The sequence below is a fragment of the Virgibacillus sp. 6R genome, from assembly GCF_001895305.1.
In the GTDB taxonomy this organism is placed as follows: domain Bacteria; phylum Bacillota; class Bacilli; order Bacillales; family Amphibacillaceae; genus Virgibacillus; species Virgibacillus pantothenticus.
The window spans coordinates 4612988-4728330 of sequence record NZ_CP017762.1 but is presented as its reverse complement, the minus strand read 5'-3'; the positions used below and the strand labels follow the sequence as shown (position 1 = coordinate 4728330).

At 36.0% G+C, this 115343-nt stretch carries 117 protein-coding genes and 11 pseudogenes (2 of these 128 running past the window's edge); 18 read left to right on the top strand and 110 right to left on the bottom strand.

The window, feature by feature from the left end:
- The 4 genes from BKP57_RS21445 to BKP57_RS21430 all read left to right on the top strand — a co-directional run.
- Window positions 1-512, top strand: partial view of an SDR family oxidoreductase gene (locus BKP57_RS21445; RefSeq protein WP_072742340.1) — the 3' portion only. Its footprint begins 343 nt before the window's first position; 512 of the gene's 855 nt are visible here — the last part of the coding sequence; its start codon lies beyond the left edge, outside the window; its stop codon occupies window positions 510-512.
- Window positions 513-1107: 595 nt separating this feature from the next.
- Window positions 1108-1656, top strand: coding sequence for a VrrA/YqfQ family protein (gene vrrA, locus BKP57_RS21440; protein WP_050352891.1), 549 nt, complete (start codon window positions 1108-1110; stop codon window positions 1654-1656).
- Between the two features lie 76 nt (window positions 1657-1732).
- Window positions 1733-2698 (top strand): peptide-methionine (R)-S-oxide reductase MsrB, encoded by a 966-nt coding sequence (gene msrB / locus BKP57_RS21435; protein ID WP_050352890.1) that lies wholly within the window; start codon window positions 1733-1735, stop codon window positions 2696-2698.
- Window positions 2699-2744: 46 nt separating this feature from the next.
- On the top strand, window positions 2745-2951 hold the full coding sequence (locus BKP57_RS21430; RefSeq protein WP_050352889.1) for a DUF6501 family protein: 207 nt from the start codon (window positions 2745-2747) through the stop codon (window positions 2949-2951).
- A gap of 416 nt (window positions 2952-3367) precedes the next feature.
- Here BKP57_RS21430 and BKP57_RS21425 read toward each other — a convergent pair.
- The 4 genes and pseudogenes from BKP57_RS21425 to BKP57_RS21410 form a co-directional block, all read right to left on the bottom strand.
- A pseudogene (locus tag BKP57_RS21425) lies at window positions 3368-3508 on the bottom strand (MazG nucleotide pyrophosphohydrolase domain-containing protein); the annotation flags it as partial.
- A 19-nt stretch (window positions 3509-3527) separates the two neighbouring features.
- A complete protein-coding gene (locus BKP57_RS21420; protein WP_072742339.1) occupies window positions 3528-3821 on the bottom strand; it encodes a MazG-like family protein in 294 nt (97 codons plus the stop codon).
- A 124-nt stretch (window positions 3822-3945) separates the two neighbouring features.
- On the bottom strand, window positions 3946-4290 hold the full coding sequence (locus BKP57_RS21415) for an LOG family protein (RefSeq protein ID WP_232231279.1): 345 nt from the start codon (window positions 4288-4290) through the stop codon (window positions 3946-3948).
- A gap of 117 nt (window positions 4291-4407) precedes the next feature.
- A pseudogene (locus BKP57_RS21410) lies at window positions 4408-4813 on the bottom strand (recombinase family protein); the annotation flags it as partial.
- 127 nt (window positions 4814-4940) lie between these two features.
- Here BKP57_RS21410 and BKP57_RS21405 point away from each other — a divergent pair.
- Together BKP57_RS21405 and BKP57_RS21400 are read left to right on the top strand one after the other, a co-directional pair.
- Window positions 4941-5174: a transposase gene (locus BKP57_RS21405; protein ID WP_050352887.1), complete on the top strand. Its 234-nt coding sequence runs from the start codon at window positions 4941-4943 to the stop codon at window positions 5172-5174.
- A 125-nt stretch (window positions 5175-5299) separates the two neighbouring features.
- Window positions 5300-5539: a ferredoxin family protein gene (locus BKP57_RS21400; RefSeq protein WP_050352886.1), complete on the top strand. Its 240-nt coding sequence runs from the start codon at window positions 5300-5302 to the stop codon at window positions 5537-5539.
- Between the two features lie 76 nt (window positions 5540-5615).
- On the opposite strand, the gene BKP57_RS21395 is transcribed toward BKP57_RS21400, so the two are convergent.
- Complete coding sequence (locus BKP57_RS21395) at window positions 5616-5885, bottom strand: acylphosphatase (protein ID WP_050352885.1); 270 nt, start codon at window positions 5883-5885, stop codon at window positions 5616-5618.
- A gap of 124 nt (window positions 5886-6009) precedes the next feature.
- Between BKP57_RS21395 and BKP57_RS21390 the strand changes: the two genes are divergently transcribed.
- Window positions 6010-7554, top strand: coding sequence for an FAD-dependent oxidoreductase (locus BKP57_RS21390; RefSeq protein WP_072742338.1), 1545 nt, complete (start codon window positions 6010-6012; stop codon window positions 7552-7554).
- Window positions 7555-7873: 319 nt separating this feature from the next.
- Window positions 7874-8779 carry a tyrosine-type recombinase/integrase gene (locus BKP57_RS21385; RefSeq protein WP_232231277.1) on the top strand — a complete coding sequence of 302 codons (906 nt, stop codon included), beginning with the start codon at window positions 7874-7876 and terminating at the stop codon, window positions 8777-8779.
- 9 nt (window positions 8780-8788) lie between these two features.
- Here the strand turns inward: BKP57_RS21385 and BKP57_RS23050 are convergent.
- From BKP57_RS23050 to BKP57_RS21155, 47 genes and pseudogenes are all read right to left on the bottom strand, one after another.
- A pseudogene (locus BKP57_RS23050) lies at window positions 8789-9840 on the bottom strand (tyrosine-type recombinase/integrase).
- Window positions 9841-10296: 456 nt separating this feature from the next.
- Window positions 10297-10551: a helix-turn-helix domain-containing protein gene (locus BKP57_RS21370; RefSeq protein WP_072742335.1), complete on the bottom strand. Its 255-nt coding sequence runs from the start codon at window positions 10549-10551 to the stop codon at window positions 10297-10299.
- Window positions 10535-10963, bottom strand: a complete 429-nt coding sequence (locus BKP57_RS21365; protein ID WP_072742334.1) for an RNA polymerase sigma factor — start codon at window positions 10961-10963, stop codon at window positions 10535-10537. Before BKP57_RS21365 ends, BKP57_RS21370 begins: the two co-directional genes overlap by 17 nt.
- A 272-nt stretch (window positions 10964-11235) precedes the next feature.
- Window positions 11236-11532, bottom strand: a pseudogene (locus BKP57_RS21360) (YdcP family protein); the annotation flags it as partial.
- A 12-nt stretch (window positions 11533-11544) separates the two neighbouring features.
- Window positions 11545-11859, bottom strand: coding sequence for a YdcP family protein (locus BKP57_RS21355; RefSeq protein WP_072742333.1), 315 nt, complete (start codon window positions 11857-11859; stop codon window positions 11545-11547).
- Window positions 11860-12181: 322 nt separating this feature from the next.
- Complete coding sequence (locus BKP57_RS21350; RefSeq protein ID WP_072742332.1) at window positions 12182-13972, bottom strand: UvrD-helicase domain-containing protein; 1791 nt, start codon at window positions 13970-13972, stop codon at window positions 12182-12184.
- Window positions 13966-16179 carry an ATP-dependent nuclease gene (locus BKP57_RS21345; protein WP_072742331.1) on the bottom strand — a complete coding sequence of 738 codons (2214 nt, stop codon included), beginning with the start codon at window positions 16177-16179 and terminating at the stop codon, window positions 13966-13968. Before BKP57_RS21345 ends, BKP57_RS21350 begins: the two co-directional genes overlap by 7 nt.
- Before the next feature lie 188 nt (window positions 16180-16367).
- Entirely contained in the window at window positions 16368-16553 is a 186-nt protein-coding gene (locus BKP57_RS21340; protein WP_072742330.1) for a hypothetical protein, read from the bottom strand.
- 78 nt (window positions 16554-16631) lie between these two features.
- Window positions 16632-17694, bottom strand: a pseudogene (locus BKP57_RS21335) (DNA cytosine methyltransferase).
- Between the two features lie 760 nt (window positions 17695-18454).
- Window positions 18455-19204, bottom strand: a complete 750-nt coding sequence (locus tag BKP57_RS21330; protein ID WP_072742329.1) for a hypothetical protein — start codon at window positions 19202-19204, stop codon at window positions 18455-18457.
- An 11-nt stretch (window positions 19205-19215) separates the two neighbouring features.
- Window positions 19216-20808 (bottom strand): hypothetical protein, encoded by a 1593-nt coding sequence (locus BKP57_RS21325; RefSeq protein WP_072742328.1) that lies wholly within the window; start codon window positions 20806-20808, stop codon window positions 19216-19218.
- A gap of 559 nt (window positions 20809-21367) precedes the next feature.
- On the bottom strand, window positions 21368-21526 hold the full coding sequence (locus BKP57_RS23040) for a DNA cytosine methyltransferase (RefSeq protein WP_083547342.1): 159 nt from the start codon (window positions 21524-21526) through the stop codon (window positions 21368-21370).
- A gap of 689 nt (window positions 21527-22215) precedes the next feature.
- A pseudogene (locus BKP57_RS21315) lies at window positions 22216-22590 on the bottom strand (GNAT family N-acetyltransferase); the annotation flags it as partial.
- 283 nt (window positions 22591-22873) lie between these two features.
- Window positions 22874-23005: a hypothetical protein gene (locus tag BKP57_RS23200; protein ID WP_257786695.1), complete on the bottom strand. Its 132-nt coding sequence runs from the start codon at window positions 23003-23005 to the stop codon at window positions 22874-22876.
- Between the two features lie 12 nt (window positions 23006-23017).
- A complete protein-coding gene (locus BKP57_RS21310; protein WP_232231272.1) occupies window positions 23018-24313 on the bottom strand; it encodes a helix-turn-helix domain-containing protein in 1296 nt (431 codons plus the stop codon).
- 156 nt (window positions 24314-24469) lie between these two features.
- A complete protein-coding gene (locus tag BKP57_RS21305; RefSeq protein ID WP_072742327.1) occupies window positions 24470-25327 on the bottom strand; it encodes an MBL fold metallo-hydrolase in 858 nt (285 codons plus the stop codon).
- Window positions 25328-25331: 4 nt separating this feature from the next.
- Window positions 25332-25763: a MarR family winged helix-turn-helix transcriptional regulator gene (locus BKP57_RS21300; RefSeq protein ID WP_232231270.1), complete on the bottom strand. Its 432-nt coding sequence runs from the start codon at window positions 25761-25763 to the stop codon at window positions 25332-25334.
- A 304-nt stretch (window positions 25764-26067) separates the two neighbouring features.
- Entirely contained in the window at window positions 26068-26259 is a 192-nt protein-coding gene (locus BKP57_RS22380; protein WP_156875396.1) for a DJ-1/PfpI family protein, read from the bottom strand.
- A gap of 450 nt (window positions 26260-26709) precedes the next feature.
- Window positions 26710-27057, bottom strand: coding sequence for a VOC family protein (locus BKP57_RS21290; RefSeq protein ID WP_072742325.1), 348 nt, complete (start codon window positions 27055-27057; stop codon window positions 26710-26712).
- 154 nt (window positions 27058-27211) lie between these two features.
- Window positions 27212-27985, bottom strand: a complete 774-nt coding sequence (locus tag BKP57_RS21285; protein ID WP_072742324.1) for an ABC transporter permease — start codon at window positions 27983-27985, stop codon at window positions 27212-27214.
- Window positions 27982-28911: an ABC transporter ATP-binding protein gene (locus BKP57_RS21280; protein WP_072742323.1), complete on the bottom strand. Its 930-nt coding sequence runs from the start codon at window positions 28909-28911 to the stop codon at window positions 27982-27984. Before BKP57_RS21280 ends, BKP57_RS21285 begins: the two co-directional genes overlap by 4 nt.
- Complete coding sequence (locus BKP57_RS21275) at window positions 28911-29642, bottom strand: MerR family transcriptional regulator (protein WP_072742322.1); 732 nt, start codon at window positions 29640-29642, stop codon at window positions 28911-28913. Before BKP57_RS21275 ends, BKP57_RS21280 begins: the two co-directional genes overlap by 1 nt.
- A gap of 645 nt (window positions 29643-30287) precedes the next feature.
- Entirely contained in the window at window positions 30288-30809 is a 522-nt protein-coding gene (speG, locus tag BKP57_RS21270; RefSeq protein WP_050352877.1) for a spermidine N1-acetyltransferase, read from the bottom strand.
- Between the two features lie 143 nt (window positions 30810-30952).
- A complete protein-coding gene (locus BKP57_RS21265; RefSeq protein WP_072742321.1) occupies window positions 30953-32104 on the bottom strand; it encodes an MFS transporter in 1152 nt (383 codons plus the stop codon).
- A gap of 179 nt (window positions 32105-32283) precedes the next feature.
- Complete coding sequence (locus BKP57_RS21260; RefSeq protein WP_050352875.1) at window positions 32284-32838, bottom strand: TetR/AcrR family transcriptional regulator; 555 nt, start codon at window positions 32836-32838, stop codon at window positions 32284-32286.
- Between the two features lie 240 nt (window positions 32839-33078).
- On the bottom strand, window positions 33079-33327 hold the full coding sequence (locus BKP57_RS23330; RefSeq protein ID WP_306423651.1) for a DUF6688 family protein: 249 nt from the start codon (window positions 33325-33327) through the stop codon (window positions 33079-33081).
- 228 nt (window positions 33328-33555) lie between these two features.
- Window positions 33556-34443 carry a hypothetical protein gene (locus BKP57_RS21255; RefSeq protein WP_050352874.1) on the bottom strand — a complete coding sequence of 296 codons (888 nt, stop codon included), beginning with the start codon at window positions 34441-34443 and terminating at the stop codon, window positions 33556-33558.
- Entirely contained in the window at window positions 34430-35362 is a 933-nt protein-coding gene (locus BKP57_RS21250; protein WP_072742320.1) for a WD40/YVTN/BNR-like repeat-containing protein, read from the bottom strand. Before BKP57_RS21250 ends, BKP57_RS21255 begins: the two co-directional genes overlap by 14 nt.
- 127 nt (window positions 35363-35489) lie before the next feature.
- Window positions 35490-36152 (bottom strand): CPBP family intramembrane glutamic endopeptidase, encoded by a 663-nt coding sequence (locus BKP57_RS21245; protein WP_050352872.1) that lies wholly within the window; start codon window positions 36150-36152, stop codon window positions 35490-35492.
- A gap of 522 nt (window positions 36153-36674) precedes the next feature.
- On the bottom strand, window positions 36675-37598 hold the full coding sequence (gene cysK, locus BKP57_RS21240; protein ID WP_072742319.1) for a cysteine synthase A: 924 nt from the start codon (window positions 37596-37598) through the stop codon (window positions 36675-36677).
- Window positions 37599-37664: 66 nt separating this feature from the next.
- Complete coding sequence (locus tag BKP57_RS21235; protein WP_050352870.1) at window positions 37665-38090, bottom strand: PH domain-containing protein; 426 nt, start codon at window positions 38088-38090, stop codon at window positions 37665-37667.
- 126 nt (window positions 38091-38216) lie between these two features.
- Window positions 38217-39011: an ABC transporter permease gene (locus tag BKP57_RS21230; protein WP_082240973.1), complete on the bottom strand. Its 795-nt coding sequence runs from the start codon at window positions 39009-39011 to the stop codon at window positions 38217-38219.
- A 103-nt stretch (window positions 39012-39114) separates the two neighbouring features.
- Complete coding sequence (locus BKP57_RS21225; protein ID WP_072742318.1) at window positions 39115-39750, bottom strand: ABC transporter ATP-binding protein; 636 nt, start codon at window positions 39748-39750, stop codon at window positions 39115-39117.
- Between the two features lie 655 nt (window positions 39751-40405).
- On the bottom strand, window positions 40406-41269 hold the full coding sequence (locus BKP57_RS21220; RefSeq protein WP_050352869.1) for a 5'-3' exonuclease: 864 nt from the start codon (window positions 41267-41269) through the stop codon (window positions 40406-40408).
- Between the two features lie 3 nt (window positions 41270-41272).
- Window positions 41273-44917: a dynamin family protein gene (locus BKP57_RS21215; protein ID WP_072742317.1), complete on the bottom strand. Its 3645-nt coding sequence runs from the start codon at window positions 44915-44917 to the stop codon at window positions 41273-41275.
- Between the two features lie 687 nt (window positions 44918-45604).
- Window positions 45605-47134 carry an acyl-CoA carboxylase subunit beta gene (locus tag BKP57_RS21210; protein WP_050352867.1) on the bottom strand — a complete coding sequence of 510 codons (1530 nt, stop codon included), beginning with the start codon at window positions 47132-47134 and terminating at the stop codon, window positions 45605-45607.
- A 20-nt stretch (window positions 47135-47154) separates the two neighbouring features.
- Window positions 47155-47934: an enoyl-CoA hydratase gene (locus tag BKP57_RS21205; protein WP_050352866.1), complete on the bottom strand. Its 780-nt coding sequence runs from the start codon at window positions 47932-47934 to the stop codon at window positions 47155-47157.
- A gap of 45 nt (window positions 47935-47979) precedes the next feature.
- The gene (locus BKP57_RS21200; protein ID WP_050352865.1) at window positions 47980-48189 is read right to left on the bottom strand and encodes an acetyl-CoA carboxylase biotin carboxyl carrier protein subunit; all 210 of its coding nucleotides are present in this window, start codon (window positions 48187-48189) and stop codon (window positions 47980-47982) included.
- Between the two features lie 117 nt (window positions 48190-48306).
- Window positions 48307-49644 (bottom strand): acetyl-CoA carboxylase biotin carboxylase subunit, encoded by a 1338-nt coding sequence (locus BKP57_RS21195; protein ID WP_072742316.1) that lies wholly within the window; start codon window positions 49642-49644, stop codon window positions 48307-48309.
- 10 nt (window positions 49645-49654) lie between these two features.
- A complete protein-coding gene (locus BKP57_RS21190) occupies window positions 49655-51289 on the bottom strand; it encodes an AMP-binding protein (RefSeq protein ID WP_072742315.1) in 1635 nt (544 codons plus the stop codon).
- An 18-nt stretch (window positions 51290-51307) separates the two neighbouring features.
- Window positions 51308-52450, bottom strand: a complete 1143-nt coding sequence (locus BKP57_RS21185; RefSeq protein WP_050352862.1) for an acyl-CoA dehydrogenase family protein — start codon at window positions 52448-52450, stop codon at window positions 51308-51310.
- 55 nt (window positions 52451-52505) lie between these two features.
- Window positions 52506-53117, bottom strand: coding sequence for a TetR/AcrR family transcriptional regulator (locus tag BKP57_RS21180; protein ID WP_050352861.1), 612 nt, complete (start codon window positions 53115-53117; stop codon window positions 52506-52508).
- A 225-nt stretch (window positions 53118-53342) separates the two neighbouring features.
- Window positions 53343-55796 carry a DNA topoisomerase IV subunit A gene (gene parC / locus BKP57_RS21175; RefSeq protein ID WP_050352860.1) on the bottom strand — a complete coding sequence of 818 codons (2454 nt, stop codon included), beginning with the start codon at window positions 55794-55796 and terminating at the stop codon, window positions 53343-53345.
- A gap of 20 nt (window positions 55797-55816) precedes the next feature.
- Window positions 55817-57775: a DNA topoisomerase IV subunit B gene (gene parE / locus BKP57_RS21170; RefSeq protein ID WP_050352859.1), complete on the bottom strand. Its 1959-nt coding sequence runs from the start codon at window positions 57773-57775 to the stop codon at window positions 55817-55819.
- Window positions 57776-59461: 1686 nt separating this feature from the next.
- Window positions 59462-59881, bottom strand: a complete 420-nt coding sequence (locus BKP57_RS21165) for a CoA-binding protein (RefSeq protein ID WP_050352858.1) — start codon at window positions 59879-59881, stop codon at window positions 59462-59464.
- Between the two features lie 18 nt (window positions 59882-59899).
- Window positions 59900-61423 carry an ABC transporter permease/substrate-binding protein gene (locus BKP57_RS21160; protein ID WP_050352857.1) on the bottom strand — a complete coding sequence of 508 codons (1524 nt, stop codon included), beginning with the start codon at window positions 61421-61423 and terminating at the stop codon, window positions 59900-59902.
- Window positions 61416-62483, bottom strand: coding sequence for an ABC transporter ATP-binding protein (locus BKP57_RS21155; RefSeq protein WP_050352856.1), 1068 nt, complete (start codon window positions 62481-62483; stop codon window positions 61416-61418). The genes BKP57_RS21160 and BKP57_RS21155 overlap by 8 nt, the downstream gene beginning before the upstream one ends.
- Window positions 62484-62817: 334 nt before the next feature.
- Here BKP57_RS21155 and plsY point away from each other — a divergent pair, with 334 nt between their 5' ends.
- The 4 genes from plsY (at window position 62818) to BKP57_RS21135 (ending at window position 65431) form a co-directional block, all read left to right on the top strand.
- A complete protein-coding gene (plsY, locus tag BKP57_RS21150; RefSeq protein ID WP_050352855.1) occupies window positions 62818-63399 on the top strand; it encodes a glycerol-3-phosphate 1-O-acyltransferase PlsY in 582 nt (193 codons plus the stop codon).
- 542 nt (window positions 63400-63941) lie between these two features.
- Window positions 63942-64874, top strand: a complete 933-nt coding sequence (folE2, locus tag BKP57_RS21145) for a GTP cyclohydrolase FolE2 (protein WP_050352854.1) — start codon at window positions 63942-63944, stop codon at window positions 64872-64874.
- A gap of 17 nt (window positions 64875-64891) precedes the next feature.
- Window positions 64892-65116 carry a membrane protein insertion efficiency factor YidD gene (gene yidD / locus BKP57_RS21140; protein ID WP_050352853.1) on the top strand — a complete coding sequence of 75 codons (225 nt, stop codon included), beginning with the start codon at window positions 64892-64894 and terminating at the stop codon, window positions 65114-65116.
- Window positions 65117-65131: 15 nt separating this feature from the next.
- A complete protein-coding gene (locus tag BKP57_RS21135; protein ID WP_050352852.1) occupies window positions 65132-65431 on the top strand; it encodes a HesB/YadR/YfhF family protein in 300 nt (99 codons plus the stop codon).
- Window positions 65432-65850: 419 nt separating this feature from the next.
- Here BKP57_RS21135 and BKP57_RS21130 read toward each other — a convergent pair whose 3' ends face one another.
- From BKP57_RS21130 to BKP57_RS21100, 7 genes are all read right to left on the bottom strand, one after another.
- Window positions 65851-66150 carry a hypothetical protein gene (locus BKP57_RS21130; RefSeq protein ID WP_050352851.1) on the bottom strand — a complete coding sequence of 100 codons (300 nt, stop codon included), beginning with the start codon at window positions 66148-66150 and terminating at the stop codon, window positions 65851-65853.
- Window positions 66134-66577, bottom strand: coding sequence for an acyl-CoA thioesterase (locus BKP57_RS21125; protein ID WP_072742314.1), 444 nt, complete (start codon window positions 66575-66577; stop codon window positions 66134-66136). The genes BKP57_RS21130 and BKP57_RS21125 overlap by 17 nt, the downstream gene beginning before the upstream one ends.
- 146 nt (window positions 66578-66723) lie before the next feature.
- A complete protein-coding gene (gene tlp, locus BKP57_RS21120) occupies window positions 66724-66948 on the bottom strand; it encodes a small acid-soluble spore protein Tlp (RefSeq protein WP_050352850.1) in 225 nt (74 codons plus the stop codon).
- 152 nt (window positions 66949-67100) lie between these two features.
- On the bottom strand, window positions 67101-67247 hold the full coding sequence (locus tag BKP57_RS21115) for an FbpB family small basic protein (protein ID WP_072742313.1): 147 nt from the start codon (window positions 67245-67247) through the stop codon (window positions 67101-67103).
- 439 nt (window positions 67248-67686) lie between these two features.
- Window positions 67687-68274, bottom strand: a complete 588-nt coding sequence (locus BKP57_RS21110; RefSeq protein WP_050352849.1) for a redoxin domain-containing protein — start codon at window positions 68272-68274, stop codon at window positions 67687-67689.
- Between the two features lie 330 nt (window positions 68275-68604).
- A complete protein-coding gene (acnA, locus tag BKP57_RS21105) occupies window positions 68605-71319 on the bottom strand; it encodes an aconitate hydratase AcnA (protein WP_072742312.1) in 2715 nt (904 codons plus the stop codon).
- A 263-nt stretch (window positions 71320-71582) separates the two neighbouring features.
- Window positions 71583-72698: an ATP-binding protein gene (locus BKP57_RS21100; RefSeq protein WP_050352847.1), complete on the bottom strand. Its 1116-nt coding sequence runs from the start codon at window positions 72696-72698 to the stop codon at window positions 71583-71585.
- A gap of 243 nt (window positions 72699-72941) precedes the next feature.
- Here BKP57_RS21100 and BKP57_RS21095 point away from each other — a divergent pair, with 243 nt between their 5' ends.
- A complete protein-coding gene (locus tag BKP57_RS21095; protein WP_050352846.1) occupies window positions 72942-73415 on the top strand; it encodes a DUF2621 domain-containing protein in 474 nt (157 codons plus the stop codon).
- 402 nt (window positions 73416-73817) lie between these two features.
- A complete protein-coding gene (locus tag BKP57_RS21090) occupies window positions 73818-74165 on the top strand; it encodes a hypothetical protein (RefSeq protein ID WP_050352845.1) in 348 nt (115 codons plus the stop codon).
- Between the two features lie 104 nt (window positions 74166-74269).
- Here the strand turns inward: BKP57_RS21090 and BKP57_RS21085 are convergent, their stop codons facing one another.
- The 9 genes from BKP57_RS21085 to BKP57_RS21045 all read right to left on the bottom strand — a co-directional run bounded on the left by BKP57_RS21085 (window position 74270) and on the right by BKP57_RS21045 (window position 81108).
- Complete coding sequence (locus tag BKP57_RS21085; protein ID WP_050353538.1) at window positions 74270-74761, bottom strand: CcdC family protein; 492 nt, start codon at window positions 74759-74761, stop codon at window positions 74270-74272.
- Window positions 74762-74921: 160 nt separating this feature from the next.
- Window positions 74922-75290 (bottom strand): response regulator, encoded by a 369-nt coding sequence (locus BKP57_RS21080; protein WP_050352844.1) that lies wholly within the window; start codon window positions 75288-75290, stop codon window positions 74922-74924.
- 15 nt (window positions 75291-75305) lie between these two features.
- Window positions 75306-75734 carry a Na(+)/H(+) antiporter subunit B gene (locus BKP57_RS21075; RefSeq protein WP_050352843.1) on the bottom strand — a complete coding sequence of 143 codons (429 nt, stop codon included), beginning with the start codon at window positions 75732-75734 and terminating at the stop codon, window positions 75306-75308.
- Window positions 75735-75797: 63 nt separating this feature from the next.
- Window positions 75798-76502, bottom strand: coding sequence for a cytochrome c biogenesis CcdA family protein (locus BKP57_RS21070; RefSeq protein WP_050352842.1), 705 nt, complete (start codon window positions 76500-76502; stop codon window positions 75798-75800).
- A gap of 342 nt (window positions 76503-76844) precedes the next feature.
- The gene (locus tag BKP57_RS21065) at window positions 76845-77066 is read right to left on the bottom strand and encodes a YneF family protein (protein WP_050352841.1); all 222 of its coding nucleotides are present in this window, start codon (window positions 77064-77066) and stop codon (window positions 76845-76847) included.
- Window positions 77067-77117: 51 nt separating this feature from the next.
- Window positions 77118-77570 carry a sporulation inhibitor of replication protein SirA gene (sirA, locus tag BKP57_RS21060; RefSeq protein WP_050352840.1) on the bottom strand — a complete coding sequence of 151 codons (453 nt, stop codon included), beginning with the start codon at window positions 77568-77570 and terminating at the stop codon, window positions 77118-77120.
- A 185-nt stretch (window positions 77571-77755) separates the two neighbouring features.
- Window positions 77756-79759, bottom strand: a complete 2004-nt coding sequence (tkt, locus tag BKP57_RS21055) for a transketolase (RefSeq protein ID WP_072742311.1) — start codon at window positions 79757-79759, stop codon at window positions 77756-77758.
- A 104-nt stretch (window positions 79760-79863) separates the two neighbouring features.
- The gene (locus BKP57_RS21050) at window positions 79864-80094 is read right to left on the bottom strand and encodes a DUF896 domain-containing protein (protein WP_050352838.1); all 231 of its coding nucleotides are present in this window, start codon (window positions 80092-80094) and stop codon (window positions 79864-79866) included.
- Between the two features lie 369 nt (window positions 80095-80463).
- Entirely contained in the window at window positions 80464-81108 is a 645-nt protein-coding gene (locus BKP57_RS21045) for a YneB family resolvase-like protein (RefSeq protein WP_072742310.1), read from the bottom strand.
- A gap of 277 nt (window positions 81109-81385) precedes the next feature.
- Here BKP57_RS21045 and lexA point away from each other — a divergent pair, with 277 nt between their 5' ends.
- Entirely contained in the window at window positions 81386-82009 is a 624-nt protein-coding gene (gene lexA, locus BKP57_RS21040; RefSeq protein ID WP_050352836.1) for a transcriptional repressor LexA, read from the top strand.
- A 110-nt stretch (window positions 82010-82119) separates the two neighbouring features.
- Here lexA and BKP57_RS21035 read toward each other — a convergent pair whose 3' ends face one another.
- From BKP57_RS21035 to BKP57_RS23025, 9 genes and pseudogenes are all read right to left on the bottom strand, one after another.
- The gene (locus BKP57_RS21035) at window positions 82120-82980 is read right to left on the bottom strand and encodes a manganese catalase (RefSeq protein ID WP_050352835.1); all 861 of its coding nucleotides are present in this window, start codon (window positions 82978-82980) and stop codon (window positions 82120-82122) included.
- A 217-nt stretch (window positions 82981-83197) separates the two neighbouring features.
- A pseudogene (locus BKP57_RS21030) lies at window positions 83198-83416 on the bottom strand (manganese catalase family protein); the annotation flags it as partial.
- A gap of 192 nt (window positions 83417-83608) precedes the next feature.
- Complete coding sequence (locus BKP57_RS21025) at window positions 83609-83953, bottom strand: hypothetical protein (protein WP_072742309.1); 345 nt, start codon at window positions 83951-83953, stop codon at window positions 83609-83611.
- Window positions 83954-84300: 347 nt separating this feature from the next.
- On the bottom strand, window positions 84301-84819 hold the full coding sequence (locus BKP57_RS21020; protein ID WP_072742308.1) for a CbrC family protein: 519 nt from the start codon (window positions 84817-84819) through the stop codon (window positions 84301-84303).
- Window positions 84820-84843: 24 nt separating this feature from the next.
- Window positions 84844-86496 carry a T7SS effector LXG polymorphic toxin gene (locus BKP57_RS21015; RefSeq protein ID WP_257786718.1) on the bottom strand — a complete coding sequence of 551 codons (1653 nt, stop codon included), beginning with the start codon at window positions 86494-86496 and terminating at the stop codon, window positions 84844-84846.
- Between the two features lie 241 nt (window positions 86497-86737).
- Complete coding sequence (locus tag BKP57_RS22375) at window positions 86738-86899, bottom strand: hypothetical protein (protein WP_156875395.1); 162 nt, start codon at window positions 86897-86899, stop codon at window positions 86738-86740.
- Between the two features lie 445 nt (window positions 86900-87344).
- Entirely contained in the window at window positions 87345-87704 is a 360-nt protein-coding gene (locus BKP57_RS23035; RefSeq protein ID WP_232231267.1) for a transposase, read from the bottom strand.
- 45 nt (window positions 87705-87749) lie between these two features.
- Window positions 87750-88055 (bottom strand): hypothetical protein, encoded by a 306-nt coding sequence (locus BKP57_RS23030; RefSeq protein ID WP_232231264.1) that lies wholly within the window; start codon window positions 88053-88055, stop codon window positions 87750-87752.
- A 30-nt stretch (window positions 88056-88085) separates the two neighbouring features.
- On the bottom strand, window positions 88086-88283 hold the full coding sequence (locus BKP57_RS23025) for an IS110 family transposase (RefSeq protein WP_232231263.1): 198 nt from the start codon (window positions 88281-88283) through the stop codon (window positions 88086-88088).
- A gap of 495 nt (window positions 88284-88778) precedes the next feature.
- Between BKP57_RS23025 and BKP57_RS21005 the strand changes: the two genes are divergently transcribed.
- Both BKP57_RS21005 and tnpA read left to right on the top strand, forming a co-directional pair.
- The gene (locus tag BKP57_RS21005; RefSeq protein WP_072742306.1) at window positions 88779-89498 is read left to right on the top strand and encodes an Rv1352/Rv1906c domain-containing protein; all 720 of its coding nucleotides are present in this window, start codon (window positions 88779-88781) and stop codon (window positions 89496-89498) included.
- Window positions 89499-89688: 190 nt separating this feature from the next.
- A pseudogene (gene tnpA, locus BKP57_RS21000) lies at window positions 89689-89943 on the top strand (IS200/IS605 family transposase); the annotation flags it as partial.
- 9 nt (window positions 89944-89952) lie between these two features.
- On the opposite strand, the pseudogene BKP57_RS22605 reads toward tnpA, so the two are convergent.
- The 3 genes and pseudogenes from BKP57_RS22605 to BKP57_RS20990 all read right to left on the bottom strand — a co-directional run.
- Window positions 89953-90123: pseudogene (locus BKP57_RS22605) on the bottom strand (manganese catalase family protein); the annotation flags it as partial.
- A pseudogene (locus tag BKP57_RS22600) lies at window positions 90112-90210 on the bottom strand (spore coat protein CotJC); the annotation flags it as partial. The pseudogenes BKP57_RS22600 and BKP57_RS22605, both read right to left, overlap by 12 nt.
- Window positions 90211-90496: 286 nt before the next feature.
- Window positions 90497-91201: a DUF421 domain-containing protein gene (locus BKP57_RS20990; RefSeq protein WP_072742305.1), complete on the bottom strand. Its 705-nt coding sequence runs from the start codon at window positions 91199-91201 to the stop codon at window positions 90497-90499.
- A 286-nt stretch (window positions 91202-91487) separates the two neighbouring features.
- Between BKP57_RS20990 and BKP57_RS20985 the strand changes: the two genes are divergently transcribed.
- Window positions 91488-91925, top strand: coding sequence for a CHRD domain-containing protein (locus BKP57_RS20985; protein WP_072742304.1), 438 nt, complete (start codon window positions 91488-91490; stop codon window positions 91923-91925).
- Window positions 91926-92148: 223 nt separating this feature from the next.
- Here BKP57_RS20985 and BKP57_RS22370 read toward each other — a convergent pair whose 3' ends face one another.
- The 30 genes and pseudogenes from BKP57_RS22370 to BKP57_RS20850 form a co-directional block, all read right to left on the bottom strand.
- Window positions 92149-92322, bottom strand: a complete 174-nt coding sequence (locus BKP57_RS22370) for a hypothetical protein (RefSeq protein WP_156875394.1) — start codon at window positions 92320-92322, stop codon at window positions 92149-92151.
- Between the two features lie 130 nt (window positions 92323-92452).
- On the bottom strand, window positions 92453-92719 hold the full coding sequence (locus tag BKP57_RS20980) for a hypothetical protein (protein ID WP_072742303.1): 267 nt from the start codon (window positions 92717-92719) through the stop codon (window positions 92453-92455).
- A 248-nt stretch (window positions 92720-92967) separates the two neighbouring features.
- Window positions 92968-93186: pseudogene (locus BKP57_RS20975) on the bottom strand (manganese catalase family protein); the annotation flags it as partial.
- Window positions 93187-93251: 65 nt separating this feature from the next.
- Window positions 93252-93533 carry a hypothetical protein gene (locus BKP57_RS20970; RefSeq protein WP_072742302.1) on the bottom strand — a complete coding sequence of 94 codons (282 nt, stop codon included), beginning with the start codon at window positions 93531-93533 and terminating at the stop codon, window positions 93252-93254.
- Between the two features lie 6 nt (window positions 93534-93539).
- Window positions 93540-95384 carry a ribonuclease YeeF family protein gene (locus BKP57_RS21810; RefSeq protein WP_083547337.1) on the bottom strand — a complete coding sequence of 615 codons (1845 nt, stop codon included), beginning with the start codon at window positions 95382-95384 and terminating at the stop codon, window positions 93540-93542.
- 193 nt (window positions 95385-95577) lie between these two features.
- Window positions 95578-96945 (bottom strand): peptidoglycan DD-metalloendopeptidase family protein, encoded by a 1368-nt coding sequence (locus BKP57_RS23020; protein WP_072742301.1) that lies wholly within the window; start codon window positions 96943-96945, stop codon window positions 95578-95580.
- A gap of 151 nt (window positions 96946-97096) precedes the next feature.
- Window positions 97097-98110, bottom strand: a complete 1014-nt coding sequence (locus BKP57_RS23015; RefSeq protein WP_072742300.1) for an N-acetylmuramoyl-L-alanine amidase — start codon at window positions 98108-98110, stop codon at window positions 97097-97099.
- A 51-nt stretch (window positions 98111-98161) separates the two neighbouring features.
- Complete coding sequence (locus tag BKP57_RS20945; protein WP_232231261.1) at window positions 98162-98617, bottom strand: phage holin family protein; 456 nt, start codon at window positions 98615-98617, stop codon at window positions 98162-98164.
- Between the two features lie 54 nt (window positions 98618-98671).
- A complete protein-coding gene (locus BKP57_RS20940; protein ID WP_156875393.1) occupies window positions 98672-99136 on the bottom strand; it encodes a hypothetical protein in 465 nt (154 codons plus the stop codon).
- 250 nt (window positions 99137-99386) lie between these two features.
- Window positions 99387-100511 carry an IS4 family transposase gene (locus tag BKP57_RS20935; RefSeq protein WP_072742298.1) on the bottom strand — a complete coding sequence of 375 codons (1125 nt, stop codon included), beginning with the start codon at window positions 100509-100511 and terminating at the stop codon, window positions 99387-99389.
- Window positions 100512-100654: 143 nt separating this feature from the next.
- The gene (locus BKP57_RS20930; protein WP_072742297.1) at window positions 100655-100990 is read right to left on the bottom strand and encodes a hypothetical protein; all 336 of its coding nucleotides are present in this window, start codon (window positions 100988-100990) and stop codon (window positions 100655-100657) included.
- 111 nt (window positions 100991-101101) lie between these two features.
- Entirely contained in the window at window positions 101102-102343 is a 1242-nt protein-coding gene (locus BKP57_RS20925) for a phage baseplate protein (protein WP_072742296.1), read from the bottom strand.
- 78 nt (window positions 102344-102421) lie between these two features.
- The gene (locus BKP57_RS20920) at window positions 102422-102712 is read right to left on the bottom strand and encodes a hypothetical protein (protein ID WP_072742295.1); all 291 of its coding nucleotides are present in this window, start codon (window positions 102710-102712) and stop codon (window positions 102422-102424) included.
- 102 nt (window positions 102713-102814) lie between these two features.
- Window positions 102815-103495 (bottom strand): hypothetical protein, encoded by a 681-nt coding sequence (locus BKP57_RS20915; RefSeq protein WP_072742294.1) that lies wholly within the window; start codon window positions 103493-103495, stop codon window positions 102815-102817.
- Window positions 103496-103599: 104 nt separating this feature from the next.
- Entirely contained in the window at window positions 103600-105108 is a 1509-nt protein-coding gene (locus BKP57_RS20910; RefSeq protein ID WP_072742293.1) for a tail fiber domain-containing protein, read from the bottom strand.
- Between the two features lie 148 nt (window positions 105109-105256).
- Window positions 105257-105664, bottom strand: a complete 408-nt coding sequence (locus BKP57_RS20905; protein WP_072742292.1) for a sigma factor-like helix-turn-helix DNA-binding protein — start codon at window positions 105662-105664, stop codon at window positions 105257-105259.
- Window positions 105665-105678: 14 nt separating this feature from the next.
- Window positions 105679-105855 carry a hypothetical protein gene (locus BKP57_RS22595; RefSeq protein ID WP_198035015.1) on the bottom strand — a complete coding sequence of 59 codons (177 nt, stop codon included), beginning with the start codon at window positions 105853-105855 and terminating at the stop codon, window positions 105679-105681.
- A gap of 330 nt (window positions 105856-106185) precedes the next feature.
- Window positions 106186-108045, bottom strand: coding sequence for a phage/plasmid primase, P4 family (locus BKP57_RS20900; RefSeq protein ID WP_072742291.1), 1860 nt, complete (start codon window positions 108043-108045; stop codon window positions 106186-106188).
- 39 nt (window positions 108046-108084) lie between these two features.
- Entirely contained in the window at window positions 108085-108387 is a 303-nt protein-coding gene (locus BKP57_RS20895) for a MazG nucleotide pyrophosphohydrolase domain-containing protein (RefSeq protein ID WP_072742290.1), read from the bottom strand.
- A 36-nt stretch (window positions 108388-108423) separates the two neighbouring features.
- Window positions 108424-108594 (bottom strand): hypothetical protein, encoded by a 171-nt coding sequence (locus BKP57_RS22365; protein ID WP_156875392.1) that lies wholly within the window; start codon window positions 108592-108594, stop codon window positions 108424-108426.
- A 23-nt stretch (window positions 108595-108617) separates the two neighbouring features.
- Entirely contained in the window at window positions 108618-110351 is a 1734-nt protein-coding gene (locus BKP57_RS20890) for a DNA polymerase B (RefSeq protein ID WP_232231258.1), read from the bottom strand.
- An 8-nt stretch (window positions 110352-110359) separates the two neighbouring features.
- Complete coding sequence (locus BKP57_RS20885; protein ID WP_072742288.1) at window positions 110360-110803, bottom strand: hypothetical protein; 444 nt, start codon at window positions 110801-110803, stop codon at window positions 110360-110362.
- Window positions 110803-110943 carry a hypothetical protein gene (locus tag BKP57_RS22360; RefSeq protein ID WP_156875391.1) on the bottom strand — a complete coding sequence of 47 codons (141 nt, stop codon included), beginning with the start codon at window positions 110941-110943 and terminating at the stop codon, window positions 110803-110805. Before BKP57_RS22360 ends, BKP57_RS20885 begins: the two co-directional genes overlap by 1 nt.
- A 3-nt stretch (window positions 110944-110946) precedes the next feature.
- On the bottom strand, window positions 110947-111864 hold the full coding sequence (locus BKP57_RS20880) for an AAA family ATPase (RefSeq protein WP_072742287.1): 918 nt from the start codon (window positions 111862-111864) through the stop codon (window positions 110947-110949).
- Between the two features lie 21 nt (window positions 111865-111885).
- Entirely contained in the window at window positions 111886-112077 is a 192-nt protein-coding gene (locus BKP57_RS20875) for a hypothetical protein (RefSeq protein ID WP_072742286.1), read from the bottom strand.
- A 117-nt stretch (window positions 112078-112194) separates the two neighbouring features.
- Window positions 112195-112602 carry a hypothetical protein gene (locus tag BKP57_RS20870; protein WP_232231257.1) on the bottom strand — a complete coding sequence of 136 codons (408 nt, stop codon included), beginning with the start codon at window positions 112600-112602 and terminating at the stop codon, window positions 112195-112197.
- Window positions 112603-113502: a YqaJ viral recombinase family protein gene (locus BKP57_RS20865; protein WP_072742285.1), complete on the bottom strand. Its 900-nt coding sequence runs from the start codon at window positions 113500-113502 to the stop codon at window positions 112603-112605.
- Window positions 113499-114695, bottom strand: coding sequence for a helicase-related protein (locus tag BKP57_RS20860; RefSeq protein WP_232231256.1), 1197 nt, complete (start codon window positions 114693-114695; stop codon window positions 113499-113501). The genes BKP57_RS20865 and BKP57_RS20860 overlap by 4 nt, the downstream gene beginning before the upstream one ends.
- On the bottom strand, window positions 114688-114984 hold the full coding sequence (locus BKP57_RS20855) for a VRR-NUC domain-containing protein (RefSeq protein WP_072742284.1): 297 nt from the start codon (window positions 114982-114984) through the stop codon (window positions 114688-114690). Before BKP57_RS20855 ends, BKP57_RS20860 begins: the two co-directional genes overlap by 8 nt.
- A protein-coding gene (locus BKP57_RS20850; RefSeq protein ID WP_072742283.1) for a hypothetical protein crosses the window boundary here: on the bottom strand, window positions 114981-115343 show its 3' portion. It continues 54 nt past the right edge of the window; 363 of the gene's 417 nt are visible here — the last part of the coding sequence; its start codon lies beyond the right edge, outside the window; its stop codon occupies window positions 114981-114983. The genes BKP57_RS20855 and BKP57_RS20850 overlap by 4 nt, the downstream gene beginning before the upstream one ends.

The following is a 115343-nucleotide window of genomic DNA, read 5'->3' as shown; positions in this document are numbered from 1 at the left end:
AGATTGAGAAATATATAGAATCAGCGGGTGTACCGTATGGACATATTCGTCCTGGATTCTTTATGCAGAATATATCAGGTGTCCACGCAGCCGAAATTAAAGAGAGGAACCAAATTTTTATACCAGCAGGGAGGAGCAAGACGAGTTTTATTGATGCAGAGGATATTGGTCTTGCTGTAGCCACTATTTTGCACGAGCCTGATAAATATCAGAATACAGCCTATACCATTACAGGACCAGAGGCACTTGATTATTACCAAATAGCCGATATCCTTACAAAAGTTACCGGAAGAAGGATCATCTATACAAAGCCAGGTTTTTTAAGGTACAGAAATTATTACGTAAAAAAAAGAGGTTTGCATAAAGCCTATGTAAATGTAACGGTTGCTTTATATTTCATGACTCGACTAGGAACAGCAAAAGAAGTAACGATAGATTTTATCAAACTAACTGGGAAACAGCCACGTTCGTTTGAAGCTTTTGCGAGGAAGCATATTAATTGCTTTATATAAATATATTTGAGCCAAGGGGGAGGATGGGTTTCATACTAGATTTAAACATTTTTAAGGAAAACATGTTAAAGCTAAGGAAAAGGTAAAAGAGATAAAGAAAAATATACGTTTATCTTTGACAAGGACGATTTTTAAATTGGAAAGCTAGTCAACATGAAGCTTTTACAATTGCTCTTTGTCATTAAATACTGAAATTTACTTAACCTTGTTGAAGGCTCGTTGCAATATAACCAAAATATAATTCCAAACAAATAGATAAATACCTAAACATAAATTTCAAACAAACGTTTGATTGATTCTCTATTGCAATGTTCTAGGACTAATTTTCTGCAACATTCGGCAAATGAAGTTAAATAATTTAAAAAAGCTGTAACTATGTGCGGTTGCCCGGGAAATATTATGCTTGATTTAGAGTTAGTTATTTCCTACTGTTGGGAAAGGAAATCCTAGTTTTATGCAACCATTTATAGAGAAGTGTTAGAATCCAAGTACATAGCAGCAGCTTTAATGATTTATTGCAGCTGAGCCTACACTATTTTTGCAGGCTAACGTACACTACTTATAGGTGATTTGCTTAAGAAAGGAGTATGATCATATGGTATTTCCACCAAACCAATCGACCAATTTCCCATTTCATATGCCACAAGGCAATTTTGGTAATAATATGAGACCTTTTAATCCTCAGCATCGTTTTCCTCGAACCCCATTTCCCTCTGGTCCTTTTTCCGGAGCTCCGATGCCAGGGGGACAATCACTTTCTAAAGGAGGGAAATTACGAAATTTGCTGAGCCTTTTACGACCACAAACTGGAGTGGATACTATTGGTGGAGGATTTTTAAAAGGAGCTGGGGGGTTAAATGGTGCACTGGATAATGTACAGCAGGTGTTAAATGTTGTTCAGCAGGCCACGCCTCTCGTCAAAGAATATGGACCAATGGTAAAGAATCTTCCTGCGATGTATCGGATGATGAAAGCATTTAATTCGTTTAATGATGAAGAAGAAAGTGAAGATACCAAAAAACAAACAACCGATTCACCTTCCGATAATGACTTGGACAACACAGATCAAACTGAACAGTCTGCAGGACAGCCCGTGGGCGATAATCAGCAGATTGGAAAGTCTATCCCAAAGCTATTTATTTGATTTATAATGCTCCCAACTTGATTTTTTCTTCTATAAAGGGAAAAATAGAGGAAAATACGTAGAAGGGATGATAATTATGAATGCTACAGCAAAAGCGTATGCAACATTTGCTGGAGGCTGTTTTTGGTGTATGGTTGAGCCGTTTGATGAACGCCCTGGGATTATCCGCATCACATCTGGATATACAGGAGGGTCTGTCGAAAATCCTACGTATGAGCAAGTTTGTTCTAATGTAACTGGACATGTGGAAGCAGTTCAAATTGAATTTGACCCAAATATTATGAGCTATAAAAAGTTATTGGATACCTTCTGGCAGCAGATAGACCCTACTGACCCTCGTGGTCAATTTAATGATCGCGGCGAATCGTATCAAACTGCGATTTTCTATCATAATGAACAGCAAAAGAAAGAAGCCGAGGCTTCTAAAAAAGAACTTGAAGCTAGTGGAAGGTTCACGAAACCAATCGTGACCAAGATCCTCCCTGCAAAGCCTTTTTATCCTGCTGAAGAAAATCATCAGGACTATTATAAGAAGCATGGGTTTCATTATCGTCTCTATAAAAAAGGATCAGGCAGGGAGGATTTTATCAATAAGCACTGGAAAAACAAGTATGATCAAAAAGAATTGAAGCGAAAGCTCACGCCTATGCAATATCATGTGACCCAGGAAAACGGGACAGAACGGCCATTTCAAAATGAATATTGGGATAAAGAAGAAGAAGGGATTTATGTAGATATCGTGTCTGGTGAGCCGCTATTTTCTTCCAAGGATAAGTACGATGCTGGTTGTGGTTGGCCAAGTTTCACCAAGCCTATAGATCGTTATCAACTTGTAGAAAACACCGACACAACGCACGGAATGATACGTACAGAAGTCCGAAGTAAGGAAGCAGACTCGCATTTGGGACATGTGTTTGAAGATGGTCCAAAAGATAAAGGAGGGCTTCGTTATTGTATGAACTCTGCTGCTATGCGTTTTATTCCAAAAAACAAGCTAGAAGAAGAAGGCTACGGAGAGTATGTCACTTTATTTAAAGATTAAGTAGACGGTAATAATATTATGTAAACTAAAAAAGGGGATAACAATTATGATTCATTTAAACTGGGAAAACCGAAAAACTATAAAGCAATTAAAATGCGTTCATGCCGATGCGAAAAAGTTTGTAGTGAATAACAAATTAACGCCTGGAAAGATTTATGATGTTAAAAATGAAACAGATGAGTTTTACTTTATCATTGATAACAGTAATCGCATTGGCGGATTTCGCAAAGAATATTTTGAAGAAGTGAAATAGTTGCGAATAGCCTTGTTCACTCTCTGTAGAAAATACTTATTTATGAGGCTATTGTTTGTTTAAAACAATATAGTGGCAAAATGCAATAAGGAAAATAACCACCACATTTATACTCCCCCGAAAAGTTAGAGTAAGATATCTAACTTTTCGGGGGGTTATTTTTAATGAATACATGACAGCGTTAATCGTGTGGAAAAACAACAAATAAACTGTTATAAAGCATAATCTATTTTAAAAATTTGACAGCATTTTGTTAATACATAGCAGGATAAATTGGATAAGGATTACTGTTGACTTTCACCATTAAGGGTAGCGTCAGGAGGAAATTTCAATATAAAAAAGCTTAATTTCTCATTTTAATGCTGAGAAATTAGGCCTTTTCATTGCTCCATTAAAGCACCCGATTGTTGTTTAGCCTAATCATTAGAATAACGTTCTGACAGCTTCTTTTTATGTGACTGAAACACTTCTTCTAGAGGGATATTGTACTTGTTTGCAATCACTATTAAATTACCTAATACATCTCCTAATTCTTCAGTTAACTCTTGTTTATTTTCTTAAAAGAACGAAAATTCGTTAACTGAACTTGCTTTCCCACTTATCCAACTTTTTACTAATTAACTGGTGTAATTCTTTATCGTTCTCGGATAATTTATAAAACATAGCTAAGGCTACTAAAATAACATTAATACATTCTTCTTTTACATCTCCGATTCCTAATTGTTTGTACTCACTTCCGCTTGCTTTTATGTAAGATAGTACAGCTTGGGAGGTTTCGCCAACTTCCTCTGATAGCTTTAATGCCATTTGCTCTAACGTTTTTGGTTCTTTTTGACTGAGTAACTTAATTTCTTTTAGCAGCTGTTCCAAGATTTCTTCCTCTTTCTTTAATTATTTCTGAAGTTATTTTAATTTTATTATTGCCATTTATGTATATAGGTACTTTTGTAATCTTTAAGTTTTTTTACTAACTCTTTTGAATTATTGTCCATGACTATAAATCTTTATACGCCGATTTTATAAATCCTTGTTCAATCATATGGTCAAAAAGAGATAAAATTGGTGTGTAGTAATTGTTGATATTGAGTAATGCACAAGGTTTATTATGGTATCCTAGTTGAGCCCAAGTAAATACTTCAAACCATTCCTCTAAAGTCCCAGAACCACCAGGAAATGCAATAAACCCATCCGCATACTCTACCATTAATGCCTTTCTTTCATGCATAGTATTAACAACATGAAGTTCAGATAGTTGTTGATGTGCTATTTCAACATTTTTTAACTTCTCAGGTATAACGCCAATTACCTTACCCCCTGCTTCCATCACAGCATCAGCCATTATTTATTCTAACATCATTTTCCACAAACGAAAGAAAAAAGCTATATATGAAGACACACATCAATATCTACCGAGTGTTTATTCCACAATCTGACCCTTTAATGGAGTAAGGAATGATTATTTGTTCTCTTCCGATAGCTTTCTATATAATGACGCTCTAGACACATTGGTAATTTCGCAAATTTGATTTAACGTCATATTTCCTTCTTTATAAAGCTCTACTGCATAATTCATTCCTGTATGATTTTTATGATACTTCTTTAACCGCCTTTAAACTTTCCCTCTTTCTTAGCTAGCTCAATCCATTCACGTTGTCGTATTCGAATAAGGTCCCGTTCTAGTTGGTTCACACCTGCCATAACCGTAATTAAGAATTGGCTGTATGGATTATCTTCTGATAAATCGAGCCATATGTATCTTTTAGTGATTTTAACCTTACCTTTTTACTTTGTATGTTATCGATTAATTCAAATAGATCTTGTGTACTGCGAGTGATTCGAGTTAAACCTGTAACATAAATAATATGAAGAATTTGAGGTGTTGTAATTGAAACCATATGACAGAATTATGAATGCTCTGAAGAGACTTTCCATAGAGCATCCCTATGACAAAATAACATATGCTGTTGTTGCGAAAGAAGCTGAAGTTCATTGGACAAATGGACTCAAAACTTTCCAGAGCTTGGACAGGCTTATGAACTAAAAGTTCAATTCTTTGACATATATGACATAAATGAAACCGAATTAACCAACGATGCTAATAAATTCTATCAAAGTTGGCTTTCAAATATACGCAAAGAATTAATGACTTATTTTGAAGATCTAATTAAGACTACACTTTATCCGATTACACAATTTTATTACGAATTGGTAAGCTATTATTAGCAGCTATTCGTTATAGTTTACGATATCACTTTCATTTTTTGCTATAAATGCGTTATAATAACTAGTACAATCATTAAATATCTACTTACTATTGTTGGATGGATCGAAGAAGGAGGAGAGCCGTCTTGGCTTTTGTAATTACATCACCGTGTAAAGATGAAAAAGCAGGAGAATGTGTAGAAGTTTGCCCTGTTGATTGCATAGAAGAAGGGAAAGATATGTTTTATATCGACCCTGATATATGTATTGATTGTGGCGCTTGTGAAGCTGTATGTCCAGTGGAAGCAATTTATATGGAAGATGAAGTTCCTGAAGAGGAAACAGAATATATAGCGTTAAACCGGAAATTTTTTGAAGAACAATAAAGTGCTGAAAAAAAGCAAGCTGCTTTATTCAACAGCTTGCTTTTTTTCAGTTAAGTAGCGTTAATCAAACGTTCATTTATCTGACAGAAAACTTCGAATAACCAGCTTCATTTTCGTAAGTCTTTTGGTCAATATGAGTCACCTTTATGAAAGGGTTCATACCGTTTTCTAAAGCATTTATAAATCGTTGCAAATTAGTTTCACTGCCTTCTGCTTCTAATTCAACTGTTCCATCCTCGTTATTCTTAACCCAGCCTCGAATGTCTAATTCTACTGCTTTCTGTTTGGCAGAATAGCGAAAGCCAACTCCTTGTACGCGACCATGAAAAATGGCGTGTATTCGCATATTTATCACCTCATTTAAAAATATCCATTAATGATAAATGTTAAACATACTTAACGACTAAAACAAACAATTACTGCCCATACTATGTATAATTATAAATATTGATAGAAAGGAGTGAAGGCTCTTGGTTCATTTTCATTTGCCTGAACACTCACAATCTTATTGGCGTGACACATCAAAGCTAAAAGAGTTTCCATCATTAGATACTTCCATTCATACAGAAGTGGGGGTCGTTGGTGGGGGAATTACAGGAATTACAACAGCTTATTTGTTAACAAAACAAAATGTAAAGGTCACATTGATCGATGCAAATCCTATTTTAAAAGGAACCACCGGTCATACAACAGCTAAAATCACTGCCCAACATGGTCTTATTTATGATGAGCTTATCCAGCATTTTGGACTAGAACAAGCTACTCTTTATTATAAAGCAATGGATGGGGCTAAGCAATTTATCGAAAACACTATAAAAGAATTACAAATTAAGTGTGATTACTATCATGATGATGCGTTTATCTATACCAATTCTGATCAGTGGAAAAATGATTTAGAAAAAGAAAAAGCTGCTTATGATCAATTAGGGATTAAAAGTGAGTTGCTGGAGGCAATGCCATTGCAACTCCCAATGAAATTAGCTTTACAAATGCAAAACCAGGCCCATTTTCATCCCTTAAAATACTTAACTGCACTACTTGAAAAAAGTTTAAAGAACGGCTTAACCGTTTATGAAAATACCGTTGCAGTGGATATAGACCATAATCATACAAGCCCTGTGATTGTAACCAAAGAAGGTCATCGCATCACATGTAATCATATTATTTCTGCCTCGCATTTTCCGTTTTATGATCGAGATAGTTTTTATTTTACAAGGATGTATGCAGAGCGTGCATACGTATTAGGCATGCAAGCAACTCAGAAGTATCCAGGTGGAATGTATATTAATGCAGAATCTCCAACTAGATCTGTGCGCTCCACGAAATGGGATGGAAAGGAACTATGGTTAATTAGTGGTGAAAATCATAAAACAGGTCAAGGCAAACCAACACATGAACATTTTAAATCTTTGCAAGCGTTCGCTGAGGAAAACTTTACAGTAGCCTCGTATGATTATCGCTGGTCTGCGCAAGATTTAACAACATTGGATAAAGTTCCATATATCGGCTATTTAAAAAAGTCGACACCTAATATTCTTGTTGCAACAGGGTTCCGTAAATGGGGAATGACAAATGGAACTGCTGCAGCTAACATATTAACCGACTTAATAATGCAGGTAACAAATGAATATGCTGAACTGTTTGAACCATCACGATTTAAAGCCGATCCATCAATAAAAAAATTCGTACAAACGAATACAGATGTAGCAAAACAGATGATACAAGGTAAATTAGATAATACGAATAATCAATTTGATTTAGAACAGTTAAAAACCGATCAAGCAACAGTTACACGAATAAATGGCAAACGATCCGGAGTTTATAAAGATATAGAAAATCAAATTCATATTGTCGATACAACATGTACGCATTTAAAATGTGAAGTGGAATGGAATTCTGGAGAACGCACTTGGGACTGTCCGTGTCACGGTTCGCGGTTTTCATATACGGGTGAAGTTATTAACGGGCCAGCAAACAAACCTTTGAAGAAAATGGACCCAGATAAACTAAACTAAAACAAAAAAATTACTATGAACCATAATCCATAGTAATTTTTTTGTTTTTGTCTCATTATCACAAGAATACTTAGTTTTTGAGATGATAAACCACTAACTTCCGATAATATATATTATGTAAACTAGAATGTTTCCAAGTGAAACCATAACTTCACCCTCTAAGTTCTCATAATAACTTTTATTAGGAATTCATTAATACAGTGTCCTTTTAACTTTAGGTACTGTACCAATAATTCCTAATGTCGGTTCGATAATTGCTTATGTCGCTATATATCTTACTGGTACGGCTCCATAATAAAATTTATTGGAGGTCGTTACCATGGAAACTATCTTATTCCCACAAGCTATCGATGAATTTTTGTTCTATTTGCAAGTTGAGAAAAATTATTCTGATAACACACTTCGATCCTATGCATATGACTTAGAACTTTTTCATCAATTTTTAGTTAATCACAACCGTTCTCTTAAAATGCATGAACAATCCTCATCGACATCAAGACGTTTTATTCAGGAGCAAATCTTAAAACATAAAATACAGCCACGGACATTGCAGCGGCGAATTTCATGTTTAAAATCTTTTAGTAAATATGCGATTCAAGAAAATTGGTTAAAAAATGATTTTATGGCAAATGTGCAAGTGCCAAAATCTGATCAAAAATTGCCAGTGTATATGTCCTTATCGCAATTACAACAATTATTTTCATTTTTAGAACAAGATGTTGGTGATTTTGCCTTACGTAATGAAACGATGTTTAAATTATTAGCGACAACTGGCATGCGTAGACAAGAATTAGTTGATCTAACCTGGGAACAAATTGATTTTGACACAAACACTATTCGTGTTATCGGAAAAAGGAGAAAAGAACGTCTCCTCCCTCTTCACGATATTGTCGTTCCTTTATTGATCGCCTATAAGAAATCAATGCCAGCGCATCGCACTTATCCAACAGAACCAATCTTTTTAAGTTATCGAGGTACTCAAATAGATCCCCGTGGTTTGCATAGCGTATTTAAAAAACTGTTGAAGCAAGCTGGTTTACCACCAGAACGATTTTCATTACATCATTTGCGACACACGTTTGCGACAATACTTTTAAATGAAGAAGATGTTGATTTAAAAGTATTACAGGAACTTCTTGGTCATGAAAGTCTTAGTACGACTGGCATGTATACGCATATTAACATGAAACAAAAGCGAAAAGTTATGTCCGCATGGAAACTGTAATTTCTTTATTTATAAATTCACTAACTTCTTTTCAATCAGTATAGATGCTAATTTTGGATCATTTTCTATCAATTGAAAAAAGGCCTCTTTGGAAATAATTGGTTCATTGTTTTCTGTTATCTCCACGGAAGATAATTGATTCTCATCTTCCGTGGTAAATTTATTTTTATCTTCTTCTACAAAATTTTTCTCTATCATTAATTCATCTTCCATACGATTAATTTCTCTTCTTAAGATATTTAATAATCGATAATTTTTTCGAACATAATATTTAAGGTTATCTTGTTGGCTATGCCCTAACAAAAATTTAATTGCAGTCATCTCCACCCCTTTTTCTGCTAGAATAGTAGAAATTGTTGCCCGAAAACCATGTGGAGTGACCCTTTCCATCCCATTTTTTCACAGATATGATTCGTGAGCCGATTCAATGCTTTTGACTTTAAGGGATGTCCATTTAAACCATATAATAGTGAATCATTGGGTTGAAGTTGGTACATGTCGATGTGTTCCTTAAGCTCCGAAAGCAGTTTAGAAGGTAACGGAATGATTTGGACTTTATGTTTGCTATTAATATATTCATGCTCATATTTTAACCATTGTTTGTCAAGATGTATGTGTTTTACAGATAAGTTTGTTAAAGCTTCATTTCTTAAACCTGTAAAAATAAGTGTCTTTATAGTCATTGCTGCTGGATGATGCTCTTTTTGAAGTAATTCTGCATAATGATAAACTTGTCGTAACTGTTCTAACGTTAAAATAGGCGAATGATGACCTGCTTCTCCAACTGGTAATGTAATTACTTTAAAAGGATTTCTACTAACAATTCCTAAATCACGATAAAATGAATAAAGGGATGATAAAGCTGCTATTCTTCGTTTAATAGTAGAAACACTGACCCTCTCTTCCTCCTTTTGTTTCTTAATCCATTTTTGGACATAATCGAGCCTACCGTTTTCTAAAAAGGGATTTAAACCAATATCACAAAGGAAATTTTCAAACTCTTGTACATCATGTTGATAGCTAGCTAGTGTGGAAGCCGACCAAAATTTGTATTCTTTCATTGTTTCCAAAGCTTCAATTAAAGTGGACTTGGTTGTTATCAATTGCTCAATAGGCACTTGTTTACTTATTGTCATTACCTCCTTACTCAATTAGTTTACTTAACTATTATAAAAATCAGACGGCTGTTGGTGCAGCTCCTCGGGAATTTCACCCCTGCAAGTATTTCTTCCAGCCCTACTCATAGCTTGCGACGCTTTGAACGCTCGAACCATGACGGTAGGGGAGTATCATTATCCATACTGATCGGTTATCGCCAGCAATCCACCACGATTGCGTTAGATTCATAGATGATCGCTCGTTCCTAACGAAAGTCATGGCGTATGAATCAGGTGGCTCATCATCAGTAAAACGTATCTGATTTTTTGTTTATCCTGCACGGTGTTTTATCTTCCATGCTTTCTTTGTCAAAGAACAAACATATGATTAACGAAAGGGAAAACCTAACCGTTATTTCATCAAATCTTGAAAGCTAGAATACCTTGCATAAGCTTTGAACGTAAACGATCACGTGTATCTTCATCAATGCCCCAATAAGTGCTTCCTTGTTCATCACGAAGCTTACGCATGGATAAGCTTGTTATATAGCTTCCATAATGTAGAACAACTACTTTCATTGCTTCTGGCTCACCCTTACTTGCAGCTATAATAATTGGATACGGTAATAAACCACGTTCGTTGTCTTTCGTGTTAGCATCAATCATCCCAGTCATCTGCATGTTCCTCCAAAAATCGCTTTAACCTTTTAAAAGAGCTTGTCCGCCTATACTGAGCGGTACTACGTGGAATCTCTAGTAGCTCAGCTATTTTTACATCTGATTTGTCAAAAAAGTAGTATAGTAGGACTGTCTTACGCTTTTCTTTCGGCAAAGTACGTAGCGCTTCAGCAAGTAATTTTAGAGTGACTCTCTTACCAGCCACTTGTAGACTTTCTCCTTCTTCTCCTTCATATTGCTTATCTAAGGTATAAAGTTGATTTTCTTCTAGATCAGAAAATGTCAGCTCCTTTGCTTGTTGTTGACGCCTTTCATTATAAATATTAATTGTTTCATTCTTTAATACACGTTTACAAAAGGCGTTAAATGCACAGCGAACTTGCCATTCGGTACGATCTGGTTCTATCATGCATTTCCTCTCCCTTCGCAACTGCAAAGGTGGGTGATGATTTCCCCTTTCATAACCTTCAACAAGATTTTTTATGAAATGCCAAAAATAAGAGTAATTTTCTTAAAAAAATTGTGAAGTGCACAAAAAACCCAACTGAACATAAGCCAGCTGGGCATGAAATTCGATATATTTCATTAAATATTGCGTGTCGGCACTTTACAGCCATAATAATCCCATAACACTTCAAGACATTTCTAGATATGTCGAATGGTATCCAATCAAGATTAAAATATATACCAATCCACATCCGCACCACGAAAGGTTGCATTTGCGACTGTATCGGCAACAGGATTAATGAGTTCCACTTCCGCATTATAATCAAAGTCTTTTAATGGAACGGATGCAGGAATACTGACTTGAATCATACGTCCTTGTTCACGAGACTTTAAATCATAGGTGCGCTCTTTTACTTCCGTTGATACTGTACCATCTTCGTTTTGTAGAAACACTTCCCGACGTAATGACGAAAATTTTAATAATCCGAATGTCTTTTCTTTATCAATGACAATTCCTTCTGCTAATCTCATGTTTTTTCCTCCTTATGCTTTGACCATATCGTCAGCATGTAAAATGTATTTCGTGAAACCGCGTTCACCAATTTTATAACCTTCTACGGTAATCCTAGCATTAACTAACTTTACTTTTTCCTCATGTTCAAAGAATTTCTCTCCAGCTTCTTGTGGCAAGATCACCTCAATATCATCTGCCCGTTGAATATCGGAGTACAAATTATAACTACGTGACAATGTTGTCATGCGTCCATTAATACGGCGTTGTTCCACCTTACCTTCACCAGCATATTCTAAATTACCAAACGTTTTTTCCATATTTGGAATAACATATTTAAGTTCCATATTATTTTACCTCATTTCATTTTTAGAATCTGATAGTATTTTAAATGCGTATAATACCTAACTCGGAGTGGGGGAGATCGTCCTTTTTTTATTTGCTGTGTCATAATATCACTTCCTTTCCGTATAAAAAACTAAATTTAAGCAAGAAAAAAGACGTCCATTTCTGAACGTCCTGAAAAAATATCATATTTTTTCAGTAATACCACCAATTAATTTAATATTTCAGAGTAAAAACTTTTAAATTTATCATTTAATATCATTCAAAATTGGATAACACTGATCCTTTTTGTTTTAAAAGAGCTGGAATTTATAGCTATTAAAATTATTTATTATAGTTAAAAGTTACACTTTTTAATAAAGGAGTTGGAATCAAAGGTGTGCCGGATTTAGTAGTTGAATATCCTTCTTCCGAAAATAGATATAAATTCTTTTTAGCCCTAGAACAAATTACATATAATAATTTCTTTGCGGAATTTTCCCCTTGATCATAACCATTAATCACTTCCTCCCAATGAGGAATCTTACCTTTTAAAAGATTAATAGCTATAACGGTATCGTATTCCTCTCCTTTAACTTTATGTGCTGTCATTATAGTAATTCCTTTATTTTGCTTAAACATTCTATAAAAACTATTTAAATCTCTTGATAAAGAATTATTATTTATCCGTTGGATCATTTCCTTGAGGAATACATCATATTGCTTAAAAATGTTTGGATATATTTCTTTACTAATGTTAAGACTAGTAAATAATAGATTCGTAACAAATCTATATAGCTCTACTCCATCATTTTCACTAAATTTCTTTTTTGCTGAGTTAATTATTTTTAACAGATCAAGATTAATAAATTGTTCTCCAATCTCTATACCAAATTCATTTGTAAAAATATTTAGGATTTCATTCGCAATAAGTTTCCTTTTTCGAACCTTTATTCCGGGCTCTGTAAAATACAAGACAGCCAGTTTAAAAAAAGCACTATGATCATTTACTTTAATTGGCGATACAGTAATGGCATCGAAATTGCAAGTAGGCAATTCCTTTTTCAAATATTCACTCAAGGCAAACAGAGGATAGTGTTGGGGGGATATTACACAAATATCTTCCTCCAAAACATTATTTTCTAATCTTTCTAGTATAACCTTCTTAATTTCCTGTGGTAAGTCTTGCTTATTAATTTTGAAATTATACTTAATAATCCCAATCTCATCTCTATTAGATCCTCGACTCTCAATTTGATAGGGCATGCTTTGAAAATTTGAATAAAAGTCTACTAACCTTTGGGTAGAACGATAACATCCATGTAAAGTTTTTGGCATAAAAGTTTGGTTGGTAACCTTTTCAAGTTCTCCTATTGATTTTGCTATTCCGTTTAGAGAACTATATATTGCTTGATCAATATCACCAACAAATAGAGTTTGAATTGATTTATTTCTCCTTGTAAGACTTCCAATTATTCCATATTGTAAATTTCGGGTGTCTTGAAATTCATCAACATAAATTGCTCGGATATTGTTAGCGATATTAATAGTAACAACATTATTTTCAAATAAAATCCTGTAGGCTAAGAGTAAAATCATATCAAAGTCTATTTCTTTATTTCCCCTTAGAATTTCATGGTACATTTCGGAAATCTTTGGATATTCTTCTTCAACAATTTCAAGGTCCAATGAAAGAGATAAATCTATTTTCTCAAGCTCAAATGATTTTAGTTTTAAGTTCAAGATTTCATTTATTTCATTGAGATATTCTCTTTTAGTATAATCATCAATAATTGTAAATCCTTTTGAGATTCTATCCAAATTCATTTTAAATGGGTATACTATAAACTCCAAACAGAATTGATGAATCGTTCCAACCCATACATTATTTTCTTCTATTCCCAAGGTCTCTAACCGTTCCTTAATTTCATTAGCGGCTCTATTAGTGTAAGTAATTGCAATAATTTTTTTTAATGAATCTTTATATTTTGTTGCTTGGTACGCAATTTTCCTAGTTAGTACCCTAGTTTTTCCACTACCAGGACAAGCAGTAACATAAAGATTATCATTACTTTGAACTACGCTTTTCTGCTCGGCATTTAAATCTTTTAAATATCGAGTAATTTCTTCTACCATGTTACAACCTCTGTACCTAAAATGTTAAGATAATTATCCATTTGATTGATAAAACGAACACTATCCTCATCTTCTTCAAAAAAACAATCTAAAAATTCATTAATACCTTCTTTAATTTCATATTCATTATTTGAATCTATTTTATTTGTTATCTGGACTATCTTTGAGTCTTTCTCTTTATCGTAGTAATTGAGCGTGTATAGTACTATTTTTTTATAAATTGAAATATCTACATATTCTTGGCAAGCAAAAGCAATTGCATCTATAATGTAATGAGGAATTTTAGCTGCAATATCTAAATTTTGGCCAAGCTCTATTGCAAACCATCCTTTTCCAACTTCTCTAGCTAACTTCAACATCGCTAAGTTTCGCTTCAAATCATCTTGTCCCTCTAATTCACTGATATATTTCTGGACTGTGGTTGGTCGGTCAAATGTGTCATCTAATATAGATTTAACATACTTCGTAATGTTCTTATTACTTTCAAGAAATTCCAATTCAAAAGTTGTATCAGCGTAAAATGTTTTAATCCACTTATTATCGTCAAATAATCGAGTTAGTTTCTCTTTTCTCTTCAAACCGTTATCTTCAGCAGTTTTTTTATATAGAGAATCTGTCTCCGGGATAACTTGTTTATCTAGATCGGTAACGATGGCACAGTTTCTTTTTATACGATCATCATGAAATAAACTGGCAACGTATTCAAATGCCGTACTTCCCACGTTAATCAAACCAATTCCTAACTCATCAAGATTTACGCCAAAAACTTTTTTAATAATTTCGGGTATTAATATTTCTTCCGCATCACCTTCAACTAAAACAACACCTTTTGAAAAAAGTAGGCCATTTCTCTTTACATCTAAATATCGTTCTACTGCTTTTATCAAATTTAAATTCTTTTTTTCAAGTCGTTGTTCAGCAAAAATATTGAGGTTTTTTGATGGTTGCATAACAATCGTACTGTTATTAAAAGATTTCAAGATACTCATTTTGGATATTTCAGATGCCTCAGCTAAATGAACGGAGTGAGTAGTCATCAATATTTGGGTATAAGTTTTTTCAAGGCTCAACCCCTCAAATAAAGTCTTTTGAATATGGTGATGAATATGGGCTTCTGGTTCTTCTATCAACATTATATTTAGTAATTCTCTTGATCGACAAGCTTCAAATTCAACAATTTTCAATGCTAAATAAATCATGTTTAAATGACCTAATCCTAACAAGTCTAAATCAATATCTTCCTCTGGTCTCATTGAAAGAAACTTAGCAAGAGAACTCATATCATCTGATAAGGTAGATGATAAAAGTAGATTTGGAGAATATACTGACCCTAATATACCATTTAATTGGCGATTTAAATTTTCTCCAATATTCTTGATTTCTGGTACATTCGTGATTGTTGTATTCAGATTTTGAATAATTAATTTTAGGGTATCAATGTTCTCTACAGATATTTTAGATTCAATTGTTTCAACAATTCTTTTCACTGGATTTCTATGTTTTTTCATTTCGCGAAGAACATCTCTAAGCGCATCAATATATACAACGGATATATGTTTAAAAACATCAGCCATATCAATTTTCGCCCCTAATAAAGCCTCATCATCTTCATCTGGATCCGTTGCCTCATACGAGTTCAAATCTCCCATTAATTGACAATAATTATCATCATGTGAAAAATCTAAATTTGATTTTGAAGTATAGAAAAATTCATAATCAGTTAAACGTATAGAACTTCTTATTTCATCAAAAAGAATAGTATCATCTTTAGCATTAAATAATTGCTTTCGTATATTTTTATTGGGTCTGATATACAAATTAATGCTTCCCTTTTCTACTGAAGTATTTGAAATTAACCCTCGTAAAGCATTTGTATTTTCTACATCATCTATTTTATTCGCTGAATTAACAGATAGACTTGCAAAAACCTCATTGTTCAATTCTTCCTCAGTGATTCCTTCAAAGGTAGCTGCAATAATTATCCATTCTCCTCGCCAACCACCATCAATTTCACTGAAGAAGTCTGATTCCTTTAATGTTTTATTGCTGTAATAATAACTATCATCTAATAAAATTCGTAAAGCTGTAAGAGCATTGGTTTTTCCAGCATCGTTCTCTCCAATAATAGTATTAGTTTCCCTAGTAAATTCAAAATATTCAGACTCATAATTTCTAAAATTTCTTATTTGTAGGTTAGATAAATACATTTGTCAGTCTCCTTATCAATATAATAGTTAATCTAAGTCTATCATAAAGTAACTGACTTCTATATTCATACCAAGAAAATAATACCAATTTAACCTTCTCTAATAAGTTTAACTAAAAAAATGTGTAGTTTAACTTACCCACCTCATGTAAATACTGACCTATCATAATTATCCTCGTTAATCACACCTTATGCTTCTTGTAAACGATAATCTACACGTCCATAAATCACACACCAAAAAACAACCATACTTTCTCCATTTTTATCACGTATCAATTTCCCATGAGGAAAAAACGGAAAGTCCTCAATCTCTATCTCATTTAAAATGAAATGATCGTCAATCCAATCCATCACTTTTGCTTCATTTTCTTCCATATAAATCAGACACCACCTTATTTTGGGCATTAAAAAAGCATGACAGAATGAATTTGTCACACGTTAGTTTCGTTCTATTTATAAAACTTCTGCAATACCTGCCATAATATATTCCGCACATGGTACAGCAATCGCATTGCCAATTGCTTTATATCTAGCATAATCACTTATCGCTTCACCTTTATTTCCAAGGGCTGTCCATCCCTCTGGTAGTCCCATCAAACGTTCACATTCTAATGGAGTAAGCTGACGTATAAATCCTTCTTTTTCTTCCCCTTCGTACCAAAATGAAAAATAATTTACGGATCCTGCGAGTAAAGTGGGGAAAGGATCTCCTGTTCTTCCGAAACTGCCGTGAAATCCTTTTTCATTTCTTTCCTTTGTCGTACTTCGCATACGTCTTTCTTGAAAGGGACGGATGATGGGTATTTCCCCCCCTTGCTTTTTGAGTAGATATTCTACTGGTAATGGTGGAGGACAGCCTGATTTCTCTGCAAGACGTAAAAACCGATTGCAAATCGCGGGCCTTAAATAGTATTTCTGTGGCACGTGTTCCTCCAAAATCTGCCACAAGAAAGATACGTCTTCTTCTTTGAGCGAGTGTGGGCTTTCCCCAATATTGGGCATCCAACAATCGCCACGAGATATCAACATCATTCCCTCGGACCATTCCAGCGTTTGCCCAGACTCCAAAAGTAGGCATTGGAATTTCGGTATTTGTGAACGATTCAAGCACGGTCTTAAAATCCAACCTGTTATTTGATGAAAAAGCTCCCATGACGTTTTCCCAAATAGCGATAACTGGATATGTTCCATTCGTTGCACACCTCATTTCTTCTATAATTCGTATTGCATGATAAAATAAACTGGATTGACTTCCAGTAAGACTTTCTCGTTTACCAATATTGGATAGGTTCTGACAAGGTGAACCAAATGTAATGATATGAACAGGTGGAATTTCCCCACCATTTACTTTAGTAATATCTCCAAAATGAATCATGTTAGGAAAGTGTCGTTTTGTAATAGATATAGGTGCTTTTTCAATCTCACTTGCCCATATTGGTTGAATCTCATAACGAGAAGCAGTTAATGGAAATACACCAATCCCATCAAATAAACTTCCTAAAGTTAGTTTTGTCATATTCCACCTTCTATTCTCCGTTTTTAGGCGTAAAAAAAAGACGTTCATTTTATTTGAACGCCTTACAATGTTTTTATTCTATTGTGTTCCCACACCCCAGATCAATTACCACCGAAACGGTAATGTGGTTTTTCAGCACTTTATTTCTCGTTTTTTCACCTTCTCCTACAAACACGAAATGCTTGTGAAAGTGTTTAAAACTAAGGATTTCTATATAGTTTCTCTTTGTAGCAACGATACACACTCCACATGAAACGTTTGATGGAACATATCGACTAAGGTGTAAGTGTTTAGGAACATATCAATCTTTTAACCTGAATTCATACAATCATACCCTTAAAATTTTCAGATTTACATTCCCAACTTACTTGTTTCTCTATCGCTTTAGTCATTATTATTATTTCAATTCCTTAATCTAACAGTAAGAAATCTAAATTAATAAGCAATCTGTGTATATCTAACTGCTTACAGAATCAATAATCAACCAATTCATTTTTTATTTCGTTGTAATTAATACTATATCTAGGTTCACCATATATCTCTCCAGAATCATTGTAAATATTAACAAAGATTTTTTGGCTTAAAATGTTGAATTCCTCTTTAGTAAGAATATGGAGCTGAAACCAGCTAGTGCGGTATGATAGAATAGGCTTTTGTCACTGGATCCGATTCGCTTGCCTTTGTATTTGAAAATGTTATCACTCCTTTCTAGGCATAAAAAAGCAGTCAATCTTTAGAGACCGACTGCTAATAGAATTATTTATGTTATTACTTTGATTTGCCGTTTGCCAGTTACACCTGTTTGAAACACATTGAATTTACCAGCGGATTCCCAAATCCCAGCTACGATTATAAACTTACCACGATTATTATATAAACTATCTCTAAGATAGGAAAATAGTTTATCATCTGATACTTTTAATACAAATTCATATTTTTGTGAGCTTGGAGCTACTAGATAAATTTCCCGTTCTTTTGGATTGTAAAAACTTCCAGCCTTTACTTTTGCTTCAATAATTTTGCCTCCAAATACGCCTTTAGGATACATATACTCACTTCTATCATCTAAAAGCATTTGTCCAATTACTTGATTATTATAACTATGAGTACAAGTGTAAGATTTACACATATCATAAATTTGGCGAATGGTTCGTAATGGTTTCAAATTGGATTCTCCAGTTTTATAAGTATTAGGAGATTTCTTTTTCTTTGTAGGAGAACTGGAATTCAACATATTTTCAAGAGCTGTCTGAAAGTTAAATGCACTTTCATCAGTATTGTTAGGCTTAAAATCATTTGATGAACCAAATCCACAACCATCTATATGGGGAAAATCATTTCTATTAGCACTAAAATAAGCAGTTGATAAACCGTCAACACCACATAAATACATATGAGCGTTACAATTAGGATTTGGACAGTAGTAACGTGTATCCATATCTTGCTTTAGAGCGTCTTGGGCATAAAATTCTATTGTTCTCATATTGTCTTTATATACATACATTGCCATATTAGCACCTCCTAAAAATTTGGATTCCAATTATACTCTATTGTTTTTTCACGCCTTAGCTTGAGATGAGGGCCTACAAAACCATTGCGGATTGGAAATTTCATCTCCACATCATATTGAACTTGTGCAATAAAATTATCATTTTTCGGGAACAAAGCTCTGTCTTTTCCACGGCGTAATTCTTTTTTGTAAAAGACCATATAAATTATATCGGCTTCCATATTACCATGTTTTACTTTGTTTGAACTAAATCCATAGTTCTCTAAAACTTTAAGCTGATTTATGATTTCCTCTACTGCTTTTTTTACATGATTAGGTCTTTTGGCTCTCATAAGATAAATAACTGCTTTAAAACGCTTTTTATCATCTATACTAATATCTTCAATTTCAGTTATGCGGTAATCCTCGGTTTCTATGTCTGGATAATAGCGAAATGAATCTTCAAATTCATTTCTAGTTTCATCATTAATTGGAAACATCAGCACATTTTTATCTTTAATTACACGTTTCCAAGCTTCTCCTAGATCTATCACTCCGTTTGCTAAATCATTAATTACTGAACCATTGACTGTAAAGAATGAATTAGCCACCCTCGGAGAATGGAACAAAACCATAATAGTATCTTCTAGCGATAAATTCCTTAGTTGGAATACTCTTTCAGCCGTATATAAGCCTAGAAAAACTCTTGAATCAATATCTAAATCAACACCAGTGAATTCGACATTTACATGCTGTCTTTTCTCAGTATTATTATTAATATCTAACTGATATACTTTATCGCAAGCAGTAAGCAATGTAGACATCGATAGCTTCTCAAAAAAGAGTGAAGTATCTTCGTGGACAGAGGGATTTTGATATACCTCATTATAGGTTATGTTTTCTTCACATAAATAGCTGAACCAAGACAGTATTATGGCTGAAACTCCGTCATAAAGTTGCAGTAGCAAATCTTTAAATTCGTATACGGTAGATTCTTGTTCAAGGTGTTGCGCACCTCTTCGATAAGAAAACACCATTTTTGTACCACTAGCTTTTACACCGCCGTGAGATATTGCATTGCGAATGTTTGAATCAGCTAAATCTGTAATTGTCAAAAATCCTCTTTTGGCAAGACATTCTATTTGAGGTGTCAGATTTTTTTGGATGAGATTTTTACCCTCAATTACACTTTGAAATTCAATAAATAATTTCAATATATTACTAAATGCAGTGTTCAATAAATCATTATATATATTAATGCTGAATATTTTAGCTTTAAGTTCTTCACTGCCCTTGAACCTGTTCATCAGCATTATTCTTTCTTCTATATCTAATATGCTTTCATAAGCATAAGCTAAGAGGTGGAAATTAGACAATAGCGTCGATGACATGACATCTTTTCCTATTCTACTTTCTATCTCTTCAATTTTATCTTTAGAAAAAGAAAATATATCATTGTCCCAATGCTTTATTTGGGGATTTTTAAGATACTTATATAGAATTGGGTGATAAATTGACGGTAAAAAATCTGCATTAGGAAATAAGCCTAAGAAAGTTTCTTTTACATCTTCTAAACCCGTTTCTTTATTTGCTTCCCACCAATTTATATAATCACTTACTTGCACACTTTTCCACCTCCATCTTTTTATTAAATTCTACTTATAGTAGAAACAATAAGAATCAGAAATATTAATTCTTAATTGATGATTTACACTAAGTGGTCCGATTGTTGAATATCATACTCTTATATAGTTTAACATAAAAGAATAATATCACTCTAAAGAAGTAAGAAAGTACTACGAAATGCAGTGCTAATTAGTATTAAATTTTCCAAAATCGGTTTTCATCTTATACGTTTTTGTATTTCAAAAAATTCAAAAAAAAAAAAAAACGGGGAACGGGAGTGATTTTTTGTATTTCACATTCCTTACGCTTCTTATATACGATAGTCCACAAGTCCATAAATCACACACCCAAATATAACAACTATTTCTCCGGCTTTACCACGTATTAATTTTCAATAAGGAAAATGCGAGAAATCTTTAATTTCATCGATAACAAAATGATCGGCAATCCAATCCATCACTTGTGCTTCATTTTCTTTCAATGAAATCACACTCCCCCTTGATTTAGACAATTAAAAGCATGACAGATAGAATCTGTCACACGTTAGTTTGGTTATATTTATAAAACTTCTGCAATACCAGCCATAATATATTCAGCACACGGTACGGCAATCGCATTTCCAAGTGCTTTATATCTTGCATAATCACTAATAAGCTCATCTTTATTTCCAAGGGTTGTCCACCCCTCCGGCAATCCCATTAAACGTTCCCATTCCAATGGGGTAAGTTGACGAATAAATCCTTCTTTTTCTTCTCCTTAGTACCAATATGAAAAGTAATTCACAGATCCTGCGAGCAAAGTGGGAAATGGATCTCTTGTTCTTCCGAAACTTCCATGGAACCCTTTTCGTTTTTTTCTTTGTCTGTACTTCGCATACATCTTTCTTGAAAGGGTCGGACGATGGGTATTTTCCCCCTGCCCATATTGGTGTAATTCCGTAACGAGAGGCTGCTAATGGAAATAAACCAATTCCGTCGAATAGCCTTTATTATGTTATTCGAGTCAAATTTCAACTCAATTCTTCATATTTAGGCAATAAATATAGAAGCTCATTTTAATTGAACGTCTTAAAAGTTATGATTCCATCTCTCAGATCAATTATAACTAACATACATTTTTCGCCTTAAATGTTGTGCACTTTACGCTAACATTTAAAAATAGTATAATTAACTTAACTTTAGCTTCTGACTGAGCTAAAAATCAAAAGTTATGTGCTTAGTATTTTTTGTACATAACTAACGGTGCTGTACTAGATAATATATGTGGTCGTACTATAAAAGCATCTTGCGAACCGTAATTGTACCATTCTGCGGAAACAATATATATTATGTAAACTAGAATTATTTCAAGCGTAGCTATAAAGTCTGAACTCTCCTCTTGATCAAACTTGATGTGAGTTAAGTGGATTAAATTTTAAACGTTTGAATTAGACATAGTTCATCATCGATTATGTCCTGTCTTTCATGGGTCTCAATATTTAATCTATTATAAACCTTTTTCCAAAATGCAATCGCACGTCTATTTTCTGCAACCTGAATTACAAAATATTGCCCTTGCTTCTCTTTAAATAATTTTTCAACAGCCTGGAAAGCCAAACCTTTTCCTTTGTACTTATTGAGTATAAAGAAGTCGTTTATTCCATAATCATTGCTTTTATTCAAAAATGGGCGTTCTAATAGTAATATAAACCCGATAATATCACCGCCCAACTGTATAAAATAAGGCGATAATCCATCTACGGTCCAGAAGTTATCTAATTCCACATAATGAAAGATACCATTATGTTCCTATAATAAGGAGAATATGTATAAATGCAAAAGTAAACGGTGCGGTCATCGTAATTACATACATTGCTTTTTCAATCTTACGGAGTCTTCTTTGTTTTGAGTTGGCGATAATAAAGAATATGGATATGAGTATTAAAAAAAGCTAATGCTTTTAAATTTTCTAGAAAGATAAGCAAGTAAGCCACTCTTCTTACTTTACTTATTGATAAAACAAAAATACAGAAGTCTTATATCTAGTTTACTAAATACAAGACTTCTGTGACCAATTTGTGCTTAATTAAACATTTTCAACTTCAACTGAGGAAACTCCTGGCAAAAGTATTGCTGTATCCTCGTATTGAACATTTGTAAATACCAATCCGCCAAGAAGTAGCGCCCCACACGCAAATGATAAAATTACTTTTTTCATGATTCTCCTCCTCTACAATTTAATTATTTGCTGATAACTACTATCAGCTAATTTATAATATTGCAAAGATGCTTTATATTTACCCATTTTCTCTAGGTGGGTAGCTAGCATTTTTGCATAAAACAATAAATGATAGTAATCTTTTCTTTGTTTTAAGTAAGGTATTAATTCATCTGTTAATACTGATTGAAACCTCTTTGTTTCTCCATTTAACAAATGTGTATATATTTCGATAATTTTGTCATATAATTTATTATAATTATAATACTCAAAACTCTCTTTAACCGATTCTAATATTTCAGAAGTTTGGCGTAAGTATTTACCTGCTTTTTCATATTCTCCAATTGTATAGAGTTCTTGTATTAGACGAGTAAGCGATTCTAATTTTATTTTTTCAGTTAAGTTATTATTTTGTATGGCTACCAAATAATGTTTAATTGCTTCTTCAGAGTTTCCCATCAATGAATGCAGGTAGCCGAGATTATAATGTGCTAGATGGATCACATCCTCATTATTGTGTAATTCACCTAAATGTAAAGCTAAATTGTAGTTTTTAATCGCTATATCTGACTTATCAATTTTTTGATACGCGATTCCTAATAGAATATGACATTGTGCGCAACGAGCAAAATTGTAATCTCGTTGAAATATTTCCATGGCCTGTCTTGCATACTCTATTGCCTCTAGATCCTCCCACAAATGACTGTGAGTCACGGAGATCGCGTAACGTAAATCAGCAATTTCATCGTCGGTAATATTTGCTAGATTAGTAGTTTCCTCCGCCAATTTATAATACTGCATGGCTTGTTGATGGTCTTCTTTATGTGAATTGTAGGTTCCCTTAAATTTATACCAGTAATATTTATGTGTAGGGTTAAATGAATCTGCCATCTCATGAAGCTCATTAATTTTTTGTAGGGCTTTTCCTAGGTCACGTAAAACACAGTAGTAACGAATTTTATGGATCTCGAACATGAGGGTTTGATCATTAATACTTCGATCCATCAGTTCTTGCAACTCTTCATACTTTGTTACCATTGCTTGTTTGTCCAAATGATCAAATAGCATTGCGTACCATTGTTTACATTTTTCTTCGATTTGTACATCTGGCGTATCCGTGAGTTCGATTTCTAATCGGTTACAGAGTAATTGAATAATCTCTGGGCTTGCTTTTGTCTTCTTGTTTTCTATTTTTGATAAGTAGGATAATGAAACAATGCCTTCTGACAATTCCCCTTGTGTCATATTACGCTTTGTTCGCTGTAATTTGATAATAGAACCTATATCTACCAATTTATCACCTACCAATCTCCCGTTAATCTATTATGTATCTAGTATTATTGTAACATAAATCCAAAAAATGGCTATTGGGAAAATAATTGTATTTTTCTATTATTTTTTAGGTAAAATCCTTCCTATAAGTAATGAGTTTTCCTAAATCAGGAAAATTACCAGTTTGCTAACCTAACTAACAGATAATCCATTCATAAAACAATAAACAACTTCTTCTTCTAACTGACTTAATTTACGGTTTAATTGAGCAGATAGCTCATTAACCAAATTCAAGTGGTTTCTTTGGTGTTTTTCAGTTAAATCACAAATTAAATTCAATAGATTTATATACCCCATAAAATCATCTTTAGATAATGGCGGTTCATGTGAAAGTACATAAATTTTTGCATCAAACATTTCAATATTTTCTAGGAGATGCCTAACATTATCAATCCTATATTGCGGTTGTTGTGTGTATATACTCGGATACAAGCAGTCCCCTAAGAAAAGTGCTTTTTCTTCCTCTACAAAAATAAGTGATGAGTCATCAGAATGATCCCCGCCTACATGTTTGACTACACACCGAATACCACCTAAATCAATCTCCAATTTGTCTTTAAACGTAATATTAGGTAGCGTGATAGTAATATTTCTGTCTGTTCCAAATTCTTTTTTTATCATTTCTGAACAAAACGGATTCTCTAAGCCTTTTTGTACACGATTGTTTAAAGCTTCATCTGACCAATCATATTCCATCATTTTTTCAAGATGCATTTTTGTATTTTCATGTGCTATAGTTAACTTATTCATTTCATTTGTCCCAAAGCTATGATCCCAATGCCAATGGGTTAATACGACAGCATGATGATTCTTAACTTGACATCGATTTAGTTCATCAAGAAATAACTTAGCATGTTTATCCGAATTTCCCGCATCGACAATTAATGTTTGGTAAGTGCCACATATGGCAGACAGTATTGGCCGATCTGTTTCCGGATCAGGTGGTAAATAATGTATACGATCGGTTAGTTGGTTTAATTTTTTCTCCATTATACTAACTCCCTTTGTTTTTTGTAGTGCCAACAATTTTATTTAATGTGTCAAGAACATTTTTTAACTCCGTTAACGTTACTTTTGAGTAATATTTTTTCACAAGAATATCGTCAATTTTTTTAAGAAGCTTTTGAAATTCTTGCCCCCTATCTCCAAGATAAATCAATGTTTCTCTGCGATTTATTGAATTCTCTCTACGATATATCAATCTCATTTCTTCAAGCTTAGAAATCACTTGGCTTACCGCACTTTTCGAAATATCCAAATGGTTTGCAATATCTTTTGCAATTACTGGCTCATTACGAATGATGTAAAACATGACAATTTCTTGTTGCGGAGTTAAATGAAAACTCGCTAATTTCTCAACCTCTTTTGTTTCTTGTAACACTAACAACTTAAATTGCTCAAATTTTTGGTTGATTTTGTCTATCATTATTATGTAATCATCCATTAGTTTATTATCCCTACTTTCATTTTAAAGTTTAGTTTAGTTTACTTAACTATTATATATTTGTCAACGATTAGGGGGAATTCGATATATGTGAAAAAATAAACTAACTTTAATCATGCTCCTAAGTTCCCAATGATTTGATTTCTTCTAATATACTACTATCTCCCCACTCTACATTTATTTTCTATTTATGATATTCAATAGTTTTAGCGGTTCTCTCAGCAACCGTCTTTCTCATTATTTGTTCAACTAGATATAATGCCATATTAATTCCTGAGGATACTCCTTATGAGGAATTAATGTTACCGTCATGTACAACTTTGCAATCAGAAGCTACTTTTATAGCGGGATATGTTTTTTGTAATTTATGTAATGCTAAATAGTGTGTTGTCGCACTTTTCCCATTCGATAAACCCATTTCACCTAAAATAAGTGCTCCAGTACAAACGGAACAGATATATTCAATATGTTTATGCATGAATATCCATTGTTGTAATGGATCATTTTTCGCTAAGATTCTACTGCTCTTAAAGGCACACCAGGTATTATTAAAATATTTAAATTTGGATGCTTATAAATGCTATAGTCAGGTTATACCGATATACCAGCATGTGTTTTAATTTTTTCTCCAGTTTTTGTAATGGTCATTACAAAGGGTCTTGTTGGAAATAAATGTTTTTTATAAAGTTTTAGCATTTATTCAGCTTTATTATTTGCGGTTAATGAAACAACTTCTGCTGGACCAGCAAAATCTAGGATATCTACGTAGTCAAAAAGTAAAATGCCAATTTTTTCTTTTTCAATAAATTCATCCTTCCTTATAGTGGTAAAGAGAGCATGCTCCCTCTACTATTAGCAGAGGGAGTGAACTATATGCACATTATAGCAATCTAATGTAATGTTATACTTTTACTTAGACACATCCCTATCATACATAGGATCGATTCATAAATACGACTCTCCATCCATCTGGATCTTCAATGGTAACTCCTTTTTCCTTCCAATATTCATTTTCAGGTTCTACCTCTTTATAGCCCATATCGTCCATTCGCTTCACTAACTGATTTATTTCATCCTTGTCTTGCATATAAAAGACAATCAGATTATCCTTCGTTGGTGCTGGACAAGGGCTGCCGTTCTCATGTGAGGTGAATTCCAAATGGTAGTCCAAGTGTGGAAGACCAAATATAACTCCCCTATATCCTCTCGTTCCATGGAACTCTTCTATTTTAGTTAAACCAATACCCTCTTCGTAAAATTGAATGACTTCTTTCAAGTCTGGTTTTTTCCTTTATTAAATATTAAGGCGTTAAAAACATTATGTTTTACATAATTTTTAAAATTTCCTAGAAGTATACGAATACATATACCATAATAGATTAATTAATACGAAACAAGTAAGTAGTTCTATTTTTTGAAACTTATTCATTCTATAACGTTTTTTGATATTTTCGAAACGCCAGCAGAACAAGTGCGCAAGAGACAATAAACATCAAAACTAAATAACTGCTATTAGGTATTACAACCGACCAATCTGGTTTTGTCGTAATAACTTCTCTTCCTGCTTCTACTGCCCAATTAAGCGGATTAAAAGCAGCAAAGTTTTCAACCCAATTTGGTACCAGTTCAAGTGGAATAAACATTCCGGAAAGAAATATAAGCGGCATGGTAATTAAACTGGCTGCAGCAGTTAGGCTTTCTTCTTTTAAAACGAATAATGCCACAGTGGTTGATAATATCCCCATTCCCAACCCCAATAATACAGCAATGATTGTAAGTTGGATGATTCCAATTAGTCCTCCTGAAAATGTTGCTCCTAATAAAGCTGCTACACCGATCATAATCAGTGCTTGAATAACCATCGTTACGGTTTCCTGCAATAACCCCCCCATTGCGATTGCCGAACGATAAATGGGTGAAATTAATAAACGGTCAAGAATCCCCTCCCTGTGATCATTAATAATTCCTATACCAGCATGAGCACCAGCTATCATCGTACTCATCATAACAATTCCAGGTCCTAAATATTCAATGTATGATTCACCGCCAAATCCAGGGATATCTGCCATACTTGAAAATACTTCACCGAATAAAAACATCCATAATACTGGTTGAATAACCGTCATTAAAACAATAAACGGAACGCGAAAATAGATTTTTAAAGAGCGAACAAAGATCCATAGTGTATCTGTCAATAGTTTCATTCTGCTTCCTCCTCTGCGCTTAATTTTTTACCTGTATATAGAAGGTACACATCTCCAAGATCAGGCTTGGAAACGGTAACAGATGAAACATTGATCTGATTTCCTCTTAATTTTTCTAAAATTCCCGCTAGTTTTTGCTCTCCTTCTTCTACCATGACCAACAATTGATCCTTATCCTCTAATGTTTTGTACGATGCTTGTAAAATAGAATATGCTTGTGCTTGTTTATCACACGTAATAGTAACGGTATCTTTTCCAACTTTGCTTTTTAATTCCTCTGCTGTTCCTTCTGCGACAATCGTTCCATCATTAATAAAAGCGATCCAATCAGATAATTCATCTGCTTCTTCCATATAGTGTGTAGTAAGAATGACAGTCATCCCTTCTGTATGTTGCAGCCGCTTAATAGTATTCCACAATTCTTTACGTGCTTCTGGATCTAATCCAGTCGTAGGTTCATCCAGAAACAGCAATTTCGGTCGATGAATAATTCCCATAGCAAGATCGAGCTTCCTTCTCATGCCTCCAGAATAATTTTTGCTTAGTCGATCCGCATCTTCTTGTAAATGAAATACACGTAGTAATTCATCCACTCTTTCTTTTAACTTCTTCCCTTTAAGCCCATAGATCCTTCCTTGCAGCGTTAAATTTTCTCTTCCTGTTCCCATTGAATCGATGCCAGACGATTGAGAAACGCAGCCAATTAAACGTTTATCTATTTTTTTATTCCCAAAAATCAGGATTTCCCCTTCATCTGGATAGGCTAAGGAAGTTAGCATACGAATCGTGGTTGATTTCCCTGATCCATTTGGACCAAGCAAGGAGGATATCTCCCCCTCTTTCATTATTAATGATAGGTTATTTAATGCAATTACATTTTTGCCATATGTTTTCATTACATTTTTCATCTCGACTGCATTTTTCATTAAATGTCTCCCCTTTTCTCTCTTACCGCCATCGCTTCATTAATAAAATGAATAACCTCCTTCGTCATGGGATAAAACATTACGCCATCACTTTCTTCATTTATTGCATTCCATGCGTGATCAAGAAATTCTTTATCTTCGCCAAACATATCAACGACGCCTTCTATCCAACGATCTACAAGCTTTTGAGCGATCTCGGATTCCGGAGCGGCATGTAAATTTTCTTTTATTTCATTAATAAGCTCCACCCATATCTCCAATTTATCTTCATCCATATTAACCGACAGTATTTTTTCTTTTTCTTCTTCACTCATATACTGATTCAATATCGTATCGATTTTGTTGTTTTTCTTTTGGAATAACTGCATGATTCCAAAAACCAATTCCCAATTTATTTCCTTCTCTATTTGGATCGTATATAGGATGGTACGTAACGATTGTTCTAATTCTTCAATATGCTTTTTCTGTTCTTGCACCATTATTAATTGTTCACCAAATGCATCTTCCCATGAATTTGACGGTTCCTGCAAAATACACTGTATCTTATCCAATGAAAATCCTAAAAATTTTAATGATAAAATTTGTTCCAATCGAAATACTTCCTCTTCGCCATATAATCTATGTCCCCCTTCTGTTGTGCTTTGCGGTTGAAGCAAGCCAATTTCATCATAGTAATCCAACGTTCTTACTGTGACACCTGTCTTTTTAGACAGTTTTCCAATGGTGTACATATGTTCATCGCCTCCTCGTCTTGCTACTTTAAGTATAAAACAGCACGTAACGTTTGATTCAAGCTTTTTTATTAGAAATTCAAGAAAAAAAGATCTACTCCATCAATGAGGAATAGATCTTTTGGGGGTATAGTAGGGAAAATGTGATATACAACGATAAAGAAATTCCAATATAGAAAGCGATAATTCTTTATAAAGCGTAACCTTTGTAAAGGACATTAAAAAAGCCTGGATTAGTTGTAAGAAGGTAAAGAGGATCTCTATAAGGAACAGAGATCATCGTTTGATATCTGTAGTGATTTTTTCCAATGGGAATCCTAATTTATCGCAAATGGGTTCTATAAGCCATAAGTTAGCGCTTTGTTTTACAGTCGCTTCCTTGGGGGGTGACCCCTCTTAGTCATACGAGAACCTTAAAACCGATTATTTTCCCTCCATAATTAAATAATTTTGCAATAGCCTAGACGCTATCTTTCTGCGTTCATTACAAGCTTCGACAGTACTTTGACACTTGCTTCCACTTATATGGAGAGTTGAGCTTATAACACGCAATTTCTTACAAAATCATGCGCTAATTGACATAGAGGGCACTTTTATAACTCGAATTTCTGCTACATACTGCTTTATTATAATTCAATCAGTAACTTATGGTTTGTTAAGATATTCACGCTGGAAGATACACATACGTAACACATCGTGATAGCTTCCATTTACAAAAAATTCTTCTTTTAGTTCCGCTTCTACAGCAAACCCTAGCTTTTTATAAATATGAATAGCTTTTTCATTTTGTTTATCAACAATGAGGTATAATTTATGCAAGTTTAACGTTGCAAATGCATAGTCCATTGCTAATTGCGCTGCATGAATAGCATATCCTTTGCCTTGATGATCGGGGGAAATGATAATTTCAAACTCTGCGTTTCGGTGAACAAGATAATCAATGTATGCAATATCTACTAACCCAATTTTTTCTTTTCCTTTTCCTTCTACGATAAAACGTCGTATATGTTGATCCTGAGCTTGTTTCTCATACATTTCCTTTAACCTTGCAAACGAATAATACGGTTCTTCAAACCAATACGACATGATTTTTGGGTCGTTAGCTAACTCATGAATAAACGGTAAATCTTCTTCCTCTAAAGCGCGTAATCGTAAATGTTGTTTCATTTTTATAAACCTCCATAATAGCTTGTTACGAATAATTGTTAAATCAGTATAAACTTGAAAAAGGAAACATATTAAAATCTACTGCTTCAGATAATTATATATGTTTTACCACTATAAAGAAAACGATACTGCTTTACCATCTACTATATAGATGGGGATGTTTGCTTTTTCTTAGGATTAATAAAGCTAGCTATTAAACTCGCACACCCAAATAAAATAAACGTAAATGCATATCCAAAAAAACCAATGCACAAACCAGCAGATAAGGAACCTATAACTTGCCCAACTGCTAATAGTAGAAAAGGAACACCGATACCAAGTGAGGCGTTATGAATAAATACTCTTATTCCCCAAACAAGTAATACACCTGTTAGAAATATATAAGAGCCCCCAAAGAGTCCTGCGGCGGAATATGCAATAAACCACTTTTCAGGTGAAACAGCTAAAAGAATAAAAGCGAAAGATAAAAGTACGGTAGCGATTCTATAAGAAAAAGCTAAGCCTTTCTTTTCAATCAATGATCCTGAAAATCCGCCAAGAATTCCTAAACTACCGATGACCACCCAAAATATGGATAGCTGCCAATCCTCATAACTACCAGCACTTTCAAAAAAAGAACGAGAGAAAGTCCAAAAAGCAGCCGAGCAAATTCCTAACACAACGGAAGCGGTACTTAGCTTTACCGATCCTTCAACCCCTTTAATCGAATAATCTCCTCTTTTGAGTACCATTCGGGTTGAATACATCGACTGCTTTGGGATAATTTTGAGATTCCAAAGCAATGTTATAAATGTTAAAAGTGCATAAATGAAGTATGTGATTCGCCAATGTGGTGTTAATAATAAGGCTCCTAATCCAGAGAGAATAATACCGATACTTGTACCAGAATTAATCCAAGTATTTGCTGTTCCCTGCTTTTTCTCTTCTATCCAAAGTGATATCGCAGCTCCATAAGGAGGAGATACCAGCCCTGTACTCGCACCGGCTAGTAGAACACCTAATCCAAGTATATAGATATTTGGTGCCAACCCCATCAATAGCAATCCAAATAGTGCAGCAAGACCAGCAGCAAAAATCATTTTTCGAGGGCCTTTCTTAATAGTAATAATGGTTGAAATGGTTATCGTAAAACAAAAGGCCACATAGAATAATGCAGAAATTGTACCAGAGGTAAGATTAGAAAATTGTAATGAATCTTGTATATCAGGAAGAAGTAATCCGAAACTAAACCTAGCTAGTCCGTATGTGGAAGCGATCATTGCTATACCAGGTAAGATAAGCCGCAATAATTTCATGGTACCCCTCCTTGACTAAAATAGATAGAACGGTCTTTCTATTTTCATCCGTGATTTTACCTACTTTGTTATTCATTTACTACCTTCATAATCTGCTCTAATGATTTAAACTACCTACTTTTTTGTTACGTACTTTTTCCGTCTTTATTTTGAGACTCCACTTTTTAAGGATAAAAAAATTACGAAGCCTGTTGGACAAGTGTCCGAGCTATCGCAATCGAGTGTGAAGTTGCTTCCTCCGCGCCGATTAATGCCGCCATCGAAGTCGTGCCTTCTAGCAATAATGTAAATTGATTGGCTAAATCTTGTTGGTTTTCCTTTCCTTTTTTAAAAGCTAATTGTTGAAAATAACATATTAGCTTGGATTTATGATTTCTAGCTATGCTCTCTATTTCATTGTTCTTACCTGCATAATCTTCAATTGCGCGTAAAAACATATCTCCTTTAAGTGAATGCTCTTTTAACCATCGACCATGCGCTTCTACAGCAAGGATAAATGGAGAATCTGAATCCAATTCAACATATCGATCTAAATAAGACCAGTAGCGCTTTTCACGTTTTTTGAGAACTTCTTCAACTAGTTTCTCTTTGGAGGAAAAATGATTGTATAATGTCATCGTTGCTACATTAGCTTCTGTAATAATTTGCTTTAAACCAACGCCACGAAAGCCTTTTTCGTAAAATAAACGTTCAGCAACTTCTAATAAAGCTTCTCGTTTCATTGATGAGCTCATATTTTTCACTCCTTATTTCAGTAGAATGAACATTCTATCTATTATGGTAGCAACTTCTAAAATGAACGTCAATTTTTTAGAATATGGCATCTGAGGCATTTACAAACGGTATTTTTGCATCCGAAAAGAGAGGACATTGTTGCAATAACTTACTCCTTAAATAAAGGGAAATCCCTAAAACTTACTCCTTCTTTCTTAAGTCCGTGTACTGCATATGAATTCTGTTCTCTGGAGCTTAATCTACCGTGCACAATAAAAACAACCATTCCAATGGGTTTCACGAGTAAATAAACGATATCCGCCGACCATTTGGAATGGATAAGTTCGACTTAGTGGATAGCTATATACGACATAATATTTCCGCACAATCTGATGGAGGAAAGGCGTATAGGTTTTGAAAATATTTTCAAAAGCATTGGCTAGTAAAAGTTGACGATTAACTGGAAGTGCTATACCGTGTCGAAGCCCAGTTCTTATTGGCCTTGCCAATATTTATGCCCTTGGTGTAGTGACCGTACACAGATAATGTCCATCTCCTCCTACCATGATAGGCTTAGAAACAGGGATTTGCGAATAATTAAACGAATCGGGTAGGTGCTGTTATCTCCCATTTTGACTTGTTCCGTACATACTCTTCAACAATTGAAGCAGGAGTCACACAGCACCTTATATCGTGAATAAATGGCGTTAACTTGAAGCATGTTATCTTGAGTGATTTCATTTTTCAGCAGGTTTAAACAGACTACCTTCCCTGCCTTGAAATTCAAGATTTATTGGTTCATTATCATCCATTGTTGCTTTGTATAACGTAATATTTCCTGTTTGTTGTTTTCCATCGTTGATTGCCTCAGCATCAAAGTCTTCATCTAATGCGATCGTCCATACAGCTTGATTATCTTTCATTAATACAAGGGCAAGTGTTCCGTACTGAATGACCTGATCCCAACTAAACGTTTCAGAAGTGGCTTTTGTTATAATAGTGATCCCTTCTGTGTTATTTCGCATCTCTACACTTTCGCCACCCCATCTCCCACGGGTAACTGCTCCTACTTCATAGTAAGAACCCCCTATTCCGCGATCACCATATGTAGCAATAAATTGCTGGAGTTTGTCATCGGAGGATTTATAGGTAACTGCAGCTATATCATTTGCTAACCAGTCTATTTTAGGTGTGCTACTCACATCTTCTGGCAGCTTTTGATGTGACATTGCTAAAATACCGAGTTTGGACCGATAATATGTAGCCTCTTTTGTATCCACCTGCTTTTTTATGGATAATACTTGTTTAAAGTCAGGTGAAATGCTAATGATATTTTTTATCTGCTGGTTAGTGGAAATGAACAGCCAACTATTTACAATCGCAAATATTCCAAAGCTAGTAATGACAAGCAGTCTCCATATTTTTGATAGACGTAGCAAAAACAAAAGCGCTAATGCTAAAAAAATAGCGAAACTTATATTAAACAAGTAAAACAGACGATTATCAATGTACTCTACTTGAGGGTAATTGGATTGAATAAGCAAAAAGCCAATCTGCCCACTGAATAGTAAAACCGCTAATAGAAACAGCAACCAACCTGTTATACGTAACCTACTCTGTTTCATCTGGTTCCACCTCCGATACGAATTCCCATGTTTCTCCGCCGTCTGTTGATTTAAATTTCCCTTTTACTTTTCCACCTTTATAATCTCCATTTGGCCCTTGTTGTACAAGCATGATTAGGTGATCACCTACTTTTTCAGGAGTTTCAGCAGTCACAAAATGTAGCTTATATTTATCTGGCACGTGAACTTTTGCTTGTTTCCATGTCTGCCCTGTATCTTTCGTTACATAAAGTTCTGGTGATTCAGGGTTAATGGTACCATAGGACAGAAAGCCCGTGCTTTCATCAATAAATTCACCATTAGCAATCATCCTTGTAGTATTTGGTCTTGATGCTTCTCTCCAGCTTTTACCACCGTCATAAGTAAGATGAACACTGGAAATTTCTTGAGACATCGTTCGACCGCCGGAAAGTATGGCATAGCCAAAATCATCATTCAAAAAAGCTACTTTCCGAAATCGAATAACTGGATAATTTTCAACGATAACCGATGTCTGCCATGATTTACCTTTATTTAAGGAGTAAGTTATTGCAACAGTGTTCTCTCCTTTCGGATGCAAAAATACCGTTCGTTCTTCAGAAAGTATGTAACTTTGCGGAATCAGTTCATCCTCCCTTCCGTTGTAGTCTCCAGCAAATAAAAGACTTTTCTCGATCGGAACATGGATCCAGTCTGTGCCTTTGTCGTAAGTAACGAATAATTGTTCGTTTTCTATAGCATAATCGACGGTCTGATTTGTGACCAATGAATCAGTTGGATTTACGTCTTCGGGCAAATCCGATTCTTCTTTCGTATTACCTTTTTCGGCTTCGTCAAGATCTGCTATTGAAGCGTTTGAAAATGTTTGCTGGTAAATAACGGTAGCAATGATTAATCCGATCAGCATAAGAGCGGAAATACCGGACAATAATGTTTTCATGTGAAGGCTCTCCTTTTTTTTAGAAAAATTTTCATGCACCAAAGGGGATATGTAATTTCGGTTTACACAAATGCGTGCCGTGATAGAAAACTAGCTTACTATGTCTATTAGTTTTTTAATCGAAAGCTTAAAAATAAAATAACGTCATTCCAATGATAATAATCATGATGTCTGCACAAATATGAATTATCCATGAAGACCAAATCGTTCGATTTTTTTCATTTACCTTATGAAAGACCATAGCGATTCCCCAAAGACCGATAAAGCAAGCGCCGATTAAAACAGGGCTAAACCATAGAGCAATCATCGGAATATGATAGATTGCGAATAGGAATGGACTAAAAAAGTATCCGATTTTTCTCGGTAGGTGGAAAAAGATAAACCCGCGAAAAAAATATTCCTCCAAAAAGGAGTTCACAAATGTGATATAAATACCTACAAAAATAAACCCTGTTGCAGTTATTCCTAATCTGCTAGTTAAATCATGTTTAATTTGATGAACGGAAAAATAAGGTGAAAGTAATAAATAAGCAACTAAAACAACACCAGCAGATAGTACACCGAGAAAAAGCAGCCGTAACCAATCTTGTTTATTTAATTTATCTAAACTTAAAACATCCCGGAAACGAAAATCATCAAACAGCCTTGCATATAGCCAAATAACGAGGAAAAATAAACTGATTTTACTTACCGTCTTTATGGCATAATTAATCTCTAGGCCATGCTCTATAAACGCAAGCAAGGCGCAAATAAGGGTAGAGCTGCTAATAATATAAGTGATTTTTTTCATGCTATAACCCCCCTTTTTTCCAACTCCATTGATTGGTAATGACGACAATTCCAAAGAACAAAGGCGCACGCGCCCGTTTAGCAACGTAGCGAATGGAACGAATCAACTAAAGATAAAGGAATTATGCCACTAAAACTGGGGTATGCCGACGCCTGAGCGGCAAGCCCGTTTTTAGTCGGCCTTCCCCTTAGCAACGAACCGATGAGGCCTTATCGTAGAGTGCATTTCTAAAGTCGCATCGTTGCTAGGCGATGGATCCGGACGTGACGATTCGGTTATTTCGTTATCCACAAGCACCTAAATTTATCGTTTCCTATACAATAAAAAAACTATACTTTATCCTACCATAGGAAAAGCCAACGATCACGAGAATTTCGTTGGCTTTTTACAAGAATCATAATTTTTATAAATAACAAAATGCCATCATGTAACTATGACCAATAATGACTAGCGAACACTTTTCAATTCCTGTCATACACAAAGCATTACTAGTTAATCTGTTCTTTAAATCAGTATGATAAATTATTCTTCAGCAAATAAATTCATGCTTAAATAACGTTCACCTGAATCTGGTGCGATACAAACAACTTTCTTTCCTTTTCCTAGTCGCTTTGCTACTTGAATGGCAGCAAAGACTGCCGCTGCACCAGATAATCCGATGAATATGCCTTCTTTTTGACCAAGTTGTTTTAAAAAATCAACTGCATCGTCATCTGCAATTTGCATAATTTCATCATAAATGGACGTATTTAATATCTCAGGTATAAATCCTGGACTCGTACCGACAAGCTTATGTTTACCTGGTTTTCCTCCTGATAACACGGGGGACCCTTTTGGTTCAACCACAGCGATATGAATATCGGGTAGCTTTTCCTTTAATACTTCACCTGTACCAGTTACCGTTCCTCCAGTACCTGCCGTACACACAAACGCGTCCAGTTCCCCATTCATTTGCTTCAAAATTTCCAGAGCTGTTGTTGTTTTATGAATATCAGGATTTGCTTCATTCTCAAATTGCTGCGGAATAAAGCTGCCGGGATGTTCTTTTTGCAATTCCAGCGCTTTTTTGATCGCTCCAGGCATTTTTTCTTCGCTAGGTGTCAGTACAACCTCTGCCCCGTATGCCTTTAAAATATTTCTTCGTTCTGTTGTACTATTATCAGGCATTACAATAATCGCCTTATATCCTTTTGCCGCAGCATTCATTGCTAAGCCAATTCCAGTATTTCCGCTGGTTGGCTCAATAATCGTATCTCCAGGTTTTAACAGTTCTTGTTCTTCAGCAACTTTTATCATATTATAAGCTGCTCTATCTTTGACGCTTCTGCTCGGGTTATACATTTCTAATTTTACATACAGATCTGCTGCATCATCCGGAACAAGTTTATTTAACTTTACCATTGGAGTATTTCCAATTAGTTCACTAATATTCTCAACTACACGCATTATTTTCCATCCTCCTTTTTCATACAAGTATGATAATTTATTTAGATTCATACGTTATAAGTCCGATTAAGAAAGCGATTGTTTCAAAGACTTTTCCATTTTAATATGTGGGTTAATAGCAACGAGTGCTTGTAAAAATTGTTGTTTATCTTGCGGCGAAATGCTCGTTACGTTAAATTTTCCGCAGTGTAGCACAATTCGATCGAGCGATAAAGCCGGTGCTGCAGCTAAAGGGTTTTTTTTCGCTTTAAAAATCACTTGAATCTCTTTAATATTAATGGTTTGGCGAACCGGTCCATAGCGAATTTTTAGTTTTTCACCGATAATCCGATAATCCGTACGAAACCAAAACCATAATAAAAGCCCGATTAATGGGAGAATCAGTAATACGGATAACAAGTTTCCTGTGCGTATCGGTATAAGCAACCCTATTATCGCAATTCCCCATAAGAGAACAGTAATCCACCGATCCTTCTTGGAAGGAAACACCATAGATTTTTCCTCCTGCATGTTTTTTCTTTATTATAAAAGGAATACAATTATTTTTCCAACCGTACCTATCGGATTAAACTAATTTCTTTAGGGAGAGGTATTTTCAGCAGTATCGACCTATGCCACTTATTGATCGGAAAACTTCAATTGTGCGCGATGATTAAAGAACGCTTTATATGCTAAATGGAGGAAAATCACTACCGTTATAGCTACCGTACCAGCTACACCAAGCATAATTGCTATTTGATATTTAACCGCACTAACAGGTGAAGCTCCTGCGATGATTTGTCCTGTCATCATACCAGGTAAAAATACTATTCCCATCCCAACCATGGAATTAATCGTTGGCAGCATCGCAGAATCAAAAGCTTCGTTTATAATGGAATGAGACGCACTTTTGGGCGTTGCTCCGAGCATTAGTGCTGCTTCTATCTTGTCTTTTTGTTCTCTAACTCCAATTAGTAATTGGTTCACTCCTAGGGTAATCCCTGTCATAGCGTTGCCAATAATCATGCCACTAATTGGAATGAACAGCTGTGGATTATACCACGGGTCTAACTGTAATACGACAAATAAAAAATAAACCATACTTACAGATATACCTAATACCATGGCAACAGCAATTGCCTTTTTGACCGATACATGAATTGCTACACTTGCACGTTTATATACATTGTAAATGGCAAACCCAAGCATAAACAAGACAATGACTAATGTGATCATTGGATGCGGATTCTCAAACACGATCATTAATAAATAACCAACAAGGATTAATTGTACGGTCATCCGCAATGTGGAAATGATGATTAACTTTTGTCTTGGAATCCCTTTAATACGAACAATAACCCATAGAATAACTATGAAAACGTAAGCGAATAGTAACTGCCAAAAAGTCAAATCAATCGAAGTTGTTTCACTCACTTTTTGTGCTCCTTTCTAATAATCAGCCGTTCTAAACAAGCATTTTAATATCAATAGCTGCTTGAATATGAAATCTGTAATCAATGCCCTTATATTACAGCAATTACGAGACGATTTCACTATATGAATTCATTTCAATAGTGACGTCTGCCACTCGTCCTGCTAGTTCAAGATCATGGGTGATCATAATTAACGATTTATTTTCAGACTTAATAAAATCAATAAACGCATCGATGACATCATCTGCCGTATCGCTATCTAACGCGGAAGACGGTTCATCCAATAAAAAAACGTCGGCGTCTAGTAACGTGGCTCTTGCTAAAGCAAGTCGTTGCTTTTCCCCTCCTGATAAGTCGTTGGCTGGAGTATCCAATGATTTATGCAAGGATACACGTTTAAGAGCCTGTTGAAGTGTTACCTCATCCGCCGTACTTAGACCAGATAATCTTTGACCAATTTGCAAATTATCTTTAATCGTTCCCGGAAACATAACTGGTGTTTGCGGAACCATGGTGATAGAACGTCTTAGTTCAATCGGATCCATTTGTTGAATATCGTTACCACGGTAAAAAATGGTGCCTTCATCAGGAGAATCCAAATGGTTTAATAATCGAAGAAAAGTTGATTTTCCACTCCCGCTTTTTCCGATAATACAAACAACTTGATTCGCAGGGATTTCTAACTGATTCATTTCTATAATTTCATTTACTTTTACATTTTCAACACGAAACAATGACATATTTATCAACCTCACGACAGAATTTTTCACTATAAACGTCAATAATATATAATTACGTTATTCATTGAGCAATTGAATTTTCAAACAAAACGATAACAAAGCATGACATACACGGAATTGTCTCTCATCTTTTACTATAAATTATTTTCCTAGCTTAACCAAATAGAATGAATTCATGATAAAGCAACTTGAAAGAAACATTCAATCAGAATTAACAGATCTGCGCAAACGATTGTCTATTTTAGCAATATCTTATTTTATTAAGCAATTCCTATAAAAAGAAACCACCTTCATTCTTAATAAAGAACATCAAAGATAAACGCGTTTAGGGTATGCGATATACCCCCTCCCTGTATAGCGCATACCCTGCAATTTTGTTATATCCCTGCATAATAAGATGGTATTGCCCATGTTTTACTAGACTAAGAAGCAATACAAAAACAAAAGGGCAACCAATAAGCTAAGAACAGTTCATTGGTTTGCCCTTTCTACTAATTGGATAGTTTATTTTACCCACATATAAGGGGCTGTAAGGCTGTAACTTCAGGAGTTGAATTCTGTAGTACTGCAACAGGGAGATAACAGCGCCTAAATGCCCCATTTACTTAACAATCAGTGAGGATGAATGAAAACCCCCACTGATTGAAGATCTACTTTACACGAGCTTGTCTAAATATTTCCATTCAAGCGATTGAAATGTACCAATAATACGCTCCCGATCATAATCCCATAAAGCTTGTTCTAACTCACACGTAATTGGAACATCACATTTAATTTCAGCGAGACGCCTTGATAAATGTAGCATTTCCATGTTTGCTTTAATCTTTGTTTGTACACCTTTTGGCAACGTATCTATATTTGCGATCATATCCTCGATAGTCCCATGCTCTTGGATTAATTTTAATGCTGTTTTTTCGCCAATTCCTTTGACACCTGGATAATTATCGGAAGGATCCCCCATCAACCCTTTCAAATCAATAATTTGTTTAGGATGAATGCCTTTCTTCTCATAGAAATTAGCTTGATTAAACAGATCATAATTCCCTTGGCCTTTTTTCATAATGGCTACTTGGATACCATCGTCTACCAATTGCAAAATATCTTGGTCGCCGGTCAGAATCGTTACTTCATGATCAGCACCGTACATTTTTGCTAAAGTTCCAATACAATCATCGGCTTCATAATTCTCCAAGCCGATGTTTGGCATATTAAAGCTATCTACTACTTTTTTGGCTAAGTCAAATTGCGGTATCAGCTCTACCGGAGGTTCGTCACGATTGGCTTTATAAGCAGCATACATTTCTGTTCGAAACGTTTTACTTCCCATATCCCAACAGCAGACGACGTGTGTTGGTTGAAATGTGTTCACTGCATCTAGAAAATAGCGCAAAAATTGATAAACGCCGTTTGTCGGCATCCCTTCCCTCGTTTTCATAAAATTACCTCGGAATGCAGTAGCAAAAAAACCGCGAAATAATAACGCCATGCCGTCGACTAGCATAATTTGATGTTTGTTCAATGTTTATCCTTCTTTCTGTTTATAATCCGCTAAAATGGCAGACACTTCATGCTGTTTGTTGATTAATTCTGGCAGCGAAACGTTGGAAGTGATCATTTCATGATAGCTATCCATATGTTTTTGTAACTGTATAGCAATGTTCTCCTTTAAATCTGATATAATCGTTGCCCATTGCTCTCCATAGAATGCATCCATATGTTGTTCATTTACATCCATATATTCCTTCACTATTGGCTGCAAAAACCCATATATCGCTTCTTTCGTTCGTTCCTTTTCGTTTTTGGCAAAAAAGGCTTTTGTGTTTTTGTATGACTGAATCATTCGATTTAATGGTTGATGGTCCATTGCTTGAAAGGCCTCGGAAAAAACAGGAGAAGCTATATCTTTCCTATCTATTTCTGCAAACATAAATGATTTATCAACGCTTTGACTTTGCTTTTCTATGAAACGGTATACATCCAGCATGGAATCATTCATAAATGCTTCTATTCGCAATGAAACAGCTTGTAGCTCTCGAATCAACTCTGTTTGACAGTAAGCAATCAAATTCCACATGCAATCCCAAAGTTGCTTTCTTCCTTCTTTACCAGATTCCGTAATGGTAGCAGGATTAACTGTTTCTTTAAACATATCGTGGAAGCGAATTGAAAATCGCTCCAGCACATAGTATAGTTGTTTTTGAATTTTTTGTTTGACTTGGTTGAGATATGCAGCAGCTTTTATGTCATCTATAATTTGCTGTAATTGCTGATGCTTTGTTTCAATGGATTGTTTAAACGCTTTTTTCTCTTGCTGGTCTAACTTCTGAGAGGCAATAAATTGCTGAAGCTGTTGCTCCAGTCGTTCCATATCCCGAAAAGCAGCTGCTACAGCCAATTTCGTTAAGTCACGGTGAATAAATGGATAAAAATCGGCTTCAAAGGCTGCCATTAGCTGATCCGACCGTTTATGAAGTTGCTTTTCGCTTAAGGCGTTCCTACTGGAGACAGGATACAGACGAGGAAAACGAATCCCTAATTGAGCTAATTGTTCCGTAACATAGGTTGTCACTAGCGCTAATTCTTCCTCATCCTTTGCTAAATCAGCTGCATTAACGATAAAAAACATTTTATCTAATTGAAAGGAATCTTTTACTCTTCCTAATTGCATAAGAAAATCTTTGTCAGCTCGATTAAGCGCATGATTATAATACGTTACGTAAAGAATGGCATCAGCATGTTTAATATAATCAAACGCCACATTTGTATGTCGCGCATTGATGGAATCTGCTCCTGGTGTATCAACAAGACTAATCCCCTGACGTGTTAGCGCACAATCATAATAAAGGTCGATCGTTTCAACAAAGCACGCTTTCGTTTCATCTGTGACATAGCTCGGAAACGCTTCGATAGATAAGTACATCGACTGACCTAAGAATTGCTGCATAGAAGCATAGCCATTTAAAATGGCTTGCAAATATGCTTGATATGTGTTTTCTAGCTCTTCGTGACGGTATAGTTGTTCTTTATCTATCCATGCTATTAAGTCTTCCAGACGATCAGATTCAGGAGAGAACTTTTTCGTCATCGTCACCACTTCTTTGACCAATTCCTCCTGTTTCTTCAATTGTACAATAACTGTCCCATGTTTATGCGTATTCGTTACAGGGTGAATTCGGTTGACAGTCGCTGTGGTTGGATTTGGCGATACTGGTAAAATGGCTTCTCCCATTAGAGCGTTTGCAAACGATGATTTACCGGCACTAAACGCACCAAATAATGCAATCGTATACGTGCGATGTTCTAATCGATACTGCTTACTTTTTAAATCGTCCATGATCGATTGAAAACCTGGTAGATCTTTAACGATACTCATTGTCTGTTCAATCGCGTTAACAGTTGTCTCTACAGGATGACTTGCTCCTGTTTCTTTGCTAGGTATTTGTTTTTCATCCGTTAATAAACAATCTTCGGAACCTGCCATTTGCCGTGCTTTAAATGCCATTGGTTGAGCTACAAATGTAACGCGTTGTTCTTGTTGTAATAAAATTTCTTCTATCATTGCGATCGTCTTTTCCCGTGAAGGAGCTTCATGATAGATCGCTTGCCTAACCAGGTTTTGTTTGTGGGCTAATGATTTTTCTATAGCAATATAATGATTTAGCTTTTGCTCTATGCTGTTTAGCTCTATTAATTGATCCGTCAGTTTTGAGCATATAGGCTGCAGCTCGGCTTGGATAGCCGCTTCTACCTGATTCCATAACGCATTCGCTTGTTGTTTCGCCTGCTTTTTGATTTCGTGTGCCAAATCATTCGTATATTGGATAATGGCTTCCCCATTAAGTGTAGCCCCTTGCTTGATTGTTTCTAGTAAATTTGCTTCTTTGACCGAGATCGTAAACTGCTGCAGTTCATTTTGCACTTGAATGTCATCCACTTTGTAATCCTTCAGCAATGGTAACCACTTATCCCGCAGCTTCCATTGTAATCCTGCTTCCACAGTTTGCTGTAAATCAATTCGAAATTGGTTTAAACGTTTTTTTCTTTCTTCACTCGTTTTTTTCTTTGCTCCCAATAAGCCAACTTTAAAATCACTTTGCTGCGATTCTAAAAAGGATGCCGCTTTATCTCTTAATACAGCAGGCATTAAATACGCATTTTTTAACGTCTGCTGTAAAACGTCATAGAAGTCTGTTTTCAAATTGGTCTTCTTTTGCTCGTATGCATCCAATTTATTTTGAATGGTAGATTTTTGGCTAAGCTCTTCTTGTTGCTTCGGTGGCACGTAATATGTCTCCAATTCTTCTTCAAATTGTTCCTGAAGAAAGACAACATGTTGTTCTATCACGTCATTCAAGCTATGTTGACGGTCCAATAACTCCTGCTTACGGGTTGTGAATAGATCCTGTAATGTTTGTTGGATTTCCTGAAATTGATTATGTTCTAAGTCAGGTTCATATAAAGAAGAATAAAATATTCTCTCCGGTTTGATTTCCCATACATCGAATGTCTGTCTTATACTTTCTTTAAAGCTAGTAAAGGTGAGTTCCGATTCTTTATGTTTATCAATTTGATTAATAATGACATAGAATGGTATATTTTTTGCTTGCAGATCGAGCAAAAATTGCAAATTCACTTCCGATTGCACATGGTTATAATCCATTACATAAAACAGTGCATCCATCAGATGTAGTGAACCTTCTGTCATTAATCGATCCGCATCATCTGCTGCATCAATGCCTGGTGTATCAATAAACGCTGTCTTTGCTGGTAACAGTGGTGCCAATGTGCTGATTTCAATTTTTTGGATATTATCTTTATCCATGGAGTATTGTTTCAGCATATCTAAATCAAACGGTTCTTGATATTCTTCTGGAGCGCTATGTTTAAAATACACCCGAACCTTGCCCTTGCCAGATGTAATTTTAACGATATTCGCACTTGTTGGAATGGGACTGTTTGGCAAAATGTCCTCTCCTAGCAATGCATTGATCATGGATGATTTGCCAGCAGAAAAATGACCAGCAAAACAGATCATAAGCTCCTGTTGCTTATATTTATCGTAGAGCTCAATTAACTTCTCTGCGCGAATATCATCTCCGTTTTCACGTACCTGTTCATATACTGCAGCCAGTTGATGTAGCAAATGTGGTGCAGCTTCTTTCGTCATGATGTTTTCCCCCATAATTCTTTCACGCATCCCTTATCCTTTTTACTAGCGTCTATTATACGAGATATGGCACTCTATTTCTACTAATAGTTTTTAATTAGTTTACATAATAATATTATGGTATACTTTTTTATGAAATGACTATCGGAAGAAACAGTCCACCTTCGAATATTTGTGTTTATTCATAGTGCTTTGGCATTAAGATAAATCAGGTAAATTAAGTAGCTATGTTTTTTAGATAAGACAGTTTGAAGAAGAAAGAATCAAGAGCTAGTGCATAGTATTATGTCAAAGTAAAACCGAATGCGCCAATTTGCTTACCCTTATTTATTAAACCATTTCATCTGTATTAGCAACTATTAACATGAGCCTTTCGATTGATATCTCATTGAATGTAATAATCTGAACAAAGGCGATAAGCGTCCGTTTAGCAACGTAGCAAATGGAACGAATCAACGGAAATGAAGGATCGAGTGAAGAAAACCCATTTCTGAATCAAATGCTACTTGTAAAAAATGATAATTACAGTAGGTGTGTTAGAGTTACTCAAAAACTTGAAAAAAGCTCTTGACATTGTACGCTATACAATAAAAAAACTCAGCCATTATAGATAAAAGCTGAGCTATAATACATATGGTACGAAACAGATGTTGGTTTAACTTATAATTTCAACCTTTTAGATAACCGTTATACTGGATAGACACCATGCTTTCTTTCCGTAAATGTCACGTTCTTAGAATCATAGATAGCAAAGCGTGTCTTTAATTCTTCTCGCAAGTTCTCCGGATCAATGATCGCATCTACGACCATTTCTGAAGCCAAACGATAAATATCAATATTCTCCTTATATTCTTCTTGCTTTTCTTTAATAAAGGCCGGTCGCTCTTCTTCAGACATATCCTGAATCTTATTAGCGTACACAGCATTCACTGCTGCTTCTGGTCCCATAACAGCAATTTGAGCAGTAGGTAATGCCAGACAGCAATCTGGTTCAAATGCAGGACCCGCCATAGCATAAAGCCCAGCGCCATAAGCTTTACGAACAATGACAGAAATTTTTGGAACCGTCGCTTCACTCATCGTAGCAAGCATTTTGGCACCATGGCGAATAATGCCAGCGCGTTCGACCTTTGTACCAATCATAAAACCTGGTACGTCTACCAAGAACAACAACGGGATATTAAAGGCGTCACATAGCTGCATAAATTTGGCGGCTTTATCAGCTGAGTCTGGAAATAAGACGCCTCCCTTCATTCTTGGTTGATTTGCAATAATACCGATCGATCGTCCATCTATTCTGGCGAGTCCAGTTATTAGTTCGGGAGCGAATTTTTTCTTTATTTCACAGAAGCTATCTGCATCAATAAGCCGATCGATAAGGTCATACATATTAAAGGCAGCATTTTGATTTTCTGGGATTAAATCAGCGATACTTTTTTCCAGTTGCTTACTTGCTTTTGCTTCTTCTACAGATGGCTTATGTCTAAAATTAGCTGGGAAATAACTTAAGTATGATTGGGTATAGTCGATAGCCTCTTGCTCTGTTTTGACTAATACGTCGCCAACTCCAGAAACAGAGCAATGCATTGTGGCACCGCCCATTTCTTCTAAACTAACTTTCTCTCCGATTACCTTTTCTGCCATCCGTGGCGAGCCTAAATACATGGAAGCATTGCCTTCCACCATTATAACAATGTCACAAAAAGCAGGTATATAGGCTCCTCCTGCTGCGGATGGTCCGAATAAGAGACATACTTGCGGTACACGACCAGATAGCTTTATCTGATTATGGAAAATTCGCCCTGCGCCCCTTCTGTTTGGAAACATTTCGACTTGATCGGTAATTCTTGCACCAGCGGAATCTACTAAATAAATCATCGGAATTTCCAACGTCATGGCTGTTTCTTGAATACGAATGATTTTTTCCACTGTACGTCTGCCCCATGATCCAGCTTTTACTGTTGAGTCATTTGCCATCACGCATACGGACTGACCATTAATTTTTCCAATTCCTGTTACAACTCCATCCGATGGTAGTGTTTCATCCATACAATTTGCAAAAAATGCATCTTCAAGACTTAAATCGTCGTCCAAAAGCCGTTTTAATCGTTCACGTACAAACAGCTTCCCTTTTTCTTCATTTTTGCGATGATATTTTTCTTTTCCTCCACTTTTAATCGTGGCTACTTTTTCATCATAAATGTTGTTGTAAGTCATCCTAACAAAGCCTCCCTGTTTTAGTTTCCATGATAGTGTGGTGTCCGTTTTTCACGAAAGGCTTGAAGCCCTTCGATTCGATCATTCGTTGGAATCGTATGCTGATAGGCGAGTTGTTCGATAAGTAAGCCAGTTGTTAAATCTGTTTCTGTTCCTTTATTAAGTGCGATTTTCGCTTGCCTCAGCGCAATGGGACCATTTTTGGCAATAGTTGCTGCAAACTGTTTTACTGTTTCTTGTAATTCGTTACCTGCAACGGTCTCCTCCACTAACCCTATATGGAAAGCTTCTTCTGCCGTGATCCGCTTGGCGCTATAAATTAATTGCTTTGCCCTACCGATTCCAATTAATCGAGGTAGACGTTGTGTTCCCCCTGCTCCAGGAATAATGGCTAATGACGTTTCCGTAAGCCCCATCTGTGCATGGTGCGCAGCTATACGAATATCACAGGCTAATGCTAATTCCAACCCACCGCCAAAAGCAACTCCATTCATTGCTGCGATGACCGGCATAGGTAAATTCTCCACCATGGTTACTGTATCTCCAATATGAGCAACCGCTGCTATTACCTCTTGATCATTCATTCCAGCGCGCTCTTTTAAATCAGCCCCTGAGCAAAATGCTTTTTCTCCCTCTCCTGTAAGAATGGTACAGGCAATGGATCGATCCTGTTCCACTGTTTGAATAGTTGCTTGCAATTCTGTAAGTAAAGGTTGGGACAGCGCATTTGCTGCTTCTGGGCGATTTATTTTAACAATAGCAATCGATTGCTCCTTTTGTAATTCAATAAACTTTCCCACATGTATCCCCCTTGTTTTTCTAATGAGTGTAATTCGCGTTTCCGATTATTCAATAACAGCAATGACGTCTCCTTCGTTTACAAAATCCCCTTCTTGGACTTTAAATTCTTTCACTGTACCTGACTGTTCTGCAGCAATTGGAATTTCCATTTTCATCGACTCCAAGATGACGACATCTTGACCTTCCTCCACGCTGTCACCTTGTGCTACTGTCATCTTCCATACACTTCCTGCCATCGTTGCTTTTACTTCCATTTTGATTTCCTCCTTAAGTGTAAACGTTTTCTCTTATAAATGTCGTTTTTAAGATGAGAATTTAATAAGTATCTAAAATAACTCCACTGTTGTTACTTTTGTAACAGTGACAAATCTTCATCCATGATACAATTCTAAAAAGCTAGTTGTGGTGTTACCCGCTTGAAATTGGTCGTGTTCAACAACACGCAATAACATGGGAATATTTGTCTTGATCCCCGTAACTTTATATTGTTCTAATGCTTGCTTTAATAGAGAAATTGCCACTTCTCGAGATTTCCCATGAACAACTAATTTGGCAATCATCGGATCGTAAAACGGGGTCACATCATAATTACTGCGTACCGCTACTTCATTACGAATATACTCTCCCTCTGGTGGTTGAAATACATCTATATGGCCTGGAGAAGGAAAGAACGTCTTCGGGTCTTCAGCATAGATCCTAGCTTCGATGGCATGCCCATTGATAAAAAGCTCATCTTGAGATAGCTGTAACGGCTTACCACTTGCAATTTCAAGCTGCTTTTCAACAATATCTACTCCTGTGATCTCTTCTGTAATTGGATGTTCTACTTGAATCCGTGTATTCATTTCTAAAAAGTAGAAATTCTCCTGTTCGTCTACTAAAAATTCAATGGTACCAGCGTTTGTATACGCCAAAGCTTTTGCTGCCTGAACTGCTTTTTCGCCCATTTCCTGCCTAGTTTCCTCAGAAATAAATGGGGATGGTGCTTCTTCGATTACCTTTTGATTTCTCCGCTGGATCGAGCATTCACGCTCAAATAAATGAACGACATTTCCATGGTGGTCAGCTAATACTTGCACTTCAATATGACGGGCATTTTCTATTTTCTTCTCCATAAACATTGCTCCATCACCAAATAAGCTTTGTGCTCGTTTGGTGTTGTTAACAAATGCTTCTTTCAGCTCAGCTTCCGTTTGCACCACCTGCATTCCAATACCACCACCTCCAGCAGATGCTTTTACCATCACTGGATAGCCAATTTGACTGGCGTAGGAAGCAGCATCTTCCGCTGTTGCAACAGCTTCGTCCGTTCCAGGAACAACTGGCACTCCTGCTGTTTGCATTGCTCGTCTAGCTTCTATCTTGCTCCCCATCTTTTGAATCACACTACTTTTGGGTCCAATAAATACTAATCCTGCTTGTTCACATTGCTCAGCAAACCCAGCATTTTCACTTAAAAATCCATAGCCGGGATGGATAGCGTCGGCCTTTGTTTCTTTTGCTATTTCAATTATTTTTTCCGCATTTAAATAGCTTTCCTGCACCCTAGGCGGTCCAATTAAATAGCTTTCATCCGCCATTTCCACATGGGGTGCGTATTTATCAGCCTCGGAATAAACGCTAACCGTTCGAATATTTAATTTTTTACATGTGCAAATAATTCGTACAGCAATTTCCCCACGATTTGCAATCACTAGTTTGTTTATCATGTTTTGCCCCCTATTCATTCAGCTTTTGGATCGCCATTTCTTTCAAGCGGTATTTTTGAATTTTTCCACTTGCTGTCATGGGATATTTGTCTACAAATGCAATATACTTCGGTATTTTATGCCACGATATATTCCCCTCACAAAAGGATCGAATATCCGCCTCGGAAACTTGGCTATTTTCCTTCGGTATAATCCATGCCATTATTTCTTCGCCGTACTTTTTATCTGGAATGCCAACTATTTGGACATCGAGGACATCTGGATGCTGATATAAAAACTCTTCAATTTCCCGTGGGTAAATATTTTCTCCACCACGAATAATCATATCCTTCATTCTACCAGTAATTTCCAAATAACCGTCTGATCGCATCAACGCCAAATCTCCTGTGTGCAACCAGCCATCTTCATCGATCGCAAGCTCGGTCGCCTCTGGATTATTATAATATCCCTTCATCACATGGTAACCTCGTGTTAACAATTCGCCAGGAACACCTCGTTCTTGCTCCTCACTAGTTCCTGGAATGACGATTTTCACCTCTACATTCGGGTGGGGTGTTCCAACAGTGCTCACTCGTAACTCAATTGGGTCGTCTGTTTTGGTTTGTGTAATAACAGGAGAAGCTTCCGTCTGTCCATATGCTATGGTTATTTCTTCTGCCCCCATTTTTTCCATCACTTTCGTCATTACTTCCATCGGACAAGGGGAACCCGACATAATACCCGTCCTTAAACTGGACAAATCATACTGCTCAAAATTGGGATGATTTAGCTCGGCAATAAACATCGTCGGTACACCATGCAGGGCTGTACATCGTTCTTGAGCAACGGCTGCCAAAACTTTCTCTGGGTGGAACTGCTCTACTAAAACCATTGTTGTTCCTTTAGAAACAGCAGCTAATACGCCTAACACGCACCCAAAGCAGTGAAAAAACGGAACTGGAATACACAATCTGTCTGCTTCTGTTAGCTTCATACAATCCGCAATTTGTTTGCCATTATTAACAATATTATGATGTGTTAGCATAACACCCTTAGGAAAACCCGTTGTGCCAGAAGTATACTGCATATTAATAACTTCATGTTCTTCTGAAATCATTTTCCGTTCCCACAAATCCTGATCTGATATTTCTTTACCAGCATCCATGATATCGCGCCAACTATAAGCAAAAGAATAATTGGTATTACCTAGGATGATAATATTTTTTAGCTTCGGCAAAGCTTTCGATTGCAGATTGCCTGGTGCTGCTTCTTCCAGTTCTGGACAAATACTTTTTAAAACTTCTATATAGGAGGTTCCTTTATAATTTTCTGCCATAATTAAAGTGGTTGCTTCCGACTGCTCTAATAGATACTGTAGTTCACTAGCTTGATAGTTTGTATTTACCGTTACTAACACAGCACCCATTTTTCCGGTTGCAAATTGTGTAGTCAGCCATTCGGGTTTATTATCTGACCAAATAGCAACATGTTCTCCCTTGCCAACTCCCAATGCCATTAGGCCTTTTGCTGCTTGGTTAACTTCTTTATTAAATTCCTGATATGTTTTTCTAAGCTTTAATTCTGGGTAGACAACCGCCTCATGCTCCGGGTATAATTTTACTTGTTCCTCTAAGAGCTCTCCAACGGTAACATGTAAAAGTGACATGAATATCCCCCCGATCCTTTAACACCCTAAGTGTCTCGCAATAACTAAGCGCTGAATTTCTGAAGTGCCTTCTCCAATCTCCAACAGCTTAGCATCACGTAAATAGCGCTCGACTTCATACTCGCGCATATAGCCATAACCACCATGAATTTGAATCGCTTGATTAGCTGCACGAAAAGCAGTCTCTGTAGCATATAACTTTGCAAAAGAAGCTTCTTTCCCGAAGGTTTTATCTGCATCTTTTAACCAAGCGGCTTTATGTACCATGTTTCTAGCTAGCTCCACTTCCATCGCCATGTCTGCTAATTTAAATTGTATCGCCTGAAAATCAGAAATTGCTTTACCAAACTGCTTTCGTTCTTTTGCATAGTTTAACGCCTTTTCCAGCGAAGCTTGAGCAATCCCTACACCGAGAGCAGCTATAGATATGCGACCACCGTCTAATGTGTACAAGAACTGTTTAAACCCTTTTTCTGGATCTCCTAACAGGTTTTCCTTAGGTACGCGTACATTGTCTAACACAATTTCGGCTGTATCTGACCCACGAACTCCCATTTTGTCATAATTACTTGTGATGGAAAGCCCTTTTGCATCGGTCGGAACAATGATGGCGGAAATGATATTTTTACCGCGACTATCCTTTCCAGTGACCGCGGTTACAATAAGTGTTTTCGCATAACTCGCATTTGTTATATAACATTTCTCTCCGTTAATAACGTATTCGTCACCTTCTACCATTGCAGTTGTCTTCGTTCCGCCAGCGTCTGAACCAGCATTTGGCTCCGTTAGTCCAAATGCCCCAAGCGCTTTCCCTTCAGCTAATGGAACTAAATATTGCTGTTTTTGTGCTTCTGTGCCGAAGTAATATATCGGGCTGGCACCTAATGAAACAGCTGCAGCATAGCTTAACCCCGTACTCCCGCAAACACGACCAATCTCTTCTACTGCTAGTGCATAAGATAATGTATCGCCACCAGAACCCCCATATGCTTCTGGAAAAGGGATTCCTAATAAACCAAGCTCCCCCAATTGCTTAAAAATATCAACTGGAAAAGTGGCTGTTTTATCGATTTCAATTGCACGCGGCTTAATCACCGACTCGGCAAAATCCCTTACCATTTTTTGTACCATTGTTTGTTCTTCCGTTAATGAAAAATTCATGAGCATCCCCCTTTATTGGACTAGACCGACTGGTTGGTCTGTGGTTGACAAAAGATCATTTCCATACGTCCATATGATTGCGTATTGTCCCATTATATGACTTGAAACTAGTAGCTTCATTTGGCAAAATAGCTTGTAAAATAAGCTCAATAAATATATCACTGATTTCATCAATCGTGTTCTTACCTTTTGGCTGATACCATTTATACGTCCAATTAACCATTCCTAATATTGCCATACCTGTTATTTCAGCAGGCAAGTCTTTTCGAAATTCCCCATTTGCTTGCCCTTCAGCAATTGTTTGCAGGATTAATTGCTTAAATTGATCTCTTTTTTGTTTAATTAGGTGTTCATACTCTGGCTTCAAATAAATACTTTCCTGATAAAACACAGAAATATGCGGTTTGTAAATGTCAAACACTTTTACAAAATCCTTAATAATTGCCTTTAATTTGTCTGTAGGAGAAGTATAGCTGTTATTTGCATATGCTGCTTTTTCGAGTACATAGCTAATAAACGTATCGTGAATGACGTAAAGTAATTCTTCTTTAGAAGTGAAATGGTGATAAAATCCACCTTTGGACGCTTTCGCTTTCCGTACAATTTCATTTACCGTTACACCATGAAAGCCTTTCTTCTCAAACAACAATAATGAGGATTGAATAATTCTTTCTCGTAAATCCGTTCCCGATCCCCCCTTTCTTGTATACGTTTACATTATCATAGTTAGCAGAAAATTTAAAGTGTTTATACGAATTCAGTTAATAGCTATGTATGAACATAGTCAGCCAATGGTGGAAACGACTTCCACCATTAGCTGACCAGCTTATGTTACTTTTTTTGAGTTGCCAAATTATTATTTATCCCATAAACACGAGACGAAGAATGAAGATTACTTTTCTTCTTGGTTTTCGAATGGTTGTTCGTAACGGATTTGTTTCCAAGCCTCGAGGACTTCTCCGTGGTTATCTGTATCTATGATAAATGAACCATTGCTGTACCTGTCACTGTTGGATAATTCAAGTGGGAATACGTGATGGACCTCGCCATCTTCTGTTTTAAATTGAATCGTATCTTGCTCATTGACTAGGAAAAATCCGCGTATCCGATGTGGCTTGCTTTTAAGCTCACGCAGCATTTGTAATCCCCGCTTGGCTCGACTCGTTTTTTCAAATAAACTTAGTTTCATTCGTTTGCATGCTCCCCGTTGCGTGAGAACAACTAACGAAGGTTCTGATAAATCATCAAACACTTGACCACTTACAACCTGTTCTCCTTCTTTTAACTGAATAGCCTTTACTCCAGCTGCACGTTGACCAACAACCGAAATTTCAGATTCATGATACCACAATCCATACCCTTTATCTGAAGTAATAAATACATCTTTGTTTCCATCTGTTTGATGTACGCTCACTACCTCATCCCCGGCCTTCAGGTTAAGAGCAATGAGCGCTTTTCCATGTCTTTGAGCTTCATAAAGCTTGAATTGACTTCGTTTTGCCATGCCGTTTTTCGTCAAAAATAACAGGTAGTTATCTTCACTAAACTGACGAACAGGAATACATGTGATTATTTTTTCTTCTTTCTCTAACGCAACAATATTAGAAAGATGCTGTCCAATGTCTTTCCAGCGTATATCAGGTAATTCATGAACAGGTATATAAATATACTTACCTTTATTTGTGAAGAGAAGTATTTTATCCGTAGTATTCAATTCAGCTAAACGAATTACATGATCTCCTTCCTTCATGGCAAAATCCTCACCGTTAGAAGCACTATAGGATCGCAAACTGGTGCGCTTTACGTACCCATCTTTCGTTACAGACAGTAATACGTCCTCGCTTGCAACCATCACTTCAATATCAATCTTCAGTTCTTCAATTTCGGCTTCAATCACCGTTAATCGTGGAGAAGCATACGTTTTTTTCAATTTTCTTAAGTCTTTTTTAATGGTTTGTAATAGCTGCTTTTCACTACCTAAAATAAGCTCCAATACCTTAATCCGCTCTTTTAAAGCTTTTGCTTCTTGCTCTAGCGATGTAATATCCGTATTGGTTAATCGATATAACTGTAACATGACAATGGCTTCGGCTTGTGCTTCTGTGAAAGAATAACTTGCGATTAGTTGTCGCTTCGCATCCTGCTTATCCTTGGAAGAACGAATCGTTTGAATTACTTCATCCAAAATGGAAATGGCTTTGATCAATCCTTCAACAATATGAGCACGATCCTTTGCTTTTTTTAAGTCAAAGGTAGTTTGTCTCGTTACCACTTCTTTTTGATGGGCAATATATGATTCCAATAGCTGATTTAACGATAATTGCTTTGGCGTTTTATCTTGAATGGCAACCATATTAAAATGATAGGTTACTTGTAAATCGGTATTTTTAAATAAGTAATTCAATACCCCTTCTGCATTGACGTCCTTTTTTAACTCAATTACAATTCGTAAACCTGTACGATCCGTTTCATCACGAACCTCTGCAATTCCTTCTACTTTACGGTCAATTCGTAATTCATCTATTTTCTTAACCATATTGGCTTTGTTTACTTCATAAGGAATCTCATCAACAATAATCTGTTCTCGATTGCCACGAACAGCTTCAATTCTCGTTTTTCCACGAACCACTATTTTGCCGCGCCCTGTTTCATACGCTTTTTTTATCCCATCTATCCCTTGAATAATACCGCCAGTAGGAAAGTCTGGTCCTTTCATGACCTTCATCAATTCCTCTGTCGATACGGAAGGCTTATCAATTTTAAGGATAACTGCATCCAACACCTCTGCCAAGTTATGTGGCGGAATATCTGTTGCATATCCAGCAGAAATTCCAGTCGATCCATTTACAAGCAAATTAGGAAATTTAGCCGGTAAGACAACTGGTTCCGTGTCGGTATCATCAAAATTAGGAATAAAATCAACGGTATCTTTATCAATATCCCGCAGTAACTCAGAAGCGATACTCGATAGTCTAGCTTCTGTATAACGCATTGCAGCTGGCGGATCACCGTCAATGCTTCCGTTATTTCCGTGCATTTCAACTAAGACATTTCTCACTTTCCAATCTTGGCTTAGTCGAACCATTGCTTCATAAACAGAGGAGTCCCCGTGAGGATGATAGTTCCCAATTACTGTTCCTACCGTTTTAGCTGATTTACGAAAATTTTTATCATGTGTATTCTTTTCTACATGCATGGCATAAAGAATTCTTCGTTGTACCGGTTTTAAACCGTCTCTGGCATCAGGTAATGCTCGATCCTGAATAATATATTTACTGTACCTTCCAAATCGGTCACCTATCACTTCTTCTAAGGGAAGGTCTAAATATGTTCCTGGTTGCGTCAAACCAAAGCCCTCCTTAAAAATTATTTATCTGTTTGGATTTTATCATTTTCTAAAATGTTGGATGCATCGTCCAAGCCAAATTCCACGTTTCCTTCAATCCATTTTCTGCGTGGTTCCACTTTATCGCCCATTAATGTTGTTACTCGACGTTCAGCACGAGCTAAATCATCAATGGTTACTCGAATTAACGTTCGTGACTCCGGGTTCATGGTTGTTTCCCAAAGCTGATCGGCGTTCATTTCTCCTAACCCTTTATAGCGCTGCAATGTATATCCATTTTTAAATTGCTGAATGACTCGCTTCATCTCCTGTTCATCCCATGCGTATGCTATTTGCTTCTTCTTCCCTTTTCCTTTTGCAATTTGATATAAAGGAGGAAGAGCAATATATACTTTACCAGCTTCTACAAGTGGGCGCATATACCTGTAAAAGAACGTGAGCAACAAGACTTGGATATGTGCTCCATCTGTATCCGCGTCAGTCATTATAATAATTTTATCGTATTGCACATCTTCCAAATCAAAGTCACCACCGACACCGGCGCCAATCGTATGAATAATCGTTGAGATTTCCTCATTTTTAAAAACATCTTCCAGTTTTGCTTTTTCAGTATTGATTACTTTTCCACGTAATGGGAGTACAGCTTGAAACTTGCGATCCCTTCCTTGCTTCGCAGAACCGCCTGCTGAATCCCCCTCAACGAGATATAATTCATTTCGCTTGGCATTTTTAGATTGAGCCGGAGTTAACTTTCCACTTAGTAACGTTTCTTTTCGTTTACGCTTCTTTCCTGTTCTTGCTTCTTCACGTGCCTTTCGTGCAGCTTCTCTTGCTTCTTTTGCTTTTATCGCTTTTCTAATAAGCAGATTAGCTATATCTGGATTTTCTTCAAGAAAGAAGGTTAACTTTTCAGATACAACCGCATCAACAACCGAACGAGCTTCAGGAGTACCTAATTTTCCCTTTGTCTGCCCTTCAAATTGCAATTTCTGCTCAGGGACACGGACTGAAACAATAGCTGTAAATCCTTCTCGGATATCCGTACCTTCTAGATTTTTATCTTTTTCTTTCAGCAATCCTGTACGTTTTGCGTAGTCATTGAAGGTTCTTGTAATTGCTGTTCGTGCACCAGATTCATGCGTTCCTCCATCTTTTGTGCGTACATGGTTAACAAAAGAAAGCATGCTCTCTGCAAAGCCATCGTTGAATTGAAAAGCAAAATCCACTTCGATCCCTTGCTGTTCTCCTTCAAAAGCTACGACAGAATGAAGTGTATCTTTTTCCTCGTTTAAATAGTCGACAAAGGCCTTCAAGCCATCTGGAAATTGATATTTTTCCGTTTGGTCATGTCTTAAATCGTGTAATTCGATCGTCAAACCTTTTAATAAAAAAGCTGCCTCTCGTAAACGTTCCGATAACGTTTCAAAGTCATACACCACTGAAGTAAAAATAGTGGGGTCGGGTTTAAAATGAATGGTTGAACCGGATTTTTTCGTTGATCCTTTCTTTTCTAGTGTGCCTACTGGCTTCCCTCCGTTTTCGAAGCGCTGAAAATACGTAGCTCCATCACGATGGATAGTAACTTCAAGCCATTCGGACAATGCGTTTACTACAGATGCACCAACGCCATGTAGTCCTCCACTTGTCTTATAACCGCCCTGTCCGAATTTACCGCCCGCATGTAAAATGGTAAAAATAACCTCCGGGGTTGGCTTCCCAGAGCGATGCATACCAGTAGGGATACCTCGCCCATAGTCGGTTACGGAAATGCTATTATCCTTATGTATTGTTACTTTAATGACATCGCCAAATCCAGCCAAGGCCTCGTCTACCGCATTATCTACAATCTCAAACACGAGATGATGCAGTCCTCGAAGATCTGTACTTCCAATATACATTCCTGGTCGTTTGCGTACAGCCTCAAGGCCTTCTAGAACTTGGATCGAGTCATCACTATATGAAATAGGTTGTTTTGTCACGCCGTACCTGCTCCTTTCATTTCTGTAAGTACTATATTAGAACGAACGTTTGTTTATGTAAAGAAGAAAGGGAATCCTGCATTTGTGAACGATTCTTTTTTTCTTTTAAAACATATTTTAATTATCGTCTATGGAGGTAGTTCGGGAGATAAGTGAGACTTCAATCATAGGGACATGCTCCCCCCCTCTGAGATGGTGATACCATAAGGATTTGGCCCAAAGGTCTATGAACAGAATTGTGAATTTGACTTGAATCTTGATTCTCCACTCATCCTACTGGGGTTCCCTTTGTAGGATTGAAGAGCTACATACGGAATTAAATAAAAAGCTTTCTGCTGTGGGAAAATTTCTTTACAAGATAAGAAACCACCATGGCTCGCCTAGAGCGCGAGCCACCATCTATCATGAAAAAACTTTTGCTTTATAATGTTTAGATTCTTAAAATACTGTCTAAAATAAATGAGTTAGATAAGTTAAATAGAGTTGTTTTTTCATACAAAAGTATAAAATGAGGTGCTTGTGGATAACGAATTAACCGAATAGCCACGTCCGGCGCATGAGCCCAGCAACGATGCGACTTTAGAAATGCGCCCTCCGATAAGGCCTCATCGGTTCGTCCCTAAGAGGAAGGCCGACTAAAAACGGGCTTGCCGCCCAGACGTCGGCATACCCCTGTTTTAGTGGCATGATTCCTAAATCTTTAGTTGATTCGTTCCAATTCGCTACGTTGCTAAACGGGCGCTTGGCCTTTGTTCTAACTCACCCAAAAACAAACGACCCTTATTTCAAGCATCATATTCTTCCTGTTTTAACCATCATCACTAAATATACTATAGAGACAAGTCGCTTGTTTTGCAAGAATGATTTCCGTGCAGAGGCTGTCAAATATATACGGGAGTTACTTTCAACGTTTCATTTTCTATGATATAGCAATCATTTTAAAAAAGATTTTATCCTGTATATCAGGTGCTGTAAGACTCCCCGCTTCATGAGTTGGATAATCTTGTACACAACAAGTCGAAGTGGGAGATAACAGCATCTAAATGCTCTATTTCGTAAGAGGCCTTTAGGTTAACCATTACGGTACTAACAAGCCGTGGGGATGAATGAAAACCCCCCACTTATTGAGGGTTCACTTTATTAAGAGTTATCGCTTCTGAATCGGTAGGTGATATACATTTCACTTTCGGCGTCAACCGCCTCAACTCTTTCGAAAGCAACAGCGGTTTCCTGCGGGATTTTCGGAACTTGCTTTTCTCGCAGAAGTCTTTGTGTATATCACGTGCTTTTTGTCAATGCTAGCTCCTTCCCGCCCCAACCAGAATCCACGTTAGTGAATGTGTTAAAATTCTACAAGTCTTGATAAAATCTTCATATACGTCTTTCCTTGATCTACGTTTGCTAATTCCTATCATATGCCCCTATAACTCCCAATCGATTGATTTGTTCTTTTTGTCAGTGAGAATAGGAATGCAGTAAATAGGATCTAAACAATAAAAGTAATGGGTGTTACTTGGTAATAAGGAGGTTTTTTTAATCAAAATGTATACAGCTATTATGCCATCACAAAGGATACGACGATGGTTATCATCAATGAAGATGTTGTTGCGACATAAAAAAGTACGTTAGCAGTTAATCATCCAGCATGAGAAAAGGTGACGTATTACTGTCACCCTTATACTTGTCCTATTTTTTCACCAATACAGCATGGACCACTTTGATACACAAATCCATTATAACGGTAAAATCACGCTGTTTTAAATAGTGATATGCTTCTTCATTAATAATACCTTGTTGAGCCCAAAAAATTTTACAGTTTGTTTGGGCAGCTTCCTCGGCAATTTCTGGTAAGAATTCCGCCCTTCGAAAGACATTAATAATATCAATCGGGTCTGGCACTTCTGTTAACGAAGCATATGCCTTTTCTCCCAGGACTTCCTCTACTGTTGGGTTGACAGGAATGATTCGGTAACCCTCTTGTTGCATAATTTTTGCAATTTGATAAGACGTTCGTTCTGGATTATTTGATAATCCTACGACTGCAATCGTTTTGGAAGAAGTTAAAATTTGTTTCAGCTCTTCGTTCGTTGGATTTTCCCAAGCCATGTATGACCCTCCTTATTGTTATTCAAGCAACCCTTGTTCCATTAGAAACTCTCTTGCTACCTTTTCTGGAGATTGATCCTCATAATCTACAAGATAATTCATTTTCCTCATTTGCTCATCCGTTATTTTTCCACCAAGCTGGTTCAATATCCCTTCTAGCTCAGGATATGCTTCCAGTGTTTCATTGCGCAATAGTGGCGCACCTTGATATGGTGGAAATAAATTCTTTGTATCTTCTAAAGCGACTAAATCAAGCTCTTCCATATAACTATCTGTTGCGTATGCGTCAATCACATCCACTTCCCCTGATGCAAGGGCTTTTTGTCTAAGTCCAGGATCCATCGTATTTACATTCGAAATATTCAAGTCATATACGTCCTGCATTCCAACATAACCATCGTATCTATCCTTGAATTCTAATGTAAACCCTGCTGTCAGCTGTTCTTCCACTTGGTTTAAATCCCCAACCGTTTTCAAGTTATACCGTTCAGCCATTTCTTTGGTCGTTGCTACAGTGTACGTATTATTATAGTCCATTGGCGTTAAATATGCCATATCAAACTGTTTTTTCATTCCCTCTTTTGCTTGTTGATACACCTCACGTTCCTTTTGGCTAATTGCATTTTCTTCTAGATGGGTAACAATAGCGGTTCCACTAAATTCCGGATAAATATCAATGTTTCCTTGTTCTAATGCATTGAATACAAATGCTGTTTTTCCTAAGTTCGGCTTTAATTGAACATTTAAATCCGTTTCTGCTTCAATTAATTGCTTATACATATTCATTAAAATAGCCGGCTCGGAGCCTAATTTTCCTCCAATAACGATATCTTCTTGCTTATCTGATTGAATGATAAACGGTGTTACAACAATGAGTACAGCAATAAGCAACATTGCTAACAAGGATTTAACGCCAGCTTTTTTGGAAATACGTTCGAACCCTCGTAAAATAACATCTAAAACGATGGCGAGCAAAGCGGCAGGTATAGCTCCTAATAAAATAAGATTAACATCAGCACCACGGTCTAACCCTAATAAAATGATTTCACCTAAACCACCTGCACCAATTAAAGCTGCTAATGTCGTTGTACCAACTATCAATACCATAGACGTTCGAACACCCGCCATCATCACGGGCATCGCAATTGGTAATTCGACCTTTATTAACCGTTTCAATGAATTCATGCCCATTCCCGTTGCTGCTTCAATATAAGCTTGGTCAACCTCCTTAATTCCTGTATAGCTATTTCGCAAAATCGGTAATAATCCATAAGCAGTTAAAGCAATAACAGCTGGTAAAGTTCCAATACCAAAAAAAGGGATCAGAAAGGCCAATACCGCCAGACTTGGAATCGTTTGTAATACAGCAGTAAGACCGATGATTGGTTCAGCTACCCTTGGGTATCTCGTTAAGGTCAGTCCTAAAGGAACAGCAATTACAATTGCAATAATTAATGAAATAAGCGATATTTGTAAATGCTCCCAAATGGTTTCAGCGAGCATTCCTTGTCGATTTTGAAATACCGTTATAAAATCATTCATTGTCTAAGCCTCCTGTTAAATGAGACTTAGTCTTTAAATATATAATTATGTCGCGATAGTGGATGACACCGACAAGTCTGTCATCTTTTAATACAGGAAAGAATTCCTGTCCTTTTCCTTCTGTAACTTCAACCACCTCAGCTAAAGGAAGGTCATGTCGTAGATAGATTCCTTCCGTTATCGTACCGTTCGTTGCTATTCCAACATAGTTGTTATACTCATCCTGTATGATATACACTTGGTCAGAATAATAGTCCCCTTGTTCAAAGGCATCTTGTTGTAAAACGTAGCTCTGTGCCGAAACAGTAATAGCTTCAACAGGTGTTTCCCAAGGAGACTTATCTTTCCCAATGAATTCTTTTACGAATGAGGTTTCTGGATAACGCGCAAGGTTTTCCGGAGTGTCCAATTGAACAATTTCTCCGTCATTCATTAAGCATACACGATCACCTAATGCCAACGCTTCTTTTATATCATGGGTGACAAATAGAATGGTCTTTTTCACTTCTTGTTGCAATGCTTGAATATCTGCTTGTAATTGCTGTCTGCTTATCGGATCTAATGCGCTAAATGGTTCGTCCATTAAAATAATATCTGGGTCCCCTGCCAAAGCCCGAATCACTCCAATACGCTGTTGCTGTCCCCCTGAAAGCTCTCTTGGCAGCTTTTTCTTATATGTAGCTGGATCGAGTCCAACCATTTCTAATAAATCAGCTGTCCGCTTACGAATTTTTTGTCGCTTCCATTTTTTCAATTCAGGGACAACAGCAATATTTTCTTCTATGGTCATGTGTGGAAATAACGCAATTTCCTGAAGCACATAACCAATATTCCATCGCAATTGATCAACAGGGAAAGCAGTAATATTTTCCCCTTTTATGTATATGTCACCCGATGTCGGTTCCATGAGACGATTGACCATTTTTATCGTAGTTGTTTTACCGCAACCGCTTGGTCCGATTAAAGTAACAAATTCCCCTTTTTGAACGCAAAAAGAAATATCTTTTACAGCTTCTGTTCCATCTTGATATGTTTTATGAACTCGGTTAAATTCAATCATAACAGGCCTCCTTGTTTGATCCCTAAAACGGTTTGTATTTTTCTCCTAAGATATTTTTTAGCTATTTATGAACGTTTATGATATACCCTTTATAAGTCTCTAACAAACATAACACTGATTTATAGGTTCTTAAATTACAAACTTCATGCTAAAATAAAGAACAGCCCTTTTTATTTTGTAGTGCAAGTGCAATGAATATCGATGATGGCAATTCTTTTAGGCAATAGAAAAACAGCAGCCTTAAAATCAATTATTGCTTCGCTCGGTTCACTAAAGTTTTGATATTATTTTTGTAGAAATACATATCTCATTATGTGGAAAGTAGGGAAAAAGTATGGAATATATTGTATTTGCCCTTATAGCCTATTTACTCGGATCAATTCCATCAGCCCTTATTGTTGGTAAGGTTGGCTATAATAAAGATGTACGCCAGCATGGCAGCGGTAATCTTGGAGCAACGAATACCTTTCGTGTGTTAGGTATAAAAGCTGGAATCATGGTTACTTTAGCAGATATTTTAAAAGGTACTCTTGCAACGCTTATTCCATTATTATTTGATGCAGATGTTCATCGTCTTGTTATCGGGTTATTCGCTGTTGTAGGCCACACTTATCCAATCTTTGCCAGGATGAAAGGTGGAAAGGCAGTGGCGACTTCGGGAGGAATCATTCTTGGCATTAATCCATTATTGTTTATTTTGATGATATCGACATTCATTATTAGTTTGTATATTTCTAAATATGTCTCGCTCTCATCCATGATAACTGGTATCGTCACTGTCATTCTTTCGTTTATATTTCAAGATACAGGGCTCATTATTATTACCTCTTTACTAACGGTTTTTGTGATCTATAGACACCGGGAAAATTTGAAACGAATAAAAAACAAAACAGAGCCCAAAATAACTTGGATGTAATTGTGGTATTTGTAGTTTAAGTCAAAAGTTGGGACATAATCAAACGATAATGCCACTAATTTAGCTTCGGAACTACACGTAGAAAATAAAAGTGTGAAAAAGTATCGGTAAGTCTAGACACTGTGTTAGCGAGGACGCTCACCAGTCGCCCTCCCTAAGGGAAAGCGAAATAGATTACCGTATGGAGTTATTTATTTTAACTTAATGGGTCGCTGATATAGCTCTCCTTTTCCCGCTACAATGCCGGTTTACATTTAAAAAACCGAATGAATCGAGGATGTAGATGCCGTTGCCTTTCACTTAGACATTTTCATTTTCTATCCGCAGGCTCAAAAAGCGGTGGCTTACGGCATTTACATTCTGGATAAAAACGCGTTTGTTCCATCCTCGTTGTAGATCTTTTGCTGACATGGAATATAGGAGCTATGATAACCCCGCCTAGACTTTTCTCGATAACCATTAAAATTAGGGTAAAACCTATAAATTGATTATCATTTCTTCGTAACGTATACTTTAAAAGTATAGAGAAAGGGGGCAATATGATGGGTCATCAAACAAAAGCTTTTCCGATTAAACAATTACCTTCGAAAGAAAAGCGCCATCAATTATTTGGTTCTGTAAAGCCAGCCCCGCGAACAAAACCTGTTGATAAAATGCATATGGCGGATTTACAGAATACCAAAAAAGATTTTTTATTTGATCTAGATGCGGTTGGGGTAACAAAGGTAAAAAACCCTATTATGATATATAGTTCAATAGCACCGTATACACAAACAAGTATCGGTGAATTCACGTTTACTTCCAGCTTAAAACAAACGAATAAAGGAACAAACATGAGTCGGTTCATGGAGCAATTGGCAAATTACCAAAAAAACGGTTTTTCTACTGAACTAGATGTTTTAAAAAAGTTTACCAAAGAAATTGCCAAGCGTGTGGAACAACAAGACGCAGCGTTAGAAGTGAACTTTCCTTGGTTTTTTGAAAGACAAGCCCCGGATACTGGTCTTACCGGTCTAAATCATGCTGATGCCGGTATTCGTATAGAATATCACGAATTAAAAGGCTTTTGTATTTATTTATCGTTATCGGCAGCTATTACAACGCTATGCCCTTGTTCTAAAGAAATAAGCGAATATAGTGCTCATAACCAGCGTGGAAATGTTATAATGGAAATAAGTGTTAGTGAAGATTATCAGGAGGCAGACCTTGATTGGAAAAAAGTATTGCTGGAAGCAGCAGAAAGCAATGCCAGTGCAAGATTACATCCTATTTTGAAACGAACGGATGAAAAAATGGTAACGGAGCAAGCGTATGAAAATCCACGTTTTGTTGAAGATATGGTTCGATTAATAGCTGCTGATTTATATGAGACTTCCTTTATTACAAAATTTAAAGTAACCTGCCAAAACGAGGAGTCCATCCATATGCATGATGCTATTGCTGCAGTAACTTATGATAAAACGAAAGAAGTGTAAAATAAAGAAGGGGTTCTATGAAGAATATCTTCATTGGTTTAATTAAATTTTATCGTGCTGCTATTAGCCCATTTAAACCACCCAGTTGCCGCTTTTATCCAACTTGCTCGGAATATGGGCTCGAAGCTTATAAGCGATTTGGCGCTTTGAAAGGCACGTATTTAACAATAAAACGGATTAGTAAATGCCATCCCTTTCATCCTGGCGGTATTGATCTGGTACCTGACAAGAATAAGAAATGAAAAGGAGCTGTCACCATGGACATACAAGTAAGTAAAGAAGCAGCGAAATGGTATAAAAATGAGTTGGATCTAGAAAAAAATGAGACATATATCCGTTTTTTCGTCAGATATGGAGGGTTTGGAGGAAATATTCCAGGGTTTTCTCTAGGTGTCAGTAAAGATGAACCAGTAGAAGTTCATGCTTCCAAAGAAGTAGAAAATATCACTTTCTATGTAGAAGAAAAAGATGCATGGTATTTTGAAGACAACGATTTAAAAATTAAGTTTAGCAGAAAAAAACAAGAACCAGAAATAGCTTATGAACAAAGGCGCTAGCGCCCGTTTAGCAACGTAGCGAATGGAACGAATCAACTAAAGATTTAGGAATCATCCACTAAAAACAGGGGTATGCCGACGTCTGGCGGCAAGCCCGTTTTTAGTCGGCCTTCCTCTTTGCAACGAACCGATGATGCCTTATCGGAGGGCGCATTTCTAAAGTCGCATCGTTGCTGGGCTCATGCGCCGGACATGGCTATTCGGTTATTTGTTATCCACAAGTACCTCATTTTATAGCTTCCTATACAAGTAAAAAGAGCTTAGTTTTAAGCTCTTTTTACATTATCTTTCAGGCATATAAGACGGTGATTTAGTGAAGTAAGTAACATTCCAAGACTTATACCCGCATATAATTGGTAGTCTGCCGCGTTCTGTTCTTTACTCATCTGATGGATAAAAACCACTGTTGAAGATACACTTTATAATTGAAATCGTTCTATTTGCTGCCACTCGCCTTCTTGTTCCAATATGTATTTTTGTTTTTCTCCAAACAAATCAAAATGAGGAAGCCCATCCTTTTGATCAATCCATTCAGGTGGTAAGTCATAGTTTTTCCCCCAAAGAACTAATTTCTGAATGTCTATACAGCCTGCTTTCGTAACGGTATTACAATCCGGGAATCGATCATCCAACCAGAAATGCGTTAAAAAAGCGACTTCTCCTGCTTTAACCTTTTGTTTCCAGGCCGTCAATTCTTTACGGCTAATGCCGAATGCCACGTTCTTTCTCCCCTTCTAATTGATTCATATAGGCTTGGTGCCAATCTGGAAAAGTCTTTTTTAATGATAAAGGACGAAAGGTCTCCTTATTGACGATAACATGCTCGGTTGTTCCACTAACAGCAATCTCTTCTTTCCCGTTTAGAATATGATAGCCATATACCGTGCGAATCCCATTATAAGCTTCCAACCATGTTACTACAGTTACTTGTTCACCATAACGAATTGGCTTTTTAAATTGGATTTGTGCGTTAGTAACAGGGGATACAATTTGGTGTGATTCCATTTCTGTATATTCCAAGCCAAGAGATTCAATAAATTTAGTTCTGCCAATTTCAAACCAGACTAAATAGTTTGCATGATATACTACTCCCATCTGATCGGTTTCTTGATAACGTACTTCAATTGGTGTTTTGATTTTTGGCAATGAAGGATTCCTCCTATATAAAACTATTTTCCTCTTTTTAGCTTAACATATTTTTGGAATTCCTTCCTCTTACAGCTTTTACAGACAATTAAAAGCGTATTAACCCTCTGCAATACAGTTCGTATCTAAGAGGGTTAACGAAAGCATTAGTGTTGATTTTCGTACTCATCTTTGATTTCTTGTCGCATACCTTCAATAGCTTGTTCTCTTCGCTTATTCTTTTCCTTGATAGCTTCTTTTTCTTCGCCTGAAGAAAATTGCATGGTTTCATGTGCTTTTTCAATGTTTTGGATCGTATCCTGCACCATTTCTTGTAATTTTTCGACATTATCACTGCGATCATCAGGCTTTGGTTGATATCGATCTGACATGGCAATAACTCCTTTCATTCATTTTGTATTGCGTTTCTAGTTTTCCAAGATGATAAAAATCTATACCATTTACTACAGCTGTTTCATGCATTTTTCCAATTGCAAAAAACAAGCGTAACCGTTCCATTTTCTACTTGCGGTTACGCTTCTCATTATGCATTTTTCCTTTGTATATGTTTCCTTTTTGCTTCTAGCTTTTCCTCTATCTTTTCCATCAGCCGTTTATCTGCTAAAATAGATTGCCGATTTTCTTGTACCAATTCATCAAATGTTCTGCCTTTTTTTAGAGAAATGGTCATCTCCTCCTTTTAAGAAGCAGGATACCCATTCCTTCATTATTCTATACGTTACTTTTGTATAGGATTTCGTAATTAATTGAAATAATAATTCAAAGCTAATTTATCAGCTTATTTTACCTACGAGGGACTAGGGAAAAAGAATTTTCATTCCGATGCAAGAGCCCGTAAAACTCACTTCAGGAGCCCGAGTAGATACAAAGAAGCCTAAATAAACGATAATGGCTAGGTTAAGTTCCAGCTCCTGGTTCACTAAGAATATCGAGTACTTGGATGTTTTGTCCAACTGACCTCATTTCTGAACGTTGAAGCAGCATATATTATAAAAAGCTATCTGTCTGAACTAAAAAGTCAGCAGATAGCGCTAAGATGGATAAAACATTTCCTGCAAATTGTACAGTTGCTTCCTCTTGCTTTAAATTAGCTTAAATCATCCTATTTTTCACATGGATTTAACTGTTTCTTTCATAAAATCGTAATCCATTGGGCCAGGATGTATTTTAGTGATCTTTCCTTCTTGATTAATAAAATAAGTGGTAGGTACAGCAATAATCGTATATGCACTTCGGACTTTGGCTTTTTTATCCAAGGGAATTGGATACGTATATTGATACTTATCAATGTATTCAGCTACATTTGCTTCTTTATTTTCCGATTCTGTTAAGTTGACAGCTACAATCTCTACTTCTTCCTTAAAGTCGTCATTAAATTTTTGCATCTCAGGCATTTCCTCGCGACATGGCGGACACCACGTTGCCCAAAAATTTAAGATTACCTTTTTTCCTCTTAATTTGGAGAGTTGTAGTTTTTCTCCACGCAACGTATTTAACTCAAAATCTGGTGCGGTATCACCAATTTCATGAGTTTCTTGGACAGAAGAAATCATTCCTCCTTTGGCATCTGTATCACCTGTTACATTATACTCATTTGCTGTAGTTGATTCTGACTCTTTTCTTTGCTGAACGTAATTAAACAGTACTCCACCAGCTAATACGATAATAAGCAAAACACCTACTATTCTCTTAACCATAAAATATCCCCTTGCTCTTTCATGTTTGATCTGCTCCCTCTAGATCATTGTATTTCCTCTTATTGCTTGCTAACAGCTTTTTTCTTAGCGATCTTCTTTCATCGTAGATTAATTGTATAGCAAATGTAAAGTAAACAGTTATCCATGTTAGAAAATTGTCATGGATACAGCTTGGAAAAGATTAAATTATATAGGATTAACAGAAGTAAGAAAAGCTTAGCTTGGCCTATTCGGTTATTTCGTTATCCTCAAGCACCTCATTTTATACATTCTTTATCTTATAAAAAAGACCTCTGTCACAAATAAGACAGAGATCTTTTTTTGGCGTTTTTATATAACGCCTAGTTTATTACGTAACACCATTTGTAAGATACCGCCATGACGGTAATAATCAATTTCCACATCGCTGTCGAAACGGGCAACAGCTTCAAATTCTGTTTGTTTACCTGCTTCGTCAACTGCTGTTACTTTAACTAAATCATGCGGTTTTACTTCTTCGTTTACTTCGACATGATAGGTTTCTTTCCCAGTTAAACCAAGCTTATCGGCACTTTCGCCCTGCTTAAATTGTAACGGAAGAACTCCCATCATCACTAAGTTAGAACGGTGAATTCTCTCAAAGCTCTCAGCAATAACCGTCTTAATACCTAATAAATTGGTACCTTTTGCAGCCCAGTCACGTGAAGATCCCATCCCATAGTCTTTGCCTGCAATAACCATAAGACCGGTATCATCTTGCTGATACTTCATTGCAGCATCATAAATAGGCATTACTTCTTCCGTCGGCCAGTATGTTGTATATCCACCTTCTGTTCCTGGTGCAATTAAATTACGAATACGAATATTCGCAAACGTTCCACGCATCATAACTTCGTGATTTCCGCGACGAGAACCATAGGAGTTAAAGTTACGTGGCGACACACCTTTATCTTGTAAATACCTTCCCGCAGGCATATCTTTAGCAATCGCACCTGCTGGAGAAATATGGTCAGTTGTTACAGAGTCACCGAATTTTCCAATAACACGCAGATTCTGTAATGGTACGACCGAACCAGCTTCTTTTGATAAACCTTCAAAGAACGGAGGGTTTTGAATATACGTAGATTCGCTATCCCACTCAAATAGTGGCTCATCCGTTGTATCGATTTGATTCCAACGTTCATTAGAAGTAAATACGTCTTCATATTCTTTGCGGAAGATTTCTGGTTGAACCACTGTTTCTACTTGCTGTTTAATTTCTTCCATAGAAGGCCAGATATCATTCATATACACAGGATTACCATTTTTATCTGTACCTAAAGCATCTTTTGTCAAATCAATATCGACGGTCCCTGCAAGCGCATAAGCGACAACTAAAGGCGGTGAAGCTAAATAGTTGGCTTTAACTAATGGATGTATACGTCCTTCAAAGTTACGGTTTCCAGAAAGCACAGAAGCTACTGTCAAATCATGATCGATAATGGCCTGCTCAATTTCTTCACGTAAAGGTCCTGAGTTACCAATACAAGTGGTACATCCGTAACCAACTAGATTAAAGCCTAGTTTGTCAAGATATGGCGTCAGGCCAGCGTCTTCCAAATAACGAGTAACAACTTTTGAACCAGGTGCAAGGGATGTTTTTACGTAATCTGGCACTTCTAAACCTTTTTCGACTGCTTTTTTCGCAAGTAGCCCTGCTCCTAGCATAACGTAAGGGTTTGACGTATTGGTACAAGATGTAATTGCAGCAATCGCAAGCGCTCCCGTTTTCATGACAGAAGTATTCCCATTCGGATGCTCAATAACAGCTTCTTTGTTGAATTCTGACTTATCCAGCCCAAACCCTTGATTTCCAGCTGGTGCTGTAATTGCTTTATTAAATTCCTTCTTCATATTAGATAGTGCAATTAAATCTTGTGGGCGCTTTGGTCCTGACAAGTTTGGTTCAAGTTCGGACAAATTAATTTCTACGACCTCTGTATACTTTGGATCTTCTTGATCCGGTGAATACCATAGATTATTTAATTTGCAATATTTTTCAACAAGATCGATTTGCTCTTGCGATCTGCCTGTAAGCTTTAAATAACTTAGTGATTCTTTGTCAACAGGGAAGAACCCACAAGTAGCACCATATTCCGGTGCCATATTAGAAATGGTTGCTCGGTCTGCAAGCGGCATATCTTTTAATCCTGGACCAAAATATTCGACAAATTTACCTACTACATTTTTTTCACGCAGTACTTGCGTTACTTTTAGTGCTAAGTCAGTTGCTGTTGTTCCATTCGGAAAACTGCCAGTAAATTTCACGCCAATTACATCAGGTGCAGGGAAGTAAGATGGTTGTCCAAGCATACCTGCTTCCGCTTCGATTCCTCCAACACCCCAGCCTAATACACCAAGTCCGTTAATCATGGTTGTGTGTGAATCCGTTCCCACTAATGTGTCTGGAAATGCATCATATTCTCCATCTTCGTTTTCTAAACCGTGAACAACATTTGCTATATATTCCAAGTTTACCTGGTGAACAATTCCGGTTGCTGGTGGAACTGCGCGATAATTATTAAATGCCTTTTGTGCCCAGTTTAAAAATTCATAACGTTCCGCATTTCGTTCAAACTCTAATTCCATATTTGCCTTTAAGGCATTTGGTGTCCCATATTGATCCACCTGCACAGAGTGGTCAATTACCAAGTCCACTGGTACTTCAGGATTAATTTCGTCTGGTTTTCCTCCCATATCTACCATTGCTTTTCGTAAAGAAGCAAGGTCAACAACTGCTGGAACCCCTGTGAAGTCTTGTAAAATAACACGGGAAGGTTTGAATGGAACATCCACTCCCTTGCCTTCTTTCGTTCCCCATTTTGCTAATCTCTCTACATGCTCATCCTTAATTTGATGACCGTCATGCTGACGAACCAGCGATTCCAAAAGTACACGGATTGAAAATGGTAGCCGGGATATATTGCCTAATCCGGCTTCTTCTAAAGCTTTTAATTCATAGTAATTGTACGTTTTCCCATTAAGTTCAAATTGTTTTTTCGTATTCACAAAATTGCTCTTCCCCATGTGTGTACCCCTCTCTTCATGCTCACCGTATTAAAAAACACGGCATTTGTTATTACTTTAACAGTATAAAACCTCTCACTGTCTCTATCTTATAAGAAAATTCATGATAAAACAAACCATTCACCCCTACAACGGTTATAGTAAAAAGTTATGCGAAGTGATAAGAAATACTTATACAAAAAAATATTATTGCAATGAGCCATTTATACGCATAACGAATTCACCAAACAATAGGCTCTGGCACTTTTTTATTTTCATGAAAACTAAGCTGGAACTGGAAAGATAATCCGAAACGTGCTACCGATCTGTTCATTTGCCTTCATCTCTAAAAAGGCTTGATGTCTTTCTAAGATTTGTTTTGTTATCATAAGGCCTAGGCCTGTACCGCTCTGCTTAGTAGTGAAAAATGGTTCTCCTAATTTATGTATTATATCTTGAGGTATTCCAGGTCCTTCATCGATGATGCTAACATCTATATGAGAATCGGAAGAGCTGGTAAAAATACGAATGGTTCCTCCTTGGTCCATCGCTTCAATTGCATTTTTAATTAAGTTAATTAATACTTGTTTAATTTGAGAACGATCACAATAAATTTTTTCTTTTCCTGATCCATTATATTCAATATGAATACTTTTCATTTTTGCTTGCGGTCTTAGTAGTACAATGACATCATGTATCATGGATTCAATCGATTCCAGTTGTTTGGTTTCTGTTAACGGCTTGGAAATAAATAGTAACTCTGATGTAATAGTCTCCATCTTTTCTATTTCTTCAATCATAATATTGTAATATTCTTCTTTTCTCACACCAGCCTGAAGTAACTGCAAGAAACCTTTTAAAGATGTTAAGGGGTTCCGAATCTCATGAGCAATACCTGCAGCCAGTTGACCAGCTACGGACATTTTTTCTGACTGAATCATGATTTCTTCTACTTCTTTTTTATCTCGTATATCTGCAACAATGGAAATATAAAAAGTTCTACCTGTTTTACTATCTTTGAGCTTCGTTAAAGTACAAGAAGACCAAATAGACTTTCCATCACTATTGATTACATTCAATTGGTAAAAGAGTTTCATTAATGGATCAGGATTACAACTTTCCTTTATATAATCGATATCTTCTGAAGAAATAACTTTATACCATGGCTTTCCAATTAACTGTGATGGTTGATAACCAAGGATACGCTCGACAGATTTAGAAATATAAATAAACAAACCGTCTTCATCTATAACAGAAATAATATCATGGCAGTTCTCTTCTATCCATGTAAGCATAGATGCTGGCAGTGAAGATAATTGTAAATTTTTCCTTTGTTCTTGTTGCATTTCAGCTAAATGGATAGATTTATCTGTATTTCCTGTCTCTTTTTCGTACCTCATCATATTTCCCCCTCGTTTTGCAAATATCAACAAATCCTTTCTTTATACAGATATATGTGCTCGCCTCTGATAGTATGACGCTTGTTTGAAAATATTTTTCATCTTATAATGAAGTTAACTGCGCCTTAAACATCCAATTATTAGTAATCTTACTATAAGTACATGAAAAAATAAATTAAATAGTTAAATATTTTGTCAAATTATTACGAAATTTTGGTAAAAAGGGGAGAAAAAGGTGATATTATGTCGGTTCTTGTTAATTACTTAATTATTTTCTGGGGTTTTTTTATGATTGCTATTATGGCTATTGGTGGATACTTCATGTTTCGAAAATTTCTTAAGCGATTACCTAAGGAAGACGGGAAGTCTACTATGGACTGGGAAACCTATTATGTGAACGAAACGAAGCATATGTGGGGAGACGAAGAAAAAGAACTATTGGATGAGTTAGTATCCCCTGTTCCGGAGCTATTCCGTGATGTAGCAAAGCATAAGATAGTAGGTAAAATTGGCGAAGTCGCTTTAGCAAAAAACAAACAGAGGATTACTCGTGATATATTAATTGAAGGATATATTATTGCCACACCTAAACGTGACCACAAATTTTTACGGAAAAAATTAGCGCAAAAAAAGATTGATACGACTCCTTATGAGCACTTCTTTCAACAATCAAAAAATGATTATGATGCTGATTGGAAGCAAAAACATCAATCATAACAGAAACTCTTTATCTCTATAAAGTGAATCTTCCATCAGTGGTGGATTTCATTCATTCCCGACGGCTTGTTAGTACCATAAGGGTATGATGACCTAAAGGCCTCTCACGAAATAGGGTATTTAGGTGCTGCTATCTCCCGCTTAGACTTGTTGCAGTACAGATTATCCAACCCCTGAAGCGAAATTCTTACAGCACCTTATATACGGGATGAATTTTTTAACTCCGCAACTATCTGCTCTGTAAATAAATAGGATTTTAAGTCAAATGATGGGGTGAGACAGAAATAGCTCACTCCATTTTATCCCGTATTAAGCTAAGGTAGTAAAACAATTACAATCCACTTCAATTATAATAAGAAGACTAAGAAATTTGATGATTTCAAATTAAAGGTGGTTAACATCGTGGAACAAAAACTACTAAATATCTTTGAAAATTGGGAAGCGGAACTTGATCAAAATGAGTGGTATTTCAGAGAGTCTTTTGAAGAACTTACTGAGGGCCTTTCAGCGGAAGAAGCATTTAATGCTATACCAAAAATATGTTCAGTTATATTAAAACTTAATAATAGCTTTCTTATTGGAGAAACTATAGATTTTCTTCATGAAATATATAATGTAGCAGATACTACTGAAATACATTCTTTTCTCCATGAACATCTTGATGAAATTCAAAAACATATAAATCAATATAGTGATGATTTCGGTAAAAATGCATTTAATGGATTTAAAGAATTAATAAGACTATACTAATCACTTTTTTTATACTTTAGGCCTTCTAAGGAAGAGGGCCTGTTCTCATGTGCGCAATGCCTGGCGCACATACAGAAAGCGTTAGGCAAATAGTCTAACGCTTTTCACAAACTCGTATTTTTATTATAAGTGCTGTTTAATTGTTTCGCTAGCTGTAAATATTTATAAAGCATGGCTAATCGCCAAGTAAGTATCATCCCAAACGCCAACAGAAAGAACATGCCACTTGTTTCTCCTAGAGATATATGACTTCCTATGACAAGCTTAATGACGATACGGAATAGTAATAATCCAAACAATATAAAAGCAAATGCTTTTGACGGTATTAAATAGATCGCCTGATCCCTTATTTGAAACTTAGATGTCTTAATCAAAAAGATGGAGCATATTACGCCGACACTAAACGCTTCTATCACTTGATACCAGCTAATTTGGAACACAGGAAATAAAAACATAAAAGCTCCTGTACTCATAAAAAGTGGTGGTAAAATGATTTTTTTAACTGAAGCAGGTTTTTTTGCTGCTTTTAATCGAAGAAATATCATCGAAGTAGCCATAATAGCTGCCCCGACTGTACTTGCAATGAACCAAAACATTTGTAACCCACTTTCTCCCATCACCAAATTATCTGCTTATATGCGTTTAACAAGGAGGATTGAACAGCATAATAGGTCAAGCATTTCTAAATAGTTTGTTGGGTAACTCAATTATCATGAAACACTTGAATGTAACAAAATTACTCTTCATCGATCTTAACTAAAATTTTAAATGTAATACCCGATCAATGGCGTCATAAATACGATTTTCGTCAAACGGCTTTACAATGAAATCCTTAGCTCCTAGTTCAATCGCTTCAACAACCACCTTTTGCTGTCCCATTGCTGAACACATAATAACAGAAGCATTTGGATCAATATCGATAATTTTTTTCGTAGCATCAATACCGTTCATTACAGGCATCGTTATATCCATTGTTACAATATCTGGCTCTAATTCTTGATATAGTCGTACTGCTTCTTTACCGTTCTCAGCTTCTCCGACAATTTCATGATTTTTCTTTCTTAAGATTGTCGCGAGCGCGGTACGCAAAAATTTAGCATCATCGACCACAAGTATTTTGGCCATTCTTTTTCCCCCTTGTTACTCCGTATCATTAGCAATTGATAAAATAATCGTCATCATTACCCCGACTACAGTTAAGTATACTCCTAAATCAAATAGCATTGCGGTAGCTAATTCAATTTCGCCCAATATAGGGAATTTAAAATAACCATAGGTTTGTGATAGGAAAGGCTGTTGAAACAAAAATGAGCCCACACTTGTACCAATCGCAACCGCCAAACCAATTGGAATTAAATTCACAAAATTGATTGGTAGCACTTTCCTTACTACTTCTAACCCGTAAGCCATATTCATTAATAGGATAGCACCAGAAGTCATGAGTCCACCCACAAATCCACCACCTGGTGAATTATGTCCCGCCAATAATAAATACACTGCAAAACCTAACAAAATGAAGGCAATCAAAGATGCAGTGGTTCGTAATATAAGATCATTCGTTTTATACATGTGTATTGCCCCTTTAATAGCAGTTATAATATTTATTTTAATATAATATAGGGTAAAAATCCATTAGAAGCCATAAAAACCAAATAAACCTGCTAAATAAGACGTTAGAGCCGTCATCCAGTCGAAAAATAGTGCGATTCCCATAAAAATCATAATATAGCCACCAATTTTGACCAATTTTAAGCTATGTTTTTTAATCCACTTTAACTTACCTATAAAGAATGATAATACGAAGAAAGGTACTGAGAAGCCGAGAATATACCCTATCATCATAATCATTCCTGTATTTGGTTCCGTTGCAGCCAAGGATAATACGATGCCTAAAATCGGACCTGTACAAGGTGTCCAGCCTAATGAGAATGCTAACCCGATTATAAATGTACCAAAAAAGCCGACGGGGCGATTTTTAAAATTGATTTTCCGATCTTTCATTAAAAAATCAAAATTCAATACGCCAACAATAACCAAGCCAAAAAACACAATAACGACAGCACCGATTTGTCTAATGACATCTTGGTATATAAGCAAAAATTTAGATATACCAGAACTCAAAAACCCCAACATAATAAACACAGCAGAAAACCCGAGTAAGAAGAAAATCGTATGTAAAATGCTTTTGGCATTTAGCATTTTATTGTCTTCGGTTAATTCGCTTACACTCATCCCAGTAATGTACGATAAAAATGCAGGATATAGTGGTAGTACACAGGGAGATATAAAGGAAAGAAAGCCAGCTCCGAAAGCAATAAATACATTTATCTCAGACAATGGTATACCCCCTTTGTATTCAATGCTATTGTACCAAACAAGTCTAGTAAGTCTATGACCAATTTTGACAATAAAACGAAAACGCTTTACATGAGTCCAGATTATAAGAGCGTGATCAAAATGGTTCTAAGCTTAGCTGATAGGTAGAAACAGCATAATGTATCTATTTCCGTAAGTAGAAGTCTGAAAAACCGATAGACCGGAAATTTTGTACACTTATTTCATAGAACGTACTTTGCTACCAAATTTAATTACTTGCACCTATAGAATCACCCCTTACTATTTTGTAGTAAGGGGTGTTCACTTGCAAGCTATTAACCTTATTAATATATGCATAAGTGCCTATTTTCCAGACTGGTTGTTCATTGCACGCATCATTTGATTAATTTTCTTTTGGGATGGTTTTTGACCCATTTGCATCATTAAGGTACGTAGCATTTGCTCATTAATTGGTGGGTTCTTTTTCATATAGTTCATCATATATTTTCTCGCAAGAAAAAATCCAAGAGCAACACCAATAATTAACGCTGCCACAGCGATTAATACGACCCAGATTGTGTCCATGTATAGCTTTCCTCCTTCGTGTTGTCTCTTATACAGTATAGTAAATCCATGTTAGGAATACAATACTTCGTTTTGTTCTAATCGACTGTATTCCAATAGGGGAGTTATCCATCCAAAATTTTTGATATTGTCACCAACAACAAAAAGCAAAGGATGGTAACTACGCAAGATAGGAAATAACAGTTCTTCTGCGCTTTCTAACGTTTTACAATGAAATTTTAATTGTTTTTCACTAATATGTAAAGAAATAAACGCCTTTCTATTATATAAGCTAACCTTATCCTTGTCTATATTTACAAATAAGTTTGTGGATTCGTGACGTTGGATGGATAACAAAATTTGATCATAACAAATACGATCTGTAATATATTCGAATTGTCTGCGCAAATCTGCACGATAAGGCAACGACTCAAATTCTCTTAAAAATCGATATAAGATACTGCTTTTATGAAAATAATACATGGCTACTTCTTCTGTTAAATGATAAATAGAATACGTGTACATAGGTAATCCTCCCTATTCCCACTAATTGTGCTACTGCTCGTATATTTTTTAAGATACACCTATTATACGTATTTGCTATTAAAAATACTGTCAGATTATAAAGCAAACAACCACTTCTTTTGTCTGGCTATGCCGAATTAAATGAAAAAGAGAAAGACCTATTGGCTAGATCTTTCTCTCGGTGTTTAATGTAAGAGTGATTCTACGTGCTTAATAACATTCTCGACTGTAAAACCATATTCTTCCATTACTTTCTCGCCTTTTGCAGAGGCTCCGAATGTTTCTATTCCGATTACTTTTCCGTGTTCACCAACATATCTTTCCCAACCGAATGGAGAAGCCATTTCAATAGCAACACGTTTTTTAATAGCTGATGGTAGAATTTGTTCTTGATAGCTCTTATCTTGGGCTTTAAAACGATCCCATGAAGGCATGCTAACAACACGCGCTTCGATGCCTTTTTCTTTTAGTTCTGCTTGCGCCCGAACAGCTAATTGAACTTCAGACCCTGTTGCTAAAAGAATCACGTCAGGTGTTTCCTTCCCTGCCTCACTTATAATATAAGCGCCTTTTTTAACACCTTCATATGCATGTTCTTTTGTACCTGGTAACGTTGGTAAATTTTGTCTGCTTAATACAAGAGCAGTTGGTGTATCTGTTGACTCTAAAGCCAAACGCCAAGCAGCTTGAGTTTCATTTCCATCAGCAGGTCGAATAACGGATAACCCAGGCATTGCCCTTAACGAAGCCAATTGTTCAATTGGTTCATGGGTTGGTCCATCTTCTCCTACTGCTATTGAATCATGTGTAAATACATAGGTAACTGGTGTATTCATAATGGAAGCAAGGCGAATGGATGGGCGTAAGTAATCACTAAACACAAAGAAAGTACCCGCAAACACGTGTAACCCTCCGTGTAATGCCATCCCATTTAAAGCAGCTCCCATTGCATGTTCACGTACACCAAACCAAATATTACGACCCGCATAGTTATCCTTTGAGAAATCACCTTCATCGTTCATGGTTGTTTTATTGGAACCAGCTAAGTCAGCACTACCTCCAAAGAAATTTGGAACAGTTTTAGCGATCGCATTTAATACTTTCCCGGAGGACGCTCTCGTTGCTAGTGTATCCTGCTCTGGTTCAAAGACTGGCAATTCCTTATCCCAATCAACTGGAAGTTTACCATGAAGCGCAAGCTCAAACTCCTCAGCCAGTTCTGGATATCTTTCTTTATACATAGCTAATTGCTGATTCCACTTTTCTTCAGCCTCGGCACCCTTTTGAACAATTTTTTGATTAAAATCCGCATATACTTCTTCAGGTACATAAAAATCTTCATGTGTCCACTTATAAAATTCTTTTGTCAGCTTAACCTCATCTTCTCCTAAAGGAGCACCGTGAGAAGCCGCAGAAGCAGATTTATTTGGTGAACCGTATCCGATTATCGTTTTCACTTCAATTAAGGTAGGTTGTTCGTAGTTTTCTTGGGCTACCTTAATTGCTTGTCTGATTGCATCAACATTATTGCCATCTTTCACCGTTAGAACTTGCCATCCATAAGCTGTAAAGCGTCGTTCAATATCCTCAGAGAAAGAACGGTTTAAATCACCATCTAAGGAAATATCGTTGGAATCGTAAAGCGCAATCAGTTTTCCTAAACCTAAATGCCCTGCTAGAGAAGCAGCTTCATGAGAAATTCCTTCCATTAAATCGCCATCACTAACTAACGCATATGTGTAATGATCGACAATCGATAAATCTGCTTGATTAAATTTAGCAGCTAAATGAGCTTCTGCCATAGCCATACCGACAGCCATACCGATACCTTGTCCCAAAGGACCAGTCGTTGCCTCTACCCCGTCAGTATGATGAACTTCAGGATGGCCTGGCGTTTTTGAACCCCATTGACGAAATGATTTTAAATCATCTATAGATACGTCATATCCTGATAAATGAAGCAAGCTATATAATAACATAGATCCATGTCCTGCAGACAAAACAAACCGATCCCGGTTAAACCATTTCGAATGCTTCGGGTTATGGTTCATAAAGTCTGTCCACAACGTATAGGCCATTGGCGCTGCGCCCATCGGAAGCCCAGGATGTCCAGAATTTGCGTGTTCAATAGCATCAATAGATAATGTTCTAATTGTATTAATAGATTGTTGTTCGATCGTACTTGCCATATTAAAGTTAGCCCCTTTCGTAAATCATAACTATCTCCATTCTATAATGAAACCTACTTTGCCACAAGTGAAACCATGCACTTATAACAAAATAGGCTCACTCGCTAATTTTTGTTCTTCTTCTGTAAATCTTTTACTTTTTTTGGTGTCACATCATTTCCATCAGGATCTACTACTTTCATCGTTTTAAACTGATTCTTAAAAGAATGTCTTACACCTTGTAAATATTCCTGTCGCAGTTGTTTCTGTTCATTTTGTTCGGAAATAGTAAGACCATCCGCTTTTGATTTTCTTGCAAGCTGATTGATTCGTTCTATTTTATTTTTTGAGAGCATTACTTTACCTCCCTAAATGCAAATTGCTAATTCTCTTATTTTCCAATGCATCATAAATATATATCTATTTCGTTTTATTTTACAATAGATTTCGTCGTGATAAAATAGATACTTTTATGGCTTGGATTTATTTACACTAACACAGAAAAAAGACAAGTGCAAAAAACTTGTCTGAGTCGAGTCTGACAAGTTTTGACGCATTGTAATCCCGTGCTCTTAACTTTATTCATGCTCATTGATGCCTTTTACTTTTTGAACCAGAGGTCTTCCATTCTTTCATAGAGGTAATTAACTCTATTTCATTTAATATATGTCATCCGCGGATTCAACTACATGACTAAAGCCACTTGGATTTTTAATAAATAACAGTTAATTCAGTTCTTTTTGGTGTTCCTGATACCTTCTGTGAACAGTGGCTTTGGATACAGTATAGCCTAGCCCGTTTAACGTAACAGCAATTTCTGCAAATGTTAAGCCGTTTTGACGAAGCCTTATCACTTCTTCGATCGGGAATTTTTTTCTTTCTCTCCCCGGAGCTTTATGCCGATTGGATAGATTTACGCTTGGATCATATCCTTCTGCAATGGCTTTGTTCATTCCTCGTTTTATTTTTATATTATGTATTTTCCGCTGATATTCCTCTACAATTCCGACGATTTGCAACACCATGGAGTCTGCCTCGGATAATTCCAATTCACCACCATGGTAAGTAGTATATATAGGAATATGTAATTTGTGTAACTGATGAAAAAGAGCGATTTTTGTATTTCCTCTCCCTAAACGCGTTTCATCTTGAATTAATAAACATTCTGCCTTTTTTTCGGAAAATAGCTCAAGTAATTGAAAAATCCCATCACGATCTATCGTATATCCACTTTCCTGTTCCTGGATACATTTTACAATCGTAAATTGATAGTCAGCTGCTAGTTTCATCAGTTCCTGCTTTTGTCTAACCAATGATGTTTCTTGTGTTTTTTTATCAGTGCTTACCCGACAGTAAATTACTGCTTTCACAATTTTTACTCCTTCTATATGATTAACTCATTACAATAGAATAATATAAGAAACCTAATGTTAATGCAAAAGCTACAAGATAGAATACATCTGTTTTTGTCAGTTTTTGAAACATCCAATAGCCCTCCTTCGTGAAATAGAACTTTTGTTCGCTTGTATAATTTCATTATACGCGAACATATGATCTTGTCAAGCGTTTTTCGAACGAATGTTTGCGTAACGTTTTATCTAATGGTAAACTAAGGATAATTAATCTTATGTGCGAGGTGATAGATTCATGTCTAAACTTTCCAAAAGGCAACAAATGATTTTAGATTATATAAAAGATGAAGTAATGCAGAAAGGTTATCCGCCATCTGTGAGAGAAATTGCAAAGGCTGTGGGGTTAGCATCTAGTTCAACCGTTCATGGTCATTTAGCAAGAATTGAAGACAAAGGATATATAAGAAGAGACCCTACCAAGCCTAGAGCCATTGAAATTTTGGATTTTGCAGAAGATAACCCTATTCCAAAAGAAGAAGCTCGCTATGCACCTGTAATAGGAAAAGTTACTGCTGGTTTGCCGATCACAGCGGTGGAGAACATTGAAGAATTTATTCCATTACCGGCAAACAGTGCTGGGCCTGATGATAATTTATTTGTTTTAGTAATTGAAGGAGAAAGTATGATTGAAGCCGGGATTCTGGATGGCGATATGGTGATTGTTAAACAGCAGAACACTGCGCAAAACAGTGATATTGTTGTTGCCATGACAGCAGAAAATGAGGCAACTGTGAAACGATTCTTTAAAGAAAAAGATCATATACGCTTGCAACCGGAAAACGCAACAATGGAGCCTCTCATTTACGATAACGTGACCATTTTAGGAAAGGTTATTGGATTATACCGTAGTATACATTAAAAACTGCCAAACGGCAGTTTTTAATGTATGCGGCCATTCCTACTCATAAAACAAACAGCACTACCTTTTTTAAGGGTATAGCGCTGTTATATTTTTTATCTATTTACGAATTATATTGTATGTGGATCAGGTGGATCATCCGAGGTGCGTAATGCCCATAAAGGTGTATTATAAATATACTTTGGCGCTGGCTTTAGATGGGGAACTGAACCGAATGCAATTGGTTTGTCGACATAATTAAAGTATCCGTAGCCATCCATACTTCTTCCATGAGCCCACCTTCCTTTGGCACTCGCATCTCCTTGAGAAAAATTAAACAACGTATAGGATACTTGTTGCTTTTCTAATTCTCTAGGAAAAGTACTTGGTACAACGATATTCTCCTTCTCTTCCAACTCACAAATTGCGGCATACCATTGATTTTGATGCATGGTGTCCCTTGCTAATAACCAAGATAGCATGTCGCGTACACCACTATCATTCGTCATTTCGTACAAGCGAGCGACTTGTAGCCGTCCTTGTGACTCCGCGTTTAGATTCGCCCTAAAATCAGCTAATAAATTTCCGCTGGCAATGATGTAACTTGCTGTCCATCTGTTTCCAACACTGTCGACAGGCATCGCGCCTAGCCCAGAAACAATCGCTTGCTGAGGATTGGAACCACCTAAAATCGCAGCAATTACAGGATCCTTCGCTGCATCCTCTAATTCAACATCCGGTGCACCATCTAGTAACCTTGCAATCATTGTAGCTATCATTTCAACATGCGCAATTTCCTCTGTTCCTGTATCCATTAACAAGTCTTTGTACTTCCCGTTTCCCCTGACACTCCACCCTTGAAATAAGTATTGCATCATAACAGATATCTCCCCAAACTGTCCGCCAAGTATTTCTTGAAGTTTCTTCGCATAGACGGGGTCGGGGCGTTCAGGTTTAGCATGGTATTGTAATTCTTTTACATGATAAAACAAATTCTCACCCACTTTCCATAGTACATACAATACATACTATATGAAATTGCCCCATTCTTCGTACCTAATAAAAGAGCCCGTTTTCTTTCGTTATTTCATGATCTTTACATTTATTCCTGTAAAACTGAAACCAGTTACAGTTCTTGTTTCCATACTGAAACAGCTAGCTAATATTAATTCTTCAACCATAGCTATTATTTATTCAAACTATTTGATTTTAAAATATTTTCTTCGCATCCCTATCTTCCTTTAATATTTCTACAGCTTCTCTGAAACGTTGCGAGTGAACAACTTCTCTTTCCCGTAAAAACTTCAAACTATCATTTAAATCGGGATCATCAGACATATCAATAATCCATTGGTATGTCGCCCTCGCTTTCTCTTCCGCTGCAATATCCTCATATAAATCAGCAATCGGATCTCTTTTTGCATTTAAAGACATAACGAAAAGCACCTACAGAATAAGTAGGTGCTATTTTTAACTGCGCATTTAACCGATTAAAATTCAGTTAGATTAGCTTTTTTAATTAGTACGTTTTTGGCGTGTTTACTTTAACAATACTTCTTAAGTCTAAAATATTACCTCGCCAAAATAATATAGCTGAATTTTGCCAACTGTATATTAAAATTAATCCTCATCATACATTAAATCATCTAACATTTTATTTTGACTTTGTATTTCTTTATATCTATCAAATCTATTCATCAAGTATTCAACAGATACTTCTTTACTTTCAACCAATTTACCATCGAACAGTCTTATCTTAGCACCAACACTTATCAATTCATTTATTAATTTTTTAAGTTTTATATCGTCCTCATCATCTTTAAACAGATTACATTCCATTATCGGACTACCATTTTCAATTCTTTGTTTTATCTCAAAAAATCCTAAGTTTGTATTTTTCCTTATTACAGGTAAATATTTCATTTGATTTTCATCTTGTTCTACCACTAAAAGCATTACCGGCATGTTTATATCCTCCTCGTATACTATGTTTAGACTTAATTCTTTCGCCTATTATTTCCTTACTAATTTGCCTGACGATATGTCAAATGTCTTGGACGTTCCGTGATGTTCCTAGATAATGGTCTTAGGGTCATTTCAAAGTGCTTATCATACGTTTCAGCGATTGGAAAACAGAAATCCTTCAATTATTTATGTATCCTTTTAACAAATGGATATATAGAGGGGATAAACAACAAGATAAAGGTGTACTCTAATTAGGGTGCGAACGAATGTTCGTATACTTATAAATTCTATTTATAAAAAAGAAAAACCTTGATTGAGTATTAAACAAACAACCAAGGTCGACTATTTTAATAGCTTTGAGGAACTGCAATTCGTTTTGAACAATTCAAGCATTCAAATACAAAGATTGCAGTATATTGTCCTATATCTTCCCAAAAATTATTTACGTTTTCAATTTTATCTTTCGTTGATTGATCTAAAATACTTAATAAATAATTTAATCCATTACCGTCCTTAGAGTTTTTTTCAAAATCCTCCCTTTCCCATTCCCCAATGTACTTTGTATAGTCGCCACAACAAACTGGCCAATCGTTGTATTGTATCCAGGGTACTGGAGGAGTTTTTTCAAGCTCTGCTACCTTTTCCTCCTTACCCTGACCTGTTATTCTGTCCTTAATGTAATTTGGAATATTCACTTTAACTTTTCCTAGTCTAAGGCAATTTAAACAAACTGAATCCACCTCATCATCAAGATCAAAATATTCACCTTCTAAACACATTTCGTTTTTGCCACATGACTGACACGCTTCATCTGTAAATTCAGCATTCTCCAATGGGTTTTCGAAGTATTTGAATTTATATTCCATCTTATCAGCTCCGTATTTGAATTTTTAATTATCCCAACGACCATTATCCCATTCACTTTTCCAATAATTACGTCTGTCTTTTCTCCATTGCTTCCTGTCTATCTTTGAAGGATTTCCTTTATTAGGATGGTTGATTTTATCGTTTTTTCCATATCTATGGTCTGAGGGATGCATTTCATAAAAAGGACCATCTGGATTTTGGTCTTTGTGATGTATTTCAATAGGTTTATTATCTTTTTTACTCATTGGAGCATTTCCTCTTTTTGTTGGGGAAATCACTTCATCATTAGGGACTCTTGCCTTTATACGTTTCGAAATAGGGTTATCTATCTTTTTAACTTTCTTCGCTGTCTGCTTACCCTTATTCGCAAATTTAATAACTCCGCCAGCTTTAACTAACTTTAGAACTTTTCCCGCTGGAATAATAGAAGCTCCTGCCCATATTCTTTCACCTGCAGAGGCTTCTGAATCAAAAACAGTATTCACATCATCCAATATAACGAAGTCTAAAGCCTCTTTGGAAAGTTTTAAGCCAGCTTTTCCGGTCTTATATCCTGCTAATCCTACGTGTAAACCTGCTTTGACAATCCCTTCAGTAGCTTTTTCCACCCAGCTCTTTTCCGGCTCTTTTGGCTTGTGTCGATCGGCAGGAATCGTATCCACTAATTCATATTCTACACTTCCAGATTCGGATTGATATTTTCTTACGATTCTACCATCCACCAATGTATAGTAAGTTCCCTGTCTCACTTTTTTATAGTCCGAGACCTCTACTGCGGAAATTACTTGGTGTTCAATGGTAGAAAATTCTCCTGTAGTTAAACGGTCACCTGATGCTGCTACAGCTGCATGCATAGCCCGATAACTATAATCCATGGTTTTTAATCCAAAATGTTTCTGTAAATACTGAATCGGAATAGCTGCAAATCGGGTATACCTAGAGAGTAGAAGCTTGCCTGCTTCGCCAAGCAATGCCTCTAGCCCAATTGCGTTTCTCACAGCCTTGTTCTCAATACCAGCTACAAGTTCTTTGTGAAACTTTTGATCATCTAGTTGCCTTGCTTGGTAGCTGCCAATACGTATCTTCCCATTGTTTCCTAACTCACGGATTTGACTAAGATAATTCTTCATCATGCGAATATCTTGTTCTATGGTGTCTAGCTTAGCTGTATTGTGGCGGTCAAAAGCGTGGAGCTTCTCTATCGTCTGACGGTTCAGCTTTTTCGCATGTTGTACTTTATCAAGAAACTCGCCATCGTCTATATTCGGAACGTTAACAATATCTTTGACCGAGTGAAGAACGGCATTTGCCTCATCAGTTAACGCCGTAGTAATATGTTCCATTCGTTCAAAACCTCGTTGCACGTCTTGAGAAAGAAAATCCTCGCGAATAACCCCATCTTTGTTTGGTTCCATGTCTCGAATCGACTTTTTCATTTCCTGTAACGTATCGGAGTAATTCGTAATAAAACCTTCTAGGAACAACAGAAACGGCATATGTACCTCTTGGTAAAAGGTTCGAATAGAATTAGCCGTTTTTCCTTTAAACGCATCCTCCAAAGCTATAATGCTCTCTATGCTTTTCTGGATCTTTTTTACTTGTGTATGTATTTTTTCTAGCTGCGATATGGTTTTGTCAATATAGCTATGAAGGTCGCTTACATAAAGCGCCTTAATGAAAATCCCCTCCTATCCCCATTGGTAATCATTTCAATGTAACCCCTTCAGTTGCATTATACTAAAAGCATGAAATATATGGAATTGTTTATGGGAAAACTACATATAAGTGGCAGCATAAAAATATATCTGGCGTATGGGAATATACACCAGAACGATTAAAAGCGTTGACTATAAGAATATGTTTTGGGTAAAAGAGGTGAGCTATATAAAGTATGCGCCGCCGGATATGGAGTGAAATTTAGTTTTCTTTTTTCTTTTTAAATAAATCTATTACCAGAATCAAAATAATAATAAGATTTGCATATTCCACCCAACTAGACAGTTCATAATTAAAAAACAAATGTGATAATGACGTAATTAATAAAAATATTGCTAATAAAATAATGACTACTCTGTACAAGTTGAAATCCACCTCGTTACTTATGTGACTAAGTTGCGTTAATAAGAAAACTATCTTGGCTAAAACTTCCTTAAAGAAGTTATCCTCATATTCATCCTGCCTTTTTCACCTAATTATACCAATTGAAAGCTTTTTGTCTAACATAAAACACCACCTCCCCGTAACTCATTTCTGGTTACAGGAGGTGGTGTTGAATTATTATTAAATATTAGTAAAGGAGAAGTCTGAAATAAACCCTTAATGGACTCACTTGATCAAAGGTCATGCCAAATAAGCCATCACAGATGACTTTTTAAAAATTCTAAACAATCCACGATGATAGCTAAGTTACTTGTACTTCAGGTTCATAATTTTGAAGCCTTGAGATTTGGCTAACAAGATTGCTTGTTCAACCGTAATTTCTCGATGAACTGGAAAAACATCCGATTTTTTGTATAACTCGGGATTATATGGTTCTTTTTTCTTCAAAATGTGGTAAATTGCTGTTAACAACATTTCGTGCTATGGCGATAATTGCACGCTTGTGACCGCGACGCTTTTTAAGTCTCAAATAGCGGTTTCTGATTTCGGGATGTTTATCGCTTTGGACTACAGCGGTAGCACACTGTACCAAAAGGGGCTTGATATATACCCCTGCTCTCGAAATTCTTACTGACTTTTTCTTGCCAGCACTTTCGTTATTCGTAGGTGTGAGCCCTGAACATAGATGCTTAGCTGTCGGGAACACGTCCATATTGACACCTATCTCAGAAACCACGGCAATGGCAGAGAAGATGTTCTTAAAGGACGGAACAGTTAAGATCAAGTTAATCTCTTCTGTGTAGGGTTCGGCAAGAGAAAGTATCAGCTTTTAAAGATCAGCTTTACGTGCTTTAAGGTTTTCGTAATGCTGCTTAATAACAGATAACTTTCCAGCTTGTTCAGGAGTAATAAAACCATCGGTGGCAAGCTTTAAATCAGAAATTTTGTCTTTCATCGAACCGTGAATAAGTGGTTCAATTTCAAAATCGGTATCAGTTGGATCTTCCAACAGTTTCCCGACAATATTCATCGAGCTTTTTCCAAAGGTATCTGAAACAACTGATGCAATTTGGTTGTTCGAAACGGTTAAGCTGTTTTGAAATCGATTCTTTTCACTGGATGTAAAATTAGTCAATTTAAATCAATAACGCATGAGATCACGCAATTATCGAATAGCTAAAGGAGGCATAAAGCTTCCAGCTACAAGATCATGTTTAAATAAATCAGCAATCCATTTGGCGTCTTTCTTATCTGTCTTTTTACCATGGATAGCCTTGACGTATTTAGGATGTGCAAGTGTGATATTGCAGAAATCTTCTAGTACATTAAACACGGGGATCCAATACTTCCCAGTAGATTCCATACAGACATCTTTACAGTCCTTTCACAAAGCCATTGTGACAACTCTCTAAGTCCTTTTGTGAAGGTAGAAAAGCGACGGCGTTTGTAAGTAGTTACTCCTTTTTTGTTTGTGGAAGCAATACAAGCAACAACAAAGGTTTTGTGGACATCAATCCCACAGCAAATGGGAAATACAATTTTTAAACCCATAAGGGATAGCTCTCCTTTTCTATGATATATAGAGACAGAAAGCATTGACTGATTACCCAGCTATAAACGAGAATGGTTTATACAAAGATAAGTCTGCGTGCTCGAAGTCACACTTGTTTATGCTTGGAAAGGTAACCTACACATATAAATATGCGGTCACTCCGCTTTCGGAATGGCCTACTCACCTCCACGTGATTTGTAGTTAACTTTCTATCCCTATAAATCAAGAATAATAAAAAAGCCCAAGGCGCAAATATATTTCATAGTGTTTTGTGCCTTGAGCGTAGCGAAAGGAATGTTTATAAATATGAAGAAACTATTTATGCTATTATTGCTGTGTTTGCTATCCATTGCATTAGTAGCTTGTGGCGAAGAAGAAAAAACAAAAAGCGCTGAATCTGAAACTGCAACTGAAGAACAAGAATCAAGTACTGACGAAAATACGGAAGATGAAACCGAAGAAATAGCCGAAGAACCTGAGCCAGTACTAACTCCACAAGAAGAAATGTTTACAAAACTAACAGGTTTAATTGACGAAGGTAAAGCCATTGATACTGGATCATACATACAAGGCGATATACCAAAAGGAGAGTATGCTTTTATTACTTTTGAGGGCAGCGGTCAATACTACTCGGAAGAAGATCAAGCCGGTAACATTATAGACAATGAAAACTTTGAAAGTTTTGGTTATGTGTACGTGCATGATAAGGGAAACATTGAAACGATGGGCGCTTTAGTTAGCGTAGATGCGCTTAAAAATTTAGGAGTAAGCGGAGCCAAAGAGTTATACGAAATAATGAATGATGTTGAAGATTTTACAGGTTCTGCGTGGTATAAAGTTGGCGCCGACATAGAGCCAGGGCAATACGTGATTGAGAGCATAGGAGAAGGATATGCTGCCATAATGTCTGGGCCTGTTGGTAATAACGAAATTGTAGACAACAATATTTTTAACGGTCGCTATTCTGTTAATGTTTCAGAAGGGCAATATTTAGTAGTATCAAAAGGAGAAATTAAAAAACAATAATATCATTATAAGCCTGCTAAAACAGGCTTTTTAATTATGACTTTAGTCCGTTGAGCTCGCGACAGGTGCGAAACAGAAAACCACCTGCTATGCGGGTGGGAAACCAATGGTTATACCAAACAAAACACTCACTTTCTTCTATAATAGAGATTTTTCAAGCCTCTAAACTATAGAAAGGAAAGTGAGTAAATTGGCTAAAAAAGCGAATAGTTTGGCACACACAAAATGGTTATGTAAATACCATATTGTGTTCACTCCAAGGTATAGACGTAAAATAATTTATAATCACTATCGGAGAGGCATAGGAGAAATATTACGAACACTGTGTAGGAGTGGAGATCATAGAAGGTCATCTTATGCCTGATCATGCGCATATGTTAGTGAGTATTCCACCAAAAGTAGGGTACCCAACTTTATGGGATATTTAAAAGGAAAAAATTTTCTTAGGACCATTAATAATTCCTTTGTACTTCCCGTTTCCCCTTACCACTCCATCCTTGAAATAAATATTGCATCAGATATCTCACCAAACTGTTCGCCAAATTTCTTGTAGTTTCTTCGCATAGACAGGGTCGGGGCGTTTAGGTTTAGGGTGGTACTGTAATTCTTTTACATGATAAAACAACGCCCTGTCGTGATCCACGAAGTGCTCTCCAATACCTGCTTGCTTTAATTGTTCAGGAGTTGCATCTTTTGTTAATTTATAAAACATTAATAAATTGCAATAGCTTTAGAATAAAGTTTGATCAAAATCATACTGGGGTGTTTTTGCCCACCCCCTCGAAAAGGTCTATTTCAGAATATTATAGACTTTAAATGTTTATCGTCAATATAAAAGGGCACTGCTCATCTTGCATACACAATAAAATACTGAATGAATTGGATTAGTTGGAACGCCGTATGACTGGAAAACTCATAAAGTGGGGAAAAGCAGGTGATAACTTCAAAAGCTTACCTATCACTATAAAAAGGTAAACAAATCAGACCCTGTTGCGAATTTAATTATACAAATATATTTTAAGATCTTCATTATTTTCAATAGTGGCAAGTAGTATATCGCTTAAATTTACGTTATATGTAGTTTTTATCTTATTTAATAACCATTGTTCCTCTATTCCGAGTTGGTTTAACACATTGTAATCAATCTTTTGTTCTTTAATAATGATTTTAGGAAAATCAAAAGGTTTTAAGGTTGAATTGAAATTAGAATGAGTAATAGGCTTGTGTTGAGGATATAAGAATATGGATATGGTTCCTCCAGGTTCCCATAATGCTAGCGCTACCTTTTGAATATCTTCAGTTTTTTCTTTTCGCAGTTCAGATAAAAGAATATCAACTGATATTCTAGCTTTATTTAAATTTTTGTAATTAATTTTCCCATATTCTATAAGTGGTATGGGAGGAGGATCAAATATTTTCCTTAGTGAATCCCACCTTAAGCTCAAAAATACTACCGTTAGGTATAAAATCACCAGCACACTCATGGTAATCATAGAACCTTTTAACCCTAACTGCTCATCTGACAAAGGGTGGGCAATAATATTACCTATTAGTATTGCCATTACAAAGTCCAGAAATCTTAACTGTGAAATAGATCTCTGTCCCATTAGTTTAGCTACGATTACTAAAAAGAAGAAACCAATAATTGCTCTTAAGCTCCATTGTATGGCATTCAGCGATTCTTGGCCACCAAAAAACTCCATAAATTCACCTCCTAGTTCTTTAAATGTCTTGCCACAATCTATGCCATTGTTATTTTTAGCCTTTTAATAATAAATATGTGTTCAAAATTTATGATATTAAAAATAATTAACTTCTTCATCTGGAATATCATTTTTTAGATATGCCCAAAAGCCTAAAAATAATTATTCCCTATATGTTTCTCGAAGCTCAACAGGTCTCTATCATTTTCCTATTTTTAGCCCTTAATCCTCTTACCTATACAAAGCTATTTCGATTTACATACCGTATATTAAGGAGGTGAAATTTATGGAGAAATTTATTGCTAAGTTAAGAGGGGCAAACGAAGTACCTCCAGTAAGGACAGAGGCTTTTGGAGTAGCTAAATTTTTGGCTAATAAGGATTGTACAAAAATTAAATTTGAGCTAGAAGTCAACAATATTAGAAATTTCATTCAAGCGCATATTCATTTTGGAGCTCGCAATGAAAATGGACCCGTTCTCGTCTTCCTTTTTGGGGCTGATCTAGCGACTTTAGAAGATCAAAATGGAATAACCACTCGCCGAGGTGTAGTTACGGGAGTTATTACAGATAAGGACATCGTTCCTAATGACAGAGGTGTAAAAAATGTCAATGACTTACTAATACTAATGCGAAAAGAATTGACGTATGTAAATGCTCATACCGAACAAAATCCTGGTGGGGAAATTAGAGGGCAAATTATTCCCCTTCGCAAAAGATACTAAGTGTCTTTTGTGCCTGTTCCCCACCTCTTTAAATTATCAAGACGTAAATCGTAAAAAGTCATAAAAAAATAAAGAGCGATACATATTAGACATGATTAACATGTATCGCTTTTTTATTTCTTGTTCCACAATCGTCATTGTTCTGCACGAGACTTTGTTTTAAAGCCACATAAATAAAAAAAGTTCCTTACTTAAAAGAGTTTTAGGAAAAATTATATTAATATCAACAATTAATGTATTTCATCTGTAATAACCTTTTTACTAATGCTTCCAAATCTAACATCCGATAAACTTTAGCCGCTCCAACCCCCTCTACTACATATTCTGCTGTAAGTTCTTTTCCCTCTCTATATTTTTCTAATTGACTTTCAACTACATTTTCTTGCCTGTCTTCCATGCAACTCCCTCCTTAAATCCAATCTATGCAATCGTAAATTTGTCCAATTCCTCAAATAAAAAAAGAGCAGACATTTTTTGTCTACTCGTTAATCCAAATTTAAAAATAATATTCTTCACCTACTGTTTCCTTAAGATATTACCCTTCTTTCCAACTTATCAATGTGCCTGTCATGTTCGCCCCACTTTGAGAATTGATATGCTTGTTCCCTCTCAATTTCTGTAGCATTTGTTTTAAGCACTGTCATATCATTTCTAAGTGAACCTACTTCATTTTTAATTATATCCGTTGTTTTTTTAACTTCTGCTAAATTTATTTCAATATTATCAAATCGTTTATTTACACCATCAAAACGATTATTTATCTCTTTTTGAAAAGCTTTCTGACCTTGATTCATTTCTTCTAACATCCTCAATACGTTTTCCTCTAAATAGTCCGGTTTTGTATCCGGTATCCATTATATCAAATTCTCAAATTCTCGTGCACCAAAAGTAAATTCACTTAGGGTGGAATTTTCCAAATCTCCATCCTAAAATTTATAATTTTTTCTCTCTTCCCAACCTAACGTCCCCTCATATTTACCCTTCACAGTTAACTTGATAAACTTTTCGAACCATAGATATTATTTACTCAAACTGTTTTATTTTAAAAAAATTTCTTCGCATCCCTATCTTCCTTTAATATTTCTACAGCTTCTCTGAAACGTTGCGAGTGAACAACTTCTCTTTCCCGTAAAAACTTCAAACTATCATTTAAATCGGGATCATCAGACATATCAATAATCCATTGGTATGTCGCCCTTGCTTTCTCTTCCGCTGCAATATCCTCATATAAATCAGCAATCGGATCTCCTTTTGCATTTAAAGACATAACGAAAAGCACCTACAGAATAAGTAGGTGCTTCCTTAAATGGTTGAAGGCTTGAAGTTTTATCTCCATCTCCAGTAAATATCCCCATCTGGATAAACCGCCGGTATAACTATTCCTTTTTTTTCTTTTTGGTTATCTATTATATACCAATTATTATCATCTAACCATTCTTTATTAAAATTTGCTTCTACTAACTCATTTTCTTCATCAACAATTGCGGCAAAAAAAGCCTTGAATTTTTCAATATTCTTATTGGGTATTATATTTCCATTTGCCCACATACCCTCAGCATTTACGTTTTTAATTTCCCCTAAGCATTCGTTTGAAAAATATAGTTTCAAAATTTTTCACTCCTTTGACGAAACCTTAATAAACTGACCAGGAATTTCACCTTTAATTAAATATTCTTTATCCCTTTTCGTCCAGTTTACAGCTCTTCTCTTCCAAAAATCAGACGTATAATTATCTCTTTCTATTAACTTTTCAATTTGTTTTGGTGATAGTATAGCTACATCTTTTACATTTCCTGATCTTATATTTTTTCTTAGGGCAGAAATATCTAATTCAACAGTGCTTCCACCATAATTGCCAACTACATTTTTGTTATTGGTAAAGCTAGTATAAGGGCTATTAGACTTAGCGCCTCTTCTATAGCCTCCGAGTATATGCTCTGTAACAGTAACTTGCCTTTCTTTATATAGACCATCCTTATTAGCTGGAACCAAATTTCCGGTATTTGTGATGTGAGGCTTTTTAATCCCGTTTTGTCTTGTTGGAGAGTAAAGTAAACTATCCCCTCTATATAAATTATTGTTTTTGTTTACAAAAGCATTATCTAGATCCTTAACCTTCTTCGCTGTATGCTTACCTTTATCCGCAAATTTAATAACTCCGCCAGCTTTAATCAGTTTTAAAGGTTTTCCCACTGGAAGAATAGAAGCTCCCGCCCATATTCTTTCCCCCACAGAGGCTTCTGAATCAAGAACCGTATTCACATCATCCAACACAACGAAATCTAAAGCCTCTTTGGAAAGTTTTAAGCCAGCTTTTCCGGTCTTATATCCTGCTAATCCTACGTGTAAACCTGCTTTGACAATCCCTTCAGTAGCTTTTTCCACCCAGCTCTTTTCCGGCTCTTTTGGCTTGTGTCGATCGGCAGGAATCGTATCCACTAATTCATATTCTACACTTCCAGATTCGGATTGATATTTTCTTACGATTCTACCATCCACCAATGTATAGTAAGTTCCCTGTCTCACTTTTTTATAGTCCGAGACCTCTACTGCGGAAATTACTTGGTGTTCAATGGTAGAAAATTCTCCTGTAGTTAAACGGTCACCTGATGCTGCTACAGCTGCATGCATAGCCCGATAACTATAATCCATGGTTTTTAATCCAAAATGTTTCTGTAAATACTGAATCGGAATAGCTGCAAATCGGGTATACCTAGAGAGTAGAAGCTTACCTGCTTCGCCAAGAACCGCCTCAAGCCCAATTGCGTTTCTAACAGCCTTATTCTCAATACCAGCTACAAGTTCTTTGTGAAACTTTTGATCATCTAGTTGCCTTGCTTGGTAGCTGCCAATACGTATCTTCCCATTGTTTCCTAACTCACGGATTTGACTAATATAATTCTTCATCATGCGAATATCTTGTTCTATGGGGTCTAGCTTAGCTGTATTGTGGCGGTCAAAAGCGTGGAGCTTCTCTATCGTCTGACGGTTCAGCTTTTTTGCATGTTGTACTTTATCAAGAAACTCGCCATCGTCTATATTCGGAACGTTAACAATATCTTTGACCGAGTGAAGAACGGCATTTGCCTCATCCGTTAACGCCATAGTAATCTGTTCCATTCGTTCAAAACTTCGTTGCACATCTTGAGAAAGAAAATCCTCGCGAATAACCCCATCTTTGTTTGGTTCCATGTCTTGAACCGACTTTTTCATTTCCTGTAAAGTATCGGAGTAATTCGTAATAAAACCTTCTAGGAACAACAGAAATGGCATGTGTACCTCTTGATAGAAGGTTCGAATAGAGTTAGCCGTTTTCCCTTTAAACGCATCCTCCAAAGCTATAATACCCTCTATGCTTTTCTGGATGTTTTTTACTTGTGTATGTATTTGTTCTAGCTGCGATATGGTTTTGTCAATATAGCTATGAAGGTCGCTTACATAAAGCGCCTTAATGAACATCTCCTCCTATCCCCATTGGTAATCATTTCAATGTAACCCCTTCAGTTGCATTATACTAAAAGCATGAAATATATGGAATTGTTTATGGAAAATAAAAAAATGCCACCTCCCCGTAACTTATTTCGATTATTGTTACAGGAGGTGGTTTTGTTAGAAAAGAAAAAGCCCTCGGAGTGAGGGCTGAAAATCTAATCTAAAAATCAATAAACTTCTCTGGGTTTATGGAGTAACTTTTAGAACCATTCCATCGAGGTTGATGAACTTCAAAATGTAAATGCTGTCCATTACTATCTCCAGTACTTCCCATATAACCAATAAATTGACCTTGCCTTACTTTAGTTCCTACTGATACCTGTCTAGATCCACTTCTCATATGAGCATAAACAGTTTCGTAAGTTTTTCCTCCTACGCTATGCCTAATAAAAACAACTTCGCCGTAACTTGGCGACCTATCTGATCGAGACACTGTACCATCAGCTGCAGCTAATACTTTTACAGTACCATTCTGAGCTAAATCTATACCATGATGAAATCCGCTTGATCTATAACCATATTTTGAAGTAACAATATAGCTTTTACTATTTAACGGAATAGCCCAATCAGGTTTTAAATCAACTTCTTTGGGATTAATCCAAACATTACCAAACTTTCCTGTCTTTATTTCATACCAGTCCCCTACTCTGTTTAAAACATTTACTGTTTGAGGGGCAAAGCTAGAAACTTTTTTGGAGTTGAATGAATACGATTTATAACCAGTTAATCTATCCTTCATTTTGTATGTCCAATTAGATTCACCGTACACCCATACCTTTCCAAATTTAGATGTCTTTATTTGATACCAATCCCCTACCCTATTAAGCACTTTAACAGTTTGCGGCGCAAAACTAGTTACTCTTTTTGAGTAGAAGTTCGGCTTGTCAAAAGTTTGAAACCTGTTTTTAAAACTTTTCTTCCAATTTGGGTCATGATACATCCATACTTCTCCAAAATTTTGAGTATGAATAGCATACCAATGATTTCCACTTTTACCAATGACATTTACTGTCTGTGGCGCAAAACTCGAGACCATCTCATCATTAAATGAAGCGCTGTTAAAAGTGTAAAATCTATCTTTTTTGGTAATTTTCCAATCTGGATCATGGTAGACCCAAACATTCCCATGATTTGTTGATTCGATTAGATACCAATGATCACTATATTTTCCAATTACTTTAACAGTAGTTGGTTTAAACCCAGTAACCCGTTTTGATTCAAAAGATGGTTTTTCATATCCTATAAACCTAGTATTAATTTTTCTATCTTTTAAGTTTGGATTATAGTAAGTCCATTTTTTTCCATATTTAGTTTTTATTAAATACCAATAATTCCCTTTCTTTTCATATACTGTAACAGTTTGCGCTCCGAAGGTACTAACTTTTACTGAAAGAAATGATGGCGACTCATAAGTATTAAATCGATGTGGAATAGTGAGACGTTCCGTTGATGCATCTACTTTTGGGGCAGAAAAAACTAAGATTCCAAAAACTAAAAATGAGATGATTATCAAAAACCGTTTCTTCAATTATTACATTCCCTTCTTTTTTTAATATTTGGTTCTATATAACAATATTTGACAAATATGTGTAAAAACCTCTATTTCCCCCGAAATTCACTACGAAAATTTACATAAGATTAATCAAAAAAGGAACTAACATAGTGGTTGCCAGTTCCTTTTACATATTTCCAGCCAAGAGAAGATTTTTAATATCAATACACGTCTTTTTTACGCACCCAAGACATAATACCATCGAGCAGTACACGATCCGATTTAACCTGTTTAACCTTATAGCTATTACCCTTAACAAAGCTTGCAATCGACTCCCCTGTCGCAAACTGCTTGCTGATTTTTTGACAGTTACTGTTTGTCCTACTTTAAAAGATTTTGGTTTTGGCTTGCTGGATGCGGTAGATTTAACAAATCGACCCTGCAATTTATTTAACAACGTAACGTTTTGGCTAGCTGTACCACGATAATTTTTAATGCCGTACTTTTCAGCTAATCTTTTACGGTTGTTAAAACTAGCATCCATCTTATGATCTTTCATATAATCAACAACACTTTTATATTTTTTAGATGGTTTAGGCTCAGGTGCTGGTTTACTTGGTTTAGAGCCACCTTTTTTAAGCTCTAAATTAAGAAAATCAGCAATACCATCAGCTATAGCCCGTCCAGCTTTTTTCAATACTTCGTCATCACGTAACTTCTTAATGTCAATAATTGAATCCATGTAGCCCCCTTCTGTTAAAATGGCGTCCATTTTTGTTTCACGAAGCACATGAAAGTCAGCCTTTTTCAATCCTCTATCTCTTAAACCATAAGCGTTAACGATACGTTTATGCACTTTACTGGCAAGTTGCTCAGTGCTTGGATGGTTGCCTAAATACGTATACGTTTCTGTGCCCGTCCAAGAACCCCATTTACCTGTATTGGCATTATGATGCGTAGAAACGTAAACATCAGCATCGTAAGCATTTGCTTTATTTGTACGCTCTTGCAATGGTACGTCACGTTTGCCTGTTGGGTCATCAAGACGTAAAACCTCAACATCATCATAATTGTTTTCTAAATATGCTATTCCTTCTGTGACCACAACGTCATTGAATGACCACTCTCTTTCGCCTTCCGGACTCCTTTTACCCGGTGTATTTATTCCATGTCCAGCTCCCCATGCTACTTTTTTAACCATATTGATCTCTCCTTTATTTTTATATAAAAAAGGCACCCACGAATGAGCGCCTTAATCAATGTTTTTCTCTTTTAACTGATCATCATCGTAATCCTTAAATCTACCTTGAAAAATATTAATTGCCTTACGTATTGGGCTTGGAATAGGCAAGCTTAATCTACCTGCATTTTCAAGGATTGAGACCAACTCATTTACAATGTAAAAGTAAATCGTGGCCGTCATGACAAAAGCATCAATATCCGTTGCATCAATCAGCAATAGATCAATAACATGTGCTGTGGCAACCATGGCAAAGATAAATACCTTTTTTCCAATACCCCAAAATCCTACCCTGCTTGATAACTTACCCTCATAAGCACTAGCTGCTATACCTGTTATATAGTCCAATACGACAAATACTACTAAAGCTATTAGCGACACTGTCCAACCTCCATATAAAAATGCAAAAACGACAGATGCGACTGCCGTTGTTGTTTTTGCCATATTAATAATCATGTCTACCATCATGTACCTCCTGTTTTTTGGTATTAAAAAAGCACCTCGTTTAAGATGCTTTAATATTTAACCCTCTTTCAACTCTTTTTTCATCATTTCTTTTAACTCAGGAACTCCTTTTTCAATTTTATCTCTAGCCTTCTGTATAACTAACCTTCCTTCTTTGATTTCTTCACCAATGCTACTATGTTTTAAGGAAGGATCTTTGTAAACTAGTATTTCAAATATTGACTTTTGCAAACCTTTCGCCTTGCTTAATACTGTTTCTGAAAAATACAATTCGTTTAATAATAAATAATTATTAGCTTGATTATTTTTACTATCCGCAAAGTTATAGTCAATTCTTTCTAAAAAAGAATTGAATTGCTTTTGGTCACCTTTCTTCACCTCTTTCCAATATCCTATACCAATATTAACTTCTTCATCAGACAAGCCTAAATTACCTAAGCTTTCTCTAACCTGAGCTTCTGTCATAAAACGATATTCTGGTCGGCTTCTTATTCTTTCCGTTACCTCTGATTGTGCATACATTAATAAAGAATAGTATTCAGCATATACTTCATGCTTTTTCTGCTCGTATAGAGAAAAACGATGTAAGTTTTCATTTAATTCGCTTTTATATTTTTCGAGACTAGTCACTAGCGTCGCATAAATGTTAAATGAATATTCGGATTATATTCTTAGATATAAAATGAAAAAAGTTAAAATACCAAAGTGAAGGTAGTAAACATCCATTTTTTTACTATAGCTAGTGGCTAGTGCAACAGTTTCTTTAAAAGCTTTACGGAACGCTCTTTCCTTTGATTTTTCGAATCCAAATATAGGATGGTTTCCATAACGCTTCCTTTAAATAACGACTAATTTGTAAATAACTTCGCTCACTATTTGTGTTCAGTTGAGCCAGTACATTCAGACAATATACGATCATCGCAAGATACACTTGATTTTGGACTGTTTGTTCACTAAAACCGTAAAATTTTTTGATACTCAAATGTTGCTTCATCCATTTGAAAAAAAGCTCAATTGCCCATCTTGATTTATAAATCTCAGCAATTTCATCAGCGTCTAAGTCAAATCGGTTCGTCAACAAGCTAAGTTCATTTCCTTTTGTATCCAATAATTTCAATCTGCGAAATACATTTTCTGAACGATTTTGTGTGGTTCCAATGACAACCATTTCATCTGACACTACGTTTGAATTTACTTGTAGTGGAAAGGTTTCAAATACTCGTACTACAGCGTTCTTTCGCAGACGAGAAACAAAGAAATAACCCTCATCTGTCATACGATCAAAACGTTCATAATCTAAGTAACCACGATCAAAAACGTACATGCATGCTTTGTCATCAACCAAAACTTCTAATTGTCCGCGGTCGTGCTCAATCGCATTTGTGATGACCGCTTGATCCGAATAAGAAAGGCCTTTTTCCATAAATACGAGTCGTAAATGAAGTTTGACACCTGACTTTGTTTTGCGAAATTTAGCCCATTTATGGTTCGTTAAATTAAGTGGTAATGTACTAGAATCAATGATTTTTAATGGTGTTGTTATTCTTCTACGATTTTGGAAATCTGTTTTCTTATGGATATCAGAGACTAAATCCAGAAAAATCGTTTGGAAAAAAGCAGTCGGAACGTGATTCAATCTTCTTCCTAATTGTGAGAAACTGATGGAATCTAACTCTGTAGCCTGTTGTAGTTCATCCGAGAAAACAGCATCGCTAAGCGCTCGTAAGCTTTCCGTTTCATGAAGTTGAGCATACAGAAGCAATGACATAAATGAATCCATATGTAGCTTTTTAGTATAGTGATTTAGTTGATACTTTTTCACCTGTTCATTAAATAATGTTTGATTTATAGGTGATAACCATTGTTTAAATGATGTTTTTCGTGTAGACTTATCCATGGTGTTTGTCCTTTATATTGGATTTGGATAGGTTACTACCGCCAACCATTATAAAGGATTTTTTTATGGAAACAAAGTGTTTAAGAAAATTCTGTATTTTATATCGCATATGAATATTTTAATGCGACACTAGTGATTTATTTTTATTCATTTGATTCTTTATGTTCTGGCTCCGATGTTTGCAATGGACCTCTTATTTCTTGCAACAGCCTAACAATCTTGCCCATTGTCATTAGCACAACACCTATTGCTACATTGATTAATAATGTTCCAATACCAACTACCCACGTTGACATGAGATCATCTTTCATCATTTCCAATTGCACTTCTTCCTCATCAAGTAAGTATGCACTATCTTTTAATTCGCTATACTCCAAATGATCGAATGATGTAATTATAGTTATAAAACCAATTACCCCAATAATTATAAAAATAAGTCCCATAAACTCAGCGAACGTTAGATCTTTTGTTTTATTCATCCTCTTTCCCTCCATCAATATGTATACACTTATTATGATAGAGTTGGAAATGTTATGCAATATGTAAAGGGCACCTTTTTTGGTGCCCTTGTTTATTCTCCTTATATGAGTCTATAACTTTTTCATGTCTAATTTAAACCATGGTGAAGCTCCTTTAGCATTTCCTATTACTGTTCTAACAAACATTGTACCGTGAACACTTGAGTTTCTTGCTAATATTTGGTGACAGCCTGATACGTGATTCCTCGTAGTGTCACCACCTGATACATAAAGCCACCATCCAGCAACATTTTTCATCGGGTGATCATCCATTTTGTTCCCTTCTGCTGTTGTTAAGTAATATGATCCGGGCTCAATGATCTGTTTTAAGGAATTAATTTTACTTATATCAATCCTTTTTGCTTTATTATCATGTCTGGTTAGTGGAACCCTTTGTACACTTTCGGCTGATAATCCAAGAAATTTTTGAACTCCGATGTTACTTGATAAGGCAAAAAGTCTTTGTCTTCTTCGTCCTACCTCGTCTCCTACAATAACAGTAAGCAAAGTTTTATAGCCTGAATAAGGGTCTGTATAAAGGTATAATCCTTCGGGTTCGCCAAACCCCCTAATGTACCTTCCATCTGGAGCATGCCCTATAGCTCTATTAATTTCATCTATAATTCTTCCCGTTACTAAATCTATGCAGTACAAATGAAAATTTTCTGCTCTATCTCCAAAAGTTATATACAATTTATTATTGTCAATAGCTAAACCTTGTAAAATTTTTGAGTTCATATCGTTTGTAAATTTATAGCTGTATATAACGTTATTAAATATGCCATTTTTCAAATCATCTGTTTTGTAAACTTGAATTTCACTTTTATTAGTTCCAGAATTTGTATCTGTTATTCTTAAAGCAATTAAACCATTTTTTGAATCTGTAAAGGGCGTTTGGTACCTCTTTCTATCTGGAAACTCAATAATCCTTTCAACTTTAGAATCTTTAATAGATACTGTTTCTCCAGCTAAATACGGTATTCTGCATAACCATTGAGTATTAATTGAGCCATCATTATTCAGATCGATCATATTTGTCCATATATATGATTTTCCCTTTACGTTTTCAACTCCTATAGATGTTCCGTGCCCCCCGTCTCGAAAAATCATACTGTCTAACTTTTTTCCTCCCAACGAAGTTCGCGTAACAATAAAGCTCTCCACACTTCTATTAAAATTGTTATAAACTTGAGTGGCATAAAACTCCCCCGACTCTTCGTTAACAGTCAAACCTTGGTTAATAGTGACATTTTCTAATTCTAAATCAAATAAAAATAATTCTTGTGAATCACTTGCAATGAATTCTTTTGACACAAATAACATTCCCTTCTATTATATTTTATAAAAAAGCACCCAAGCTATATACTTGAGTGCTTTAAAATGAGTTAAATATTAAATGTCAGCATGACCGAATTGGATAAGGTTATGCTTCAATTTAGCCATTCGTTGGTTGATTTCTTCCTGCAAATCCAACCGTTTTTGAATATTATAATGACCTTTAAGATTTCTCTTCTTACGTTGCATTTTTTGCACCTTTTTATCCGTAACAAAACAAACATATCTATGATGACAATGTTCGCATTTGAAATATGTTTCTTTTACTTCGTTCGGGTGTTTCTTTTCTTTAAATTCTATCTTGGTAAGCTTCGAACAATGGTCACATCTAGCTTTTTCTTTAAACATTTATTGCATTCTCCTTTCTGCAATAATAAAAAGACACCCATCTATGTGAGTGTCTTTTGCACGACTTTATTTATCGTTTATTTTCTAGATGTCTTTACAAATTCATTCCTTTTCAAATTCTATTTCAGCAATAACTTTTCTTTCGTTTTCGTTCATAAGATATTCTTCTTCATTCTCCACAGGCTTTCTCATCGTAAAGGTAAGTGTTTCTGGAATATCATATTGAAGATCGAAAGAATCAAAGAACTTTTCTTTTAACCCTGGATCAATAGGCCCGTTTAATTGAAACCATGTATAACCTTTTTCTTTCTGATCTGTTGTTATGCTGATGGTATCATCATAATCCATTAAGGTATCGCCGTTGTTTATTTTTTCCCCAAACATTCCTACCTCTTGATCGCCTTCTTCACCTTCCACTATCACTAAAGCAAATCTTAATTTCGTATCTTTGTATTCTATTGTATTAAAACCATCTTCATCCGTTTGGTCACCAACATATCTACCGACAATAGTTATTGTTGTTGCTCCATCTTGAAAAATGTTTTTATCATTATTTTTATTTCCCACTTCTAAAGGGTCGGTAGATGGCATTTTTTCAGGATGGTTTTTCTCCGTCCATTCTGCTTGCGACATATCATCTTCGGATTTAGAGTTATCTTCCTTGTCTTCTTCCTGTGTTGATTCTTCTTTTTTTACCTTAGTTTCATTGCCTTTATCATCAGAACAAGCGACTAAAGCAAAGGTTAACAAACCAATTAATAACAATAGTAATGTTCTTTTCATCCTCTTCCCCCTCCATCAATATGTATACACTTATTATGATAGAGTTGGAAAAGTTATGCAATAAGAAAAGACACCCAAGTTATACTTAATGCTCTGGTTACTAATTATTTTTTTAACTCTTCAATTTCTCGATTGAGTGATTCAACTTTTATATTTAAATCTTGTATTGCTTTTATCAATGGTGCAACTAACTCCGTATAGCCAATTGTCAGAACATCGTTACCGTTATTCTCTTTATGATCTTGGAACCCTCCAAAATCTACATTTAAATCTTCCATTACAGTTTTTACTTCCTGAGCAATCAACCCATGATGATACCTATTACGCTTTTTGGTGCCGTCTTTTTTTAATTTAGTAACAGATCCATCATTGTTAAGTTCAATATAATCATCACGATAATCCCATTTAAAATCTCTAGGACGCAATTTCAAGATGAATTCTAACCCTAAAGCTGTATCTTTTATATCTGCTTTATCCCTTTTATCTGAGCGGTTTTGAATTGCTCCATAAGCATATGTTGTTATTCCACTGCTTCCTAATTGTAACTGACTATCTCCTGATACTCTGGATTGTTTGCCAATCCCTATTGAATTTTTAACATTTGTTAAAGGATTACCGTTTACATCATAGGAAAGAGCTTTATCACCTAAAGCAGTATTAGAATGCCCCTGCTTTAAATAACGCATTGCTTCGGTTCCTACAGCAACATTATCGTGATTTCCTGAACCTTCTAAATCTCTCATTGTAGAAGAACCGATAGAGATTAAACGGTTATTTGCCTTAGAGGAAAACGCTGATCGCCATCCCACTATTGTATTATAGATACCTGTTTTATTATTGTATAAAGACCAGGATCCAACACCTGTATTGCGGTTTGCGTTTGTGTTAAATAGCGAATTATAACCAACAGCAGTATTCTCACTTGCTTGTTTTCGGTCCTGTTGACCGCCTTCTGTTACAGTTCCAGAGTAAGCGTTTGTTCCTACAGCTGTATTATAATTTCCTGTTTCATTTGCATGTGCTGCATTTCTTCCTAATCCAACGTTCCCTCTTCCTGAAACATTATATCTTAAAGCGTAGGAACCAAGTGCCGTGTTGCGACTTCCCTCATCATTTCTATCAGGTTTACCTTCAGAATTAATAATACGTCCAATATTTCTCTCAAGTGCTGAATCACCAACTGCAACGTTATTATAGCCTACAATATTATCTCTCATAGATGAATGTCCAACGGCAACGTTACGCCATCCGGCCTTTTCAATATTACTCCCATTCTTGTTTAATGATAATTCTCCAATACCCACATTTCTATAACCACCTGACTTTTCGTAATAAAAGTCATTAGACTCACCTGCTTGCTTTCCAGAAAATACATTTGTGTTTCCAGCTCGTGTAATCTGAAACGGAGCGTCGTATAACATATTGTTAATTTTGAAATCACCATTAAGATAAATGTTTCTAGAAAATTTCTTAGTAACAAAATAAGTTTTCCCCAATAAGTTTACAAGCATATTATGATTTTCTTCCTCAATTCTTATAAAAGCTTGCGTGTCATCATTAATTCCGTCCCCAACAGCACCATAATCAAGTGGATTAATAATTTGGATTCCCATATTTTCAGCCTCCTAAATATTTTGTAAAGAAAAAGCACCCAAGCTATATACCTGAGTACATACGTAAAAAAAGGACAACTAAGAACAGCTGCCCTTTTCGTCAATTTTCTATGCTACTACTATAAAACAGATTTACAATGGTTTCAATTCACTTTATGAGTGAACAAGAATGATACATTTCTACAAACTTAATTGTTTTAACTAATTCAGCATGTTTCTTTCTTATATGGCTTGCACTATAATTCAACCTTTCAGCAATATCTTCTAAAGTCATACCGTCTATATACTTCAACTTTAATATTCTATTATCAAGACCTTTAAATGTATTTACTAAATTAACCAGCTTTTGTAACTGTCTTTTTTTAAGATCAATATCTTTTTTCAACAGTTGAATACGCTCTTCTAATTTAGCAGCTACAGATTCGTCAGTGAGTTTAACACCAGCTAGATCACCCTCAACCCATCTTTTAAGCTCGGTCTCTTCACGATCTAGCCTATATTCTAGGTAATCGATATCCTGTTTTAATTGTTGATAATCTTTCAGCCATTCGTACAATATGCCCACCTGCCTTAATGTGAATCATCTTCATCCGAATCGTCATCAAAAGCTACTTCGAATGACTTTTTAACAATCTCCGTCCTGCGTCTAATTTGCTCATTTGTCATCTTTGAATAATCCGGCGGAGGAAAAGAGACAAACTCATGAGCTTGTTCAATTAACTTTTTGCGTTCTTCTTCATATGTCATTTCATCAGTCCTTTAGTTGTGGTGTCCTAGATTAGTGTCCTAGATAGAAAATAGGATTTAAACCTAGAGAGATAAGGGATTGAAGCATATGTCCCAAATTTGCTTGAAATTCTTTTATATTTCTTAAACTCCTCTTTAAGTACTTAATCTTTATTTTTATAATTAACATTAGTATTTTATCTAGGACAAAAAGAAATAATATATCTATAAATATATATATAATAAGGGTTTGAGGGTGTCCAAGATGTAATTTTGATCTAGGACAGTTGATTTCTAATTTATTTTGTCAAAACATTGATATACCAACCTTTATCAGCTGTCCTAGATATTTTATGAATTTAAGGCATTATCTGAGACATTTTTAATTAGTTTCTTATATATCCATGGTCTTTTGTTTCCTTTAGTAACCCTCTTCTTGTCATACCCCTCTTTTTTCAACCTTCTACCAAACTCTGTAGAGCCAACAGCTTTTAGACCTGACTCATCACAATACAATGTATATTGCATATAAGCATTCTTTGTATCTTTCCCATCAACGCTGTAATTCTCCAAAAAGCCCAGCACACTATCCGACTGAACAAAATACTCTTTTGTAATATCAGTAATAGCTTTACAATCAGATAAATCTCCTTGTTTTATGATGCGCTGCATCCCTTCAATCGCTAACCGTAAAATATAAGATTTCGCATTATCCGTCGACAGCTTATTATCAATCTCCATATCTCTTTCCTCAACCACAGCATCACATGGTATAACACGCATACGCTTTTTTATCCCACCAGACTTATCTTTAAAGACAGGTATCTCGTTACACGTAAATATGAGCGTGCCTTTATTGTTTAACGTTGTGGCAGGCGAATAAATCGGACGTATCATAACTGGATCTCCAGACACGATTGTTTTAAAGTTACTAGACTTATCCAAGTAGCTAGCATTGATATCATCTGCCACATTGAGCAACCTACCAATTAAACTAAAAACCGTCGTATCATCATCAAATTTATCTAACGGTACGTTCGTGTGTAATCCTTCTGCAAACGACTGTATCATCTTGATTAACGTGCTTTTCCCGTTATCACCGCTCTCACCCCAAAAGAAGAAAGCACGGTGAGGGAAACCTTTTGTCATGATAATATGACCAAACACTTCTTCAATAAATTGACGTAAGTCCATCCTGTTACATGTAAACCATTTTAGGAACTTATCTACGTGTTCGTCATAGACATTTTCTTTATAAGCTACGTCTAAAAAGAAGGGAGTGAATCCAGGGTCTACTTCTACGATTTCGTTATCGTACAGGCAATAACCGTTATTAAACTGTACTGGTAGATCGTCATCATCTTGTAATGTTGCTTTTATTTTAAACAGCTCCTTTAATTCTTTATGCTGTGAAGGTTTTAACTTAATCAATCGATCGATGGCACGTAAGAGTAAATTCTCATCAGATATATAATGGCCATCTTGTTTAAAGAAAATCTTACTTCTGAAATAATGTATATCTAACTTTTCAACCAATACCTCACTGGTCATTATCATGTCTTTCTTGTTTAAAAACTGATTACTACTTTCATCAATCTTCTTCGAATTAACACTACCTAAAATGTTTTCTAATTCTCGTTCTTTTAATGCATCTGCAAAGACATACTTGTTAATAAATGTAGCTATTTCTTTTACATCACGCTTATACATTTCTTTTGCAGTTAATAGATGACTGTACAAATTACTGTTACGACCTTGGCCATCTGTTAAACCATATAATACTTCTGTAAGTTTATTTGGCCACAAAAGAAAGGGAAGCTCGGGCAAGCTTGACCACTCACCCAAGAGATTACCGTTATCCATTTTTCTTAACTTATTGTTTTGTTTAATAATTATTGGCTGCTTACTAGTATGCTTATAATCTACTAAGATACCAGCATTGGTAAGCTTGCCTACCCAATTTTTTATATACACACCTTTTGGTTTGCGATAGTAAAGATGGAAGCCTCTCTTGGTGTGTACTTTTAATGTTGGATTTTGGTTGTATATGAGGTTGCCAATTTCTACTGAACTAGGTTCGTCAAAGTCTACCACAACTGTTTTATTATCCAAAAGAACAGCAGCATTTTTATAATTTTTATGATCAGTACTAAACGTGGATAATTTATGCACTGGCTCCTTGTTGTCGTTTAACTCAATGTATTTAAGCAAAGATGGAGACCTCCCTTCTCTGATGATAGCTGTTAGTGATTAGTAAGCTTTATTACCATGTTTGTATGTTCTGCCTTTATTTCTCTCCATTTTCGTGTGAATCGCATCTTCAAGATCAATATTCTTGCTGCCACAAAGATCAAAAACACGTATGCAAACATCTGCCAGTTCTTCCTCAAAGTTTTCCTGGTTTCCTTTTCGATCAGCTTCTAATGCTTCTGATACCTCACTATGGATAAGAGCAAGCAACGTACCAGTTTCTCTCGGTTCATCATGCCATCCTTTGGACTTGGCTATATGAAAAGCTTCTTCGCATAATTGGTTAATTGATTTGTTTATCATTTTTGATCTCCTTTCTAAACACCCCTAAAAATTTAATTAAATCCGATTGTTTTTTTTGTTTGTTTTTACCAAATCTAATATTGATTGCTTAACTAAAAATTGAATTGTTTCATATTTTTCTTTAGTGGTTCTTACTACATATAAATCATCACCATGGTTAGCTAAAACCGTTATATCAATATCATTCGATTGTTCTTTATCAGTCATCCCCAAAACCTCCTTAACTGATATCAAAACAACCACCCTTCAATCTGTTTAATGTACCAGTTTAAATTAATCTTTCTTTTATCTAACTTTTTCAGTTCATCATTCCATACAAAGCAATTCTCACTCGTATAAGAGACTTTGTTATATTTGGTTTCTTTATCCTTTTTCGTTTTATAAACAGATCCTAAGTACCTGTCCTTTGTGGCAAAAATTCGATTTACTTGCTGCAAATTATCAAAGTAACTACTATAAGTTCCTTCAAGAAGCGTGTCCTCTTTAATCTCCTGAGCCATGCCATCAAACTTTCCTGCTTTGGCCACCAACTGAAAGTAATTAAATTGACGTTTTTTCCAAAGGTTTATGACTGTCTCATTGATTCGTTTGCCATGTATATAATAGTCCACTAGTGCTTTATCAATAACTGCATAGCTGTTTCTTGCAAAATTACCACCTTCGTAATTCGCAAATCGTCCTTTTGCTTTAATGGATCCATCCCTGTATTGGATTACGTAATTATTTACATCACGTTGTGCTATTTTTGTGATAAAATCTATTTCAAACTTAAGATCATAATGTTTCTCAAATAGTTCTAACAGCTTGATCATATTTTTTTCAAAACCCTTTTCATATTTAACAATAATCCCATCTGTATTGGTCTGTATAAGCTCCGCAAATCTCTCCAATAAACAAATGAGGTGCGTCATGATCAATTGGCCATTAACTACTATATTGTTTGCTTGCCTTGGATTATATAGTTTGTTGTACTTACTTTTCATAGAGCCGTACACACTTGTGAGTATTCGCTTGTAGACTTCTTCTTTCGAGTCCTTGGACAGCTTTAATTGCTGTCTTTGGTGATAGATTTGCTTGTACGTATCCATGTTAATATTGTCAGCAAATCCGTTATTAAGAATTAAAGAAGGGTAATAACTTGCAATGTCAATTTGCATGTAATTCCCTTCTCCTTGATATTGCTCCTTTGCCGCATGCAAACCTCCGAACCCATAAATGTGATCAATGCCAGCTAATTGATATGTGAGCTTTTCTCGTTCTAATAACTCGTGACTTTCGCCTTTTTTAAATCGCTTTTCAATCTCGTTGTAAAAATGCACCACAGCTGTAGGTAATTCGTGTTTTGGCAACCGATAATCATACGTAATATGTAATCGGTCATTATCGTGTGACGGCTTTGCTTTTAAAACTTCTGCTGCAAGGTTAGCTATTGTTTTTTTCATACTTGTAGCTGATAGCTTAAATTCTCTTATCATTTCTAATTTAGATGCAAAATAAGATTCTCGTTCTTCAAAGATTTCCTTTGTGGTCAATACATCATTTGTGCAATATTTAAAAGTATCTTCGATTTCTTGTTTGCCCAATGGGCGATTAATATGAAAATCTACTGGCGTTTCTATAATAGATTTACCCAAATTAGCTTGTACTTCTTTAAGACTCAATCCTTTTAACTCTTGCATAACATCTAAAGACAGTGGCTTTTGTAACTTCAAATTAAATCGTTTACCACTAATAATCTTTTTCGATGTTTCGTATGGATCCACACCTTTTAAAATGCTAGCAATAATTTTGTCATCATAGTTGTAATTGTTATAGCCGACTAGATAATTCACACTAGATAGAAAGCGCTCAAGAGCGCTCCTATCATTGTGCATTTTGGTTATCGTGCCTTCATCATCAATAAACACGGCTAGCCAATCATGTTTAAATACTTCCAGATCGTAGTAGGTAAACAAACCATTCACCTCATTTATTAAAACGGCACATCTTCAAGAGCTTCCCAATTCTGGAATGTTCCTTTTTTATTTGTTTTCAATTCAATCATACATTGCGATCCTAATCCTGCTTTTAAGGCTTCAACCAACACTTGTTCATCTTCAAAGTCTTCAATGGTTACATCAACATCTAAAACAGCAGCTGTTTTCATTGCTCGTTTCAAGTTAAGCTGTAACATTTTTTCATTACTGAAAAAGATGTTGCCAAAATATTTACGGTTTTCATATCCTTCGTTTTGAATCTCAAATTCAAAGCTAAGCCATTTTGTACCTTTGTCATTTGATCTCCAGCTTACATCCGTAAAAATGGCATCATATAAACCGTCTGGTAAGTTTTCAAAGTCATCCCCTACAGAATCGGTGCGTGGGTCGAACCCGTCATTTAAAATCTCTGCTGCCACTTCTTTTAAGTTAAATCCCATTATTGATCATCCTTTTCTTTAAGAGTTTGTTTTACAATTTCTTTGATATTACGGTTTGTAGAATACTCGCCGAACGAGTGCCCTACATAAGCGCTTATAATACAACTAACTGCCAATACGATTTCAAATGTGGTTGCCATACCTTACACCTTCGGACTAATTCGTGGTGGTCTTCTCGTTGGAGCAGTCTTTTTGTTTTCGGCATCCGTTTTTTCAGACTCTTGTTTTGGTTCCTGTGCTTTATTTTCTTCGGTTTGTTTCTCAGCCTGCTCACGCTCTTTTTGTTTCATTTTTTGCTGTGCAGCTTGCTGTTTCTCTTGTTCAGCGACAATCTTTTTCGCTTCATCCGTGCTTGTTTTCTTCGATTTATCAAAGGCGCCAATGACAGTGCTTAATAAATCTTTTATACGCTCATCATCCACTTTATCTTGTGTGTAATTCTTCCGTTTACTTTCCACTTGTCGAATATAATTTTTCCCAATCTTGCGACAAAGAATCGTGTAATCCGAGTTACCATTGACGATGTTTAACCATTTTAGCTTTAAGGACGGAACATGTTTCTCTACATCGTTTTCCTCGATAATGTTTAAACGGGAAAGGTAAAGAATATTAATCTGTTTCTTCATGGATAATTCTTTTAATCTCATTACCAGCACTCTTACCATCATTTCAAGCATTTGATGGCCTTTTCCCCAAGCAATGTCACCAACAGATTTAACATTGTGTTCCTCCGTGATTTCTTGTTCAAACATGGTGATGATGTCGTCAATCACATCAATAACCACTGTTTCATACGTATGTTTTGTTGTTTCAAGCTCCAGGATAATGTCAGACAGTAGATCACTAGCTGACCTAGTAATATCCCCTTTGGCGTTACGTTGGTTATTAATGTTAAGCGATGGCGTCTCGATCATTTCTGCGTTACCATCGGTATTTAAGTTAAGAGGATTGGGAAACTCGTCAGCAAAGTACGTCTTCCCGTGCATAGTACCTCCATAGATTACAAAGTTACGTGGTGTTTCTTTAGCTGCTTTTCTTTCGTTTTTTGGTAAAATAGACATGTTATTTATTCCTCCATTTTTTTAGATATATCTTTTGTCTTGATATTCGTCCCAGTTTAAATTGCCGCCACAACCAGGACAGTATTTAAAATTATCTAGCAAGTAGAATTCATATTCATCACAGAACGGCTCTGCTTCATCACCGGCCGAATAATAATTTTGATAAGCTGGCGTCCATTGAACTTTTACGGTCTTTATTATTTTTAATCTCAAATTCTCACCACCAACAAAGCTTCTGGGTAAACAATTCCGTTTTTATACGGATATTTTTTATTTAAGACGCGAAAGCAGTATGCCTGGTCACCTTTGATGTAAACTTTTTTAGTTTCTTTACCGATTATTGCGATCATGGTTGTTCTTCTCCCCTGGTACATTAAATTCAAAGTTGAAAACTTCCACTGGTCTTTGAAGTTTTGCAATGATAGCTTTCCAAATGGTGCTGTTTCGAATGACAAGTTGAAAAAACTCATCGCCATCTTTAAACTTCTCAATTAAAGAAACATCTTTGCAATTTAACCAATAACGATCTCGACTTTTATAGATAAAGAACAGAACATTTTGCAAGTGACTCCTGTCCATATCCTTTAATTCGTGAACGGTACCTTGTCCATCTACCCAGTTTGTTCGGTTAAGGACGTTTTCTGTTTTATATTGATTTTCTTTATTTTTTGGTCGTGTTACTTGATCTGCAAAATCAGCGTACATTTCTGATAAATAATAATCTGCCATTTCACCCATTTACACTTCCTCCTTCACATTTATCCTTATCGACCCTTTTGTCTTACTTACTTTCTGATATTCTTCAGCAAGATCAGGATAGTCTTTTTTAAATCTACTGCTATCAAACGACTTACGCTCTCCTGGCAGAATACGAGTAATCACTACATAATCTGTTTCGTATTTTTTGATGTCATAAGCTTCCATGGCATCATGTAACTTTTGTTTAGCGTCTTTATATTGCTTTTCGAGTTCTTTAAACTCAGCCAATTGCATTTCCAATTTAGAGACTTCACGAGCAAAGATCATCACTTCGTTTTGACCAAAGTTGATAAAATCTTCTTCTGTAGCTTTTGGGCTCTCTTTTAAAAATTCGCAACGGATCCAAAAGGTTTCTATGGCATCTAATATCTTTTCGATATAAGCATCATCACGTTCAATCTCTTGAACTTGTAATCTATTTGCATCAAACTCCGTGTCAAAATCCGATGGTCGTTCGTACAATGCTAACCAACCATAATCACAATCAAACTGATACATATACAATTGCATTTGAGCAATGTAAGGCTTTGTATTGAGATTTTTTCCGTGCGTTTTAATCTCTAGTATCAATTGATGCTCCGTCTCATAACCATCTGTGTTGGAGCGTATCCCATCACCAATGCGTGTATCCGGTACAAACATCACTTCATTTAACGCATTGATGTAATCCCTTATCATTGGTTCCATGATGTTTCCATACTGCGTAAACTCATTACCTTTAAATTCATTTTTCTTAATACCGACTTTTTCTTGAGCGAGTTCATATTGACTTTTATATTTGTTTAGCCCGATAATGGTTGGTATATCAGATCCACCAACATAAAGATTTCTTTTATTGGTTACGTTCGGTTCCTCTTTTGCAGGTAATAAATTAGTCATATCCCCATCTCCTTCTTAAATAATTCTTCAGTAAAATCTTTTTTATCGTTTAACGCATTGTAAATGCTGACTTCAACTGTACCTTTAGTAATGTATCTGTAGACAGTTACTTTTTTCTTTTGGCCGTTCCGATATGCTCGTCCTAAAGCTTGTTCGTAGTCTTGAAAACTATAGGTTGGTGTATAAAAGACAACCACGTTGGCATATTGCAACTCGATTCCCGCCGAACCAGCCATATACTGTACAAGCGTTACGCTATTAGATAATCCGTTCCAATCATTTTTCTTCGGTAGAGCTGTCTTTTGCCCACTCACTTCAAAGATGGTTTTCCCTAGCTTCTTCATTATCTTTTGTAGCTGTTCTTTTTCTTCCTGGTAGTAGTAAAAGATAATAATGTTTTCACTTGTACCTTCTGCAAGCATTTCCGAGTATTTCAATTTGTCTACTTGGTTTGCGTGGAAACGGAGTCCATGCTGCAACTTCGGTACACTGTCATATAATTCATCATTTAAGACTCGATCTTTACTGATGATGTTGTATTCTTTAGTAGCTTTAAAGCTAATATCATGAAACACAATCCCTGGTAAATCGAGACAATCTTCTTTGGCCAACTTTATACTAAAAGATTGATAGATTTCTTTTAACTTCTCCTGGTCTTTCCAGTCAGATACAACTTTTACTGGTTTAGGTCTACCGACATACATATCATCGTAGATAGCATGCTCCTTAAGAAATTGAGTCTTATTTTTGTAATAGCCGAACATTATCATATAAGCGATCGTATCTCCCCAACCGTTACTACTTGGCGTTGCACTTAATAGAAGATAATGCTTCGCGATCTTGGTTAAATTAATACCAGCTTTCCCTCTTTGGCTAGTCGGGTTCTTGATGTAATGACATTCGTCGTACACTACAAAGTAGCCGTTATAATCTTTCCAACGCTTTGCTAACACACCATAGCTAAGTGTTTCGTACTCAATAGCGATATTGTGCTGCTCAGAAACAAAACTAATATCTCTATCCCAACCGCCTTCTTTAATCTTTTGTGGTGGAGCCACAATCAATAATGGCTCCCCTTTGGTGTGTCGCAAATAATGATAGATGGCCATAATGGTTTTACCTGTTCCTGTGTCTGCTGCAACGATGTAATTTTTATCTATGCTGTTTAATAAGTTTTTTTGAAACTCATACAAGATCGAATTTTTTAAAATAGTGCTTCGTTTGTTCAAGAGAGCTTGTGACAAATGCAATTCCACCTGCCTTTTGTATCATTTGGATATTTGCTTCTTGTAGTGGTGACACCTTCCCACCCTCTTCACGTTTTACTTCAATGGCCACGAATCTACCCTTTACACAAGCCAATATATCCGGCGTTCCTGCTTTACTAAAAAGACTGCCGTGTGTTTTGCGGTGATAAGCACCTAGCTTGTCCAGGTATCCTTTAATTTGATTTTCTACACGTTTTTCAGGTCCCTGACTCATACCCGACCACCTAGAATCAAGACCATATCTGCCTTTTTAGCCTTACGTGCATTTAACTTTTGCGTTGGTTCTTGATAGTAATATTCATTCAACTTTTGTGACGTAATTTGTTTACTCTCTACAAACTCCGCAACGCCCACATAATCTAATTCTTTTTGACTAACTCCAAGATCATTAGCAAGAGCAGACTTATCAAACTTGGTGCTATGACCGTTCTTTACAGTTAAGACATGCGGATTATCATTCTTATAAGCAATCACGTTTCCATGCTTCAAAATATGGCTAATGATTTTTTCTTCTTTATCATCAATGCTTTCTTTTAATTGCTTGCGCTTCTTTTTTAGTTCTTCCATTTCGTT

What these genes read in the sequence shown, in the direction of transcription:
- BKP57_RS21100 (WP_050352847.1), bottom strand. Translation starts at nt 72,698, where the DNA reads ATGAGGTACGAAAAAGAGACAGGAAATACAGATAAATCTATCCATTTA.
- BKP57_RS21065 (WP_050352841.1), bottom strand. Translation starts at nt 77,066, where the DNA reads ATGGACACAATCTGGGTCGTATTAATCGCTGTGGCAGCGTTAATTATT.
- BKP57_RS21260 (WP_050352875.1), bottom strand. Translation starts at nt 32,838, where the DNA reads ATGAGCTCATCAATGAAACGAGAAGCTTTATTAGAAGTTGCTGAACGT.
- BKP57_RS21370 (WP_072742335.1), bottom strand. Translation starts at nt 10,551, where the DNA reads ATGACTGGGATGATTGATGCTAACACGAAAGACAACGAACGTGGTTTA.
- BKP57_RS21110 (WP_050352849.1), bottom strand. Translation starts at nt 68,274, where the DNA reads ATGGTTAAGAGAATAGTAGGTGTTTTGCTTATTATCGTATTAGCTGGT.
- BKP57_RS21395 (WP_050352885.1), bottom strand. Translation starts at nt 5,885, where the DNA reads ATGCGAATACACGCCATTTTTCATGGTCGCGTACAAGGAGTTGGCTTT.
- BKP57_RS22365 (WP_156875392.1), bottom strand. Translation starts at nt 108,594, where the DNA reads ATGACTGATAAAGAACAATCGAATGATATTGATATAACGGTTTTAGCT.
- BKP57_RS21250 (WP_072742320.1), bottom strand. Translation starts at nt 35,362, where the DNA reads ATGAAAACATTATTGTCCGGTATTTCCGCTCTTATGCTGATCGGATTA.
- vrrA (WP_050352891.1), top strand. Translation starts at nt 1,108, where the DNA reads ATGGTATTTCCACCAAACCAATCGACCAATTTCCCATTTCATATGCCA.
- BKP57_RS22360 (WP_156875391.1), bottom strand. Translation starts at nt 110,943, where the DNA reads ATGGCAACCACATTTGAAATCGTATTGGCAGTTAGTTGTATTATAAGC.
- BKP57_RS21155 (WP_050352856.1), bottom strand. Translation starts at nt 62,483, where the DNA reads ATGATTGAATTTAACCGAGTTCATAAAACATATCAAGATGGAACAGAA.
- BKP57_RS21190 (WP_072742315.1), bottom strand. Translation starts at nt 51,289, where the DNA reads ATGTCACTTTTACATGTTACCGTTGGAGAGCTCTTAGAGGAACAAGTA.
- BKP57_RS21085 (WP_050353538.1), bottom strand. Translation starts at nt 74,761, where the DNA reads ATGTTTTGGTTCATTGCAAGTACAGTCGGGGCAGCTATTATGGCTACT.
- BKP57_RS20870 (WP_232231257.1), bottom strand. Translation starts at nt 112,602, where the DNA reads ATGGGTGAAATGGCAGATTATTATTTATCAGAAATGTACGCTGATTTT.
- BKP57_RS22370 (WP_156875394.1), bottom strand. Translation starts at nt 92,322, where the DNA reads ATGGAAGACAGGCAAGAAAATGTAGTTGAAAGTCAATTAGAAAAATAT.
- BKP57_RS21235 (WP_050352870.1), bottom strand. Translation starts at nt 38,090, where the DNA reads ATGGTGTTTCCTTCCAAGAAGGATCGGTGGATTACTGTTCTCTTATGG.
- msrB (WP_050352890.1), top strand. Translation starts at nt 1,733, where the DNA reads ATGAATGCTACAGCAAAAGCGTATGCAACATTTGCTGGAGGCTGTTTT.
- tlp (WP_050352850.1), bottom strand. Translation starts at nt 66,948, where the DNA reads ATGTCAGATCGATATCAACCAAAGCCTGATGATCGCAGTGATAATGTC.
- BKP57_RS23015 (WP_072742300.1), bottom strand. Translation starts at nt 98,110, where the DNA reads ATGGTTAAAAAAGTAGCATGGGGAGCTGGACATGGAATAAATACACCG.
- BKP57_RS20895 (WP_072742290.1), bottom strand. Translation starts at nt 108,387, where the DNA reads ATGATAAACAAATCAATTAACCAATTATGCGAAGAAGCTTTTCATATA.
- BKP57_RS22595 (WP_198035015.1), bottom strand. Translation starts at nt 105,855, where the DNA reads ATGACATATGAAGAAGAACGCAAAAAGTTAATTGAACAAGCTCATGAG.
- BKP57_RS21300 (WP_232231270.1), bottom strand. Translation starts at nt 25,763, where the DNA reads ATGATAGACAAAATCAACCAAAAATTTGAGCAATTTAAGTTGTTAGTG.
- BKP57_RS20935 (WP_072742298.1), bottom strand. Translation starts at nt 100,511, where the DNA reads ATGGATAAGTCTACACGAAAAACATCATTTAAACAATGGTTATCACCT.
- BKP57_RS21005 (WP_072742306.1), top strand. Translation starts at nt 88,779, where the DNA reads ATGAAGAAACTATTTATGCTATTATTGCTGTGTTTGCTATCCATTGCA.
- BKP57_RS20930 (WP_072742297.1), bottom strand. Translation starts at nt 100,990, where the DNA reads ATGAATAAAACAAAAGATCTAACGTTCGCTGAGTTTATGGGACTTATT.
- BKP57_RS23200 (WP_257786695.1), bottom strand. Translation starts at nt 23,005, where the DNA reads ATGAAAAAAGTAATTTTATCATTTGCGTGTGGGGCGCTACTTCTTGGC.
- BKP57_RS21160 (WP_050352857.1), bottom strand. Translation starts at nt 61,423, where the DNA reads ATGAATGATTTTATAACGGTATTTCAAAATCGACAAGGAATGCTCGCT.
- BKP57_RS21050 (WP_050352838.1), bottom strand. Translation starts at nt 80,094, where the DNA reads ATGCTCTCAAAAAATAAAATAGAACGAATCAATCAGCTTGCAAGAAAA.
- BKP57_RS21195 (WP_072742316.1), bottom strand. Translation starts at nt 49,644, where the DNA reads ATGATAAACAAACTAGTGATTGCAAATCGTGGGGAAATTGCTGTACGA.
- BKP57_RS21280 (WP_072742323.1), bottom strand. Translation starts at nt 28,911, where the DNA reads ATGAAAAATGCAGTCGAGATGAAAAATGTAATGAAAACATATGGCAAA.
- BKP57_RS21115 (WP_072742313.1), bottom strand. Translation starts at nt 67,247, where the DNA reads ATGACCATTTCTCTAAAAAAAGGCAGAACATTTGATGAATTGGTACAA.
- BKP57_RS21080 (WP_050352844.1), bottom strand. Translation starts at nt 75,290, where the DNA reads ATGGCCAAAATACTTGTGGTCGATGATGCTAAATTTTTGCGTACCGCG.
- BKP57_RS21285 (WP_072742324.1), bottom strand. Translation starts at nt 27,985, where the DNA reads ATGAAACTATTGACAGATACACTATGGATCTTTGTTCGCTCTTTAAAA.
- BKP57_RS20985 (WP_072742304.1), top strand. Translation starts at nt 91,488, where the DNA reads ATGGAGAAATTTATTGCTAAGTTAAGAGGGGCAAACGAAGTACCTCCA.
- BKP57_RS21430 (WP_050352889.1), top strand. Translation starts at nt 2,745, where the DNA reads ATGATTCATTTAAACTGGGAAAACCGAAAAACTATAAAGCAATTAAAA.
- BKP57_RS21355 (WP_072742333.1), bottom strand. Translation starts at nt 11,859, where the DNA reads ATGGAACTTAAATATGTTATTCCAAATATGGAAAAAACGTTTGGTAAT.
- acnA (WP_072742312.1), bottom strand. Translation starts at nt 71,319, where the DNA reads ATGGGGAAGAGCAATTTTGTGAATACGAAAAAACAATTTGAACTTAAT.
- BKP57_RS21135 (WP_050352852.1), top strand. Translation starts at nt 65,132, where the DNA reads ATGGACATACAAGTAAGTAAAGAAGCAGCGAAATGGTATAAAAATGAG.
- BKP57_RS20980 (WP_072742303.1), bottom strand. Translation starts at nt 92,719, where the DNA reads ATGAATCAAGGTCAGAAAGCTTTTCAAAAAGAGATAAATAATCGTTTT.
- BKP57_RS20990 (WP_072742305.1), bottom strand. Translation starts at nt 91,201, where the DNA reads ATGGAGTTTTTTGGTGGCCAAGAATCGCTGAATGCCATACAATGGAGC.
- BKP57_RS21305 (WP_072742327.1), bottom strand. Translation starts at nt 25,327, where the DNA reads ATGGAGAAAAAATTAAACCAACTAACCGATCGTATACATTATTTACCA.
- BKP57_RS21075 (WP_050352843.1), bottom strand. Translation starts at nt 75,734, where the DNA reads ATGTATAAAACGAATGATCTTATATTACGAACCACTGCATCTTTGATT.
- BKP57_RS20880 (WP_072742287.1), bottom strand. Translation starts at nt 111,864, where the DNA reads ATGTCTATTTTACCAAAAAACGAAAGAAAAGCAGCTAAAGAAACACCA.
- BKP57_RS20945 (WP_232231261.1), bottom strand. Translation starts at nt 98,617, where the DNA reads ATGATGGTAGACATGATTATTAATATGGCAAAAACAACAACGGCAGTC.
- BKP57_RS21385 (WP_232231277.1), top strand. Translation starts at nt 7,874, where the DNA reads ATGGAAACTATCTTATTCCCACAAGCTATCGATGAATTTTTGTTCTAT.
- tkt (WP_072742311.1), bottom strand. Translation starts at nt 79,759, where the DNA reads ATGGCAAGTACGATCGAACAACAATCTATTAATACAATTAGAACATTA.
- cysK (WP_072742319.1), bottom strand. Translation starts at nt 37,598, where the DNA reads ATGCGTGTAGTTGAGAATATTAGTGAACTAATTGGAAATACTCCAATG.
- yidD (WP_050352853.1), top strand. Translation starts at nt 64,892, where the DNA reads ATGAAGAATATCTTCATTGGTTTAATTAAATTTTATCGTGCTGCTATT.
- BKP57_RS22380 (WP_156875396.1), bottom strand. Translation starts at nt 26,259, where the DNA reads ATGCATAAACATATTGAATATATCTGTTCCGTTTGTACTGGAGCACTT.
- BKP57_RS21350 (WP_072742332.1), bottom strand. Translation starts at nt 13,972, where the DNA reads ATGGTAGAAGAAATTACTCGATATTTAAAAGATTTAAATGCCGAGCAG.
- BKP57_RS21025 (WP_072742309.1), bottom strand. Translation starts at nt 83,953, where the DNA reads ATGCCGGTAATGCTTTTAGTGGTAGAACAAGATGAAAATCAAATGAAA.
- BKP57_RS21245 (WP_050352872.1), bottom strand. Translation starts at nt 36,152, where the DNA reads ATGAAAAAAATCACTTATATTATTAGCAGCTCTACCCTTATTTGCGCC.
- folE2 (WP_050352854.1), top strand. Translation starts at nt 63,942, where the DNA reads ATGGGTCATCAAACAAAAGCTTTTCCGATTAAACAATTACCTTCGAAA.
- BKP57_RS21225 (WP_072742318.1), bottom strand. Translation starts at nt 39,750, where the DNA reads ATGTCATTGTTTCGTGTTGAAAATGTAAAAGTAAATGAAATTATAGAA.
- BKP57_RS20920 (WP_072742295.1), bottom strand. Translation starts at nt 102,712, where the DNA reads ATGTTTAAAGAAAAAGCTAGATGTGACCATTGTTCGAAGCTTACCAAG.
- BKP57_RS23025 (WP_232231263.1), bottom strand. Translation starts at nt 88,283, where the DNA reads ATGGAATCTACTGGGAAGTATTGGATCCCCGTGTTTAATGTACTAGAA.
- BKP57_RS21345 (WP_072742331.1), bottom strand. Translation starts at nt 16,179, where the DNA reads ATGTATTTATCTAACCTACAAATAAGAAATTTTAGAAATTATGAGTCT.
- BKP57_RS21200 (WP_050352865.1), bottom strand. Translation starts at nt 48,189, where the DNA reads ATGGAAGTAAAAGCAACGATGGCAGGAAGTGTATGGAAGATGACAGTA.
- BKP57_RS21415 (WP_232231279.1), bottom strand. Translation starts at nt 4,290, where the DNA reads ATGGCTGATGCTGTGATGGAAGCAGGGGGTAAGGTAATTGGCGTTATA.
- sirA (WP_050352840.1), bottom strand. Translation starts at nt 77,570, where the DNA reads ATGTACACGTATTCTATTTATCATTTAACAGAAGAAGTAGCCATGTAT.
- BKP57_RS21020 (WP_072742308.1), bottom strand. Translation starts at nt 84,819, where the DNA reads ATGGAATATAAATTCAAATACTTCGAAAACCCATTGGAGAATGCTGAA.
- BKP57_RS20910 (WP_072742293.1), bottom strand. Translation starts at nt 105,108, where the DNA reads ATGGGAATCCAAATTATTAATCCACTTGATTATGGTGCTGTTGGGGAC.
- BKP57_RS20855 (WP_072742284.1), bottom strand. Translation starts at nt 114,984, where the DNA reads ATGAGTCAGGGACCTGAAAAACGTGTAGAAAATCAAATTAAAGGATAC.
- BKP57_RS21275 (WP_072742322.1), bottom strand. Translation starts at nt 29,642, where the DNA reads ATGTACACCATTGGAAAACTGTCTAAAAAGACAGGTGTCACAGTAAGA.
- BKP57_RS21810 (WP_083547337.1), bottom strand. Translation starts at nt 95,384, where the DNA reads ATGTTCATTAAGGCGCTTTATGTAAGCGACCTTCATAGCTATATTGAC.
- BKP57_RS20885 (WP_072742288.1), bottom strand. Translation starts at nt 110,803, where the DNA reads ATGGGATTTAACTTAAAAGAAGTGGCAGCAGAGATTTTAAATGACGGG.
- BKP57_RS21255 (WP_050352874.1), bottom strand. Translation starts at nt 34,443, where the DNA reads ATGAAACAGAGTAGGTTACGTATAACAGGTTGGTTGCTGTTTCTATTA.
- BKP57_RS21185 (WP_050352862.1), bottom strand. Translation starts at nt 52,450, where the DNA reads ATGAATTTTTCATTAACGGAAGAACAAACAATGGTACAAAAAATGGTA.
- BKP57_RS20865 (WP_072742285.1), bottom strand. Translation starts at nt 113,502, where the DNA reads ATGACTAATTTATTACCTGCAAAAGAGGAACCGAACGTAACCAATAAA.
- speG (WP_050352877.1), bottom strand. Translation starts at nt 30,809, where the DNA reads ATGAAACAACATTTACGATTACGCGCTTTAGAGGAAGAAGATTTACCG.
- BKP57_RS21365 (WP_072742334.1), bottom strand. Translation starts at nt 10,963, where the DNA reads ATGATAGAACCAGATCGTACCGAATGGCAAGTTCGCTGTGCATTTAAC.
- lexA (WP_050352836.1), top strand. Translation starts at nt 81,386, where the DNA reads ATGTCTAAACTTTCCAAAAGGCAACAAATGATTTTAGATTATATAAAA.
- BKP57_RS20915 (WP_072742294.1), bottom strand. Translation starts at nt 103,495, where the DNA reads ATGAAAAGAACATTACTATTGTTATTAATTGGTTTGTTAACCTTTGCT.
- plsY (WP_050352855.1), top strand. Translation starts at nt 62,818, where the DNA reads ATGGAATATATTGTATTTGCCCTTATAGCCTATTTACTCGGATCAATT.
- BKP57_RS21215 (WP_072742317.1), bottom strand. Translation starts at nt 44,917, where the DNA reads ATGACGAAAGAAGCTGCACCACATTTGCTACATCAACTGGCTGCAGTA.
- BKP57_RS21340 (WP_072742330.1), bottom strand. Translation starts at nt 16,553, where the DNA reads ATGGAAGAAAATGAAGCAAAAGTGATGGATTGGATTGACGATCATTTC.
- BKP57_RS21330 (WP_072742329.1), bottom strand. Translation starts at nt 19,204, where the DNA reads ATGGCAATGTATGTATATAAAGACAATATGAGAACAATAGAATTTTAT.
- BKP57_RS21095 (WP_050352846.1), top strand. Translation starts at nt 72,942, where the DNA reads ATGTCGGTTCTTGTTAATTACTTAATTATTTTCTGGGGTTTTTTTATG.
- BKP57_RS21210 (WP_050352867.1), bottom strand. Translation starts at nt 47,134, where the DNA reads ATGACTTACAACAACATTTATGATGAAAAAGTAGCCACGATTAAAAGT.
- BKP57_RS21165 (WP_050352858.1), bottom strand. Translation starts at nt 59,881, where the DNA reads ATGGCTTGGGAAAATCCAACGAACGAAGAGCTGAAACAAATTTTAACT.
- BKP57_RS20940 (WP_156875393.1), bottom strand. Translation starts at nt 99,136, where the DNA reads ATGTATGCACAATCAGAGGTAACGGAAAGAATAAGAAGCCGACCAGAA.
- BKP57_RS21265 (WP_072742321.1), bottom strand. Translation starts at nt 32,104, where the DNA reads ATGAAATTATTGCGGCTTATCTTACCTGGTATAGCAATGATCGCTTCC.